Here is a 90,518-nt window from a genome sequence, read left to right on the forward strand (position 1 = left end):
AGGACGAAGTCATACCCGTCCACCTCGCAGAACCGCCCACCCTGCGGCGTACCGCACCGCGGCACCCGGCCGGCACCCGCCGAGTCACCTCCGGGTCCGGACTGGCCGGGGGACCACCGGCACCACCGGATCCTCCCGAACTCCCACCGCCGGCGAATCCCGCGCCACGCCGTGCATCGGCGCACCGCACGTGTCGCAGTAGTCGTGCGTCCCGGAGTCGTGGCCTTTCGGGCAGGTCGCCGTCGTCATGGCCGTCCTCGGCCCTCTCGCCGCACCCGGACCGTCTTCGTGGACCGGACGTTGATGATCTCGACGTTCTCGCCGGTTTCCCGCCGCTTCAGCCGTACCGTGCCGGTCCGCGCGTCCTCCACGTCGACCACCCGGGCCAGCAGCCTCGCGGTGTCCGTGTGCCCGGTCTCCGCGGCCAGCTGCACCGCGCGGCCCAGCTTCGCGGTCGCGGTCTCCTCGTCGCCCGCGTCTCGGGCCCGCAGCCCCTCCTGGATCGCCACGGCCAGCTCGGCCTGTCCGGTGTAGTGCGCCACCAGCTCCAGCCAGCGGCCGATCGCGGTGCCGCCGTTGGCCCACAGCAGGTTCTCCGCCGCCCGGGCCTCGGCGCGGGTGCGCGCGCCCGCGACGACCGTGCCCGGCTCCCGCGGGTACACCATGGTCGCGGCGCCGTTCCCGGCGATCACCGCGAACGGCGTACCGTCCGGAAGCGTGTCGACCGCGGTGACGGTCGCCTTCTTCGCCTCGGTCATCTTCGTGGCCGGCGCGGCCATCGACCCGGACACGTCCACGATGATGATCTGCGCGATCCGCCCACCGACCGGTGCCGCCCCACCGGTCGCGGTCACGGTGAGGATCGCGTCCACGGTCCGCCCGCCGGCCGGCAGGAACTCGTTCTGATCCACCTCCGCCTCGAACCGCACCCGCCCGCTCTCCTGCACCATCACGCATCTCACCTCTCGCCGTGGCTTGCCGCTGACGGGATTTCCGTCTCCGGCACGGCCGCGCCCGGCGTGCCGCCGACCGGCAGGACCGCCACCGCGACGTTGTCGTCGCCGCCCGCACGTACCGCCAGCGCGGTCAGCCCGCGGGCCAGCGTTGCCGGATCCGCGCCCGGGACCAGCGCCGCGGCCAGCGCCGACGGGGACGGCAGATAGCGGGACAGGCCGTCCGTGCACGCGACCACGTGCCCGGCCCGTACCGCCCGGGAGTGCCGGACCTGCGGCGCCGCCTCGCCCGCGTCCGCGCCGAGCCAGCGCACCAGTGCCCGCGAGCCCGGGTCCACGTCCGTCAGCCCGGCCGGGACCGCCCGCCCGGCCTCCCGGATCGCCGCGATCGAGTCGTCCACGGTCAGCTGCTGCACGTCGCCGTCCACGCCCACCCAGTAGGCGCGGCTGTCACCCACCCAGCCCACGGCCACCCCGTCCGCCGCCACCACCACGGACACGTAGGTACAGCCCGGCGGCGCGTCCCCGTCCTCGTCCCGCCCGGTGTCCGCGGCCGCGCGGGCCGCGGCCGACGCCGCGTGCCGGGTCGCCGTGGGCCCGTCGGCGCCGCGCACCAGCGCCTCCAGCAGTGCGGACACGCCCGCCTCGGCCGCGCCTACCGCGGCCACGTCCGCGCGCCGGGCGGTGGAGATCCCGTCACAGAACCACCGCCACCACCGCGTCACCGGCACGTCCGACCGCGACCGCGTCCTCGTTGTGCCGCCGCCGCGCCCGATCGGTCACCGCCGCGACGCCGTCCAGCATCAGCTCGGCCCGCCCGCGTGCGACGCTGACCCGCCGCCCGCACACACCGCACCAGCCGCCGGCCGCCTCCGCGGCGGCGCCGCACGCGGCACGGATCCCCCGAGTCTCGCGCGCCGACCGCCACGCCCACCCGTCACCTTTCCCCAGGTCCGGCAAAGCCCACGGGGGTACGGCGCCCACGTCCTTGCCGCTCCTGACGGGTTGCCGGGCGGCCCCGTCCACGCCGGGCGCGCTCGTCTCACCGCCACGCCCGGCAGGGTTCTCCGGGCGGGTCTCCCGGGGCCGGCCGCCGCCTGCCGCCGGCACCCGCTCGCCGGCGGACCACGGTCGCGGGACGGGCCCCGGGAACGCATCGGCCCGGTGCGTGCTCTCCTCGCCGGGTCGCGGGCGCGGTCCTGGCCGCGGCAACGTGCCGGTCCGGCGCCGGCCCTCGTCGCCGGGTCGCGGGCGCGGGCGGGACTTCGGGAGCCGCGGCCAGGCCGGCCAGCAGCGCGAGCATGATCAGCGCGGTCATCCACAGCGCGAGCCGGCCGGGCGTGTGCCGCAGTCCGGCCGTGAGCCGTTCCCGGGGTGGACTCTCCGTCATCACCATGGCCTCGGCCCCCTCGCTCGGTCGCATTCACGGCAGAAACCGTGTTCAACAGTGAGCGGAGCGTGATCGTGGCTGTGCGTCCGTACCTGATGGGGTGTGCAGCCCGGTTGGCGCGAGCGTGACCGCACCAGGCATGATCGGTGACACCATGACCACGCTGACCGACCGGCTGCCCGGCACCGCGGACCCCGACACGCTCTACGAGATCTTCAGTCTCTGGGCGCAGGAACGGGGTCTGAGCCTCTATCCGCACCAGGAGGAGGCGCTGATCGAGATCGTCTCCGGGGCGAACGTCATCCTCAACACGCCGACCGGGTCGGGGAAGAGCCTGGTCGCGACGGCCGCGCACTTCGCGGCGCTGGCGCGCAACGGGACCACGTTCTACACCGCGCCGATCAAGGCACTGGTCTCGGAGAAGTTCTTCGCGCTGATCGAGATCTTCGGTGCGGAGAACGTGGGCATGCTGACCGGCGACGCCTCGGTCAACGAGGACGCGCCGATCATCTGCTGTACGGCCGAGATCCTGGCGAACATCGCGCTGCGCGAGGGCGCGGACGCGGACGTCGGCCAGGTGGTGATGGACGAGTTCCACTTCTACGCGGAGCCGGACCGCGGCTGGGCGTGGCAGGTGCCGCTGCTGGAGCTGACCCAGGCGCAGTTCATCCTGATGTCCGCGACGCTCGGTGACGTCTCCCGGTTCGAGAAGGACCTGACCCGGCGGACCGGGCGGCCGACGTCCGTGGTGCGCTCGGTGGAACGGCCGGTGCCGCTGCTGTTCAGCTACGTCACCACGCCGATGCACGAGACCATCGAGGAGTTGCTGACCACCCATCAGGCCCCGGTGTACGTCGTGCACTTCACCCAGGCCGCGGCGCTGGAGCGCGCGCAGTCGCTGATGTCGGTGAACGTCTCCACCCGGGCGGAGAAGGACGCCATCGCCGAGATGATCGGCAACTTCCGGTTCGCGGCCGGGTTCGGGCGAACGCTGTCCCGGCTGGTCCGGCACGGCATCGGCGTGCACCACGCGGGAATGCTGCCGAAGTACCGCCGGCTGGTGGAGACGCTCGCCCAGGCCGGCCTGCTGAAGATCATCTGCGGGACCGACACGCTCGGCGTCGGCATCAACGTGCCGATCCGCACCGTGCTGTTCACCGGCCTGTCCAAGTACGACGGCGTGCGCACCCGGCTGCTGCGCGCCCGCGAGTTCCACCAGATCGCCGGCCGGGCCGGGCGTGCCGGGTTCGACACCATCGGCCGGGTCGTGGTGCAGGCGCCGGAGCACGTCATCGACAACGAGCGCGCGCTGGCGAAGGCCGGCGACGACCCGAAGAAGCGCCGCAAGGTGGTCAAGAAGAAGCCGCCGGAGGGCACGATCGGCTGGGGCAAGCCCACGTTCGACCGGCTGGTCGAGGCGGAGCCGGAACCGCTCACGTCGTCGTTCCAGGTGTCGCACGCGATGCTGCTGAACGTCCTGGCCCGGCGCGGCGACCTGTTCACGCACATGCGCCGGCTGCTCACCGAGAACGACGAGGACCGCGCGTCGCAGCGCCGGCTGGTGCACCGCGGGATTCTCATCTACCGCGCGCTGCTGGCCGGTGGCGTGATCGAGCGCCTGCCGTCGCCGGACGAGGAGGGGCGCACGGTCCGGCTCACCATGGACCTGCAGCTCGACTTCGCGCTCAACCAGCCGCTGTCGCCGTTCGCGGTCGCGTCGCTGGAACTGCTCGACCGGGAGGCGCCGTCCTACCCGCTGGACGTCGTGTCGGTGATCGAGTCCACGCTGGAGAACCCGCGGCAGATCCTGTCCGCGCAGCAGTTCAAGGCGCGCGGCGAGGCCGTCAACGCGATGAAGGCCGAGGGCATCGAGTACGACCAGCGGATGGAACTGCTCGAACAGGTCACCCACCCGCGCCCGCTGGCCGAGCTGCTGGAGGCCGCGTACGAGACGTACCGGCAGGGCCACCCGTACGTCGCCGACTACGAGCTCGCGCCGAAGTCCGTGGTCCGCGACCTGTACGAGCGCGCGATGACGTTCGGCGAGTTCGTCTCGTTCTACAGCCTGTCCCGCTCCGAGGGCCTGGTGCTGCGCTACCTCGCGGACGCCTACCGTGCGCTGCGCCAGACCGTCCCGGAGGACGCGAAGACCGACGAACTCGTCGACCTGATCGAATGGCTCGGCGAACTGGTCCGCCAGGTCGACTCGTCGCTGCTCGACGAGTGGGAGCGGCTGCGCAACCCGGGCGCCGAACCACTCACCGCGGTCCCGCTGGACGACAAGCCGCCGGCCGTCACCCGCAACCTGCGCGCGTTCAAGGTCCTGGTCCGCAACGCCATGTTCCGCCGCGTCGAGCTGGCCGCGCTGCACCAGTGGGCCGCGCTCGGCGAACTCGACGCCGAGTCCGGCTGGGACGCCGCCGCCTGGGCCGACGCGCTGGCACCGTACTACGAGGAACACGAGGACATCGGCATCGGCCCGGACGCGCGCGGTCCCGCGCTGCTCCAGATCACCCAGGACCGTACCGAATGGACGGTCCGCCAGGTCCTCGACGACCCGGCCGAGGACCACGACTGGGCCATCACCGCGGTCGTCGACCTGGCCGCCTCCGACGAGGCCGGCGTCGCCGTCCTGACCGTGACGGACGTCAGCCGGATGTAGATCCCGATGCGGTGCAACGGTGCGGACATCGACCGCACCTCCGTATGGGAGATCATCCGCCATGGCACGGTTCCTCTTCGCGGCGACGCCCGCGACCGGTCACGTCACGCCCGCGCTGCCGCTGGTCCGGGCGCTGCGGGACGCCGGGCACGAGGTGCGGTTCACCACCGGGCGTGAGTTCGAGCGGCAGGTGACCCGGGCCGGGGCCGCGTTCACGCCGGTGCCGTGGTGGCCGGACGTCACGGCCGGTGACCGGCCGGTGGTGGTGGTCTCCCAGGGCACGATCGCGACCGACCCGGCCGAGCTGCTGCGGCCCGCGCTGACCGGCCTGGCCCCGGCCGACGACCTGCTGGTGGTCGCGGTGACCGGCGGTGCGGACCCGGCCGTGCTCGGCCCGCTGCCGGCGAACGCGCGCGCGGCCGCGTTCGTCCCGTTCGCCGAGCTGTTCCCGTACGCGTCCGTGGTCGTCACGAACGGCGGCTACGGCACGATCCAGCTCGCGCTCGCGCACGGGCTGCCGATGGTGGTCGCCGGCCGCACCGAGGACAAGCCGGAGACGACCGCCCGGGTGGCCTGGTCCGGTGTGGGCGTCGACCTGCGCACACAGCGGCCGGCCGCGGACCGGGTTCACTCGGGCGTGCGCCGGGTGCTGACCGACCCGGCATTCGCGGCCCGGGCCCGCGCGCTGCGCGACGAGATGGACGACGGCTCCACGCCGGAGCGGCGCGCGGTCGCGCTGATCGAGGCGGTGGTCAGGCCTGCGGCCGGGTGAGGCTACCGCTCACCGGGTCGGCGACGGTCTGCGGGAGGTGCGGCACGTCGACGATCCGGTCCGCGTCGGACAGCCAGCGGTGCAGCCAGGCGGCCGCCTCCGGGTCGCGGGCCGAGAGCGCGGCCAGCACGTCGGCGAACGCGGCCACCCGGGCCGGGTCGCCGGGCGCGTCGTCGACCGCGTCCAACTCGGCGCCGCCGACGTCGTGCCGGGCGGCGAACTCGGCCAGCGCGGCCCACGCGGCCGTGCCGGGCTCACCGGCCGCACCGGTGGCGAGCGGGACGACGGTGGCGGCCAGGGCGGCCGCGGTGACGGGTTCCACGCGAGTACCGTACCGCGCCGGCGGCCGCTCAGAAGCCGGTGAGCGACCGGACGACGTCCGCGTCCAGCGGCCGGTCGGCGTAGAGCAGCCGGATCGCGCCCGGGTCGGGGTTGCCGGCGTCCGGGCCGCGCCACACCCGCTTCAGGCCGGTGCGTTCGACCGTACGCTGTGATCGGTCGTTGCCCTCGAGCAGATAGGCGGTCACCGGGAGTTCCGGCCGGTGTGCCGCCGCGGCCTCGCGCGCGGCCGCGCTGATCTCCTGCGCGTAGCCACGCCCCCAGAAGCGGGGGAGCAGCCGGAACCCCACGTTCCACGCTACGCCGTACCGGATGAACGCGCCACCGATGCCGGTGAACGTGCCGTCCGGCAGGCGTGCCACCCACATGCCGTGCCCGTCCCGCGCCCACCCGGCCCGCCAGTTGCCGATCGCACGCGCGGTCTGCTCCGGCGTGTCGTGCCGGCTCAGCGGGTCCGGCGCCCAGACCAGCGGATCACTGTAGAGCGCGAACACCTCCGCCAGATCCTCCGGCACCGGCTCGCTGAGCACCAGTCGCGACGTCACGGGCCGATTCTCCACCATGGGAGATGCGGCTCGCGCCCGGTTTTCCAGCCCTTGACGGGCGGCATGTGAGCGCTAACACTCATCGATGTCATTCGCTCCCGTTCGGAAGGACCCTCATGAGACGTATCGCCCTCGTGGCCGTCGCCGTCCTGGTGGCCGCGGGTCTCGCGGTGCTCGGGCCGACGTCGCCGGCCGGTGCCGCGCCCGCCGTGTCCTACACCAACCCGATCGCGGCCCAGCGCGCCGACCCGCACGTCTGGAAGCACACCGACGGCTACTACTACTTCACCGCGACCGTCCCCGCGTACGACCGGATCGTCCTGCGTCGCGCCACCACGCTGCAGGGCCTGTCCACCGCGGCGGAGACGACCATCTGGACCCGGCACGCCAGCGGCCCGATGAGCGCGCACATCTGGGCGCCGGAGATCCACTTCATCAACGGCAAGTGGTACGTCTACTTCGCGGCCGGCGGCGACGACGTCTGGGCGATCCGGCCGTACGTGCTGGAGGGCACCGGCGCGAACCCGCTCACCGCGACCTGGGTGGAGAAGGGGCAGATCCAGACCGGCTGGCAGAGCTTCTCGCTGGACGCCACCACGTTCGTCCACAACGGCACCCGCTACCTGCTCTGGGCGCAGCACGACAACAGCCTGCCGGCCAGCAACACCAGCCTCTACATCGCCACCATGTCGAACCCGTGGACGTTGTCCTCCGCCGCGGTCAGCATCTCCGCACCCACGCTCGCCTGGGAGAAGATCGGCTACCAGGTCAACGAGGGTCCGGCGGTCATCCAGCGCAACGGGAGGATCTTCCTGACCTACTCGGCCAGCGCCACGGACAGCAACTACTGCCTCGGCCTGCTCACCGCGTCCGCCTCGGCGAACCTGCTCAGCCCGGCCAGCTGGACCAAGACCCAGACGCCGGTCTTCACCAGCAACGCCAACACCAGCCAGTACGGCCCGGGGCACAACTCGTTCACGGTGTCCGAGGACGGGCAGAGCGACATCATGGTCTACCACGACCGCAGCTACAAGAACATCACCGGTGACCCGCTCAACGACCCGAACCGGCGGACCCGGGCCCAGAAGATCTACTGGAACGCCGACGGTACGCCGAACTTCGGCATCCCGATCCCGGACGGCAGGCACCCGGTGCGGTTGCGCGCGTACAACTACCCGAACCAGTACATCCGGCACTGGGAGTACCGGGCCCGCCTCGAGGCGAACGTGACGAACCTGGCCGACTCGCAGTTCCGCGTCGTCACCGGACTGGCCGGCAACGGCACGGTCAGCCTGGAGTCGACCAACTTCCCCGGCTATTACCTGCGGCACCGCAACTACGAGCTGTACGTGGAGAAGGCCGACGGCACCGCGCTCTTCAACGGCGACGCCAGCTTCCACCAGCGCGCCGGCCTCGCCGACCCGGCCGGTGTCTCGTTCGAGTCGTTCAACGTGCCCGGCCGCTACATCCGGCATGCGAACAACCTGCTCTACATGCAAGCCGTCGCCGGCACCACCGCGCTGGCCGACGCGACGTTCCTCACGGAATAGTTGGCAGTCCTAAGCAGGTCTGGCATGCTGGCCACGTCGGCATCAGCGAAGGAGTTTTCCGATGCGGGTAGGCGTGCTGCAACACGTGGCGTTCGAGGGGCCCGCGCTGATCGCACGGGCCCTGTCCGCGGCCGGGGCGGCGACCCGGACGGTGCGCCTCGACCTCGGTGAGCCACTGCCGGCCGCGGCCGACCTCGACGCGCTGGTCGTGCTGGGCGGCCCGATGGGCGCGCTCGACGATCAAGAGCATCCCCACCTGGTACGCGAACGCGCGCTGATCGCCGAATGCGCGCGCCGGGACGTACCGGTGCTCGGCGTCTGCCTCGGCGCCCAGCTGCTCGCCGCCGCGCTCGGCGCGGACGTCCACCGTGGTCCCGCGGTGGAGGCCGGCACCGGCACGGTCACGCTCACCCCCGCCGGCCGCGCCGACCCGGTCCTCGGCCCGTCCGGCCCGGTGCTGCCGGTCGTCCACTGGCACCGGGACACGTTCACGCTCCCACCCGGCGCGACGCTGCTCGCCGGCTCCGGCGCGTACCCCCATCAGGCGTTCCGGTCCGGTCGTTCGTACGGCTTCCAGTTCCACGTCGAGTTCGACCGCCCCGCCCTCGACGCCGCCGCGCCCCACCTGCCGCCCGGCACCGTCGTCGACCCGGCCGCGATGCGCGACGTCACCACGGCCGGCACCCGGATCCTCGCCCGCTGGACGCGCTCACTGTCGCCGCGCCCGCGCTGACCGTCCCGCTACGGCGTGGCGATCAGGTGCGGGATCTCCCGGTGCCAGCACGGTTCGCCGGTCTCGGCCCGCACCTCCGGGAAGCTCACCCAGGCGCCTCCCGGCGGCTTCAACTCCCAGGTCCACGCGCCGAGCACGCAGGTGTAGCGGACCTCCCAGCCGTCGTCACGGACGAACAGCCGGCTGCCGGTGGCTCCGCTCCGCGCGGACCGGGCGGTGACGAAACGCTGCTCGGTGAGCCAGGCGGCGGTGCGGGCGACGTCGTCGGTCTCGCTGAACTCGGCCAGGCCGGCCTCCGCCTCCGCGCCGGTCAGCGTGAACTCGCCGTCGTCGCCGGGGCGGCCGACGATGACCTCGACGGCGCTGCCGTCGCGGAACCGCAGCGTGAACAACGCATCGACGTCGTGCATGAAGCGCAGTTCCTCCAGGGCCGCGAGATCGCGCACGCGGCCCGCGGTGGCGTCCTCGTGGACCACCACCGGGACCGGGCCGACCATGAAGGAACTGGTGGCCCACCACTCCAGGTCCGCTTCCACGCGGTCAGTATCCACGCCTCAGGGCAGGCCGGCCTGGCTGGCCAGTTCGGCGGTGAGGAGGGGCCAGACGTGGGGCGGGAGGGTGTGGCCCATCCGGGGGTGAACGATGCTGCGGGCGCCGGGGATGCGGCGGGCCAGAGCGGCGCCGGCGGACGGGCGGATCAGTGGGTCGTCCGCGCCGTTGACGCACAGCGTGGGGACGGTGATCTCGTGGAAGCGGCGGGCGACCGGGCCGAGGCGCAGGCCGGCCGCGGTCTGGCGCTGGGTGCTGCCCGGGTCGCGCGGTGAGCGGTGGTGGCTGATCGTGGCGACCGAGCGGGCCCACTGCTCGTCGAACGGCGCATGCGGTGAGGAGATCAGCCGGAGCAGGTCGACGAGCGTGTCGATCGCACCGGCGTCGGTGGCCGGGTGCCGGATCCGGGCGGCGCGCGGGAAGAGGCCGAAGTTCACGTACCGCAGCAGATCCCGGCGGCGCCCGAGCGGCCCGCCCAGCACCGCGGTGACGCCGCGGACCCGGCCGGGGTGCAGGACCGCGGTGGCCAGCGCGAGACCGCTGCCCAGCGACGCGCCGCAGACGTGCGCGGACGGCCAGCCGAGCGCGTCCATCACGGCGAGGCCGTCCGCGACCATGTCCAGTCCGGTGTAGACCGGTGCGGCGCTGCCGCGGAACAGCGTCCGGAACGGGTTCTCCGGCGCCGGCGAGGTGAAGTGCGTGGACAGTCCGCTGTCGCGGTTGTCGAACCGGGCCACGTGGAAGCCGCGGCCGGCGAGCATGCGGCAGAACTCGTCCGGCCAGAGCACCATCTGGAAGTCCAGACCCATGATCAGCAGCAGCGGTACGCCGCCGGGGTCGCCGAACGTCTCGTAGGCGATCCGGACGTCGCCGTTGCGTGCGTACTCCACGATGCCTCCCCGTTTTTGCAATGCGATCGCATTGTAATACGGTCGGGTCATGCCACGGAAGGTCGACCATGACGCCCGCCGCCGCCACATCGTCGAGTCACTGCTGCGGATCACCGCGGACCACGGGCTGGAGGCGGTGTCGCTGCGCGAGGTCGCGGCCGCGGCCGGCGTGTCGATGGGCCAGGTGCAGCACTACTTCGCGACCAAGGACGAGATGCTGCTGTACGCGCTGCGGCACTGGCTGAGCCTCGGCACGCACGACGGCTTCGCGGCCCGGGTCGCGCGGCACCCGGACGGCGGCCCGCGCGCGATCGCGGCCGAGTACCTGCCCTATGACGCGACCAGCCGGCGGGAGGCCTGCATCGCGGTGGCGTTCGTGTCCCGCGCCGCGATCCGGCCGGAGATCGCGTCCGCGCTCGCGCCGGCGTTCGCCGGGTTCGCCGGTGCGCTGCGCACGGCGCTCGACCGGACCGGCGTGCCGGACGCGGCCGCGGAGTCCCGCCGGCTGGCGGCGCTGCTGGACGGGCTGCGGCCCGCGGTGCTGACCGGCGCGCTGTCGCACGCGGACGCACTGGCCGTCGTGGACCGGCACCTGGAACGCCTTTAGTGGTTTTCTTGCCGCCATTCGATACGTTGTGACGTGTCGATTCCGGACTATGCACAACGGCGGGTCGACAATTCGTGAACGGCAGGTTGACGAACGGGGTACGCCGTGCCGAGTCTCGCATTGGATTGGCTGCTCGACGGGCCGTACGGGCTGCTCGTGGCGCTTGTGGTGATCGGCGGTGGCACCGCGCTGAATTATCTGCGCACCCGCCGGGAGAAAATGCTGTCGTTTCGCGTCCGGTTCAATTCCCGGCTCGGCTTCGACCCGCCGGACGCCGGTAACGTGGTGCGGCTGATCGGCCCGGACCACACCGAGATCCCGGACCCGGGCATGGTCGTCGCCCGGATCAAGAACGTCGGCCGCAGCTCGATCACCGAACAGGACTACGTGCACCGGCTCGGCCTCACGTTCCCGGGCACCGACCGGCGGCTGGTCACCGTGGACGTCACCGAGGCGCGACCGCCGGATCTCCAGGACCTGCTCACCGGCGAGGGTTTCGAGGTGCACGACAACCGGATCGTGCTGCCGCCGGTGCACCTCAACCCGGGCAGCGAGTTCAAGCTGGTGGCGCTGCTGGAGCACACCAGCGGCACCGGCAAGCCCGCGGTGCAGACCAACGGCATCCTCCGCAACGGCCGGATCTTCCTCGACAGCGACGGCCGCCGGCTGCGCCGCAGCACGCTGATCGGCGGCGGGCTCACCACGCTGCTGGCCGGTGCGCTGGTCGCGGTGCTGCTGGTCGGCCTGCCGCCGGACCCGCGGGACGACTGCGCCGCGGGCGAGCTCACCGTCACCGGGTCGAGCGCGTTCGCGGACGCGGTGCAGAGCCTGGCCGAGCAGTACATGGCGAAGTGCCGCGCCTCGCGGATCACCGTCGACGCGTCCGGCAGCATCGAGGGCCTCAACGAGCTCAACGACGCGTCCGCCGAGGACGGCCCGCGCCGGCTCACGCTCGCGGACGGCCGGTTCGACGGCGGCGGCGGATTCCCGAACGTGGAGATCGCCGGCACGCTGGCCGTCGTGCCGTTCAGCTTCGTGGTGCACCCGGCGCTGCCGGTCACGGACCTGCCGCGGGCCGAGCTGGCGCGGGTCTTCCGCGGCGACGTCGCGAACTGGAACCAGGTCACCCTCGCGGACGGTACGCCCGGGCCCGACGTCGCCGTGCGCGTGGTCGGCCGGGACACCCGGTCCGGCAGCCGCTCCGTGATCCAGAAGCTGCTGCTCGGCGGCGGCAACCCGGCGCCGATCACCGTCAACAGCTGCGCGGCCGCGAACACCGAGACGGCCGTCGACGCCGCGATCGTCTGTGAGGTGGGCAGCACCGGCGCGGTCCTCGACGCGGTCGCCCGGTACGAGGGCGCCATCGGCTACGTCGACATGCCGAACGCGGCCGACGCCGGAGCCGCCGTCAAGCAGATCACCGTCGACGGTCTCGGCGCCACGCTCGACGACATCGACGAGGGCTATCCGGTCTGGACCGTGGAGTACCTCTACAGCTACGGCCCGCTCGCCAAGACCGCCGACCTGACCCGCTCGTTCGCCGGCTTCCTGGTCGACGCGGACCAGGCCGACGAGATCCAGGCCCTCGGTTACCCGCCGTGCATCCAGGGCGGCAGCGTGCCCCAGGGGCTGTGCAGCAAGGGCAACTGACGCGAGTTGTCGGATCGGGGCGGCGGCGTTCGTAGAACGGGTGAGAGGCTGCCAGGAGGGCGCCGGACGTACGGGAGATGAGCCGAGATGCAGTACCTGGTTTCCGTGATCGACGACCGGACCGGTTCCGGGACCGACGGCGAGATGGCGACGATCACCGCGTTCAACGAGCGGATGCGGGCCGACGGCAACTGGGTGTTCGCCGGTGGCCTCGCGGCGCCGGAGACCGCCACCGTGATCGACAACCGGGGCGCCGCCCCGGTGTTCACCGACGGGCCGTACGTGGAGACGAAGGAGTTCATCGCCGGCTTCTGGATCTTCCAGGCGCCGGATCTGGACGCCGCGCTCCGGATCGCCGCGGCCGGGTCGAGGGCCTGCCACCGCCGGGTCGAGGTGCGGCCGTTCCGGTGAGCGCCGCCGAGGCGGTGACCCGGGCGCACCGGCAGGAGTGGGCGATCGTGGTGGCCGCGCTGGCCCGGCGGTTCGGCGACCTCGACGTGGCGGAGGAGGCGGCGGCGGAGGCCTTCGCGGCCGCGGTCGAGCGGTGGCCGGTGGACGGCGTGCCGCCGAAGCCCGGCGCCTGGCTGACCACCACCGCCACCCGGAAGGCGATCGACCGGGTACGGCGGGAGAGCCGGCGGGACGCCAAGCAGCGGGAGGCGTGGATGCTGCACGACGACGAGCCGGCCGCGCCGGCCGGGGTGATCGACGACGACCGGCTCCGGCTGATCTTCACGTGCTGCCATCCGGCGCTCGGGCCGGAGGTCCGGGTCGCGCTGACGCTGCGCCTGGTCGGCGGGCTGACCGTGGCGGAGATCGCCCGCGCGTTCCTGGTGCGGGAGAGCGCGATGGGGCAGCGGATCACCCGGGCCAAAGCCAAGATCAAGGCGGCGCGCATCCCGTACCGGGTGCCGACGGCGGCCGACCTGCCGGCGCGCGTCTCCGGCGTCCTCGCGGTGCTGTTCCTGGTCTTCAACGAGGGCTACCTGGCGACCGGGCCGGAGTCGCCGCCGGTCCGGCAGGAGCTCACCGCGGAGGCGATCCGGCTCACCCGGCTGCTCCGCACGCTGCTGCCGGGCAACGGCGAGGTGACCGGCCTGCTCGCGCTGATGCTGCTCACCGAGGCACGCCGCACCGCCCGCGTCTCGGCGGGCGGCGAGCTGATCGCGCTCGGCGAGCAGGACCGCGGCGCCTGGGACCCGGAGCTGATCGAGGAGGGGCACCGGCTGGTGGTCGAGCGCCTGGCCACCGGTGAGCCGCCCGGCCGCTACCAGCTCCTGGCGGCGATCAACGCGGTGCACACGGCCGCGCCGGACGTCCGGGACACCGCCTGGCCGCAGATCGTCGCGCTCTACGACCAGCTGGCCCGCCTGGACCCGTCGCCGATCGTGGCGCTCAACCGCGCGGTCGCGGTCGCCGAGCTGGACGGCCCGCACGTGGCACTGACCGCGGTCGACCGTCTCGGGGACGCACTGGCCGGCTACCACGCGTTCCACGCCGCCCGCGCCGACCTGCTCCGCCGGCTCGGCCGCGGTGCCGACGCACGCGCGGCCTACGACCGGGCGATCGCGCTGGCCGGCAACACGGCCGAGACCGCCTACCTGACCCGCCGTCGCGACCAGCTCCGCTGAGCGGCGACTCCGGGGCCGTACCGGCTATTCCGGCGCGGCCGCAGCGGGGGTGGCGGCGTGCGCGCGGCGGGCGATGCCGGCCAGCAGGTCGGCGACCTGGACGCGTGGGTCGGCGCGGGAGTCGGCCATGGTCAGCCCGGCCAGGGCAGACCGTCCTGAGTCGTCGGTCAGCGCGGCCTGGAGGCGGCGCAGCCGGGTGGCGGTCAGCGCGCTCTGCTCGTCGTGCGTCACCACCACCTGCCGGCCGCCGGCGGCCCAGGTCAGCACGGTCTCGGCCAGCGCGGGCAGCAGCGGTTCCAGGGGCGGCGGGATCGCCGGGTCGTCGTCCTCCAGCCGGCGCAGCAGGTCGCGGGTCCGGCCGGGCTCGATCGCGGCGAGCACGGCGGCGGCCGGTTCCGGCACCGCGCGGATCAGCGTGTCGCGGGCGCGCAGGAACCGGTCGACGGCACCGGGCACGCGCCGCTTGACGCGCACCAGATCCGTGAACGCGGTCAGGAACGCATGCCAGCCGGCCCCCGCCGCACGACCGGCCCGGTGCAGCGTCTCCGCCTCGCGCCGGTGCGCCCGCGCCAGCCGGGTGCCGTCCGCGTAGGACGGCTCGCCCAGCAGCAGGTCCACCACGCGGGTGACCAGGAAGAACTCCTTGTCCACCAGGTGCACGTGCGCCCGTCCGCGCAACGCGGTCAGCAGCCACTCGCGGGCCTCGGCCGCATCCGGCCCGCGCAGCAGGCCGCCGGACTTCAGCTCGTGCGGCGAGCGGCGGAACCGGGACAGCAGCGTCACCGCCTCGTCCACGGCCAGGTCCACGCCGGCGTGCGCGATCACCGGCATGCCGGGGTGCAGCAGGTTCGTGCCGGAGAACCCGGACTCGTCACAGGCGATCTCCACCACCGCGCCGGTCAGCGCGCCCGGCGCCAGCAGCCCACCCTGCAGCGGCGTCCTCACCCCACCATGGTCGCCCGTGCGTCAACCGCTTTCGGGGTACCCTCGGCCGGTGTTCTCGCCACACGGACCGTCGCTGCGTGAGCTGGCCGGGCAGGCGCTGACCTCGGTCGAGCGCGGCTACGACCTGCTGGCGCCGAAGTTCGACCACACCCCGTTCCGTACGCCGGACCCGCTGCTCGACGCGACCGCGGCGGCGCTCCGCACGCACGGCCCGTTCCGCACCGGGCTGGACGTGTGCACCGGCACCGGCGCCGGTCTGGGCGTGCTCGGGCCGCTCTGCACCGAGCGGGTCACCGGCGTGGACTTCAGTGCCGGGATGCTCGACCGGGCCCGCGCGGCCCACCCGGGCGCCACGCTGGTCCGGGCGGACGCGCGCGAGCTGCCGTTCGACGCGGAGTTCGACCTCGCGGTCACGTTCGGCGCGCTCGGCCACTTCGAGCCGGCCGAGCGTCCCGCGCTGTTCGGCGGCGTGCACCGTGCGCTGCGGCCGGGCGGTCTGTTCGCGGTGCCGGTCGGCACGCCGCCACCGGTGACCTCACCGGCGTACTGGGTGACGACCGGCTTCGACGCGGCTATGCGGGTGCGCAACGCGCTGTGGCGGCCGCCGTTCGTCATGTACTACCGGATCATGACGCAGCCCGCGATCCAGGCCGCGCTGACCGCGGCCGGGTTCACCGTCGACGCCGTCGACCTCCCCGCGCTCGGCCACCGCCGCGACGGCACCCCGCGCTGCCGCCTCCTCCTCGCCCGCAGGCCCGTCTGAGCCCGCAGGCCCGTCTGAGCCCGTCCGGGTCAGGGCATGCCCGCGGCGGCGCAGGCGGTCTGGAGCGGGCTGATGTCGTCGAGGTCCATCGGGGGCAGCGGGATGGCATCGCTGAGGATCGAGCCGCCGTCGCGGTGCAGGCGGTCGTAGAGGCCGGCGGTCTGGAGCACCTCCTCGTCCGACCGTTCGAGGTCCTTGCCGATCTGCGCGCGCTCGGCCAGGTCCGGGACGGTACCGGCGACCGCGTGCGCCTCGAGGCGCGCGCAGGCGGCGATGCCCGGGTCCTCCGGTGCGGGAATGAGCCAGAAGACCGCGGCACCGACCGCGGCGATCACGGCGATACCGCGGGCGAACGCGATCGCGTTCGCCCGGTTGACGGTCACCGTCCACGGATCGTCGGGCGTTTCGGAATACGTCACGAGCGAAGATCATCCGATAGACGGAACCGCGCCGCATCCCCTTTCCGGCGCCCGGTGGCGGCTCGGCGGTCCGGCGTGACCGGACCGCCGCCGAGAGCCGAGATCCCGCCTCCGGGATCGGGGATCAGGCCTTCAGCGCCGCCGACACCAGGTCCCGCGCCTCCTCCTGGATCTGCGCCAGGTGGTCGTCGCCCTTGAAGGACTCCGCGTAGATCTTGTAGACGTCCTCGGTGCCGGACGGCCGGGCCGCGAACCAGCCGTTCTCCGTCGTCACTTTCAACCCGCCGAGCGCGGCCCCGTTGCCCGGCGCGGACGTGAGCGTGGCCGTGATCGGCTCACCGGCCAGCGACGTCGCCGTGACCTGGGACGGCGACAGCTTCGCCAGCACCGCCTTCTCCTCGCGGGTGGCGGGCGCGTCGATGCGCGCGTAGGACGGCGTGCCGAACCGCTCCACCAGCTCGCCGTAGTGCTGGGACGGCGACTTCCCGGTCACCGCCTGGATCTCGGAGGCGAGCAGGCAGAGCAGGATGCCGTCCTTGTCGGTGGTCCAGACCGAGCCGTCGCGGCGCAGGAACGACGCGCCGGCGCTCTCCTCGCCGCCGAACGCGACGGAGCCGTCGAGCAGGCCGGGCACGAACCACTTGAAGCCGACCGGCACCTCGATCAGGCGGCGGCCGAGCGACGCGGCCACCCGGTCGATCATCGAGGAGGAGACGAGCGTCTTGCCGACCGCGGCGTCGGCGGACCAGCCGGAGCGGGAGCCGTACAGGTACTGGATCGCGACCGCGAGGTAGTGGTTCGGGTTCATCAGGCCGCCGTCCGGCGTGACGATGCCGTGCCGGTCCGCGTCCGCGTCGTTGCCGGTGGCGATCTGGTACGCGTCACGCTTGCCGATCAGCGACGCCATCGCGTACGGCGAGGAACAGTCCATCCGGATCTTGCCGTCCCAGTCCAGCGTCATGAACGGCCAGGCCGGGTCGGTCTCCGGGTTCACCACGGTCAGGTCCAGGCCGTGCCGGGACGCGATCTCGCCCCAGTACGCCACGCTGGCGCCGCCGAGCGGGTCCGCGCCGATCCGCACGCCCGCGTCGCGCACCGCGTCCAGGTCGAGCACGGACGGCAGGTCGTCCACGTAGGACGCGAGATAGTCGTACCGGCCGGTGGTGTCCGCGTTGACCGCGCGCGCGTACGGCATCCGCCGCACGCCGGTCAGGCCGTCGGCGATCAGCGCGTTCGCCCGGTCCTGGATCCACTTGGTGGCGTCCGTGTCGGCCGGGCCGCCGTTCGGCGGGTTGTACTTGAAGCCGCCGTCGGCCGGTGGGTTGTGCGACGGCGTGACGACCACGCCGTCCGCGAGCCCGTTGCGCTTGCCCCGGTTCGCGGTCAGGATCGCGTGCGACAGCGCCGGCGTCGGCGTGAACCCGTCCCGGCTGTCCAGCAGCACGGTGACGCCGTTCGCCGCGAACACCTCGACCGCGCTTATCGTGGCCGGCTCGGACAGCGCGTGCGTGTCCCGCCCGATGAACAGCGGCCCGTCGACGCCCTGCTCCTCCCGGTACTCACAGATCGCCTGGCTGATCGCCACGATGTGGTCCTCGTTGAACGCGGACTTCAGCGACGACCCACGGTGCCCGGACGTACCGAACGCCACCTGCTGCGCGGGCACGCTCACATCCGGATGCCGATCACGATAGGCGGCGAGCAACTCCGCCACATCGATCAGATCGCCCGGCTCCGCGGGCTGGCCGGCACGGGGGTGAACAGACACAGCGGTCTCCTCGGGTTCGCGCATGAGGACGTCTCCCCCCGACCCTAATGTCCACCAGCGCCACCCGCCCGCCACACCCCCAAGATCAAGAACGTCCGGAGCTGATGTTCCCACTTCCGGCGTGGCCGCTGTGATGTCCGTACCGCCGGGTTCTGGATCCGGCCCCGGAGGCGCGCGAGCGGGACGGGTAGGGTGCGGGGTGGCACGAACTGTTGCGAGGTGCCCGGCCGGAGGCGGCCGGGAGAATCGGGAAGCCGGTGTGAATCCGGCACGGGCCCGCCGCGGTGACCGGGGAGCCGCCGCCCATGCGCGTACGCGCGGCCACTGGCCCTGACCGGCTGGGAAGGCGGGCGGTGAGGTGACGATCCGGGAGTCCGAAGACCGGCCTCGCGCCTGGTGACCCCGGCATGCCCGGGGCCGGACCGCAGCGGGAGCCTGCCGTGAACCATGACCTGTACGAGATCATCCACCGTCGCCGCGACGTGCGCGGCCAGTTCACCGGCGAGCCGGTGCCGGACGACGTGCTGGACCGGGTGCTCGACGCCGCGCACGCCGCACCGAGCGTGGGCCTGTCCCAGCCGTGGGATTTCGTGATCGTCCGCGGGCGCGCGGCGCGGGAGCAGTTCCACGCGCACGTACGCCGGGAGCGAGAGATCTTCGCGGCCACGCTGGACGGTGACGCGGCGGCCCGGTTCGCGCGCATCAAGATCGACGGAGTGCTGGAGTCGACGCTGTCCATCGTGGTCACCTACGACCCGGACCGCGGCGGTCCCGCCGTGCTCGGGCGGCACGCGATCGCGGACGCCGGCCTCTACTCCGCCTGTCTCGCGGTGCAGAACCTGTGGCTGGCCGCGACCGCGGAACGGCTCGGCGTGGGCTGGGTGTCGTTCTACCGCGAGGAGTTCGTCCGCGATCTGCTCGGCATCCCGGCGACGATCCGGCCGATCGCGTGGCTGTGCATGGGGCCGGTCACGCACCTCGAGGAGACCCCGGACCTGGAACGCCACGGCTGGCGCCGACGCCGCCCACTGCACCTCGCCCGGCACGACGACCGCTGGGGCGGCCGGGACCGGCGATAGGCCGGCGGGTCACGGAACGTGGTGGCGGGTGCCGCGGCGGCGGATCAGTGGCGTGTGGCGCGCTCCGGGGACGGCGCCGTGTGCAGCGCGGACGCGGTCAGCAGGGAGAGCGCGAACACGCCGATCAGGCGGGCGCCCGTGGTGTGCACCAGGAAGGCGCCCGGCAGCTGGGAGATCAGCACCGTGCCGGCCACGGCCACCAGCGCGGCGGCACCCCAGAACCGGCCCCGCCGCGTCGCCACGGCCGGTGGATCGCCGTGCCAGGCGCGCAGCAGCCGGCGTCGTCCGATGTGGACCGCCAGCAGCAGCGAGGCGATCGCGCCGCCGACCGTCGAGGCCAGATCGGCGACCGGCGCGTGCTCGGTGACCGCGTCCCAGACCTGGTGGGACGCGGCACCGAGCAGCGCCGACAGCACGGTCACCAGGAACGCCGGGCGGCTCGCGCCCAGCACGCCGTAGTCGCGCGGCGCCAGCCACACCGGCCGCGCGGGCAGGTGCGCGGCGACGACCGGCGCGGCCCGGCGCACCAGGATCGCGCACGCCAGCGTGACCGGCAGGCAGAACAGCGGAAGGCCGGCCGGCCCGTGCGCCAGCTGGTAGAGCGCGATACCGCGGACCGACTCCAGGACGGTGCCGTCCAGCGCGTACGCCAGGTCCGGCGACGCCGACCCGATCACCAGCGCCACCCCGTCGAACCAGCGTGGCCGCCACAATTTGAGCGGGAGCGGTAACGCGGCGTGCGAGGGGAACGTCAGCGGCATGCCCGCACCCTAGCGATGGATGAGGTCAGCGGGCGTGGCGGCGGTGCAGGCCGGCGAGCCGGCCGAGCGTGTCGGTCACGGTGCGGCGCTGCCGGTCGGTGAGCGCGGCCGCCGCGTCGGCGATGTCGTCCGCCAGTGGCCGCAGCTCGTCAACCAGCCGCTGCCGCGCGTACGGCGTGATCGCGACCGTCTGCCGGCGCCGGTCCGTGAGGTGCGGCCGCCGTTTCGCGAAGCCGCGCTGCTCCAGCCGGTCGACCAGCCCGGTCGCGGCACCGGACGTGACACCCAGCAGCCGGCCGAGTTCGACCGGACCCATCGGTTCGCCGGAGATCGAGAGGTGCTTGAGCGCGAGGTAGTCGCCCGCGGTCAGGCCCATGCGGCGGGCGACGGCCGCGTCGAGTTCGGCGGCGGCGACGGCGAGGTGGTGCACGGCCCACGCCAGATCGCCCGCGGCGGACGGATGCTCGGACATGCGGAAGAGCATACGATGGCTTAGAAACTAAGCTGTCCACAATGGGAGGTACCGGCGGGCGACCGCATCCGCTCACTGACGCTCGCCGCTGCGACCACCGCGTTCGTGGCCACGCCCACGCTCGGCGCGGTCTTCGGCAACGGCGAACGGACCCGCCGGTACGACACGGTGATCACCCCTCCGGCGTACGCCTTCTGGGGCTGGGCTCCGATCTTCGCCGGCATCGTCGCGTCGACCGGTGATCGCGGCGTTCGTGGCCGGTGCGGCGGGGTCCGGCGGTGGCCGGTGCGGTCGGGCCTGGTCGTTCGGGCGGTGGCCGATGCGGTCGGGCCTGGCGGTTCCGGCGGCCGGTGCGGCTGGGTCCGGCGGTTCCGGTGGCCGGTGGTGACGCCGCCAGAGGAGTCCGGCCGCAAACAGGCCAGCCTCCTAGGATGCGGTAGGCGGTGTGCCGGACCCGCCGGTGACCGCAGCCGCACCAGCGGATCGTTCCGGGCCCCTTCGCGGCGTTACCGGCGGATCGTTCCAGGCGTTTCGCGGCGGCCCACCGGCGGATCACTCCGGGCGCTCCGCGACGGCTGCCAGCGGATCGCTCCGGGCGCTGCGCGGCCGGAATTTCGATACTTGGCAGGCGGTAAGACGAGAAGGGACGCGGAGCGCCGAGATTTGGTATTTGCCGATCGCGAAGGCGGCGCTCGTCCCGGCGGTGCCCGGGCGTCCGGGGCTCAGTGCAGCGCGGCGGCGGGCTGGGAGTCGGCGACGGTACGGGCGGCGCGGACGAAGGCGGCGACCGCCGGGGAGCGGGACGAGGCCGGCCAGACGACGGAGAGCGACACCGGTTCCAGATCCGGTACCGGCCGGTATGCGATGCCCGGCCGGGGGAAGCGCCGCGCCACCCACTCGGGCAGGAACCAGACCGCGCTGCCCACCTCGACCAGGCTGAAGATCTGCGAGAGGTCGCGCAGCCGGGGTGCGGCCGGCGGCGCGACCCGGCCCTGCTCGGCCGGTGAGCCGTAGGGAAGCCGGCGGCCGGCCAGGTCGGGCAGCCGGATGACCGTGCGCGCCGCCAGCGGGTCGGCCGCGGCCAGCGCGACCACGGTCGGGCCGGTCAGCAGCGGTTCGGCGTCCAGGCCACGGGCCTCGAACGCACCGGGCAGCAACGCCACGTCGGCTCGCCCGTCACGCAGCGCCCGCTCCTGGTCTCCCGGCCCGCCGAGCAACAGCTCCACCGGTGGCAGCGGTGCCCCGGGTGACGGCCCGGCCACGATGCCGGGTGACCGCTCGAACGGCACCCCCGCGCCGCGATCCGCGGTAGCTGGGCCGCCCGCGGCGTAGGCGTCCAGGATCGCCGGCAGCAGACCGCCGTCGAAGTCCGCCTTGAGTGCGAGCCGCAGTACCGGCCGCACGGCTCGCCGGGCGCGGTGTTCCGCGGTCGAGATCGCGTCCAGGGCGACTCGCGCGTCCGCCAGCAGCGTCTCGCCGGCCGGGGTGAGCGTCACCTGACGGGTGGTGCGCACCAGCAGCGGGACGCCCAGCTGCCGTTCCAGGTCGCGGATCGCGCGGGACAGCGGCGGCTGGGCCATGCCGAGCCGGGTGGCGGCGCGGCCGAAGTGCCGTTCCTCGGCCACGGCGACGAAGTATCTCAGCTGCCGGGTCTCCAGCCCACTCATACCAGCACGGTATCAATCCGGACGCAGACGGTCTTTCCGTACCGCCGGGGTGTGGGGTTTGACTGTGACACGTCGATACCGCACGGAGGAAGAGAAACGATGATCGTAGTTACCGCTCCCACCGGTCAGATCGGTGCGCACGTGGTGCGCGGGCTGCTCGACGCGGACGTGCCGGTCCGGGTGGTCGCGCGTGATCCGGCGCGGCTGGCGCCGGGAGTCGCCGCGCAGGCCGAGGTGGTGACCGGCTCGCACGGTGACCCGGACGTGATGGCCGCGGCCGTGGACGGTGCGGACACCGTGTTCTGGCTGGTGCCGCCGGATCCGGCCGCGGCGGGGGTGGATCAGGCCTTCGCCGGGTTCGCGCGGCCGGTGCTGGACGCGCTCGCCGGCCGGCGGGTGGTCGCGGTGTCCGCGCTCGGGCGCGGGACGCCGGTCGCGGCGCGGGCCGGGCGGGTGACCGCCACGCACGCGATGGACGACCTGATCGCCGGGACCGCCGCGGCGTACCGTGCGCTGGTGACGTCGTCCTTCATGGACAATCTGCTGCGGCACGTCGGGCCGATCATCACGGACGGCGTGTTCTACGGCCCGCACCGGCCGGATCTGGCGATGCCGCACGTCGCCACGCGGGACGTCGCCGCGGCCGCGGTCCGGCTGCTGCGCGACCGCACGTGGACCGGGCGGGCCGAGGTGCCGGTGCTCGGCCCGGAGGATCTGACGTTCGACCGGATCGCGGAGATCGCGGGTGAGGTGCTGGGGCGGCCGGTCCGGTACCGGCAGGTGCCGGGGGACGCGTTCGTGGCGGCGATGATGCGGGCCGGGAACACCGAGCCGATGGCGCGGAGTCTGCTGGACATGGCACTGGCCAAGAACGACGGCCTGGACGCGGGCGTGGCGCGGACGCCGGGCACGACCGGGCCGACCACATTCCGGCAGTGGTGCCGGGAGGTGCTCCGGCCGGCGGCGGAGCGTAGTGCCGCGATCGCGGGTGGTGCCGGAGGAAGATAGCCGACAGCGGGGCTGGCCGAACGGCCGGTGACCTGGGGTTTTCCGGCGTGCGAGGGTACCGCTCGTGTCTGCACAGGAGGATCCCATGGACGAAGCCCTGACCGCGTACGCCGACGGCCACACCGACGGTCTGAACGGTGTGCGTGACGAGACCCGCGACGGCGACCCGGACTACCGTACCGGCCTGCACGACGGTCAGGTGGCCGCGTTCGAGCGTGATCTCCTGGCCGCGGTCCGCCGGGTGCTGGGCAAGTCCTAGAGCAGCGAGGCCGGGAGCGCGCGATCCGCTCCCGCTCCCGGGCCCCGCCGGCGCTCAGGCCGGTGTCCTCCACTCCGATGCCAGCACCGACCAGATCTCGATGTCGTACCGGGTGCCGCGCAGCGTGTACGCCTGGCGGAGCACGCCCTCGCGGGTCATGCCGAGGCGGCGGGCGACCGCGATGCTGGCGGTGTTGCCGGCCGACACCTGCCATTCGACGCGGTGCAGGCCGCGCTCGCGGATCGCCCAGTCGATGATCAGCGCGGTCGCCCGGGTGATCAGACCCCGGCCGGCCGCGGACGGCTCCAGCCAGGCACCGGCCTCGGCCGTACCGTTCGGCACGCTCATCGTCCGGAAGAGCACGCCGCCGACCAGCGTGCCGGCGGACCAGATGCCCCAGATGCGCCCGGTGTCGGCGGCGGCCTTCTCCGCGTACCCGGTCAGGAACGCCGTCGCGGTCTCCGGCGTGGTGATGGCGTCGGCCAGGCCGATGAACCGGCCGATGAACTCGCGGCCCCGGTCGATGTTGGCCAGCAGCTCGCCGGCCTGCCATGGCTCCAGCGGACGGAGGACCGCGTCGCCGGAGCCGATCGGTACCTCGAACATCAACGGTCGACCGCGTACTTCTCGATCTCGGCGAGCTCGTCGTCGGAGAACGCGAGGTTGCCGAGCGCGGCGATGTTCGTCTCCAGCTGGGTGGTGCTGGACGCGCCGATGATCAGGCTGGTCATCCGCGGGTCGCGCAGCGCCCAGGCGAGCGCGAGCTGGGCGAGGGACTGGCCGCGGCCGGACGCGATCTCGTTGAGCGCGCGGACCTTGCCCATGGTGTCCTCGGACAGGTCGCTCTCGTTCAGGAAGTGGCTGGTCGCGACGCGGGAGTCGGACGGCACGCCGGAGAGGTAACGGTCGGTGAGCAGGCCCTGCTGCAGCGGGCTGAACGCGATGCAGCCGGCGCCGGCGGTCTCCAGCGCGTCGAGCAGGCCGTCGCGCTCGATCCAGCGGTTGAGCATCGAGTACGACGGCTGGTGGATCAGCAGCGGGGTGCCGAGCGTGCGGAGGAGCTCGGCGGCGCGGGTGGTCTGCTCGGCCGTGTAGTTGGAGATGCCGACGTAGAGCGCCTTGCCGGAGCGGACGATCGCGTCCAGCGCGGCCATCGTCTCCTCGAGCGGCGTCTCCGGGTCGGGGCGGTGGTGGTAGAAGATGTCGACGTAGTCCACGCCGAGCCGGCGCAGCGACTGGTCCAGCGACGAGACGAGCTGCTTGCGCGAGCCCCACTCGCCGTACGGCCCGTCCCACATGTGGTAGCCGGCCTTGGAGGAGATGACGATCTCGTCCCGGTACGGCTTCAGGTCGGTGGCCAGCAGCCGGCCGAAGTTGGACTCGGCGGAGCCGGGCGGCGGGCCGTAGTTGTTGGCCAGGTCGAAGTGGGTGACGCCGAGGTCGAACGCCCGCCGGACGATCTCGCGCTGGGTCTCCAGCGGCCGGGTGTCACCGAAGTTGTGCCAGAGGCCGAGCGAGATCGCGGGCAGCTTCAGCCCACTGCGGCCGGATCGCCGGTAGGTCATGGTCTGGTAGCGGTCACGTGCGGGGTTGTACGTCGTCACGCCGGTGAGCCTAACCCCGCGGTACGACGGTCGGTCAGCAGCGCCGGATCGGGTACGTCCCGGTCGTACTGCAGGCAGGCGGCCATCGTGGTCCCGCCGTCTCCCACGGTGATCAGGTCCAGCGCGGGATCCGTGTCGTCACAGACCCTCATTCGGTACGCGCACCGCGCGCGGTAGGGGCACCCCGGCCCGCCGGAGGGCGCGGCCGCGGAGTCCCGGCCGCGGAACAGGTCGATCGTGTGCGGGTGGTGCGGTCCGGCCCACACGTCCTCGGCCCGGCCGTGTTCGACGATCCGCCCGCCGTAGAGCACCGCGACCTCGTCCGCCACGCCGCGCAGCGCGCCCGGGCCGGTGCAGGTGACCACGATCGCGAACCCGTACCGGTCACGCAGCCGGGCCAGCGCGGCCGCCGATCCGGCCGGGGCGTCGTCGATGACCAGTACGTCCGCGTGCCGCTGCCTGGGGGTGAGCACCGGGTCGGCCGTGTCCAGCACGCGGGGGGACGCGGCCGCCAGCCGTTCCGCCCGGCTGGGCCGGGGCGTGTCCGCCCGCAGCTCGATCTCGGGGCCGCCGTCCCGCGGCCGCAGCGTGAGCGTGCCGGTGTGCGCGACGTGGTCGCCGGTGAGCACGCGGGTGAGCGTGCTGCGGCCGCTGCCCGGCTCGCCGGCCACGCCGAGCACGGCACCGGCGGGCAGGTCGAACGAGACCTCGCACAGCGCGGGCCGGTCGCCGCCGAAGCCGGCCGTGACCTGCCGCACGCTGAGCACGAGCCCGGAACGTGCATCTCCGATGCTCAAACGCGCCCCCGAGCGTGTGGTTTTCCGCCTGTTTGCACCCGTTTCACCTGCGATAATGCTAAACGCGAGAAAATGGAAACATCCGGCCGGTTCCGCCGTCAACGGGTAGTCGTCGAGCAGTCGTCCGCAAGCGCCGAAGGGCCCGGACGGCCGCCGAGATCGGCCTGAAACATGATCACTGCTACCGTTGGCGGTGCCGGCATCATCCGTACGGGAGAGACTCGACTTCTCGGGCGCCGAAGGGGCAAATCCTCCCCGGAACCTCTCAGGCAAAAGGACCGTACGGGCAGGCGACTCTGAAGCACGGTTCCACCGTGCGACAGAGGGGGAGGTTGATTCTGTCGACCTCTTCGCCCGAGGAGCCGCATGACCGCCACTTTCGACCCCGATCTCTTCGCCTCGCGCCACATCGGCCCGAACGCGGCCGAGCAGCGCCGCATGGTCGAGACCATCGGGTACGGCTCCGTCGAGGAGCTGATGGACGTCGCGATCCCCGAGGTCATCCGCTGGCACGGCACGCTGGACCTGCCGGCCGCGGTCACCGAGGCGGAGGCGCTGGCCGAGCTGCGCGCGCTCGCCGCGCGCAACACGGTCGCCACCTCGATGATCGGCCTGGGGTACCACGGCACGCACACGCCCGGCGTGATCCTGCGCAACGTGCTGGAGAACCCGGCCTGGTACACCGCGTACACGCCGTACCAGCCGGAGATCTCCCAGGGCCGCCTCGAGGCGCTGCTCAACTTCCAGACCATGGTCGCCGACCTGACCGGCCTGACCACGGCGAACGCGTCGATGCTGGACGAGGCCACCGCGGTCGCCGAGGCGATGACGCTCGCCCGCCGCTCCTCCAGGAGCAAGTCCAGCGTGTACGTGGTGGACGCGGAGACGCTGCCGCAGTCGCTGAACGTGATCCTCACCCGGGCCGAGCCGCTCGGCATCGAGGTGCGCGTCGTGGACCTGACCGCGGAGGAGCTGCCGGCCGAGTTCTTCGGCCTGCACCTGCAGTACCCGGGCGCGTCCGGCGTGATCCGGGACGACGCCGCGCTGATCGAGACCGCGCACGCGCGCGGCGCGCTGGTCACGGTCGCGGCCGACCTGCTGGCGCTGACGCTGCTGCGCTCGCCCGGTGAGATCGGCGCGGACATCGCGGCCGGCACCACCCAGCGCTTCGGCGTGCCGATGGGCTTCGGTGGCCCGCACGCCGGTTACCTCGCGGTCCGGTCCGGCCTGGAGCGCTCGCTGCCCGGGCGGCTGGTCGGCGTGTCCAAGGACGCGGACGGCGCCCCGGCGTACCGGCTGGCGCTGCAGACGCGTGAGCAGCACATCCGCCGGGAGAAGGCGACCAGCAACATCTGCACCGCGCAGGTGCTGCTCGCGGTGATGGCCAGTATGTACGCGGTCTACCACGGCCCGGCCGGGCTGCAGTCGATCGCGCGCCGGGTGCACCTGCGCGCGTCGCAGCTGGCCACGGCGCTGCGCGAGATCGACGGCGTCGAGGTCGTGCACGAGGACTTCTTCGACACGCTGCTCGTCCGCGTACCCGCGAAGGCCGTGGACATCGCTCTTGCCGCCGAGAGGTCCGGCATCAACCTGCGCCGGGTGGACGCCGACCACCTCGGCATCGCGTGCGACGAGACCACGACCGTGGCGCACCTCGAGGCCGTCGTCGCGGCGTTCGGCGGGACCGGCATCCCGGACGGGGCCGCCGCCGCGTTCCCGGAGGCACTTGTCCGGACGTCGGAGTACCTCACGCACCCGGTGTTCTCCAGCCACCACTCCGAGACCGCGATGCTGCGCTACCTGCGCCGCCTGTCGGACATGGACTACGCGCTGGACCGCGGCATGATCCCGCTCGGCTCCTGCACCATGAAGCTGAACGCGACCGCGGAGATGGAGGCGATCACCTGGCCGGAGTTCTCCCAGCTGCACCCGTTCGCCCCGGCCGCGCAGGCCGCCGGCTACGAGCAGCTGATCGGCCAGCTGGAGGGCTGGCTGGCCGAGGTCACCGGCTACGACAAGGTCAGCGTGCAGCCGAACGCCGGCTCTCAGGGTGAGCTGGCCGGCCTGCTCGCGATCCGCGGCTATCACCTGGCCAACGGCGACGCGCGGCGTACGGTCTGCCTGATCCCGTCGTCCGCGCACGGCACCAACGCGGCCTCCGCGGTGATGGCCGGCATGAAGGTCGTCGTGGTCGCGTCCCAGGACGACGGCACGGTCGACCTGGCCGACCTGGACCGCAAGATCGAGCAGCACCGGGACTCGCTCGCCGCGATCATGGTGACCTACCCGTCCACCCACGGCGTCTACGAGACCGGCATCGCCGCGCTCTGCGCCAAGGTGCACGAGGCCGGCGGCCAGGTGTACGTGGACGGCGCGAACCTGAACGCGCTGGTCGGCTTCGCCAAGCCGGGCAAGTTCGGCGCGGACGTGTCGCACCTGAACCTGCACAAGACGTTCTGCATCCCGCACGGCGGCGGCGGTCCCGGCGTCGGCCCGGTCGCGGTCCGCGAGCACCTGGCGCCGTACCTGCCGGGTGACCCGCTGGTGCCGGCCGCGGAGGGCGCGGTCGGCGCGGTGTCCGCCGCGAACCACGGCTCCGCCGGGATCCTGCCGATCCCGTGGGCGTACCTGCGGATGATGGGCCCGGACGGGCTGGTCGCCGCGACCGGCGCCGCCGTGCTCGCCGCGAACTACGTGGCCGCCCGGCTGCGCAACCACTACCCGGTGCTGTACGCGGGCAACAAGGGCCTGGTCGCGCACGAGTGCATCCTGGACCTGCGCCCGCTCACCAAGGCGACCGGCGTGACCGTGGACGACGTGGCCAAGCGCTTGATCGACTACGGCTTCCACGCGCCCACCATGTCGTTCCCGGTGGCCGGCACGCTGATGGTGGAGCCGACCGAGTCCGAGGACCTGGCCGAGCTGGACCGGTTCTGCGACGCGATGATCGCCATCCGGGAGGAGATCGCCCGGGTCGAGGCGGGGGAGTGGCCGCTGGCGGACAGCCCGCTGTCGAACGCGCCGCACACCGCCGCGTCCGTCTCCGCGGACGAGTGGGCGCACGCCTACCCGCGCTCCGTGGCCGCGTTCCCGCCCGGCGTGGACCGGGCCGCGAAGTACTGGCCGCCGGTCCGCCGCATCGACGGCGCGTTCGGTGACCGGAACCTGGTCTGCTCCTGCCCGGCGCCGGAGGCGTTCGAGGACTGACGGCCGCCGGAGGCGTCCGAGGACTGACGGCCGCCGGAGGCGTTCGAGGACTGACGGCGGATGCGCGAAAGCCGGGCAGCGCGCTGCCCGGCTTTTCGCGGTGGTGGTCTCCGGGCGCCGGTCCGGGGGGCCTCCGGTGGGAGGCAGCACGCGCCGGACCGGCCGTCGCAGACGACCGATCGGTTACGGAGAGGAAGCTCGACGCTGAGCCGCACCTGCACGGTGCGTGACGAGAAGTGACCCGGTGAGGTCACCGCCGGAGTGGCGTCGTTGACGTCCGGCTGAGTGGGATCAAGCCGCCAGGGCGTGCCGCGCGGGGCCGCGGTGGGGCTCGATGCAGCTGCCGTCCGGCAGCAGTTCGCCCGTGTCCTCGAAGACGATGACACCGTTGCAGAGCAGGCTCCAACCCTGCTCCGGGAAGGACGCGATCACCTTCGCGGCCTCCCGATCGGTGGCATCAGAGGTCGGACAGGGGCTTTGGTGCTGGCACATCGGGGTCTCCGGTCCGGGGTTTCTGTGGCATGTTTCACATGCCCGGTGATGCACATTACCAAGGCGGTAGCGCACCGCCGAGCGCGCGGCGCGCGAATGAACGTGAATCCTCCGTTCGGCTGATCTAGGTCCGCCCGGATGGATGGGATCGCTCCCACCCGGGGTGATCCCAGCGTTACGGAGATCGTCATCGCTGTCACGCTCCGAGTGTGACTCGCCCACGCCACACCTGCCACACCGATTGTCCGCCACCCGTCCGGTCACGCGGTGTCGCGTCGCTGCCCGGGTAAGGAGTCCGTTAGCCTGTCGGTCATGACGATGCGGCCCATCCGAGTGCTCGGCGACGCGGTCCTGCGCAGCCCCGCCGAGACCGTGACCACGTTCGACGCCGGTCTCCGCGAGCTGGTGACCGACCTGATGGACACGCTGCTCGGCAAGCCCGGCCGGGCCGGTGTGGCGGCGCCGCAGATCGGCGTGAGCGCGGCCGTGTTCGTCTACGACGACAGCGCCGGGCACCGCGGCCATGTCGTCAACCCGACCATCGAGCTCGGCGCGGAGACCGAGGAGGACGACGAGGGCTGCCTGTCCGTCCCGGGGCTGTACTTCCCGACCGTGCGCGCGCTCACCGCCACGGTGCGTGGCGTCGATCAGCACGGTGAGCCGCTGGTCATCGAGGGCGAGGGATACCTCGCCCGGATCCTGCAGCACGAGACCGACCACCTGGCCGGCCGGCTCTACGTCGACACGCTGCGCGGCGACGCGCGCCGGGCGGCGCTCCGCGAGATCCGCGCGGCCTCCTGGTCCCGGGCGTAGCCAACCGCCCACCACCGAGCGGGGCGGAAGGCTTGGCGGCCGGGAGCATCACTGGCCGAGGCCCTGTGCGTGTGCCCAGGCGCGCAGCGCGGCCTCGGCCTCGGCGCGCGACAGTGGACCACGTGCGGCGCGCACCTGCCGCAGCCGCCGGGTCGCCGCACCGACCAGCGGGCCGGGCGGGATGCCGAGCAATGCCATGATCTCCCGGCCGTCCAGATCCGGCGTGATCTCCGCCAGCGCCCGCTCCTCCTCGCGGCGGCGTGCCGCGCGCGCCGGCGCCTCGACGTGCGCGGGTGTCCGGCCGGCGCGTGCGTAGGCCACCCAGTCCGCCACGTCCCGCTCCATCCCGAGGCCGACCTCGTCGAACAGGTCCAGGGCCCGCCCCGGGTCGTGCGCGTAGGTACGGCCGCTCGGCCGCACGCCGAGCCGGGCCAGCGCCGCGTTGATCGGCCACCCCTCCCGCGGGCCGTCGAACCGGTCGTCGACGACCGGCCCCCAGGCAAGCTTCCCGTCGCGCCACACCTCGGCGGACTGCTCTCCGTCCCCGCCGAAGAAGCCGGCCCGCACGAACGCCAGCGGCCCGTGCGCGGACCACCCGGCCAGCACCCGCTCCCACGCGGCGTCGCCGGTCCCGGCCGCACCGGTCAGCTCCTCGCGCAGCGCGTCGCCGGCCGGTACCAGCGCCATCCCGTGCCGCAGCTCCGCGACCACCCCGTGGCGCGATCCGGTCACCCGTTCCCGGAGCAGCGCCGCCTCGGCGACGACCGCAGCCAGCTGATACACCCGGACCCCCGATTCTCGGCAACCGGCCCATGATGGCACCGGCACGCCCGGATCCCGGCACGGGACGCCGCGGCGGCCGGCCCGGCGGTACTGTCGCGTCGACGGCCACCCGCCGACGGAGGCCGCGACATGACCGAGGCACAGCCCGACACGACCACGGTGAGCAGCGCCCGGGTGTGGAACCACCTGCTCGGCGGCACGGACGACTTCCCGGTCGACCGGACCGTCGGCGACCGGATCCGCCAGGCGTGCCGGACATCGTGGTTCTCGCCCGCGAGCAGCGCAGGTTCCTGGTCCGTGCGGTCACCTACCTGGCCGGGGACGCGGCGGGTGCGCCAGGTTCTGGACATCGGCGCCGGCCTGCCCACCGCGAACAACACGCACGAGATCGCCCGGCGGATCGCGCCCGCGACCACGGCGCCGCCCGCGCGGTCGTCGCCCGGCTGACGGCCGGCCCGCCGCCCGGCAGCTACCTCACGGTCTCCGACGTCGTCGACACCAGCCCGGGCATCATCGCCGCGGTCACGGCCGCGAACCAGGCCGCCACCCGAACCACCTGCGTACGCCAGAGCAGGTCGCCGGCTACTTCGACGGCCTCGACCTCGTCCCGCCGGGTGCGGTGCCGATCCCGCGGTGGCGCCCGGAACCGGGCGCGAACCCACCGCCGATGGACGGCCGCTGCGGCCTGGGCCGCAAGCCCTAGACGATCAGGCCACCGGTCGCGCGGATGTTCTGGCCGGTGATCCAGCCCGCGTCCGGGCCGGCCAGCCAGGCGACGACCGCGGCGACCTCGTCGGCGGTGCCGACCCGGCCGAGCGCGCCGAACGCCGCCGCGGTCGCCTCGATCCGTTCCCAGGGTGCGGTGGCGCGCAGCATGTCGGTGTCGGTCTGGCCGGGCGAGACCGTGTTGGCCGTGATGCCGCGCGGGCCGAGTTCGCGGGCGGCGACCGCGGTGATCTGCTCCAGCGCGGCCTTGCTGGCGCAGTAGAGCGCGAGCCCGGGGCCGGCCACCACGGTGTTCAGCGTGGACAGGTTGACGATTCGGCCGTGGTCGCGCATCAGCGTGGCCGCCTCCCGGATCGCCAGCAGCGGGAACCGCGTGTTGATCGCCATCACCCGGTCGAAGTCGTCACCGGTCAGCTCCGCCAGCGGGATGCTCGGCGCGATCGCGGCGTTGTTGACCAGGATGTCCAGCCCGCACGCGCGGACCGGCGCGAACATCGCGTCCAGCGCGCCCGGATCGGCCTGGTCGGCCCGGACCGCCAGCACGCCGTCCCGCCGGAGATCGACGGCGTCGCGGCGGTACGTGTAGACGACGCGCGCGCCGAGCGCGGACAGCCGGTGCACGATCGCCCGGCCGATGCCCCGCGAGCCGCCGGTCACCAGCGCGGTCTTTCCGTGGAGGGTCATGGTTCCGGACGCTATCGGCGTACCGGCGCGGCGTCTTGAAGAATCGCGCGCAGCGCGCCGGGCGTGAGGCCGGCCAACGCCCCCGACTCGCGGGTCAGGTGTGGCTGGTCGGCGTAGCCGGCCCGGGCCGCGACCGCGGCGGGCGGCAGACCGCGGGTGAGCATGCCGACCGCGCGCTGGAAGCGGGCTGTCCGGGCGATCCGGGCGGGCGACTGGCCGAGCCGGTGACGGCAGGCCAGCTCCAGGCGGCGGCGGCCGACGCCGAGCGTGGCGGCGACGTCCGCGGGCCGCGCGCCGTCGCGGTGCAGCAGCCGCCACGCCGCGTCCGCGAGCACGTCCGCCGGCGACCCGCGGTCCCGGCCGGTGCGCGCGATCAGCAGCGCGTCCAGCGTGGCGCGGCGCGCGTCCCAGGACGGCGACGCGGCCAGCCGGTCCACCAGTTCCGCGGCGCGGCTCCCGCACGCCACCACACCGTCCAGAAGATCGGCCGAGGGTACGCCGAGGAACTCCGACACGCCGCGCGGCGTGAGCGCGACCAGCACTCCGTGCCCCCACGGGTGCCCGGCGCAGACGCCACCGGCGGATCGCGGCCCGGTCAGCACGGCGGTGCCGGCCTCCACGTCCACGACGAGCGCGGTGACGGCCAGCGCCAGCAGCCGGTGCGCGACCGGCCGGGCGCCGGGCCGGCCGAAACCGGCGTACCCGGCGACCAGCCCGCGCAGCGCCGGGTGCGGCGCGGCGACGCGGGGCGCGCACGCGCGCGCGTCGCCGTGCACCGGCACCGAGTGAACCGCCACGGTGCCGAGTGTGCCGGGGTCAGATCCAGCCGTCCATCGCGGACAGGAACTCGCCGACGCGGCCGTACCAGACGGTGTGGCCGGCGCCCGGGACGGTGCGGACCGTGATCCCGGCGCCGGTGAGCCGCGCGACCGCGGCGTCGTCCGGTACGTACTCGCTCGGATCCGCCCTGATCAGCAGCGACGGCACGGACGCGGCCGGCGCCAGGTCCCGGCCCACCGCGGACGCCAGCAGCTTCGCGGTGGAGGTGGTGTCCCAGCGCATCGCGGCCTCGATCTCGTTGAGCATGTCCCGCTCCGGCCACCACGGCCGGTCGCGCTGCAGCGTCTCGCGGTTACGGGCCGCCTTGCGCTTGTCCAGGTACGCGATCGCGGCCGCCAGGCCGTGCCCGCCGTCGTCCAGCCGCTGCGGCGGATCGACGTAGACCGCACGTGCCGGGCGCAGCTCGTCCACGGCCGCGGCCAGCACCACGCCGCCGAGCGAGTGCCCGACCGCCAGCTCCGGCGCGGCCGGCACGGTACGCAGCAGCAGGTCCACGACGTCCCGCAGGGTCAGGTCGCCGTCCGGAGCGGGGGAGTGACCGTGCCCGGGAAGGTCCGGCGCGATCACCCGGTAGCCCTTCTCGGCCAGCGCCGGCCCGACCTCGTGCCAGCTGCGCGAATCGGTGATCATGCCGTGGATCAGCACCGCCACGCGGTTCCCGGATCCCCATTCCCTCGTCTCAAGGATCTTCTGCACCCCGGAATATTACCGGCGGGTACGCTGCCGTCGCGCGGACGTGGCTCACATCGGCGAAGATCAGCGCGTGCTGTGGACGCCGAACTTCGCCCGATACTTCGTGGCCCGCTCCGTCTCCGTCCTCGGCGACGCCATGCTGCTGGTCGCGTCCGCGCTGGCCATCGGCGGCATCCACGGCGCCACCGGGATCGGCGTGGTGCTGGCCGCCTGGATGGTGCCGTTCCTCGGCTTCATCCTGTTCGGCGGCGTGATCGCGGACCGGATCGGTGCACGCCCGCTGATGCTCGGCGCTGACCTGGTCCGGCTGGCCGCCCAGGGCACGGTCGCGGCCGTGTTCCTCACCGGCGTACCGTCGCTGGGGCTCCTGATCGTCTGTTCCGCCGTGAGCGGCGCCGCCACCGCGATGTACCAGCCCGGCGTGAACGGCATCATCCCGCTGGTCACCGACGACCCGCAGCGCGCCAACGCCACCATCCGGGTCGCGAACGCGATCGCGGAACTGCTCGGCCCCGCCGCCGCGGGCATCCTGTTCGGCTTCGCCGGTGCCGGCGTCGTCTACACGGTCGACGCCGCCACGTTCGCGATCAGCGCGCTCTGCCTGGCGTTCGTCCGGGTCGGCCCGGTCCCACGCACCGAACGCTCGTCGATGGCCGCGGACCTGGCCGCCGGCTGGCACGAGTTCCGCTCCCGGACCTGGCTGTGGGGCGTCATCCTGGTCTGGGTCGCGTTCGGCGTGTTCCTGTTCGGCCCGCTGCTGCCGCTCGGCGCGGTCCTGATCAGCGGCACGCTCGGCCCGGCCGCGTACGGCTGGACGCAGTCCGCGGTCGGCGCCGGCACCATCCTCGGCGGCCTGGCCGCGCTCCGCCTCCGCCCGTCCCGCCCGCTCGCGGCCGGCGCGGTCGCGATGACCGGCTACGTGCTGCTGCCCCTGGCGATCGCGCTGCACGCCACCCTGCCGATGCTGCTGGCCGCCGCTGCGGTCAACGGCGCCGCCTGGGCGTTCTGGTCGGTGATGTGGCAGACCAGCGTCCAGACCCAGGTCCCGCCGCGGATGCTGAACCGGCTGACCGCCTACGAGGTCCTCGGCTCCGACGGCAGCCTCCCCATCGGCCAGTCCTTGGCCGGGCCGGTGTCGTCCTTGATCGGCGAGGAACGCGTGCTGGCCGTCTCGGCCACGGCCGGCCTGTTGGGCTGCGCCGCCCTGCTGCTGACTCCCGCCGTCCGCAACCTGCGCCGCGCCCCCGACGCGGCCACCGTGCCGTCGTGAACGAGGAGACCGTGTCGCCGATACCGTCAAGATCCTTTCATGCGTCAGCGCCTTTCCGCGCGGGCGGAAAGGGCGCTGACGCATGAAAGGATCTCGCAGCCGCCCTCAGCGGAAGTCAGCGGTGTGGTCGTGGCCCACGTGATGTGCGGGCGGCCGGGGTGGCCGGTCACCCGCCGCAGCGACCGAGGGGATCGTCGTCGGCGCGGCTGACGTCGTCGTGGCCGAGGTGGACCAGGCGGCGTACGCCGGCCTCCTCGGCCAGTGTGATGACGTCCGCGGCGGCCGGGCCGAGGACGCCGCCCATCGCGACCAGGTGCAGGCGTGTCACGCCGCGCAGCGCCGGGACCAGCGAGGGTGGGTCGTCGAAGTCGCCGGCGACGACCTCGACGGACGGGGCAGCGCGCGGGCGGCGGCCGGGTCCGGGCCGCGGGTCAGCGCGCGGACCTCGTGGCCGTCGGTCACGAGGTGCCGGACGAGGGCGCGGCCGACCGTGCCGGTCGCGCCGGTGACGAGAATGGGCACGCCACCGGTGAAACCACATCCGGAACGCGGACAGCCCGTTCGCATAAGCGTCCTGAGCTGCTGAAAGGACTCAGGAGAATCGCCGGAGACGGAGGCTGTTGGCGACCACGAAGACGGACGAGAACGCCATCGCGCCGCCCGCGATCATCGGGTTGAGCATGCCGGCGGCGGCCAGCGGCAGGCCGGCCAGGTTGTAGGCGAACGCCCAGAACAGGTTGCCCTTGATGATCGCCAAGGTGCGCCGGGACAGCCGGATCGCGTCCGCGGCCGCGGTCAGGTCGCCGCGGACCAGCGTCAGGTCGGCGGCCTCGATCGCCACGTCGGTGCCGGTGCCCATGGCGAGCCCGAGGTCGGCCTGGGCGAGCGCGGCCGCGTCGTTGACGCCGTCACCGGCCATCGCCACCACCCTGCCGCGCGCCTGCAGCTCCTTGACCGCGTCGACCTTGCCGGCCGGGAGCACGCCCGCGAGCACGTCGTCGATGCCGACCTCGGCCGCGACCGCGCGTGCGACCGTCTCGTTGTCGCCGGTCAGCAGCACCGGGTGCAGGCCGAGCCGCTTCAGCCGGGCGATCGCGTCCGCGCTGGCCGGGCGGACCCGGTCGGCGACCGCGAGCACGCCGCGGGCCGCGCCGTCCCAGCCGGCCACGACCGCGGTGCGGCCCTGCGATTCCGCGGCCGCACAGGCTTCCACCACGTCCGGGGGTACGTCGTAGCCGCGCTCGCGGAGCAGGGCGGGCCGGCCGACGACGATCTCCCGGCCGTCGACCTCTCCCCGTACCCCCAGTCCCTCGAGGTTCTTGAAGTTGGCCACCGGGGGCAGATCGGTGTGGCCGGCCGCGACGGCGGCCGCGATCGGGTGCTCGGAGGCGGACTCGACCGCGGCCGCGAGCCGCCGCAGCTCGTCCGGATCCTGACCCCGCGCGGGTACGGTCGCCGTCAGCGTCATCCGTCCCTCGGTGACCGTGCCGGTCTTGTCCAGCACGATCGTGTCCACCCGGCGGGTCTGTTCCAGCACCTCCGCGCCCTTGATCAGGATGCCGAGCTGCGCGCCGCGGCCGGTGCCGACCAGCAGCGCGGTCGGCGTGGCCAGCCCGAGCGCGCACGGGCACGCGATGATGAGCACGGCGACCGCGGCGGTGAACGCGGCGTTCCAGCCGGCGCCGGTGCCGACCCACCAGCCCAGCGTGCCGGCCGCGAGTGCGATGACGAGCGGGACGAACACGCCGGAGATCCGGTCGGCGAGTCGCTGCACGTTCGCCTTGCCGGCCTGGGCCTCCTCGACCAGGCGGGCCATCTGCGCCAGGCGGGTGTCCGCGCCGACCCGGGTGGCGCGCACCAGCAGCCGGCCGCCGGCGTTGACGGTCGCGCCGGTCACCGCGTCGCCGGGCCGCACCTCGACCGGCACGGACTCGCCGGTCAGCATGCTCGCGTCCACGGCGGACGTGCCCTCCTCGACCACGCCGTCCGTGGCGATCTTCTCGCCCGGCCGTACCACGAAGAGGTCCCGGGGTTTCAGGGTGTCGACCGGGACGCGGGTCTCGGTGCCGTCCCGGAGCACGGCCACGTCCTTGGCGCCCATGTCGAGCAGCGCGCGCAGCGCCGATCCGGCACGCCGCTTCGACCGGTGCTCGAAGTACCGGCCGGTCAGCAGGAACGTGGTGACGCCGGCGGCGGCCTCGAGGTAGATGTTGCCGGCGCCGTCGGACGGGCCGATGTCCAGCCGGAACGGGTGCGTCATGCCCGGCTCGCCCGCGGTGCCGAGGAACAGCGCCCACAGCGACCAGCCGAACGCCGCGAGCGTGCCCAGCGAAACCAGCGTGTCCATGGTGGCGGCGCCGTGCCGCAGGTTGATCGCGGCGGCCCGGTGGAACGGCCAACCGCCGTAGACCACGACCGGCGCGGCCAGCGTCAGCGACGCCCACTGCCAGTAGGTGAACTGCCAGGCCGGAACCATCGCCAGCAGGATCACGGGTACGGACAGCACCGCGGACACGATCAGCCGGGTCCGGAGCGGGTCGGCGGGCGCGGCCTGCTCCGGCTCCTTCCGCTGTGTCGCGGTGTAGCCGGTCTTCTCCACGGTCGCGATCAGGTCGTCCGCGGTGATGCCCCGGCCCACCGTCGCGGTCGCCTTCTCCGTGGCGTAGTTGACGGTCGCGGTCACGCCGTCCATCCGGTTGAGCTTCTTCTCGATCCGGTTCGCGCAGGCGGCGCAGGTCATGCCGCCGATCGCGAGCTCGATCCGCTGCGTGTCAGCCATGGGTGTGCCCCGGCTCCCCGTGCTCGGTGGTCATCGTGAACTCCGCGGTCCGCACCGTGCCGCGATGCTGGAAATCCAGGAACAGCCGGTACGTGCCCGGCGACGGCACCTCGACGGTGAAGCCGAGCCCGTCCGCGTCCGGGTGCACGTGCAGGTAGGCGAGGTCGCCGTCGCGCAGCGCGACCAGGTGCCCGTACGCGCCGAGGTAGCGCTCCAGGTCGGTGACCGGTGTGCCGTCCCGGGTGATCGCCATGGTGAGGCGCGACGGCTCGCCCGCGGTGATCCCGCCGTCCGCGGTCACGGTGTAGCCGTCCACCGTGTCCGTGAAGCCGGGGCCGGGCAGCGGCTGCGGGCGGTAGTCACCGGCGGCCGGCACGTCCGCGCCGAGCGTCAGCGGCTCGTCGCGCCCGGCCGGGTGGAAGTCGGCGAAGACTCGGTAGTCGCCGGGCGTGGGCACGGACAGCGTGACCTCCCAGGTGCCGTCGGCCGCGCGCACCGGATGCAGGTGCCGGTAGCCGGTCAGGTCCCGGCGGACCACGATCAGGTGCAGGTCGCGCTCGTGCGTGGGGGTGAACGCGGTGACCGTCGCCTCGTCCGGCCCGATGATCCGGAACCGGAACGGCTGTGGCGCGGTGGTGCTGAGCGTGTCGGTGAGCGGCGCCAGCCGGTAGCCGTCCTGGGCGATCTGCAGGCCGCCCGGCGTTTCCGGGTGCGTGTCACCGCCGCCGTGGCTCTCGGTGTGGGTGGCCGGCGCGGGCGGGCTCGGGTCCGGGCCGATGGTGCGGCCGAGGCCGAGGGCCGCGCCGAACACCGCGACCAGGCCCAGCCCGAACGCGCCGAGCCGTGCGGGCGTGTTCACGTGCGTCTCCCTCCGACGTCCTTCGCCTCCGACCATACACATACCCCTGGGGGGTACCAAGGGCGGAGCGGCCGTACGTCCCGTAGCGTGCGCCACATACCCCCGGGGGGTTGTATCATCCGTGCCATGAGCAAAACCGCGCCGACCAGGGGCTACACGGCTAGCAAGGGCGATCTGCAGGCACGTCTGCGCCGGATCGAGGGGCAGGTGCGCGGCATCGAGCGGATGGTCGACGAGGACCGGTACTGCATCGACGTGCTCACCCAGATATCGGCGATCCAGGCGGCGCTGGACAAGGTGGCGCTGGGCCTGCTGGACGGGCACGCGCGGCACTGCATGCACGAGGGCGCGGCCGAGGGCCGCGCCGACGAGATGGCGACCGAGATGATGGCGGCGGTGGGCCGCCTGATGAAGCGCGGCTGAGGCTATCCGGCCGGCGTGCGCAGCGCGGCGAACCGTGGGCGGGTGTGCACGGTGAAGCCCATCGCCTCGTACAGCCGCACCGCACCGGTGTTGGTCGCGGCCGCATGCAGGAACGGTGTCTCACCGCGCGCCACGATGCCGGCCGCGACCGCGCGGACCAGACGAGACGCGAGGCCCTTGCCGCGGAAGTCCGGGTCGGTGCAGACCGCGCTGATCTCGGTGAAGCCCGGTGGGCGCATGCGCTCGCCGGCCATCGCGATCAGCCGGCCGTCGTGCCGGAGCCCCAGGTAGCTGCCCAGCTCGACGGTGCGCGGGCCGAACGGGCCGGGGCGGGTGCGCGCGGTCAGGTCCAGCATCTCCGGCACGTCGGCCGGGCCGAGGCGCACCGCGTCCGGGTCCGGCTCGGCGCGCAGCGCGGTCGCGACCATCTGCACGCCGTCCATCATCTCCACCACGGTCCAGCCGTCCGGTGGGGTGATCCGCGGGCCGGTGACCAGCAGCTGCTCGCCGGCACCGGCGAGGGTGGCCAGATCGGCCCAGGCGGCCGGGTCGCCCGGCTCGGCCAGACCGTGGAACGGGCCGACCTCGGGAAGAAAACGGACGGCGGCGCCGGCGCGGCGGCCGAGGTGTGCGTGCGGGCCGTGGACGATCGACGCCCACACCGGATTGTCGAGCATGGCCACCATTATCCGGATCATCCGTCGTACCCCCGACAGCCCTTGATCAACTTTGCCGTACGGTCGTTATGATCTGCCGGTGATCGAGCCGTTCGGACTTCTCCTCGCCTTCAGTGGCGCCGGCACCGGCGGCGTCCGGTTCGCCCTTTCCGAGGGCGCGGACGCGCTGCGCTGGCGTGTGCTGCGGGAGAGCGCCGGGGTGCTGCCCGGCGCGTCCGACCCGTTCCTGGTCCGCGACACCGGCGGCGCGATCCACTGCCTGACCGCGGGCGGTGACGGCGTGCGGGTCTGGACCACGGCCGACCTGGAGACCTGGTCCGGCCCGCGGGTGCTGCCGGTCGGCGTGACCGGCGTGCGCGCGCCGAAGGCCTACCCGGACGGCGCCGGGCACCGGGTGATCTTCACGGCGGGCGGCCGCGCGTACGGCGTGCACACCGCCGGCCTGGACACCGCCGGCCTGGACACCGCCACCGCGCCGGTGCCGCTGCTCGACCGGTCCGGCGACGACGTGGCGCTGCTGCACGCGAACGGCGTGGAGTACCGGTTCCACTCCGACGGCGGGACGCTGGTCCAGTGTCGCCGCGACGGCGACTCGTTCACCGAGGTCAAGCACGGCATCGGCGACGGCGAGGCCGCGGTGGTCTTCGCCGGGCTCGGCGGCCGCACCTGGTACCTGCTGGCCGGCACCGGCGACGGCCTGCGCCCGTACGTCACCCGCGGCATCGGCATCGGCGCATGGCAGCCCGCCAGCCCGGACGGCATGCCCGCCGGTGCCCGCCGCGGCGGTGTCATAACCGTGACAGAGGACGAGTTCAAGCGCCTGGAGGCGCACGCCTGACCGTTGACCTTGGGCCTTTCATTCGCCATGGTGAATCAATGGGCGCGAGCGAGGACTGGTACGAATGGCACCGGCCGTACGACGAGCCGGGGTCGCCGCTCGCGGCCCGGCTCGCCGTGGTGCAGCGGCACATCACCGACTGGCTGGACAGCCGCCCCGGCGAGCTGCTCACCTGCGTGAGCGCCTGCGCCGGCCAGGGCCGCGACCTGATCGGCGTGCTGGAACGCCGGGACGACGCCCGCCGGGTCCGCGCCCGGCTGCTGGAGACCGACCCGCGCAACGTCGCGGTCGCCGAGGCGCACATAGCCCGGGCCGGGCTGACCGGCGTCGAGGTACTCCGCGCCGACGCCGGCGACCTGGCCAGCTACGCCGGCGCGATCCCGGCCGACCTGCTGCTCTTCGCCGGCGTGCTCGGCAACGTCACCGACGCCGACGCCCGCACCAGCGTCACCGCGTTCCGCTCGCTGTGCGCCACCCGCGGCACCGTGATCTGGACCCGGACCCGGCAACCCCCTGACCTCACCCCGGCGGTACGTGGCTGGCTGGCCGACGAGGGTTTCGAGGAGCTCACGTTCGAGGCGCCGCCGAACGCGACGTTCTCGGTCGGCGTCCACCGCCTGACCGTGCCGCCCCGGCCGCTCACGGTTGGCCGGATGTTCACGTTCGTCCGGTGATCAGCGGCGGCACTCCGTCATCGCCTCGGCGACCGCGGGATCGTTCTCCAGGTCGTCGGAGGCGGTGAACTTCAGGCCGGTGAAGCCCCAGCCCGGCGTGGGGCTCAGGTCCGGGCCGATCCGCCACAGGTGACGGCCGTCCGTGCAGCGGATGTACTGCGGGGTGCGCGCCTTGCCGTCGATGTCGTGGCAGGCAACCGTGGCCTTCTTCGCGTCGATCGTCTTCCCGGGTACGAAGACCTCCGCGCACGAGATGAACAGGTCCTCGCCGCTGAGCTGGTCGGCGGGTGGGGCGACGGACGCGACCGGCTGACTGCACGCGGCGGTGAGCAGGACGGCAGCAGCCAAGATCATGAAACGGGCGGGGCGCACGGGCACCATCGTGGTGTCACCTCGGAGTTAGATCAAGGTTGAGCTTCGCCGGTCACCCGTCCGAGTGATCCGGATGCGCCGCGGGCAACCGTACCCCATCCGGCCCTTGCGCATTCCGGCCGTGCACGACCTTCGGGCGGCGGATGAGGGAGGGGTTCGGTTCCTGTGGTGACCGGCGACGGGACGTGCAGGGAGGCCGCCCGCGGCCGACCGGAGCCCGCGGGAGCACCGCCACGTGGCCACGCCGGAAGCGGGAACATCTGCTTCTATCCCGTTGGGTACAGGCCCCGCTGCCGCGCCGCCAAGCGGGTCAGGCCGAGCAGCGCGTCGATGTTCGGGGTCGGGACCGCGAGCCGGCTGCCGATCTCGCTGACCGCGGTGACCAGGGCGTCGAGTTCGATTGTGCGGCCGGCTTCGGCGTCCTGGAGCATGGAGGTCTTGAAGGCGCCGAGGCGGCGGGCGACGGCGATGCGGTCCTCGGCGCTCTGCGTGATCGGGGCGCCGGTCAGTGCGCCGATCGCGGCGGCCTCGGTCATCACACGCTGGATGAACGCGTTGACCAGCGGGTCGTCCAGGATCAGGTCGGCGGTGGCGGTGGTCAGCACGGAGATCGGGTTCATGGTCATGTTGCCCCAGAGCTTGAACCACACGTCGCGCTGGATCGCGTCGCTGACCGTGACCCGGAAGCCGCCGGAGCGCAGCAACTCCGCGGTCCGCACCACGCGTTCCGAGGAGTCCCCGGACGGCTCGCCGATGATCAGCTCGTCGCCGGCGGTGAGCAGCGCGTGGCCGGGCTCTGCCTGCCGTGCCGCCAGGTGGACCACGCAGCCCAGCACCTGGGACGGCGGGAGTGCGGCGGTGACGGTGCGGTCCGGGTCGGTGGCGTCCAGGACGGTGCCCTCGAGCGCGCCGCCGAAATCGTGGAAGAACCACCACGGTACGCCGTTGAGCGCCGGGACCACGACGGTCGACGGGCCGATCAGCGAGGTCAGTGTGGGAGCGAGCGCGGGCAGGTGGTGTGACTTGACCGCGATGATCACCACATCGTGCGGGCCGAGTTCGGCCGCGTCCGCGGAGGTCTGTGCGACCGGGGAGGACTCGGAGTTCACCAGCCAGCCGCGGGTGCGGAGCGCGTCGAGCGTGGCGCCGCGGGCGAGGGCGGAGACCGGCACACCGGCGCGGGCGAGCCGCCCGCCGAGCACGCCACCGACCGCGCCGGCACCGACCACGCAGACCCTCATAGGACCGGAAAGCTAGCACTCGATGACGTTGACGGCGAGGCCGCCGCGCGCGGTCTCCTTGTACTTGACCTTCATGTCCGCGCCGGTCTCCTTCATCGTCTTGATCACCTTGTCGAGCGAGACGTGGTGCCGGCCGTCGCCGCGCATCGCCATCCTGGCGGCGGTGACCGCCTTGACCGCGGCCATGCCGTTGCGCTCGATGCACGGGATCTGCACCAGCCCGCCGACCGGGTCGCAGGTCAGGCCCAGGTTGTGCTCCATGCCGATCTCGGCGGCGTTCTCCACCTGCTCCGGGGAACCGCCGAGCACCTCGGTCAGGCCGCCGGCGGCCATCGCACACGCGGAGCCGACCTCGCCCTGACAGCCGACCTCGGCGCCGGAGATCGACGCGTTCTCCTTGAACAGCAGCCCGATCGCGCCCGCGGCCAGCAGGAATCGGATCACGCCGTCGTCGTCCGCGCCGGGCACGAAGTTCATGTAGTAGTGCAGCACCGCGGGGATGATCCCGGCCGCGCCGTTCGTCGGCGCGGTGACCACCCGGCCGCCGGCGGCGTTCTCCTCGTTCACCGCCATCGCGTAGACGGTCAGCCACTCCATCGCGTGCTCGGCGGGGCTGCCGGCGGCGCGCAGCTGGCGTGCGGTGGTGGCGGCGCGGCGGCGCACCTTGAGCCCACCCGGGAGCAGGCCCTCGTTCGCGGTGCCGTTCGTCACGCACTCGCGCATCACGTGCCAGATGTCCAGCAGCCCGGCGCGGATCTCCGGCTCGGTGCGCCACGCGGTCTCGTTGCGCAGCATCAGCGCCGAGATCGACAGACCGGTCTCCCGGGTCAGCCGCAGGAGCTCGTCGCCGGTACGGAACGGGTGCCGCAGCACCGTGTCGTCCAGCTTCACCCGGTCCGCGCCGGCCGCCTCCTCGTCCACGACGAAACCGCCGCCGACCGAGTAGTACGTCTTCTCCAGCAGCGTGGCGCCGGTCTCGTCGCCCGCGTGCAGCGTCATGCCGTTCGCGTGGTACGGCAGCGACCGCCGCCGGTGCAGCACCAGGTCGGTGCCCGGGTCGAAGCGGATCTCGTGTGCGCCGAGCAGTGACAGCGTGCCGGTCGCGTGCACCCGCTGCACCCGCTCGTCCGCGGTGCGGATGTCGACCGTGTCCGGCGCGTCACCCTCCAGGCCGAGCAGCACCGCCTTGGGCGTGCCGTGCCCGTGCCCGGTCGCGCCCAGCGAGCCGAACAACTCCGCCCGCACGGTCACGGTGTGCGCCAGCAGTCCCTCGTCCTTGAGCCGGTGCACGAACATCCGGGCGGCCCGCATCGGGCCGACGGTGTGCGAGCTGGACGGGCCGATGCCGACCGAGAAGAGGTCAAAGACCGAGATGGCCACGATGCTGTCTCCGTCGGGTGTTGAGCGGGGCGATCCGTTCACACGGTATCCCGGTCACGTTGGTACGTTCGCGGGCGATGCGATGTCGTCGTAGGGCTTTCCCGGTTGTCACCGGATGAAATCCCGTCTGGAGGTGTGCGGTGACCCGGCCGGCCGTGCGCGTGCACTCACCCACCGAGCAGCGGAACCCGGCCACCGCCGAGATCGACCGCGCGGACACGCTGGGCGTCCTGCGGTTGATCAACGCACAGGATGCCACGGTCGCCGGCGCGGTCGCGGCCGCCCTCCCCGCGCTGGCCCGCGCGGTGGACCTGGGCGTGGCGGCACTGCGCGGCGGCGGGCGGGTGCACTACGCGGGCGCGGGTTCGTCCGGGCGGCTCGGTGTGATGGACGCGGCGGAGATCCCGCCGACGTACGGGTATCCGCCGGACCGCTTCGTGGCGCATCTGGCCGGCGGCGCGGTGGCGATGACCGCGGCGGTCGAGGACGTGGAGGACTCCGCGTCGTCCGGCCGGGACGATCTCGCCGGCGTGACCGAGCCGGACCTGGTCGTGGGCCTGGCCGCGTCCGGGCGCACGCCGTACGTGGCCGGTGCGTTCGAGGCGGCCCGCGCGGTGGGTGCGCCGACCGTGCTGATCACCGCGAACCCGGCCGCGACGCTCGCCCCGGACGTGCTGGTCTGCGCGGCGACCGGTCCGGAGGCGGTCGCCGGTTCCACCCGGATGAAGGCCGGTACCGCGCAGAAGATGCTGCTGCACACGTTCTCCACCGCCGTCATGATCCGGATGGGCCGGACGTTCTCGAACCTGATGGTCGACGTCCGCGCCACGAACGCGAAGCTGCGCGGCCGCATGCTGGTCACGCTGGCGGAGGCGACCGGCGCGGGCGACGCGGAGTGCCGGGCCGCGCTGTCCGCCGCGGACGGCGACCTGAAGGTGGCGATCACGTCGATGCTGGCCGGCGTCGACCCACCGGCGGCCCGGCGGGCGCTGCACGCGTGCGACGGCGTGGTCCGGGCCGCGCTGCGCCACCTCGGTCGGGCCTGAACGCGCGTGACCCTGGTCGTCGGCGTCGACGTGGGCGGTTCCGGCGTGCGCGCCCGCGCGGAGCTGGACGGCCACGTCCGGTCCGAGCGAACGATTTCCGGCCCGGTACGGATCAGCGGCCCCGGCCTGGCCCCGGTGGTCGCGGAGCTGGTGCGGTCGCTGACGTCCCCGGCCGTGCCGGACGCCGTGGCGATCGGGTGCGCGGGCGTGGCCACGTTCGGTGCCGCGCTGCGCGACCCGCTGGTCGCGGCCGTGCCCGGCGCGCGCGTCGCGGTGTGTTCGGACCTGCTGACCGCCTATCTGGGCGGCCTCGGCATCCCGGCCGCCACGCTGCTCGGCGGCGGCGGCTCCGGCGCGGTGCTCGCGGCCGGCACCGGTGCGGTCGCGTTCGGCGGCGGGCCCGGCACCGGCTGGCGGCGCGCGGACGGCTGGGGGCACCTGCTCGGCGACGACGGCGGCGGCGCCTGGATCGGCCGGGCCGGTCTCCGCGCCGCGCTGCGGGCTTGCGACGGCAGGCCGGGCGGCTCGGCGGCGCTGCGCGACCTGATGCGGTCCCGGCTCGGCGACCCCGGCACCGTGGTCGCCGGCCTGACCGGCCGGACGGCTCGCGCGGGTGCCCTGGCCGCGTTCGCGCCGTCCGTGATCGAGGCCGCGGCCGGCGATCCGGTGGCCGCCGCGATTCTCGCGGAGGCGGCCGGTCACCTCGCCGACACCGCCCGCGCCGTCGCGGCCTCGCCGGACGTCGCCGTGGTGGGGAATCTGGTCCGGCCCGGTGGGCCGCTGGCCGCGCTGCTGGAGCACGCGCTGCGGACGCGCGGCCTGCGCCCGGTACCGGCCGCCGGTACACCACTGGACGGCGCGGTCACGCTGGCCGGCGCGCTGCTGCGCCGCGGCACCCTGCCCGCGGCGCTGGCGACCGCGGGCGCGCTGACCACGCACGGCTGACCACGCACGGCTGGACCGTGCCCGGCTGACGTGCCGCAACCCGGGGATTCGACACGCCCACCCGCACCGGATGGGCGTCTGTCGGCAAGTGCACACCGCGCCATCCGCGCGGAACCGGGGATCGAACCTGCCCGTGGAAACCAGCCATTTCCATGCATGCCGCAGGGGGAGACCCATGACCACGATAGCGCGCAGAACGGCCGCCGCCACGGCGGCCGTGCTGATCGCCGGCGCCGGCGGTTATCTGCTGATACCGCCGTCCGCGACCGCGTCCAGCCACCGGGAGGCGCCGGCGATCGCGGCGGACCCGGCGGTCGACAACACCGACCTGTACGCGTTCAGCAGCCCGGACCGTCCCGGCTTCGTGACGTTCGTGCTGAACGTGATGCCGTTCGAGGCGCCGGACGGCGGGCCGAACTTCTTCCCGTTCGCCACGGACGCGACCTACCGGATCAACGTCGACAACGACGGCGACGCGAAGCCGGACGTGATCTTCAAGTGGACGTTCCGGACCGACGACCGGCGCGGCAACCGCACGTTCCTCTACAACGACGGGCCGGTCACCGCGCTCGACGACGAGAACCTGCTGATCCGGCAGTCCTACACGCTGGAGGCGTCGTTCGGCGGCGGCCCGTTCGAGCCGGCGGTGCCGAGCGCGCCGGTCGCGCCGTCCCGGGTCGGTAACGCGTCCATGCCGGACTACCGGAAGCTGCGCGACGCCGCGACGATCACGCTCGACGGCGGCTGGCGGATCTTCGCCGGGCAGGCCGAAGTCAAGTAAACATCCCAGCCACTTGAACGCTGCCATCACCCACGTTTATGCAGGTGATGGCTTTTTTGTTACCCGGCTGAGCGCTGCCCGGCCTCGCCCTCGGCGATGTCGGCGGAAAGAATCGCTGCGATGGTGTCGAGCGAGGCGCGGGCCATCGTTCGCAGAGAGTTACTGCGCCGGGGGTTGTCGGCGATGGACTGGAGTCGCCGGGCGACGATCGCCAGGTCGGGGTCTTCGATGTCGTCGGCGAGGTTTCCGTTAAGGATTCGATCAATTTCTCCCTCGGGCCATTCGAGTGCCTTTTCGAGGGCGGCGATGGTGCGGCGCTGGCCGATGCTGCCTGGTTCTCCGTTTTCGATGATGCGGAGTTTCGCGGGGGAGGGGCCGCCGCGTTCTTGGATTTGTCCTTGGGTGAGGTTGAGTTCTTCTTCGCGCCGTCGTCTGACTGCGGTGCCGAGTCGTCGCCAGTCGTCTGCGTGTGCCACACCCACCATCTTCCCTGAAAACTCCCGAAAACCTGAGCGCGCATCCCGTAGATCCATGAGGTTGAGTATCCTCGCCGGTCCGCCGTTGCGGTGAACCCGACCCCCGGCGGGTGACTCCCAAGAACAACAAGCGTTTTCGCTTGTTTTCAAGCGCCAAGTAGCGCAAGCTAGCGACATGACCGCGCTACCGCCCGTCATCCCCGTACGGGCCCTCCGCGAGGCACTCGGCCTCACCCTCGACGACGTCGTCGCCCGCATCAAGGACCAAGGCGAAATGGCATCCAAGTCCGGTCTCTCCAACTTCGAGGCCGGCGTCCGCCAGGCATCCCCGCGGCTCGCCCTCGCCTACTGCCGCGCACTCGGCGTCGACCGCCACCACATCAGCCAGGCCCGGGAACAGCGCGCGCTCGTCGCCGCCAGCACCCCGGCACTCGACGCTGCCGCCTGACACAAGGAAGCCCCCTGCCGCAGCCACGACAGAGGGCTTCACAGCTCCACCGACTCCACCTCGCGAAAGGGGCAGCAGAGATGCTTGCCGAGCACACTACAACACGCGCCATCGATACGTCTCCCGACGTTACCGGCCCCGACCCGATCTGGGTCGCGTTCCGCGACCACCGCCTCGCCGCCGGCGAATCCCTCGAGCGGCTCGGCGCCCGCACCAACACCCCGCCGATCGTGATCGGCTCGTACGAGCGCGGTGACCGGCAGGCGAACCTGACCCGCACCCGCCGCCTCCTCCACGCCTCCTACCGGCTCGGGCTGGCGATCGTCCCGCCGGGCCACGCCGTCACCCCCGCCGCCGTCCCGTCCGGCGTGCCGACCACCGCGTCGTGGCTGGTCCGCTGGCACGGCGACCGCGTCGCTACCGGCCTGTCCGAGCGTGACGCCCGCCAGCTCGCCCAGGTCGTGCCCGGCTCGGAACTCGTGCACCGGGTCGAGTACGTCGTGGACACGGTGGTGGCCCAGTGAGCGCCCCGATCGTCCGCCGACCGTCGTCGCTGCTCGAGGTGCGCGCGTTCGCGTGGCACCCGGACGAGGCGACGATGACCGTCCTGTCCGCCGCGCCGCCCCTGCCGCCGGCGCTGATCTACGCCGACTCGCGGTGTGCGTGCGGCCGGCAGCTGCTCGACGCGACGGACAGCCCGCAGTCCGGGCACGACGGCCGCCGGGTCGTCACCTGGCGGGGCGCGATCTACGGGTCGGCGAAGTGCGCCGAGGCCGACTACTACGCGGGCCAGGACGACCGGGAGGTTCCCGGCGTGCGTGTGTCGCCGGTCCCGCCGGCCGGGCTGGTCGACGCGACCCGGGTGCCGGTCATTGTGCCGTTCGACGCCACCGACCCGGCCGTGCACCTCGCGCAGCTGGCCGAGGTCACCCGCCGACTGTTGGCGCTCGACACCGGCGCCGGGTCGTTCTACGAGGCCGAGCAGATTCGGGTCGACGCGGAGCGGATCCTGGCCGCGATCGGTGGCGCGGCATGACGGCGGTCGCGTTCGACATCTCCGCGCTCACCGCGTACCAGCGGGGCACATACGACCGGCTCGCGCCGATCGCGGTCGTCTGCCCGCAGTGCGGGTCTCGGCCGGGCTCGTACTGCAAGTCCAAGTCCGGCTACAACGTGCCGTTCCACAAGGTCCGCAAGGACGCCGTGGCGAGCTGGTCGTACGACGAGCGGATCGCCGCGGTCGCCCAGGTCCGTGCCGAGCAGGCAGAAACCCGGCGCCGGGCCGTCGAGCAGATGGCCCAGCCGCTCACCGTCGCACAGCAGCGCACCCGGGCCACCGTGTCCGCGCTGGTCAAACAGGCTTACGCGGAGGCGGACGCCCGCCTGGACGCGGAGGGCGCTGCCGCCCAGGCTGCCGCGGACGCGTTCAACGAGACCGCACCGGTCGGCACGCTGGTCCGCTACTGGCGTGGCGTCCGGTCGGGTCCGGCGTCCGGTGTCGGCCGGATCTCCCACCCGGCGTCGGTCCTCGGCGGGCACTCCGCGGTCGCCTGGATTTCGGGCTGCTCGGGTGCGGTCGGCTTGACCCACGTCGAGGTGCTGGACCGGGCCGGGCTGGTCGAGGAGACCGCCGCCGCGCTGGTGGTGGCGCTGTGACCGACACCCTGCGCCCGCCGTTCCCGTACTACGGCGCTAAATCCCGGCTCGCCCCGTGGATCGCGTCGCTGCTGCCGGCCCACGAGATGTACGTCGAGCCGTTCTGCGGTTCCGCCGCGGTGCTGTTCGCCAAGGCGCCGGCGCGGTCGGAGGTCATCAACGACCTGGACCGGAACGTCGTCGCGTTCTTCCGGACCCTCCGCGAGCAGCGCGACGACCTCGTTACCGCGCTCCGGCTTACCCCGTACGCCCGTGACGAATACTTCGCCGACCGGCTTGATGTCGACGACATCAGCGACCTGGAGCGGGCCCGCCGGTTCTTCGTCCGTTCCACCCAGGCGTTCAACGGCATGGGCAACTCCGACAGCCGCTCCGGCTCTTGGTCCGCGGGTGTCCGGGTCGGCTCGACGCCCGACGCCGTCTCCGTGCGGGACCTCGTCGAGCGGCTGCATCAGCACGCCGACCGGCTCCGAGCCGTCTCTGTCGACGCTCGCCCCGCCGCGAAGGTGATCGCGGCGTTCGACGGGCCCGCGGTCGCCATGTACGTCGACCCGCCGTACCTCGGCGAGACCCGCACGAGCCTCGACGACGCCAAGCGGCGGTCGGCTGACTACCGGCACGACATGTCCGCCCCGGAGGAGCACGTCGCGCTCGCCGAGACCCTGCACGCGTGCAAGGCGGCGGTGCTGCTGTCCGGCTATCCGTCGCCGCTCTATGACGACCTCTACAGCGACTGGTACCGGGCGGAGATGAGCGTCCAGCGGCCGGCGACGAACCGCCGCGGCCGCGCGGGCACCGGTGCGGTCGAGGTCATCTGGTCGAACCGGCCGATCGGTCGGCAGCCGTCCTTGTTCGACGACCTGGCCGGGCCGGAGGTGGCGCTGTGACCGTCCTCGGCACCCTGCGCACCCGCCGACGGGCCGCCCGCGCACGGTCGCAGGCGATCACCTGCCCGTACTGCGAGCTGCCGGTCGCCGGGCTGCTGTCCGGGTGCACCGAGCCCGACTGCCGGTCCCGGGAGATCGCCGCCGACGCCGCGTTCCGGCGGGCGGTGGACCTGTGAAGATCCCCGACGGTATGTGGCTCGCCGGGAACGCCGACTACAGCGTGACCATCGTCTGCGACTACGAAGACTGCCGACCGACCAACGTCGGCGAGCCCGCAGGCTGGGAACTGGCCCGCTACGGCGGAGCCGAGCTGCCTGGCCGGACCTGGTTCGACATGGACCGGCTCGGCGAGTTCCTCGCGTTCGTCCAGGACCACGCCGACCTCCACCGCAACTACGACACCGACGAGCCGTGCTGGGTACCGCTCCGCACGCTCGTCCCGGCCGGAGAGCGCGGCGCCTGGATGTGGATGGGCCGCGGCGACCACAACGGCCAGCCGGTCGAGTTCTACAAGCACGCCTCGACGCGCGGCTCGATCGCGCTAACCCGCGATGGGCGGGCCTGGCGGTCGGTCGTTGTCCAGGAATGGTGCTGGACGCCGTGGGGCTGCGCCATCCCGGATCAGAGCCCTAGCCACGAGTGCAGCAACGACGGCGTGCGCGAGTACCGCGAGGTGCCGGCCGCCGAGGCTCTGGCGGAGGCGCTGCGATGACCGCCACCATGCCCGCGCTCGCTGTGCCGGTGACCGGCTGGGATGCCACCGACGACGAGTGGCGTGCCGACCGGACCCGCGGCCTCGGCGGCTCGGACATCTCCGCCGTGCTCGGCTTCTCCGCCTACCGCACCCCGTGGGACGTGTGGGCGGAGAAGACCGGAACCCGCTCCTGGGCCGATGATGACGCCACCGCCGCGTCGAACCTCGGCACCGCGCTGGAGCCGTGGCTGATCGGCCAGGCAACGCTCCTGGTTGGCCAGACCGTCGCGCAGACCCCGTACCGGATGTACGCGCACCCCGTCCACGGATGGCGGCTGTGCTCCCCGGACGGCGAGACCGCCGACGGCCGGCTCGTCGAAGCCAAAACCGCCGGGCTCGCGTCCGGGTGGGGGACGCCGAAGGGCTGGGACGACGGTGCGGTGCCGCTCGGCTACGAGTTCCAGTGCCGCTGGTCCATGCACGTCATGGACCGCCCCGCCGTCGAACTGATCGCGCTCGTCGCCGGCATGGGCCTGATCCGGCGGACGATCTGGCGGGACCTGGCCGTCGAGGACGACATGGTCGAGCAGGTCGCCGCGTGGCGGGCCATCCACATCGAGGACGGTGTGGAGCCGCCGCTCGGCGCCGTCGACAACAAGGCCCTCGCCGCGCTCTACCCGGTCCCGAACGGCAAGGAGACCGACCTCGACGGCACCGACGCCGAGGAACTCCACGCCGCCTACCTGGCAGCCCGCGACGCCGAGAAGGCCGCGAAGCAGGCCAAGGAGGCCGCAGGCGCCGCCCTGAAGAAAATCCTCGGCCCGGACGAGAAAGGCCAGCTCGGCGGGCGTACCGCCGTCACCTGGTCCAGCAAGACCGGCCACGTCGACTGGCCGCGCCTCGTCGCCGAGCTGGCCGCTGCCGCCGGCGTGCCGATGCCAAACCCCGAGCTCTACCGCAAGCCCGCCACCCGCAGCCTCTCCGTGAAGGAGCTCCCCCGATGACCAACAACGCCGCTGCTGCGCTCGCCACCCGCCGTGAGAACGGCGGGGTCGCCACCAACTCGATCGCCGACAAGATCCGGTCCATGGAGGGCCAGTTCCAGGCCGCCATGCCCAAGGGTGCCGAGGCCACCCAGCTCATCCGGGACGCGCTCACCGCCATGCGGATGACGAAGAACCTCAGCCGCGCCGAGGAGACCTCCGTCCTCGGCGCGCTCATGACCTGCGCGCAGCTCGGACTGCGCCCAGGCGTCCTCGGGCACGCGTGGCTGCTGCCGTTCTGGGACGGCAAGAACCGCGGCTACAAGGCCCAGCTCGTCATCGGCTACCAGGGGCTGATCGAGCTGGCCCACCGCTCCGGAAAGATTCAGTCGCTGATCGCCCGCACCGTCTACGCCAACGACGAGTTCGACGTCGAGTACGGGCTCGCCGACACCCTCAAGCACAAGCCGAACCTGTTCGAGGACCGCGGCGACCCGATCGCCTACTACGCCGTCGTGAAGTTCGTCGGCGGCGGGCACGCGTTCTACGTCATGTCGCACCGGGACATGCTCCGCTACCGGGACCTCAACGCGACCGCGAAGACCAAGGACGGCAAGGTCTTCGGCCCGTGGGTCGACCACTTCGAGGGCATGGCCCACAAGACGTGCGTCCGCCAGCTCGCGAAGTACATGCCGAAGTCGACCGAGCTCGCCATCGCCCTCGCCGCCGACGACGGCGTCCGCGTCGACATCACCCCGACCGTCGACGCCGCCGAGGCGACCGATCACCCGGTCATGGAGGGTGAGGTCGTCGACCCGGTGTCGGCGCCGCCCGCCGCCGACCGGACCGTGTCCGGGCCACCGGCCGCGCCGGGGCCGATCCAGCCGCCGCAGAAGGCCGCGCTCACCCGGCTGTGGACCCGGCTCGGCTACGCCGGCGACGACAACCACGGGGCCCGGATGCAGATCGTCGCCCACGAGCTCGGCGGCCTGGTGGTCGAGTCGACGGACGAGCTGACCACGGCCGACGCCGACATCCTGATCCGCGCGCTGACGGCGCGCGGCGAGCAGACCGGCGGTGCAGCGTGAGCGAGCGCCCGACTCCGGCCGCCGACGAGCGGCCGGGCTGCGACGACGAGCCGACGCCGGCCGTGTCCGACAAGCCTGAGCACGTCGTGCCGACCTGGGACGAGCGGGTCGCCGCCCGGATTGGCGCGGTTCCGTGCGGGTGGTGCGGCGTGACCGAGACGACGCTGACGGGGGCCGCGCACCACGGCGCGGCCCCGCACGCCGGGACCTGGTCGCTCACCATGCCGCCGCCGGCGAAGTGGCTCAACGCTAACGACCGGTACAAGCGGCGCCCCGACAAGGAGATCCGCGCCTGGCGCGAGGCCGCCCGCATCTACGCCCAAGGCGTGAAGCTGCCGCGGCTGGAGCGCGCGCACCTGCTCGTCGAGCTGCGGTTCCCGGACGCGCGCCGCCGGGACGTTCACAACCTCTACCCGACGATCAAGGCCTGTATCGACGGGTTTGTCGACCACGGGCTCCTGCCCGACGACTCCCACCAATACCTTGTCGGCCCGGATCTGCGCCTCGGCCCGAAGTGCGCCTCCCGGCCGGCTGGTATCCCGGGCGAGCTGACGTTCACGGTCACCGACCTCAGCGCGGACGGCGTGTGCCCGACGTGCGCCGGGACCGGGATCGCCGCGGCGCCGCTGGCGGTGGCCGCGTGACCTGGCACGTGGTGCAGATGTCCGGCGGCATGGGCAGCTGGGCGACCGCCCGCCGAGTCGCCGACGAGCACGGCACCCACAACCTGACCCTGCTGTTCGCCGACACCCTCGCCGAGGACCCCGACCTCCACCGGTTCCTCGACCAGGCCGCCGCCGACATCGGGGTGCCCGTTACCCGAGTTTGTGACGGACGCACCCCGGAGCAGGTCGACGTCGACCGCCGGTGGCTGTCGAACGCGCGGGTAGCGCAGTGCTCCCTCGAACTGAAGATCAAGCCGTGTCGGGAATGGCTCGAAGCGAACTGCGACCCGGCCGACACGATCCTCTACGTCGGTATCGACTGGACCGAGATGGAACGCATCCCGGGCATCACCCGCGGCTGGGCGCCGTGGACCGTGCGCATGCCGCTGTGCGAGCCGCCGTACATCGACAAGCGGCAGATCGAGGCGGAGTTGCGTCGGCGGGAGATCGAGCCGCCGCTGCTGAACCGGCTCGGATTCCCGCACAACAACTGCGGTGGTGCGTGCGTGCGCGGCGGCCAGGCCCAATGGGCGCACCTGCTGCGAACGTTCCCGGATCGGTTCGCAGCAAAGGAAGCCCACGAGGAGCGGATGCGCGCCCAACTTGGAGCCGACGTGTCGATCCTCAAGGACCGAACGGGAGGCGCCACCCGTCCGCTCCCGCTGAGGCTATTCCGGTCCCGCGTCGAGATCCAGAATGCGGCACAGGCGGCCCAGGGAAGCCTGTTCGACGACCTGGACTGGGGCGGCTGCGGCTGCCTGACCTCGTTCGAGGCGGTGGCCGCGTGACCGCGCCGATCACCGTTGCTGGCCTCTGCGAAGGCTATGGAGGGATCTTCCTCGCCCTCCAGCGGCTGCTGCCCGTCCAGCACACCTGGTACGCCGAGAACGACCCGGCGGCCTCGGCGGTCCTCGCCGCGCACTGGCCGGACGCACCCAACCACGACGACATCACCCGCATCGACTGGTCCAGCACGACCCAGCCCGAGATCCTGACCGCGGGCTGGCCTTGTCAGCCGTTCTCCGGCGCCGGTAAGCAGCTCGGCACGGCCGACGACCGGCACCTGTGGCCGTACGTCGCGGACGCGGTGACGACGCTGCGGCCGCAGCTGTTCATCGGCGAGAACGTGCAGGGTTTGCTCACGATCGAGCACGGCCAGGTGTTCGGGAAAGTGCTCGCCGACCTCGACGTGGCCGGCTACCGGGTGTCGTGGACGACCGTTGGCGCGTGCAAGGTCGGCGCCTGCCACCACCGGCACCGGGTGTTTATCGCCGCCGCGCGCGTTGACGTCCGCGCGCCGTACTCCGACCCGATCGCGCACCGCAACGGTGACGCATGGTTGCCCGCCCAAACGCCGCTGTTCGGCGATCACGAGGCGCTGAAGTGGCCGCAGGCCGGCTATACGGCGGGCGGGGCCGCGTGGGAACTGCCCGCCGACGTGTGCGGTGCGGCCGGGACCATGCTGCCCACGCCGACCGCAACCCCGTACGGCAACAACCAGTCGCCCAGCGCGGGCGCCGCCGTCCGGCCGTCGCTCGACGGCGTCGTCCGGATGCTACCCACCCCCCGCGCGACTGACACTGGCACTCCTGGCCGGCGGTGCAGCGAGGGCTTCCGGCCGCCGCTGTCACAGGTGCTGCTCGCCGCGGCGTCGGAGGCGCGCGGCGTCGGTGTGCTGCTCCCGACGCCGCGCGCCTCCGACACCACCAAGGCAGGCCCGAACCAGCGCGGCTCGTCCGGCGACTGGTCCCTCCCGGCCACGGCGCAGCACGAGCGTTTCGGCGGCTACGCGAGTGCGGTGGCCCGGCAGGAGAGCGCGTTTGGTCTCCCCGTGCCGGACCCGACCGGGCCCGGCCGTGACGGCAAGGCCCGCCTGTCGCCGGCGTTTACGGAATGGATGGTGGGCCTGCCGGCCGGATGGCTCACCGACCACATCAGCCGCAACCAGGCCATCGCTCGGGCCGGTAACGGTGTGGTGCCGCAGCAGGCTGCGTACGCCCTGTCGACGCTGCGCACGTTCCAGGCCGCAGCCCGCGAGCTGACCGCGGCCCGTGAGGCGGTGGCTGCCTGATGACTACTTCGACGCCGGTGAGCGTGCCCACGGCCGGCTCGCTCACCGAACGCCAACTCGACGTTATCGCGCTCGCTGCGGACGGCTGTGACAACCGCACGATCGGCCGGCTGCTGCACATCGGCGAGGACACGGTCAAAACGCACATGCGCGCCGCGTGCAAGAAGCTCGGCGCCCGGAACCGTGCTCACGCGGTCGCGTCTGCATCCGCCGTGGCTGGCTGAGGGTGACGCCGTGATTGTCGATCTGCTTCTCGGTGCGTACGCCGCCCCGTGCTGGGTGGGTCCCGCGCTGCTTGCCGCTGCCGGGGTTGCCGGCGTCGTCCTCATCGTCCTCAACCGGAGGGTCCCGTGAACATCGTCCCGCAGCGCGTCCAGCTCATCGCCTGGACCAGCTTCCTCCCGCCGGCCGGCGTCGCCTGGTCCACCGACGCGGACGGTGGGCAGGCGCTCGCCGAGTTCGCGGGCCGCGCCTGCTACCAGTCGTGGAAGAAGCCGAACCCGAAGACCGCCACGAACGCTGGCTACCTGGAGCACATCCTGGAGACCGGGCACTTCAGCGTGCTGGAGCACGGCTCGGTCAGCTTCTACTTCTCCGGCATCTCCCGGTCGCTCACCCACGAGCTGATCCGGCACCGGCACTTCTCCTACTCGCAGCTCTCCCAGCGGTACGTGCCGGAGCGCGATGCCGCGTTCGTCGAGCCGGACGTGATCGCCGGCGACCCGGAGCTGCACGCCATGTTCGCCAAGGCGGCCGACGCCAGCCTCGCGGCCTACACCGAGCTGCTGGAGGGCCTGGAGGCCAAGTTCGCCGACGTGGAGAGCCCGACGCTGCGCCGCAAGCAGGCCCGCCAGGCGGCCCGCGCAATCCTGCCGAACGCGGTCGAGACCCGCATCGTCGTCACGGGAAATTACAGAGCGTGGAGGCACTTCGTCGCACTGCGCGCGACCGAGGCGGCGGACGTGGAGATCCGCGAGCTGGCCGTGGAGTGCCTGCGCCAGCTGCAGGGCGTCGCGCCGAACGTGTTCGGGGACTTCACGATCAGCACGCTGCCGGACGGCACCGAGGTCGCACACAGCCCGCACGCGGAGCGCTCGTGAGCACGCTCCTCGAGGTGCGCCGGCGCATGCCGCGGACAAACCCGAACTGCACCGCAGACCGACACGGCACGGCCGCCGCATACACGCAGGCCGGATGCCGCTGCCCGGAAGGCCGCGAGGAGCGGCGCATCCGGGAGAAGCGGCGCCGGCACGGCTACGACGGCGGACACACCTCCGTGTCCGGTCTCGGCTCCGCCCGCCGCGTGCAGGCGCTTGCTGTGCTCGGGTGGACGTTCGAGCAGATCGGAGCCCGTTTTCCGAAGCCCGTCAGTTCACGGGCGATTCAAAAGCTCGCCTATCAGGGCGACAAACGGGTGCACGTTGCGACCGCGAACAGAATCGATGTCATCTATCGGGAGCTGTCCTCCCGGCAGGGGTCGTCGCCTATCACCCGGGCGCGGGCGAAGGCCCGGGGCTGGTTGCCCCCGCTGGCCTGGGACAACATCGACGACCCGGATGAGGAGCCGCGCCTAGGTGGTGAGGGCAGCGACCTCGTTGACAAGGTTGCCATCGAACGCGCGCTCGGCGGCGACCGGATCCGACTCACGCCGGCTGAGCGGCATCACGCGATCCATGTAGCTGTGGCCCGCGGTGTGCCGGCGACGAAGGCGGGCCGGGCGCTCGGCTTGTCGGGTTCGACGTCCCGGCACTACGCGTCCACGCCTCCGCCGGCTGCGGAGGTGGCGGCGTGAGGAAGTCGTACGCCCGCTGCCTGGACCTGGTGGAGGCCGGGCTGATCCGCCGTACCGCCGCTTTCACGTATGAGGACGCCGAGCTGGGCGAGGTCTGGGACGACGTCGTCTACCGGCTTGTCGACGACGGGCTGCTCGCGCTTGGCGAGGACGGCTCCGTGCATACGACCACGTCCCGGGCCCGGGACTTCACGACGACCAGGGCGGCCCGGCGCCGGAAGCGCCCGCCGGCCGTCACCGATCCGTTCACCACCCCGACCGAAAGGACCAGCTCATGACGACGACCACGATCCCGGCCGGGATCAGCCAGAACACCACCGCCTGCTGGGTGCTGCGCTACGCAGACGGGCACGAGCCCGACGCCACGCACCTGGACTTTGACCCGCACTACAGCAGCGAGGCTGAGGCCCTGACGTACGCCTCCGCATACCTGCCCGAGGACGCGATGCCGGGCACGCCGGTCCAGCTTGATGAGCGGTGCTGGACGGCGCACGCCGTCTGCGGGATGCCATTCGACTCGACCGGCGAGGGGCACATCGAGCACAACCCGAACCCGCACGACCTGATCAACTCGGCCGAGACCGGCGAGTGGACGGTCGCCGGCGGTGTGCTGTGCTGCGACACCCGCAACTGCGCCTGCCGGGCAACGGGAGCGGCGGCATGACCCGCTACATGATGGCGACCGCCGCCCGCCACGTCACCGGCGACCTGTCCCGCAGCATCCCCGACCTGGCCTGCATCGACGGCGAGGACGGCGACGCCTACATCGGCCAGTGGGTGGCCGGGTTCGGGTTCTTCAACGTCCGCTTCCCGAAGGCGTCCACCCGGGAGCTGACCGACGCCGAACGCGCCTACTACAGGGCGAAGGTCGTCGACCTGGCCGGGAGCGTCACCCCGATCGATCTCGGGCCGGAGGCGGCATGAGCGCGCTCCTCACACCGACCGCGGTTTCCACGGTGGCCGTCGAACCGCAGCACGACGGCGCCCACGTCGGCCTGTTCGACCCGGCCGGTTTCGACTGCCACCGGATCTTCACCCGGCTGTCCGACGGCACCTGGACCGACGACCACGGCGACGTCCACGTGTGGGCTGAGATCGAGCACGCGGCCCGGATCGGCGGCTACATCATCCGCGAGGTCCAGCGGGCGGTGACCGGGTGAGCGCCGCAGTGGCCGAGCCACACACGGTCGGCGCGATCGTCAGCCTGTCCGACCGGACCGGCATCACCGGCATCTTCCACCGGGCGGCCGACGGCATGTGGATCGACGAGGACGGGTTCGAGCACACCTGGGCCGACATCGCCGTCCTCGCCGTCGGCCAGCACCTCGACGTCGACCAGTCCTGACCAACCCGGCGCGTCCGTCACCACGGCGGGCGCGCACCCAACCCGCACCAAGGAGCACCACATGCGTTGCGTCAAGCACGGCAAGCTCATCTGCTTCTCGGCCGAGTGCCGGGGCGAGAAGCGCTGGCAGGCCCGGCCGGTCCCGCGGCTGACCGCGCCGTCTCAGTCCCGGCTGGCGGCGGCGCCCAAGGCCGCGACCTGGCCGGATGGGCTCCCGAAGCGGCCCACGACCACGCCCATCCGCCCCTCGACGCCCCGGGCCGCGCACGACGACCTGAATGACCCGGTCTCGCCGATCCACCAGGCCACGTACGGCGGGGCGTTCTGGGGTGCCAGCGACGCCCCTGACCGGTGCACGCCGCCGACCGAGAGCAGCACCAGCTCGTCGCCGGCCGGCTACGACGGCGGCTCGTCCGGCGGCGGCTACTCGTCCAGCTCGGACAACGGCTCGTCGTCCAGCCCGTCGTGCGGCGGGGGTGAGTGACCATGATCCGCACCTACCGGAAGCGCCCCGTCGAGGTCCAGGCGGTCGAGTGGACCGGCGACAACGAGGGCGAGATCTACGACTGGTCCGGCGGCAACTTCCGCGCCGTCGATGTCGAGGACCGCGGTGACGATCCGGACATCACCGGCGAGGTCTACGACCGACTCCACTCGACCTGGGTCGGCGTGAAGGCCGGCCACTCGATCGTGCGGGGCGTCCAGGGCGAGTTCTACCCGATTGCGGCCGATGTCCTCGCTGAGACGTACGAGCCCGTCCCTACCGCCTAATCACCGGGCGCGGCTGCCCTGCACGGTGGCCGCGCCCTCCACCACGGGAGTAATCGTGAGCACCACCGTCGAGCCGCGGCCGACCACCGTCGACACGTCCATGCCGGACTGGATGCACCTCGCGTGCTGCACGGAGCCGCCCGTGTCGCTGTGCGGGATCGACCTGACCACTGGGGACGAGGTCACAAGCGCGGATGAGGCGCCGGCGCCGGTGTGCCCGCTGTGCGAGGCGGTGGCCGCTTACCGGTGCCCGCGGTGCGGGGCCTGAACGTCGTGGTCCGGCCGGGGCCGAACGCGATCCTGCCGTGCGGGACGGACAGCGCGCGGCGTCGGCACCTCGCGCGTGGGAAGCGGTGCAAGACGTGCTGGCCGACGTACCTCGGGCTGCCGCCGATGCCGGACGTCGACTACTTCACGGCGCTCGGGCTGCGGGCCAGGAGGGCGCGGTGACGGCGGGGGAGTGGCGGCTACGCCTATCGGGCGATTTTCAGCGTGTCGGTCTTGCCGTCGCGCTTCTCGACGTAGGCGTTGCAGATCCGTCGAATGTGCTCGCGGGTGTACCCGGTCTGCTTGACCACGTCGACCTGCTTGACGCCTCGCTCGACGACGGCCTCGCCGATGGCCTCGAACAGCGCGGTCCGGCGCGCGTTGAGGGCGTCCTCGGCGCGCTTGTAGGCGCGGAGGGCAGCGGCGAGTTGCTCGTCGGTCACGGGCTCAGTGTCGCAGATGCGGATGTGGCCCACCAAGGGTGGCGCTTGCGTTCCGGTCGTCATGCCACATACTGTAGGCCTACACGCGGTGGCATTCAACCGGGTGTGACCTGCAATGGAGGACGGCCCTTGCTTTTCCCCACAGCATTCATCCCGCCGCACGTCGAACCTCGCTGGTGGGAGCGCGACGCGACGTCGCCCGAGCCCACCCGGAACGTCACGGCAGCCGAGCACGGGCAGTGCCCGACCCACGTCAAGTACGCGCTGACCTGCCGCCAGTTCGACCGCCTCATGGCCCGCGCCGACAACCACTGCGAGGCCTGCGGCTCCGCACCCGAGAACAGCCGCTTCGGGCGCCTCGCCATCGACCACGTCACCAAGCTCGGCTGGTGGGCGGTGCGCGGCCTGCTCTGCACCGCCTGCAACGCCGCGCTGCACGTCGGCGCTCTCGGCCTGCCCCGCTTCCGTGAGTACGTCAGCAACGCGTTCTACCTGACGCTCCTCGCCGAAGCGAAAGTCACCGACCACGTCGCCGAGCCGCCGCTTGGTGCTGTGGTGCTCGACGCCGGCGGCCGCCCTTGGCGGCGCGAACAGCCGGCTCGCTGGCCCTGGACCAGTGAGCACCGATGGATGCCGCGCCACCGTCGCTACCCGCAGGCTCCCGAGACGTGGGAGTGGCTGACCAGCAGAAACGGCCCGCACCACCTGCGCGTCGACCGCATCGAATCGCACCTCATCCCCGCCGCCTGACCCGAGGAGATCCGCATGACCGAGACCGCCTACTCCACCGACAACCCCGCGAACGCCGTCCACCTGCGCGGCCCGTGGCAGGTCGTCCTGTCCGTCGAGGGACAGGTCCTCGATACGTTCGACCACGTCGACGCCACCGACGAGATCGACATCTGCATCTGTCGCGGCACCGCGATCCCGAAGAACGGCGGCTGGCCCGACACCTACTCCGGCGACGACGAGATCGAACTTTGGACCGACCTGGAGTACGACGAGGCCCGCGTCCGCTGGATCCAGGCGCAGGCCATGGCCGCCGGGCTCAACGCGGCGTTGGCCCCGGCGACCACGTTCAACACCGAGCAGTTCACCGAGATCCGCAACGCGGTCAAGGAAGCCGCCTACGCGCGGCGGCTCGGCGAGAACGCCGTGCAGGCGCTCGCCTGGCGAACCCAGGCCGTTCTGGAGCGCCGCGCCCGTGCCGTATCGAACGCGGCGGCCGAGGCCGAGAAGGCGAGCGCCTGATGGCCGTCCTCCCGCCGCTGGCCCCGCACCCGTTCGAGCCCGCCAAGCGCGCCAACCCGAACGGACCCGGCCTGATCGACGAAGCCTACTGCGGCTTCCACCAGGCCACCGACGACCAGACCGGCCAGTTCTGCATGCACCTCGCGGGCAGCCCGGTTCACACCACGCTGCTCGAAGCCGCCGCCGAGGACGCCGCCTGGAGGGCCAAACCGTCCACGTGCCGAGCCTGCCCGGACGGGTGCCCGTCGTGCACCCGGAACCGGTCCGACTGCGAGTGCTACGAGCACGACGAGCCCGAAGAGGAGGCCCGGTGACCGGCTCCTACACCCCGCAGACGTGTGTCATCGCCAGCTGTGGCAGCGACCTGCACGTCACCTGGACGCTCGGCATGCCGCTCTACCGGATGGACGTCGAGCAGCTCGCCGGCCCGCCGACCCCGGACGGGGCGTACACGTCCGACTGGAAGGTCGAGTGCGAGGCCGGGCATGTCGTCCTCGTTCCCTCGCAGGACTCCCCCAGCGACCCGGACGGGACCGCCGACTACGACAGCGACGAGTGCTACCGGACATTTCGGCGCTCTGACCTGGAACGACTCGCGGCGCTCATCCCGGCGTCCGGCTGCCCGAACTGCCCGCCCGGCTACGACTGCGAGACCGGCCGCTACGCCACCGAGCCCGCGACCAGCGAGGAGAACGCCCGATGACCGTCACCGACCACACCTGGACCAGCTACATCGGCAAGCTGCCCGAGCCGTACGCCGACAGCACCCCGCAGAACGTCGCCGACATGCTCCGCGACCACGCCGACCCGAAAATCAACATCGCGCCGCTCGACCTCGCCGCGCTCGTCGCCGCCGACCTCATCGTCAAGCAGGCCGCCGAGATTGAGCAGCTCAAGGCGGCCATCGCCCCGCAGCCGACCACCGCGGACCCGATCACCGTCGCGTACGGGATCGCGACCACGACCGACATCGTCCGCCTCCGGGCCGCCGCCCAGCTCTGGCGCGACGCGATGTCCGGCCAGCACGAGATGTTCGCCCACTGGCTCGACGGCTGCCGGAAATGCCGCAAGGCCCGGCGTGAGGGCGACCCGCACTACGCCTGCGACCAGTACAAGACCTGGCAGAAGCAGTACGAGGACGCGGTAGGTGCCTGGTGAGCGACTACCGACTCAGCACCCTCACCGTTACCGGCCTACGCGACCGCGCCCGCAACCTCGACGATCCGCTCGGCGCCGACGACGCCACCCTCCTCGACGATGCCGCCGACCTCATCGAAGACCTCGCCACCGAGAACCAGCGGCTCCGCGCCCAGCTCAGCGAACGGGCCGCCAGCCCGAGTGCCGGGCAGGACGAGCCAGCCGCCAGCGTGCCGACGAACTGCGACGGGTGCGGCTTCCCGCACTGCGGTCCCTGCGACCCCGACGACCTGGCCGCCGAGCTGGAACGGCGGCACGCGTGATGGACGAGGTTTACGACGAGATTCCCGACTCGCACTGGGAGAGCCTCGGCGAGCAGCGCGACGAGGCCGAACGGAACGGCGAGATCACCGTCGACATCCGCGACCTACGCACCGCCCAGAAGCGCATCGCCCAGCTGGAGCGCGAGCTTGCAGCTCGGCCCGCCCCGCCGGTCGTCGTCCTGACGGGCGACACCGGCGGCGGCCGGCGCGAATTCGGCATCCACGTCGGCGGTAGAGATCTCGGCGGCTTCGGCTACCAGGACTGCGGCTGGGCCTTCCAGGACCACAAGCCGATCATCCGCGACCTCGCCGAAGCGCTCGGCGCCCAGGTCGACGACCGCACCACCTGACCCGCTCTGCCCGGCCGGACCTCACCCGGCCGGGCGCACCACCCGAACCAACACCAGCACCGCCACATAGATCAAGGAGCCCGAAGTGCCCGACTTCTGGACCGTCTCGACGGCCGCCTGCGGCTCCGACCTGCCCGCGCCGAGCCCGAAGGAGCGGGCGCGGTGGGCGTGAAGCTGATGGTCGAGATCCTCGACCACGCGCCAGCCGCGTGGACGCAGTCCGAGCGGCTGCTCGCCGTGTCGATCGCCGAGCAGGTACGGGACTCCGTGCGTCGCGGTGCGCCGACCATCGACCTCCTCGCGCTCCGGACCGGCATGAACGCCGAGTCCATCTCGAAAACGCTGCGCCGGCTCTCGGACAAGGGCTACGAGTTCCGGGTGCCACAGGGCAAGGACCGAACGGGCCGCGTGGTGTTCGCGTACCGGGGCATGCGGACCGAGTTCGTGGTTCCGAAGCTGTGCCCGCTGGCGGTCCACGCGACGAACATCTGCGTGCAGTTCGCCCGCGACGAGCCGGCCGACGTCGCTACGGAGAGTGTAGAAAGGCCGGACGGTGGTCCGGCCATTACCGGCGATCTCGACGCTCCCCGGCCGCTCGTCGTGGCAGAAAGGCCGGACCAGGGTCCGGTCAAAGGCCAGGAAAGCCCGGACGGTGGTCCGGCCATTCGCAAGGAAAGGGCGGACCACCGTCCGGCCATTAAGGCAGAAAGGCCGGACGGTGGTCCGGAATGGCCGGACGGTGGTCCGGCCCTTCCCCTCAATCCCCTCAAAGATCTCCCCTCAGGGGCAGCGCCCGTGGCTTCGCCGACGGCCGCCTCCGCACCAGCCGAGATCAAAACCGGAAGTGCGAAGAGTGACGGAACACAGGGCGGTCTCTTCGACCGTGCCACCGCCGGCCACCTGACCGAGGCGCAGAAGACCATCCACAACTCGCTCATCAACTCCGGCTACCCCGACGTCACCCTCGACGACGTACGCGGCACCCACCGCCAAGTCCTCGCATCCTGCCGCGACAAGAACCGCGCCAGCGCGTACATCACCCGGATCGCCAACGGCCCGAACGGCTTCCAGCGCTTCTACGACGCCCACCGTGCCGTCCAGGCCGAGCTAGCCGCCGCCGACGTCGAACGCGCCCTCGACACCGCCCCACCCTGCGAGCACGGTACCCCCGCCGGCCGGACCGTCAGCCCCGTCCACGGCGGCTACCGGTGCTTCGCCTGCCGCAAAGGCCAGCCCGCCGCCGAGCGCCGCCCCGACGCCACGAACGACGTGGTCGCCGCCGCTGTTGACGCTTACCGCCGCGCCTACCCCGGCGCATTGCGCCGCGACATCGGCCTGCGCATCACCGGCCTCGGCCGCGAAGTCCTCGCCCTGCTCCACGGCGGCGCCGCCCCCGACCAGGTCGTCGCGCTCGCCGCCGCAGCCGGAGCCGCCCAGACCCCGCTCCTCGAATACGCCGCCTCCGGAAGGAACAACGCCGCATGAGCACCGCCGTCGAGCCCACCGCCGCCGAGCGTCGCAAGCCGCCCTCCTACGACCTCGCCGCCGAACGCGCCGTCCTCGGAGCCCTCCTCAACGACCCGTCAAAGATCTCCCGCGCCACCGCGGCCCTGACGTTCGAGAGCTTCTACAAGCCGCAGCACGGCGAAATCTTCACCGCGATCGTCGAGGCAGCCGAAGCAGGCAAGCCCGGCGGGCCGGCCTGCATCGCCGGGATCCTCCTCGACCGCGGCGACCTCGAACGGATCGGCAACTCCATCCCGTTCGACCTGTACCGGGAAGCAGAGAAGATCCCCGGCGAGGTCGACTACTTCATCGAACGCGTCGCCGACCGGGCCGCCGCCCGCGGCTACGAAATCGCCGGCGTCCGCATCGCCCAGTTCGCATCCGGGCCCGGCGTCGCCCCCGACGACATCGCCGCCCTCGCCGAGAAGCTCATCGCTGAAGCCCGGCCCCGGCGGCGGCAGACCGAGTTCGTCAGCATCGGCGAGCTTCTCGAACCCGGCTTCGACGAGATCGAAGCCCGCGCCGAGAAGCCCAACGGCATCCCCACCGGCTACCCGAGCCTCGACAAGCTCCTCGTCGGCGGGTTCCGCTCCTCAGCCGTCTACACGATCGGCGCGGCCAGCGGCGTCGGGAAGACCTTCGCGCTCACCGACATGGCCCGCGCCATCTCCATCGAGGGCAAACTCAAGACGCTGACGATCAGCTACGAGATGAAGCCGCTGGAGATCTTCGACCGGGTCCTGTCCGCCGAAACATCAGTCCTCTACAGCCGCATCCGTGCCGGCGAGCTCGACGACCGCGACTGGCAGCGCATCAGCGCCCGGACCGGGCCGATCGCGTCCGCGCCCATGTACCTGAGCGCCCCGGTCGAGCGAACCGTCCGCAAAGCCCGGCAAATCATCGACCAGTACCAGGACGTGCACGGCAAACCCGACGTGGTCTTTTTCGACCACCTGCACCTCATGGACTCCGACCGGATCACCCGCGACGACGTCGCGAAGGTCCGCGCCATCACCAACGCGCTCAAGTCGTTCGCGATGGAGTACGACATCGCAGTCGTCATGGCAGCCCAGCTCAACAAGGCCAACCACGGCCGCGCCGAGAAGAAGCCCGACATCGGCGACCTCCTCGGCTCGTCCTCGGTCGAGCAGGACTCCGACGCCGTCGTGCTCATCTACCGGCCCGAGAAATACGAGAAGGACTCCCCGCGCCGCGGCGAGGCCGACTTCATCGTCGCCAAGAACCGAGCCGGGGAGGAGCGCTCATTCGTCGCAGCCGCCCAGCTCCACTTCGCCCGCTTCGCCGACACCGGGGAGATCCAGTGACCAAGCCGTACGAGTTCCTCGACTGCTGCGACAAGACCCGCGCCTGCGTGAACGCGCCCGCAGCCAAGCCGTTCCGCATGAGCGTCGCCCCCGACCTCCAGTGCGAAGGCCGCTGGTCGGTAGTCGCCGACTACCGCTGCCCCCAAGGTCACACCTGGTACACGAGCTGGGGCGCGGACACCGAAATGCTCACCGGCTCACCCGACGAGGAGTACACCGCCGATGAAACCTGGGACCCGCGCATGATGGCCTGCGCCGGCTGGCTCGAAGCCGACTTCTTCGTCCAGCACGGCTGGGAACTGCGCACCGCACCCGACGGGACCCGGCTCGCCCGGCACCCCGACCGCCCCGGACTGATCCTGCCCATCCCGCCCGCGTGCGGGCACGACGACTGCCCGACCAGGCATCGCGTCCCCGAGATCGAACGGGTGCTGGTCTCGCCGGGCGTCCTGCCCTGGTGACCGCGCTCATCGCAGCCGCCACGGTGTCACCGGTCCCGTGCCGTGGCGGCTGCGGCCAACAGCTCACGGACGCGGACTCGATCCGGGTCGGCTACGGCCCGGACTGCGCTGAGAAGCGCGGCATCTGGCATCCGCGCCACCAGACCACCACCCGCCCGGCCGCCCGGCAGGACGGGCCCACACTTCTCGACCTGATCGGAGACCGGATGACTGACGACGAGACCCGCCGTGCGCCCGCCGAGAGCAACGCTGGCGGTAGTACGACCCTGAGCGCATACCCGAGTAGCCCCGAACGGCGTAGCGGCGATCTCAGCGGGCCGGACGCCTCGCCACTCACCGCGGACCAGGCCGCGCAGATCGCAGCCGCGCTCAAGTCCGGCGCCGCCCGGATCTGCCGGACCCGCTGCTACCCGTGCCAGTTCGACGACTGCCCGGACGGCCCGCACACGTGGATGGACGCCGACGAGATCGCCCACGTGGGCCGCCGCGTCGACACGGCCGAGGAGCGTCTCGCGCTTGCCCGAACAAACCCGTGCGGGTGCGCCTGCATGGACCAGCACCGAATCCCGAAGGAGACCCCGTGACCGCCTGGCGGAAGTCGTCCCGCTGCGAGTCGCACACGTGCGTCGAAATCGCCACCCTCCCCGGGATCGTCCTCGTCCGCGACAGTAAAGACCCCGACGGCGAGGTGCTCGCGTTCGAGGCACCGGCCTGGCGAGCGTTCCTCGCCGCCGTCCACCGCGCCGGCGTCGACCCGATAGAACGCGCCGTCGCCGACTGGCAGGACCACCTCCCCGGAATCAGCCCGTGACCACCGCCGTCCTCACCCGCCCGGCAGCGCCCACCGCGCCGCCGGGCGGGACCGGCACGCTCGTCTGCACCGCCGGCTGCGGCTACCCGCTCGACCCGGCAGCCGCCGCGGGCGGGTTCACCACCCATCCCGCCTGCGACCTGCCCGACGACATCCCGCAAGCCACCCGCTGGCAGTGCGGCCGACTCGTATGCCCGGCCAACGGACCCGCCAAAGGCGACCACGACGCCATTGACCGCATCCGCATGCACGACCACGTCCACCACAAACCAACTCGACGAGGGAGACGACGATGACTGACCCACTCGACCAGCCCGAGAACGAGGGCTACACCCTGCTCTACCCGTTCACCGCCTGCACCAGCAACGGCGGCCCGTACGACGACGAGGCGTTTACCGCCGGCGTCCAGACCGGGCGGATCGAGCGGTCCCTTGCGGTCGCGGCCAGCCTCGATGTGTCCGAGGTTCAGATCACCGCGTACGCCGCGCTCCGGCACCAGCTGGAGCTGATCGCCATGCACCACGGCTACCCGAACATCACCACGCAGGCCGCAGACGAGACCCCCGAGTGGGCGCTGTTCACGTTCCGGAAGTCCGCGCCGTGACCGACCCGGACCTGTACCTGCGCATCGCCACTGCACTCCGGTGGGCACGCCAGCACGGATGGATCAAGCGGTACCCCCGCACCGGACGGGACGGACTCCACAGCTGGCAGTCCGCCCGCGGCGAGTGGCCGGCGCACCGGGTCCAGTTCAACGGCGACACCCTCAGCGTCCAGGAGAGCGCCGAGGAGTGGACCGGGTGGACATCCCGGCTGACCATGCGCATCCACAACCCGCGCGAGGCGCTCGGTGCGCTCGCCGTCATCGGACTAATCCCGGCAGCATTCGCCCAGCCCGCAGATGGTAGATGACACGACAACCTGATACATCATGGAGCCTGAGACAAGAACGGAGGCCCCTCCGGTATGGATAGAACAGACCCCGAATACAACGACGGGAAGCTATGCGGAGCGAAGCGCTTGAACAGCGACGAGACCTGCAAGCAACCCGCCGGATGGGGCACCCCGAACAAGGAAGGCCGCTGCAAACGACACGGCGGCTCCACCCCGACGCAACAGAAGCGCGTCGATAAGGTCGTCGCCGAACAGGCCGCCGAGCAGGTGCGCGCCGAAGCAGGCCTGCTGCGGTCGCTCGCCGACATCCCCGACAGTGAGATCTCCGGCATCGTTCCGGCGACGGAGGTGCTGCGGCTGATCGCCTGGTGGCTATCCAAGGTCAACCTGTACACGCGGCTGATCCGGGAGGCGTACGCCGCCGCCGAACGCCTCAAGGCCGCGGCAGCCGCCGAGCAGATCACCCTCATCGACGAGCAGATCGAGGTCGACGAGCAGGGCCGCCGCCAGCGTGAAGACGCCGAACTCCAGACCGCCCGCGCGGACCTGCAGCGCATCTTCGCCCTCGGCGGACAGACCGCCCTGGTCGGGGTCAAGTACGACGCGGACCGCGGCCAGGTGTACGGCGTCGACGAGGGTGTTCGGGCGCTCGTTCAGCTGGAGGAGCGGGCGGCGGACCGGCTGAGCAAGAACCTGCACCTCGCCCACCAGATGAAGATCGACGAGAAGCGGATCGACCTGGCGAAGTTCGCCGGCGCGGCCGTGCATCAGGTGATCGTCGGCGTGCTGACGGAGCTGGGTGTGAAGACGAACGACGAGCGCGTGTGGCAGCTCGTCATCAGGCACATGGACCTTGCCATGGGTGGCGTCCAGACAGGAGTGGCGGCATGACCGAAGAGGAGCTCAATGCGCGGTTCGCGGCGCTGGCCGATGATGCGTCCGGCCCGGATCCGGCGCTGGTCGGTGCGGTGACGTTGGAGGTCAACCGCTGTCAGCCGTGGTGGCGGCGCGTCGGCACCGAGCGGGTTGCGTCGCTGGTCGGCGCGGTCCAGTTCGTGCGCGCGACCGGCAGCCTCAACCCGGCTGACCCGGCCGCGATCGCCGCGGTCGTGAAGGCGTCCGGTCTCCGCGGTCGGCGCGTTCACCAGCTCGCGTGGAAGGTGACGACCACGATCCTCGCGATCGAGGAGTGGGAGTCGCGGGTCCGCTAGAAGTGGGCGACGGCCCGGGGATCCCCATCACCCGGACCGTCTCTGTGACCCTCTGAGCAGCAGCAGCGCTAGATCAGTTGCCCCCGCAGGATACGACCGGGAGCACTGATGACGCGCAACCTTGAGCACGACACGATCGACTCCACCCGCACGGTTGACACCCCCTGCCCGTGCTGCGGCCACGACCGGCCGCGCGTCGGGAACGCCTGCCCGCACTGCCGGGTCCGGCTGGCCGACTGGCTGAACGACCTACCCGGGCAGGTTGCCCGGCTCGCCGCGTGCCTCGTCCCCGGGGCGGCGCCCGCCGGCGACCGGGTTTCGACTTCCCGCACCGGCAGCCCGACGCCCGCCCGTCTGGACGTGCTGTCGCTCATCGGCCCCGGGAACGCCGAGGTTCGCGTTGACGGCCGCGCTCTCATCCCGCGCGTGCGCCGCTGGGCCACCACCGAGGTCGTCAAGTCCGCGCACGACGGCACGGAGCACGTGGTCACGGTCTGGCACCGGCAGGTTGACCGCGGACCCGACGGCCGGCCGCTGCTCTACCTCGCCGACGACCAGATCGGCTCGATCCCGCCCGCCGAATGGCTGGCCATGCAGGTCGCAGAGTGGCGGCGGGCGCTCGGCTACTCGAGGCCGGCCCGCGACCGAGACCAGGTCGGCGCCGACGCCCGCTGGCTCGGCCGGCACCTCGACGACGTCGCCGACCGCGAACTCGTCGACATGGCACGACTTCACGCCGAACTTCGCACGCTTCGCAACGAGCTTGAGCGCGTGCTGGGGGAGACCCCGGACACCGTGTACCTCGGCCGCTGCCCCACCCTCCTCACCGCCCGCGACACCGGCGTAGAGACTCCGTGCGGGATGGCGTTGTGGCACGACCCGCACGCGTCCGTCATTACCTGCGCCCGCTGCCGCTCCGCGTGGGCCACCCAAGGCCGCGGCTGGATCGACCTGGCCGTCGCCATCCGCCGCGTGTGGCCGATTGACCGGCGCCGCCGGTACTCGGTCGACGAGGCCGACGCCGCCGTGGTGTCGACCTGGGCGCCGGCGTGCCGCGAGGACGGATGCGGCAGGCCGCTCCCGATCACCTGGACCGACGTCACAGAACCACGCGACAAGGGGCCGATGTGGCGGCCCACGATCGAGCCGTGCCGGATCGGCCACGCCGAAGCCGAGGTGGCGGCATGAAGCGGATCAACAAGGTCGTGAAGTGGCTAACCGACTTTGCCGAGGCCGGTACCGCGCCGCTCAAGGACCTGATCGAGCACCTCGGTCCGAGCCGCGTGTTCAGTGTGCTGCTCGCTCTCACGCTCGCCTCCGGCGTCATGGCGCTAATCGAGGCACGCCCGTGACCGGCCGCGCGCCCTGGGCTCCGCCACCGACCCGCCGTGAGCTGCTGGCCCGGATCGGCCGGCACCTGCTCGCCGGTACCGCAGCGGTCGCTGAGCTTGTCACCCCGCCGCCGCCCGTCCACCGGATCTCCGGCCGTCACGCCGACCGCGGTGCCGTCTACGGGCGGCCAATGCGCGGCTACCGGCTCCGCGCCCGCGTCCGGCTCGCGCTGGGTGTCGGCCTGGCCCTGCTCGTCCTGTACGCGCTGTGCGGCGCGTGCACCGTCATCCTCTGAAGGAGAACCCGCATGACCTGGAGAGCGCTCGTAGAGTCCGACTTCGCGCGTGGCGGTATCGCCGTCCACCTCGGCCAGCGAGGCGTCGACGGATACACCACCGTTGTCGAACCGATGCAGATCGACCTCACCGTACGTACCGCCGCCGAGGGCGCCACACACCGTTCCGAGCCTGCGCTGCGGATCCCCGACGACCTCGGCCGAGCGCTCCTCGCCGCGCTCGCCGAGCACTACGGCGGAACCAGCCCCGCGCTCACCGACCGCGCAGACCTCATCCACGAGCGCGGCCGAGTCGACAAGCTCATCAACCATCTGATCAGTGGCGGCGCGGCATGACCATCCTCGACCGCATCGACTCCGTGATCGACGGGCTCTGCCCGTGCGGTGCCGAGCCGCGCGCCGACGACCCGTACTGCTCCGACGACTGCCGCCCGACCCACCGCGGACCGGACACCACCTGGTCGGCGATGAGATGGCGGCCCGCCCCCGTTGGCAGCATCGCCCGCGCCGGACCGCACGTCCGCATCGACGTTCGCGTGCCTGAGGACCTACTCGTGCCTGAGTACGTGTCCCGGCGCCTCGACGCTTTTGCGACCGCAATGGCGGCGGCGGTGAGAGGCGCGGGCGAAGCGATCGCCGCCTCGGTCGTCGAGGTGTTCGAGCATTCCGCGGGGATGCTTCGCCCGTCCGAGCCGCTGTGGGTGTGGTCGACCGAGCCGGGCCACGTCATGACGCTCAACAACCCGGACGGCTACCCGCACCCGGCGGACAGTCCAGACCAGGCGTCCGACCCGATGCTCGCCGTGATCGAGGCCCGCCGCCGGCGCGGCCCGCACGGACCCCAACCCCGACGGCGCGCGCCCCGCCGCCTCGACCCGTCCCGACGACGCTGAAGGAGTCCGCCATGCCCGACCTTGCCCACCTGCTCGACCGGATCCGCCGCCACGCCGACGGCGACGGCCGGGTCACCTCGAAGATCTGCATCACCGGCCCGGAAGCAACCGCGCTCCTTGTCGCCTACGACCGCGCCCAAGCCGTCGCGGTAGCCGCAGCCGACTTCGACGGCGACAAGCCGGACGAGGACGTCAACGAGCTGTACCAGGACTTCAGGTCCGCGCTCGACGCGTGGCGGGAGGCAATGGCGTGACCACGGACATGCTCGTGGGGATCACCTGCGACCCGCGCGACTACGGCACCCGCCTCGCCCGCTGGCCCGGCGCCCGCCATACCCGGATCTTCGGCTACCCGGGTAAGGGCATCCCGTCGTGGAAACCCACCCCCACAGACCGGCGGATCGCCGAGGCACGGCGCCTGTGCCCCGGGATCATCCCGCACGTTAGCTTCAAGGACTGGCCGGACGACATGGCAGCCGAAGCGATGGTCCGGGCGTGGCTCAACCAGCTCCCGCCTATCACCGCGCCGCTCACACCCGGCGGACCGCCGCTCGTCATGCTCTCCCACATGCACGAGCCCGGCCCGAAGGACTTCGACCCCGCCGAGTACCGGCGGCGCCAGTTCCTCATCGCCATCTGGCTCGCCGCTCACCCGCGCGGCGGCCAGGTCGACCTCGTCCACATCGACGCGAACATCTGGGTCGAAGGCAAGGGAGGCCGGGACCTGTCCATCTACCTGCCCGGCGTCGGGCTGCCGTCCGTCGACACGTACGCGCGGTCGTGGAAGCCGTACCCGACCGTCGATGACCTGCTCTGGGCGCCGCTGAGACTCGCCGACGCCACCCGCACCCCGCCCATGCTGCCCGAGTTCGGCATCGCCCGACGCCCCGACGACCCGACCGGAGAGCAGCGCGCCGAACTGATGCACGAAGCGCTCGTCGTCCTCTGGGCCGAGGGCTGCCGGCTCGTGTCGTGGTGGGAAGACCTCGGCACCGCACCTAGGGCAGGTGGTCCGGCGCCGGACTTTCGGCTGGACGACGAGCCGTCCCGGCGCGTGTGGGAGGACGCGATGGCCGGGCGGATCTGAGTCAGCTGCCAATCCGGTAGGAACTGGCAGCAGATCAGTAGCAACGCCCGCACGGGTGAGCTGGCAGCGTGCCCGGCCCCACGACCAGGACCGGGCACGCTGCCAGCAGATACCGTGACAACGTGTTCCTCGAAGACCTCATCACCGCCCTCGCGGCCGAAGACCGGAACAAGCCCGTCAAGCACGGCTTCGGCAGCCCGCACTCGTACCGCGGCTTCTACGAACAGCTCGCCTTCGAACCCATTGAGAACACGACCGTCGGCGCCATGCTGGACGCCGCCTGCGAAGCACTCGACGCGACCTACGAGGGGTACAAGGGCGGCACCTATCGCATGGACAGTCTGACCGAGTGCTGGCTGGCCGAGTACGGATCAACCGGCGAACAGCTCGGCCCCACGCTGCTGCGCGGCATGCTGGCAGACGGGGCATGACCGGCGAGCTGGTGGCGTGGCTGCGCGCGCAGCTCGACGCCGACCTCACCGCGCTCAACGCCTGGAACGCCGCCTGCATCCACCTCGAAGCCTGCGGCGACACCAGCCAGTTCACCGAGCGGTTCGACCTCGACGGCGAACGCTGGCGGGCCGACCTCAACGCCAAGCTGCGCATCCTCGACGCCGTCGAACGCCACGCCGACCCGCACCCCGGTCAGCCCTGCACCAACGACGACAACCCGTACGTCGAGTGTGAGCTGCACGTGGCCGCAACCGGCCGTGTCGACCCGTACGCCGCGCAGCTGCTCGCACTCCCGTACGCAGATCGTGACGGATACCGGGACGAGTGGCGGCCCGCGTGACCGCACAGTGGCTCGTTACCCTCGACCTGGCCGCGACGTACCTGGCCCAGTCGTTCGGGCAGGACGTCACCGAGGAGCGCATCCGCCAGTGGATCAGCCGCAGCAAGACGCCCGCGAACCCGGAGGGCGTCCCACGGCGAGGCTCCGAAGGCCGGCGCGCGCTCTACGACCTCCGAGACCTCATCACGCTCGCGGAGACACGACTTACCGGTACGGGATAACACAGCTTGACACCAGCCAGGACCAGGTGTCACAGTTCATTTCGATGTTGGCGGTTCATGCCCAAAGCGGCGTGGCCGCCATTTCTCGTATCTGACCCAGCACGGCGAGGTGAGCCGTGACCGCCGGGCTCCTCGACATGCGCGCCGCCTGGGCCGAAGCCCGCCAGCGCATGGTGCCCCGGCAGCGGCGGTGGGCGTCACCGCTCGACATGGCCGTCAGTCTCGACCCGGCCCGCATCAGCGACACCGGCGAACGCGTCGGCACGGTCCGGACGCCGGCACTGAACGTCGTCAACGACGCCCTGGTCCGGCTCGCAAACAAGCCCGGCCAAGGGCGGCTCGCAGTATTCCTCTCGCCGCAGGAGGGTAAGTCCACGACCTGCTCGTACTGGAACCCGCTGTGGTTGCTCGTCAACAACCCTGACCTGCGCATCATCGCCGTCTCGTACAACGCGGAAAAGTCCCGCGAGTGGGGCGCCGAGGTCAAGAACGCCATCGAGAACTTCAGCGGCGATGACGGCATGGAAGACCTCGGGCTGCGGCTGCGCACCGACACGCGCGCCGCCGGCCGGTGGAAGGTCGAGGGGCACCGCGGCGGGCTCTACTGTGCGGGGATCGAGTCCGGCATTACGGGCCGGCCGGGCGACTACATCATTGTCGACGACCCCACGAAAAATCTTCAGGAAGCGCAGTCGGCAACGAAACGCGGCAAGGTCACCTCGACCTACCGAGGCGCGATCATCCCCCGCATGGGCCCCACCACCAAACTGGTGTGGATCCAAACCCTCTGGCATGAGTCCGAGACCATCCAGGAGATCCTCGCCAACGAAGGCGACTCGTGGGAGATCGTCCGCATCCCCGCGCTCTGCGACTCCGAGGACGACCCGCTCGGCCGGGCCATCGGCGAACCCATGGAGTCCGCCCGCGGCAAGCGCGACTGGGCCAAGGTTCGTCGCGACGTAGGCGAGTACGTCTTCTCCGCGCTCTACCAGCAGCGGCCGTCGCCAGCCGAGGGCGGTCTGTTCAAGCGCATCCACTGGCGCTGGTTCACTCTCTACGGCGACCGCGTGCACCTTGGCGGCCGCGAATTCGATCTTCGGGATTCGTGGATTTTCATCACCGCCGATCTTGCCGCGTCGACCAAGACCAGCGCCGACTACACCGTCTTCGCCGCCTGGGCCCGCACCATCTCCGGCGACCTCATCCTCCTCGACCTCCTCCGGGCGAAGATCGGCGAACACGACCACTTCGCCCACGTCCACGCCATGTGCCAGCGGTGGAACGTCGACACCGTCTTCGTCGAGGCCAGCCAGTTCGGCACCACGCTCGTCCGCGAAGCCACCCAGCAGCAGATCCCGATCACCCCGCTCAAAGCAGAGCAGGACAAGTTCTCGCGGGCACTGCCAGCGAGCGCCTGGTCCAGTGGCGGACGCATCTGGCTCCGATCGGGAGCGGCATGGGCCGACGCCTTTGTAACTGAGACCGCGGCGTTCCCCAACGGGAAGAACGACGACCAGGTGGACTGCCTCGCCTACGCCGTCCGCGTCGCCGTCACCCAGGCCGCACCGATGCCGTCGAGCCGAACCATGCACCGCACGCCCGAACGCGTCGAGTTCCCCGAGCTCGGCGGTGGCGCACCGCTCGACCTGGCGACCGTACCGCTGTAGGAGGCCCCGTGCGCGCCTGGCTCCGCGACCTGCTCGGCACCGCCGAGATCCTCTCCGCTATCCAGCAGCACCGCCAACGACAGGAGATCACCATGGCATCGGTCATCGACGCACTCAGGGCGCTCGCCGAGCAGACCAACGACGTGTCCGCCGCGCAGGCCACCTCGTTCACCAACCTGCAGAACGCGGTCGCCCGCCTGGAGCAGGCCGTCCGCGACGGCGAGGTCAGCCCGGAGATCCAGGCCGCCGTCGACGAGCTGTCCGCGAGCCTGACCCGTCTCGGCGACGACGCCCGCCGCGCCGACGACGGCTTCGAGCCGCAGCCCGAGACGCCGGCCGACCCGGAGCAGCCGGCCGAGCCGCTCCCGGCCGACGGCGAGACCCCGGCCGACGTGACCGAGCCGACCGTTCCGCAGCGCACCCAGCGCTGACCCGCGAGCCGGGCGCGACTCGACGCAGCCACGGGCTCGGGCCGCGCCCGCAACACCTGACCGATGAGGGGGACGGATGAGCGCCCCCACCCGGCTCCGCGGGCACGTCTCCGACGCGCTCAGCGGGTACGCCGACATCCTCGACGACATCACGACCGAGTACATCCCTGACCTGACCTGGCCGCTCAGCGTCCAGACGTACGCGCAGATGCGCCACGAGAGCCGTCTGTCGTCCGTCCTCGACGGCTGGACGCTTCAGCTCCGGCGCGCGCAGTGGCAGGTCGACGGCCGCGGCTGCCGACCCGAAGTCGTCAAGCTCGTCGCGGACGGTCTGGGCCTACTCGTCGCCGGACAAGACCCCGCCGGCGCCGCTCGGCTGCAGGGTGTGTCGTGGAACGACTATCTGCGGACCTCGCTGCGAACCTCGGCGGCGTTCGGTCACGTCGGGCACGAGCTTCAGGCGGAGGTAGTCGACGGGACCGCCCACCTGGTCGCTCTCGCAGATCGGATGCCTTGGACCATCTCCCGGATCCACGTCGATCCGAAGCGCGGGACGCTGCTCGGCGTCACCCAGGACGGCGTTCACCGCGATGACCGGCCGCAGATCCCCGCCTCCCAGCTCGCCTGGCATGCGCGCGAGCGGGAGGGCATCGCCTGGCAAGGCCGTTCGCTGCTGCGGGCGAGCTACCCGGCGTGGCTGCTCAAGCGCGAGATGCTGCGCACGAACTCGATCGCTCACCGCCGCTGGGCCGCTGGCATCCCGGTCGCGCAGGCCCGGCCCGGCTCGAACCCGAGCCCCGGTCAGATGGCCGAGGCGCAGCGTATGGCGTCCGCCGCGCGTGCCGGTGACGTGGCCGGCGTGGCGATGCCGCAGGACTTTGAGCTGGTCATTCAGGGGATCGCTGGTCAACTGCCTGACACGCTCGGCTTCATCCGGTTTCTGAACCAGGAGATTGCCGGCGCGGCCCTGATGCCGCATCTCGACCTAGGCACCAGCCAGTCCGGGTCGCGCGCGCTCGGAGAGTCGTTTATCGATAGCTGGACGCTCGCGCTGGAGGCTTGGGCGACGGAAACCGCGGACGTGGCGACTCGCCAGATCGCGGCTCGGATCGTCGAGTGGAATTTCGGGTCAGACGAGCCGGTGCCTTCCGTCGTGGTGTCCGGGATCGGCTCCCGCCGCGAGGTCACCTCCGAGTCCCTTAACTCGCTGCTGTCGTCCGGCGCACTCTCGGCCGACCCGGCGCTCGAGGCGTGGATCCGCCGCGAATGGCGGCTCCCTGAGCGGGACCCGGACGCGCCGAAGCCGCTGAACGCGACCGGCGTGGACCTGGCCAAGCCAGACTCGACGGCAGACGGCGAGCAGGGTGACGACTGGGGGCTGCTCGACGACGAGGCCGCCGTGCCGGTTAAGGCTGCACAGCGGTCCCGCCGCCGCAGCAACCCCGACCAGATGAGCCTGTTCGGTGACGGCCACCCGGTGCAGGCCGCGGCCCGTCCGGAGACGCCTGAGCAGATCCAGGCCCAGTGGGAGGCGGCACGCGCTGAGCTGCTGGCCGCCTGGCCGAAGACCGCGGCACCGCTCGTGACGGAACTTGCCGCGCAGGCCGAGACGGCGGTCGCCGACGGTGACCTGCCCCGACTCGGGCAGCTCGCCGCGTCCGCCGGTGTCATCGCAGCTCAGGCCGCGATGCTCGGCAAGGGCGGCACGAAGCTCGCCCGGCAGGCCGCGGCCGGTGTGGTGGCTGAGGCCGCCGCGCATGACGTGATCGTGAGAGCTGGCGACGCGGGTGCGGCGAAGGTAAACGCGACAGCTGAGGCGGTCGCGCACATCATCGCCGCCGGGTATGCGTCCGGTGCTGGCCGGATCGCGCTGCAGCACGCGGGCGCCGACCCGGAGTCGGTCCGGGATGCCGTCGAGCGGCACCTGGATGCGCTGTCGACGGCGCAGCGCGGCATGGTCGCCGACCAGCTCGGTGCCCTGCTGTCCGCAGCCCAGCATGCTGGCCGCCTGTCGGTGCTCGAGCGAGCCCCGAAGGGGACGACGTTCCGGGCGTCGGAGTGGGCGGACGAGAAGCGCTGCGACGCCTGCGACGCCGTCCACGGCAAGACGTATCGGACGCTACGGGCCGCACTCATCGACTACCCGGCGAGCGGCTACCGCAACTGCGAGGGCGGGCCCGGACGCTGCCGCGGGCACATCGCCGCGGACTGGACCGCCAAGGCGCGTTGAGCACTCACACGCCTGATCTGCGCACCATCTGACCTGACGATCGGGGTGATCCATGACCGCCCCGACTGTCGACCTCGCGCGCCGTGAGGGCGTCGAACTCGTCCGGACCGGCCGGTGGGAAACCATGACCGGCTCGTGGACGCCGACCGCCGAGGACATCGCCGCGGCCGTTGACGCCCAGTCGTGCCCGGCGATCCGCAAGCCGGTCGTGAAACTGGGCCACACCGATGCCCGGTTCGCGGTCGGGGACGGCGAACCGGCGCTCGGCTGGTTCGAGAACCTCCGTGCGACCGACGGCGGCAGCACGCTCGTCGGCGACCAGGTGACGCTGCCGTGGCTGCACTCCGTCCAGGCCGCCGCGTACCCGTCGAGGTCGATCGAGGGCAACTACAACCACCGTTGCGGAGCCGGCCACGTCCACAAGTTCGTGCTGACCGCGGTCGCACTGCTCGGGGTGACGCCGCCGGCAGTGAAGACGATCCGGAACCTGAATGACCTGCCCGGGATGCTCGGCGTGGCCGCGTCCGATCCGGACGTGCCGGAGGGCGCCGAGCGCGTGCAGGTGACCATCATGGCCCGCCGGCGTGCCGAGGACTTCGACGAGGGCAGCACCAAGCGCGACGCTGGCGGCCGGTTCTCCCGCGTCGACACGAACGACGGACCGGAAGGTCGCGGGGCCTCATCCGGGGGCAGTCGGACTGCTGGCGGGTCCGGCAGCAGCGGCTCGTCCAGCGGCAGCGCGGGCGGAAGCTCGCCGAAGCCCGCCGCACCGCTGAAGGACTCACTGAAGATCGGCGACCGGATCCAGCTCCGCGACGGCGAGACCCTCGCCGGTGGTGCGCAGGTTGACGGCACTGAAGGTGTCGTGAAGGTCGCCGTGGTCGACAGTCCGACCGGCCGGCGCCTCCACATCGGCCTCAACCCGCCCGAGGTCGACGACGGCGACGATGACCTCGACAGCGATGCGGCTGAGAGTGACGACGACAGCGACGACGACGAGGTCTCCGAGCCCTGGTCCGGGAATCAGGACGAGTGGACCACCGTGCTCGACGAGACGGGAATCGGCGCGCTCCACGCGGCGCTGCCGCAGATGCTCGACATGGGCCGTCAGGGCGCCGAGCACCAGAAGTCGTTGGAGAAGCGCGGCTCTGACCTGGAGAAACGCGAACGGGCCTTGATCAACTCCCAGTATCCGGGTCTGAACGCGGCAGGTAAGAAAGAGCTCCAGAAGATCGACGTTCGGTCTGCTGACGTGTCGTCGCGCCTGAACCAGGAGCAGGAGCGTGCCCAGCGCCGCATCGAAGAGCTGCGGCCCGAGGACCGTCAGCGGGTCGCGCGGGCAGAACCCGGCGAGGCACGAGGGGCATACCGCGAGGCGTACCTGGCCGCACATCCGGGTGAGGAGAAGACCGCCACCACCTACTCGTTCCTGTACGCGCAAGGCCTGGAAAAGCAGGGGGCGCTGTCGGCGGAACGGCAGGCGCTCGAAGCCCGCCGCAGCGAACTGACGGGTGACCCGCAGCCGCTCACCCCCGAGGCGCAGGCCGAGCTCGCCGAAGTCCGGGATGCGATCCGCCGCAACGACGGCGAGATCGGCGACTTCCTCGACGAGAGCTACCTGACCGACGGGGTCGTGTCCGGTGAGTGGGGTGACCTGGTCTACCAGGCGGTCATGACGGACAGCGGGCCGCGGTATTCGCTGTCACTGCGTCCGCCCGGTGCGCCTGCCGACTGGGAGCCGGACGACGGAAGCGCCGCCGTCGACTTCAACAACACCGCCTTGAAGAAGCTCGGGGCACTGCTGGACAAGGTGGTCGGCTCGTCGAGTGTGCAGGCCGCCGCCGAGGTCCACACCGGCGCGATGGTCGCGCTCATCCCGACGCCTGAGGACGCGGCGCGGCTCGCGGTCGGCGGCGGCGAACCGGCCGAGCAACTGCATGTCACGCTGGCGTATCTCGGTGAGGCCGCGGACCTGGGGGTGGCCGGCCAGCAGGACGTCATCGACGCGGTGTCAGCGGCGGCGAACGGCCTGCCGGTCATCGAGGCCGAGGCGTTCGCTCCCGCCCTGTTCAACCCGGGCGACGCCAGCGACCGTGATCCGTGCGCGGTGTTGCTGCTGTCGGGGGAGTGGCTGGACATCGTCCACTCGCTCGTCGCCGGCGCGCTCTACGACGCGCCGATGCCGGACCAGCACCGGCCGTGGATCCCGCACCTGACCGCCCGGTACGCCGACGGCGTGGACGCGCTCGCCGCGCTGGCCGAGCGCGTCGGCCCGGTCCGGTTCGACCGGCTCCGGATCGCGTTCGCCGGCCAGACGCTCGACATTCCGCTCATCGGTAGCGCCGGCCCGGACGAGCCGCTCGACGAGGCCGAGGCGGTCGCCGCCGCGGCCGGGAGTGGGAAATCGCTGAAGTCGTGGTGGCTGCACGGGCCCGGGCTGAAGAAGTGGAAGTCCTGGACGGATCTCTACAAGCACCTACGGACCAAGGTCGATCCGGCGTTCGCGAAGCGGATCGCGTCGGAGTGGTTCCACGAGCGCTACGGCTACTGGCCTGGCGACAAACGCAACCGCAAGGTCGCCGCAGCGGCCGAGCCCACGATTCTGCCGGCCGCCGAGCCGGACCCATCCACACCCGAGGAGGACATGGTGTCCACCCTGCACGCAGACCTGCGCGCGCGGCTCGGCCTGGCCGACGACGCCGACGAGCAGGCGATGCTCACGGCGCTCGACGCGCTCAAGTCGAAGGCCGACTCGCCGCAGCCGACGCCTGAGATGGTCGCCGCGTCGGCCGCCGCAACCGACAAGGCGGAGAAGGCTGAGGCCGCGAACCAGGTCATGAAGGAGGAGCTCGCGAAGGTCCGCGACGAGCTCAACACCATCAAGGCCTCCGCGGCGCAGACCGTCAAGGCCAGCTTCTTCGACGGGCTGCTCGCAACCGGCCGGCTCAAGCCCGCCGACCGGGCCACATGGGAGGACCGCTACGACCGCGACTCGGAGATGGTCACCGACATCCTCGGCGGTCGTGGTGAGGGCTCCGAGGTGCCGGTCATGGCATCCGGCCACACCGGTCCGGCCGAGCCGGACGCAGACACCCTCGACAGCGAGTACGAGCAGCTCGTGTCCGCTGTCGACGCACCGACCCGGAAGGCGGCCTGAGCATGGGCGCGTACGAGCCGAAGTTCCTCTACCGCGACGTCATCACCGCAACCGCGTCGTCGACGATCACCGTCACGAACGGCGTCGGTGTGGTCCTCGCCGTGTCCGGCAGTGGCACCGTCGCGCCGGCCGGCGCGGACTCGAACGCCGTCGTCGGCACCGCCGCTCACGACGTCGTGAGCGGCGAGCGATTCGCCTACCACCCGCGCGGCAAGGTCCACATCTCGACCGCGGCCGGCGCCATCACCGCGGGCGACCGCATCAACGCCGCCGCTGCCGGCGCGGTGAAGACCGCCACGGCCGGCGTCGGGAACTTCGGCATCGCTCTCACCACGGCCGCCGACACGGCGCTCGTGGAGTGGATGGAGATCTGACCTCCCGCCCGCACTGACCTCTCGTCTTCCAAGCCCGGCACGTCATTCGTGCCGGGCTTTCGTGTGCCCGGCCTCCGGGCGATCCGAAAGGAGCCCCGATGCCGGGCGCTTACCCTCCGGCAGCGGCAACGCTGTCCGGCACCCTCCTGACCATCGACCGCCTGCTGCGGAACCCGACGTTCCTGGCCCGGCGCCTGCGCGGCATCCCGGATCTGCGGTTCGTCGCCGACCAGATCCTCACCCGGAAGATCAAGGCCAACGGCGGTGCCGCGATGGCCGAGACGGGCGAGCCGATCGTGAACTCCCGGCCGATCGAGTCGATCGCGCCCGGCGGCGAGTACCCGCGGGACAGCCCGGCGGACGGCACCGCGATGCTGGTCAAGGTCAGTAAGTGGGGTGAGGCGACCCCGCTGACCGACGAGAAGATCAAGCGGTCCGTGTACGGCGGTGACGAGGTCGACCGGTCGCTGCGCAAGGCCGCGAACACGATCATCACGAAGGTAGACCGGCTCGCCACGTCCGCGATGGGTTCGCTGGTCACCGCGACGAGTGCCGCCGCCGCGACGTGGGACAACGCGTCGGCGCTGCTGTTCCGGGACGTGGAGAAGGCCGCGGCGAAGGTCGTCGACCTCAACCAGGGTTTCCGGCCGAACACGCTGCTGATGTCGACGACGAAGTACGCGATGCTCGTCACCGACCCGGCGATCGCCGCGCTGCGCCGCCGCGAGGCGACCGACAACCCCATCTACGGCGGGGACATCGAGTACATCGGCAAGTACCGGATCATCTCGACGTCGGTCGGGAACCTGCCCCGGGACTCGGTGTGGGTGTTCGACGACAACGAGCTCGGCGGCATGGCCGACGAGACCGAGGTCGACCCGGGCTACGCGACGATGGACAACGGCCTCCAGTTCAAGGTCATCCGCGTGGACTCGCGGGACGCCTGGGACATCCAGGCCCGCCGGATCACCGCCCCGATGGTCACCGAGCCGGGCGCGGCCATCGAGATCACCGGCACGGGGAGCCTGGGCTGATGAGCGACGCCCGATTCCAGGTCATCGCCGAGTGCGCGTACGCGAAGATCGCCGACGCGGCCGGTGTCTCGTGGCGGCTGTTCGAGAAGGGTGCGCTGATCCCGGCGAACACCCCGAACCTCGACCACCTGCTCCGCAACCACTACGTCGCGAAGGTCGGCGAGAAAGCGACCGGCGGCCTCAACGCCGACGGTTTCCCGTCCGGGGCGGAGGACGTCGAGGTGCCCGAGGGGATCACGACGACACCCTCCGGCGGTCAGTCGGTCGGCGCGAACCCGAACGGCCCGGCCAGCGACGCCGAGAAGGCGGCGGCGGAGGTCGCCGAGCGCCGCGCTGCCGCGCGGGCGAAGCTCCCGGCCGACGGCGCCGCTCCGGACGGCCGCGCCGGCAAGGACGTCCACGTCGAGTACCTCGTCGGCAAGGGCTACGACTACGACGAGCTGGTCAAGCAGGACAAGGCCGACCTCGTCGAGATGGGCAAGCAGCAGTCCTGACCGGGGGAAGAAGTGCTGGGCCGTAGCGGGGCGGCCCAGCACCTACCTCACCGGGGTGAGCCATGCCCCGATACGTTGTCGTTGCCGCCTGCGTTGGTTTGCATCGCTGGACTGGTGGCGGACCACAGCTGTTTTTCGCCTACGCGGGCGATCCGGTGCCGGCCGAGGCGGTGTCAGCGGATGTGGCCAGGCTGGCTGGCCTGGGAATGATCGCCGAGGTCGGCGACGTTCCCGCCGACCCGACACCGCCAGCCGGCGGCATGTCGGCTGAGCTGGCGGCGGTCAAGGCCACCGCCGACTCGGCGTCGTCGTTGGCGACGGCCGCGCAGTCCGAGGTCGCCGGTTTGCAGGTGACGGCGACGTCGTACCAGCAGGCGCTGGCCGCGTCGCTCGCCGACCGGCAGGCGCTGTGGCGGAACGCTGGCCTGCTCGCGGAGGGCCTCGATGCGCTCCGGGCCGAGGTCGCCGCGATCCAGCTCCAGCCGGGGCTGCCGCCGACACCGGAGCAGGTCGACAGCGCGGTTGCCTCGTGGCTGGCCGCGCATCCGCCCGCCGCCGGCCGGAATGCCGAACTGCGCCGGGGAGTATCGGGTATTGAGGGGCGGACCGCGGGGGACGCCTGGACGGTGCTCGCGTCGTGGTCGGAGCTGACCGGCCCGACCCCGACGCCGGATGCGATCGCCACGGCGGTCGCGAATTGGATGTCCGCGCACCAGGCCGTCGAACTCCGGTCGAACGGCACCGCGATTCAGTGGCGGCCCTACGGCGGCACCTGGACCGACCTCGTGCAACTCGCGGCCATCACTGGCCCGGCCGCTACGGCGAGGCTGGCCGCCCCCGAGGAGCCGGCCATGCTGCCGGCGCTCCAGGTCGGCGCGAACGAGGTCTCTCTGAGCTGGAAGACCGCGATGCCGACCGCCAGCTACCAGGTGTTCCCGTCGCTGTCCGGCAGCACCGCGATCCTCGGGAAGCTCGACGTTGTCGTGAAGCCCGGCTCGCAGACGACGACCGGCTGCAAGGTCACCGTCGTGAACACGAGCGTCCTCCCGATCGCCGTCGGCGCAGGCACCGTCAGCGCGCTCGCGTTCTCCCCGAACTAGGCGGCAACGTTCGCCGGACTCACCCTTCGGGCCTTCTTTGCCTTGCAAGCTATGCAGTATCGACGTCCGCCTACCCATAAGGCGTTTTCCTCGGTGTATTCGTGTCCGCTGCGGCAGTGAGTTTGCCGACGCGATCTACCGGCTGCCGTATGCGGGCTCCTTAATTGATTCTCGTGAGGCGTCACTGCCTCAATGTGGTCCGGGTTTACACATGCGCGATGTTTGCACTCTCGGCCTGGGCACGTTGGATCCGTGTTGTGGCAGACGTGATCCAGATGCATCCCTTCCGGAATTGAACCCTTCGCCTGCTCGTAGTAGAAGCGGTGGGCGTTGTTCCCGAAAAGCTGCCCGTATCCATGCGTGTTTAGTGGGCCGGGCCAAGTCCAGCACGCACTGGGGTCGGAGGTGTCCAGCAGGGACATCCAGACCTCGGCGGGCTGGTGGTCTAACTGGTGTCTGCCGAGTCGTCTCGCCCGATGGAGCCGGTTGTAGCAATTCCGGCATATGCCGCGCGCATGGATCGGCTTTTCGTCCCCGCATTCGCCGCAGGTAATCAGTCTTGCAGGCATTTGGAAATTGTATCAATGGAGGCTGGCTGAAGATGGCTACTAACCCTGTGCGGACCTGCCCCATTTGCATGACAAGCGATGATCACCCAAGGCATGTAATTGACCTTGGTGGCGACACGCAAGCCGCTTTTCATATGGATTGTTGCGCCATCGCCCGCAACTGCGAGGTGTGCCTCGCGCAGCTCGACGGGGTCGGTGGCGTCGAGGGCAACCCGCGCGGCGACGCGCTCCGCGAGCACCTGCTGACCACCGGGACTGGCCCGGACCAGGCGGGCTGGACCGCGCCGGCCGACATTGCATCCGTGGAGGGCTGACCTGTGCCGAATAATCTCGTTCTAACCGAAGCGAACCGGTACATCGACGCCGGGTTCGCCACCGCCGCGTATGTGGCGCCGACCTCCCCGATCCGTGTCGCCCTGCTGACCGCGAACGGCACGAACACCGCCGCGGGCACCGAGGTGACGGGTGGCTCGTACGCCCGGCAGACGATCACGATGGGGGCGGCGGCGTCCGGGTCGGCGTCGAACTCGAACACGATCAACTTCACGGGTCTTCCGGCGGCGACGGTCACGGGCATCGACATCTACGACAGCAACGGCACCCCGCGCCGGATCTGGACCGGCCCGCTCACCGCCTCGAAGACCGTGGGGGCAGGGGACACGCTGAGCTTCTCGGCGTCCTCGATCGTCGCGTCGCTCGCGTAGCTGATCTTCCGGTAGGGGGTCGGCGATGGCCACCAGGTTGTATCTGGGAAATGCTGCCGCCAGCTACACCCCGACGACGAAGCGTGGCGCCTGGGACAACTCCGCGGCGACGCTTGCCCGCCGCCTCAGCCCTGTCCCCGAGGGCGCGGCGGCGACCGCGGCGATCGCGGAGACGTCGGCGACGAACGCGTTCGACGTGCTGTGGGGCCGGTGGATCTCGGATCCGGCGATTACGGCCGGGACGCTGTCCGGGACCGTGCAGTGGATCGCGGGCGTCCTCGAGAGCAACACTGCGGCGAACGACTTCTTCCATGTCCACATCTTCGTCACGGCCGGTGATACGGACACGGTCCGCGGCACGCTGCTGACGAACAACATCGGCGCGACCGAGTTCACCACCACGGCGACCGGCCGCGGCGAGGGCGCGAAGACGGTCACGAACGTCGCCGTTCAGGTCGGGGACCGGATCGTCGTCGAGATCGGCTACGTCGCCAACAACACCGTCACGACCAGCTACACCGGCACCCTGCACTACGGCAACACCGGCACCGCCGACCTCGCTCAGGGCGGCACAACGGTTACCACGTCGCCCGGCTGGGTCGAGTTCTCCGGCGCTGACGGGCTGTTCTACCCCCGCACGCAGTCGCTCACCGACGCGTTCTCCGGGCTGATCTATGCGAACCCGCCGTGGGACGGGCCGTACGGCGGCGCCGACCTACTCGCCGGCCAGGCCCGCGTCCCGGTCGCCCACACCGCGGGCACCCCGGCGTACGCGGGTGTCTACTCCACGCCGGCCAACCAGGCGCAGCGCTGGCATTTCGCGGATTCCAGCATCTACTGCGAAGTCCCGGTCGTCCCGGCCGCAGGCGGCAGCACCGGCACCGTCTACGCCCAGCTCGCCGTCACCGCCACCATGTACACGCTCGGCAGCTACGCGGGCGTGTTCTACGACGCGGTCAGTAACGTCATCGTCTTCCAGAACTGTGTCGACTACTCCGACCCGACTGCCGCGTTCATCCCCTACGACCCGGTCGCGCACCGCTGGTGGCGGCTGCGGCACGCCGCGAACGTCCTGTACTGGGACACGTCACCGGACGGCACAACCTGGACCAACCAGCGCAGCCTAAGCCCGGCGCCGTCGTGGACGAACTACAACGGCCTCGGCATCCTCCTCGAAGGCGCCCGCGACTCCGGCACCAACGACTACGTCCACTTCGACAACGTCAACACCCCGGCGGCGGCCTCGCACGCCGGGTCCGCAACCCTGTCGGCCGCCTCCGGCCTGACCGCGGGCGGTGCCACCACCGCGGCCGGCACCGTTGCGCTGAGCGCGACGTCCGGGCTGACGGCGGCGGCAGACCGGGCCGTGCCCGCCACGGCCGGCCTGTCTGCGGCGTCCGGCCTCACGGTGTCGGCAACCCGCGGCACCACCGGCGCTGTATCGCTGTCCGCCGCGAGCGGGCTGACCGCGGGCGCCGTACGGCAGGTGCCGGCCGGCACAGCACTGTCGGCATCGTCCGGGCTCACCGCGGGCGGCGCGGCAACGGCGGCCGGTGCGGCCGCGCTGTCGGCGGCATCGTCACTGGCGGTGGCAGCAGTCCGGGTCACGCCAGGTGTCGCAGCACTGTCCGCAGCGTCAGGTCTTACCGCCGGGGCGACCGCAGCATCCGGCGGCACGGTCATGCTCGGCGCCGCATCGTCCCTCACCTCGGCCGCAGTACGCGCCCAAGCCGGTGCGGCGACTCTGTCCGCCGCCAGCGGCCTGTCCGCGGTGGCGGCAGCCGGTGCGGGCGCGGCGACCACCCTTTCGGCCACCTCGAACCTCACCGCCGCCGCTCTGCGCACCGCAGCCGGGGCCTCGACGCTCTCTGCCGCGTCCAGTCTCGCCGCAGGCGGGCAGCGGACGGCGGTCGCCGCCGTACTGCTCTCCAGCGGATCGTCGCTGACAGCGGCAGGCGACACGACAGCGATCGTCGGCGCCCTACTCTCCGCCGCCTCACACCTGACCGCAGCAGGAACCCGGGTAGCGTCCGGTGCCGTCACGCTGTCCGCGATGTCGGCTCTCACGGCCGGCGGCATGAGTACGGCATCGGCGGCAGCAGCACTGTCCGCGGCATCGACACTCGCCGCGTCTGCTACTCGCGTCACCGCCGCCGGTGCCATGCTCTCCGCCTCGTCAACGCTCACGGTGTCGGGCAGCAGCGGCGCGGACGTTGGCGCCATCCTGTCGGCTGCGAGCAGCCTCACCACCGCAGGTGTCGGTACTACGGTCGGCGCGGCCACGCTCTCCGCCACCTCGGCGCTGTCCGCTGCGGGCGTGCGCGGCACATCGGCCGCTGCGGCACTGGCCGCAGCCAGCAGCCTCGCCGCCGCCGGTATCCCGGCGCGCGCCGCAGCCGCACTCCTATCCGCGGCCAGCACGTTCTCCGCCAGCGGAATCAGCATCCGGCCCGGCGCGGCCCAGCTCTCGGCGGCATCAGCCCTGACCGCGGACACCGCCGGGTCCAGTTCGGCCACCGCGATCCTGTCTGCCACCTCCGTGCTGTCCGCGGCGGCCGGCCGAGCTGCGATCGCCGCAGCGACGCTCTCCGCCAGCAGCGGCCTGGTAGTCGCCGCCGTGGCCACCGGGCAGGGTGCAGTCGTGCTTGCGGCAGCCGCCGGGCTCACCGCCGAAACCGTTCCCGCCCGGTTCGCGAACGTCATGCTCGGCGCGGCCAGCAGCCTCGCCGCGGACGGGACGCGCGGGGCGAACGGCCTGGCCGTCATGTCCGCAGCGACCACGCTCTCTGCAGACGGGCACACCTCCGCCGGCAGCACGGTGCTCCTCACCGCGGCCAGCGCACTCGAAGCGACCGCCGGCCGGGGCCTCGTAGGCGCGATCACCCTCACCGCCGGCTCTCACCTCGGCGCGGGCGGCACCCTCGTCGGCGGGGCGGCAGCCCAGCTCTCCGCCGCGACCCTGCTTTTGGTGACCGCCGTTCCGGACGTGTTTCCAACCGCCCGCCGGCTCGTCGCCGTCCTCATCCGGCCCGGCCTGACCGCAACTCTACCGCCCGCGCCCGGCTCGTGGCGGACACCGGCCGGCGGCGCCTGCACGCCTACACCTCCGAGGGGCCCCGTGACCGACATCGTGGTCGGCGACACCGACGTACCGCGCCTGACCGTGTCGCCGTTCGACGGCGGTACGCGCGCGGCGCTTGACCGTTGACCCTGGCCGGTCGGCACTCACACGCTCGCCGTGTCCGGTCGCGGTGGAGCTGGCCGGCAACCGATGGCCAGTTGTGGCAGGCAGAGCCGGTCACGTAACGACCGCCTGGTGGCTGGGTGCTGACGTGGACCGGTGACCGGCAACACGGGCAGGGTGTCGACGCCCAGCAGGTGGTACCGTGCTCGCCCTCGGCCGACCGCGGGTGGGGGCGGTCTGGCCTGCCGGGCCGGTCCCGGGTCGCGAACCTACATCCCGGGCCGGACGCTCAAACGTCGACCCGGCCTGTGCACCTCGGCGGCGGGGGAGACGTAACGGACCCTGGCGGGGGCCCGGAACCACGCGCCCGACGGGTCAGCAAGGTGGATTCGGCTGATCCTCCACGACCATGCGTCGCCTGGTGTCGGTGCGGGTGGCCGAGGGCTGACCGAGACGCAAATCACGAGGCGGCGTCCACGGTCCGTGGCGATGCTGGGTCGCCCGCCGCGATCGAGCGCGGGCAGCCGGACACCGACCCGACCTTCTGATCCTGTGCAGCGCGCCTTGGACCTGGAACGCAGCAAGGCGCTGGGCCCGTCTGGACGAGAGCTGGTCCGCGGCGTGGACGAGGAGGACCGGGAGACCTTAGCGGCCCATGGGCCGGTCATGCCGGGGGGTGGTCCATGCGCCGCACCGTCCCGTGGGGCGACCTCCTACATTCTGAAAAATCTTGGAGGTGGTGATGGCCCCGCGCCGCGCTTC

Annotated in this window: 117 protein-coding genes and 2 riboswitches (1 of these 119 only partly in view); of the genes, 84 read left to right on the top strand and 33 right to left on the bottom strand. The window is 72.2% G+C overall.

Features of this window, described 5'->3' with window-relative positions; all coding sequences use genetic code 11:
• From J2S42_RS40785 to J2S42_RS40800, 4 genes are all read right to left on the bottom strand, one after another.
• On the bottom strand, positions 1 to 23 hold the start of the coding sequence (locus J2S42_RS40785) for an FHA domain-containing protein (protein WP_307248304.1). The gene continues 580 nt to the left of window position 1, outside the view; 23 of the gene's 603 nt are visible here — the first part of the coding sequence; its start codon is at positions 21 to 23; its stop codon lies off the left edge, out of view.
• Positions 24 to 245: 222 nt separating this feature from the next.
• Positions 246 to 950, bottom strand: coding sequence for a hypothetical protein (locus tag J2S42_RS40790; protein ID WP_307249307.1), 705 nt, complete (start codon positions 948 to 950; stop codon positions 246 to 248).
• 8 nt (positions 951 to 958) lie between these two features.
• Positions 959 to 1,678, bottom strand: a complete 720-nt coding sequence (locus J2S42_RS40795; RefSeq protein WP_307248306.1) for a PP2C family protein-serine/threonine phosphatase — start codon at positions 1,676 to 1,678, stop codon at positions 959 to 961.
• On the bottom strand, positions 1,650 to 1,937 hold the full coding sequence (locus tag J2S42_RS40800) for a hypothetical protein (RefSeq protein ID WP_307248308.1): 288 nt from the start codon (positions 1,935 to 1,937) through the stop codon (positions 1,650 to 1,652). Before J2S42_RS40800 ends, J2S42_RS40795 begins: the two co-directional genes overlap by 29 nt.
• 545 nt (positions 1,938 to 2,482) lie before the next feature.
• On the opposite strand from J2S42_RS40800, the gene J2S42_RS40805 reads away from it, so the two are divergent.
• The gene (locus J2S42_RS40805) at positions 2,483 to 5,005 is read left to right on the top strand and encodes a DEAD/DEAH box helicase (RefSeq protein WP_307248310.1); all 2,523 of its coding nucleotides are present in this window, start codon (positions 2,483 to 2,485) and stop codon (positions 5,003 to 5,005) included.
• Between the two features lie 61 nt (positions 5,006 to 5,066).
• On the top strand, positions 5,067 to 5,777 hold the full coding sequence (locus J2S42_RS40810) for a glycosyltransferase (protein WP_307248312.1): 711 nt from the start codon (positions 5,067 to 5,069) through the stop codon (positions 5,775 to 5,777).
• Here J2S42_RS40810 and J2S42_RS40815 read toward each other — a convergent pair.
• Both J2S42_RS40815 and J2S42_RS40820 read right to left on the bottom strand, forming a co-directional pair.
• Positions 5,758 to 6,099: a hypothetical protein gene (locus tag J2S42_RS40815; RefSeq protein ID WP_307248314.1), complete on the bottom strand. Its 342-nt coding sequence runs from the start codon at positions 6,097 to 6,099 to the stop codon at positions 5,758 to 5,760. The two genes, J2S42_RS40810 and J2S42_RS40815, sit on opposite strands and share 20 nt — an antisense overlap.
• A gap of 28 nt (positions 6,100 to 6,127) precedes the next feature.
• Complete coding sequence (locus J2S42_RS40820) at positions 6,128 to 6,661, bottom strand: GNAT family N-acetyltransferase (RefSeq protein WP_307248316.1); 534 nt, start codon at positions 6,659 to 6,661, stop codon at positions 6,128 to 6,130.
• Between the two features lie 116 nt (positions 6,662 to 6,777).
• Between J2S42_RS40820 and J2S42_RS40825 the strand changes: the two genes are divergently transcribed.
• A complete protein-coding gene (locus tag J2S42_RS40825; RefSeq protein WP_307248318.1) occupies positions 6,778 to 8,211 on the top strand; it encodes a family 43 glycosylhydrolase in 1,434 nt (477 codons plus the stop codon).
• 61 nt (positions 8,212 to 8,272) lie between these two features.
• Positions 8,273 to 8,944 (top strand): type 1 glutamine amidotransferase, encoded by a 672-nt coding sequence (locus J2S42_RS40830; RefSeq protein ID WP_307248320.1) that lies wholly within the window; start codon positions 8,273 to 8,275, stop codon positions 8,942 to 8,944.
• Between the two features lie 8 nt (positions 8,945 to 8,952).
• Here the strand turns inward: J2S42_RS40830 and J2S42_RS40835 are convergent, their stop codons facing one another.
• Both J2S42_RS40835 and J2S42_RS40840 read right to left on the bottom strand, forming a co-directional pair.
• Positions 8,953 to 9,480, bottom strand: a complete 528-nt coding sequence (locus J2S42_RS40835) for a hypothetical protein (RefSeq protein WP_307248322.1) — start codon at positions 9,478 to 9,480, stop codon at positions 8,953 to 8,955.
• 18 nt (positions 9,481 to 9,498) lie between these two features.
• Complete coding sequence (locus J2S42_RS40840) at positions 9,499 to 10,383, bottom strand: alpha/beta fold hydrolase (protein ID WP_307248324.1); 885 nt, start codon at positions 10,381 to 10,383, stop codon at positions 9,499 to 9,501.
• A 49-nt stretch (positions 10,384 to 10,432) separates the two neighbouring features.
• Here J2S42_RS40840 and J2S42_RS40845 point away from each other — a divergent pair, with 49 nt between their 5' ends.
• The 4 genes from J2S42_RS40845 to J2S42_RS40860 all read left to right on the top strand — a co-directional run bounded on the left by J2S42_RS40845 (position 10,433) and on the right by J2S42_RS40860 (position 14,271).
• Positions 10,433 to 10,990: a TetR/AcrR family transcriptional regulator gene (locus tag J2S42_RS40845; RefSeq protein WP_307248326.1), complete on the top strand. Its 558-nt coding sequence runs from the start codon at positions 10,433 to 10,435 to the stop codon at positions 10,988 to 10,990.
• A 105-nt stretch (positions 10,991 to 11,095) separates the two neighbouring features.
• A complete protein-coding gene (locus tag J2S42_RS40850; protein ID WP_307248328.1) occupies positions 11,096 to 12,640 on the top strand; it encodes a PstS family phosphate ABC transporter substrate-binding protein in 1,545 nt (514 codons plus the stop codon).
• Between the two features lie 87 nt (positions 12,641 to 12,727).
• Positions 12,728 to 13,051: a YciI family protein gene (locus J2S42_RS40855; protein ID WP_307248329.1), complete on the top strand. Its 324-nt coding sequence runs from the start codon at positions 12,728 to 12,730 to the stop codon at positions 13,049 to 13,051.
• Positions 13,048 to 14,271 carry an RNA polymerase sigma factor gene (locus J2S42_RS40860; RefSeq protein WP_307248331.1) on the top strand — a complete coding sequence of 408 codons (1,224 nt, stop codon included), beginning with the start codon at positions 13,048 to 13,050 and terminating at the stop codon, positions 14,269 to 14,271. Before J2S42_RS40855 ends, J2S42_RS40860 begins: the two co-directional genes overlap by 4 nt.
• A gap of 24 nt (positions 14,272 to 14,295) precedes the next feature.
• Here the strand turns inward: J2S42_RS40860 and J2S42_RS40865 are convergent, their stop codons facing one another.
• Positions 14,296 to 15,216, bottom strand: coding sequence for a hypothetical protein (locus J2S42_RS40865; RefSeq protein ID WP_307248333.1), 921 nt, complete (start codon positions 15,214 to 15,216; stop codon positions 14,296 to 14,298).
• A gap of 49 nt (positions 15,217 to 15,265) precedes the next feature.
• Here J2S42_RS40865 and J2S42_RS40870 point away from each other — a divergent pair, with 49 nt between their 5' ends.
• Entirely contained in the window at positions 15,266 to 15,979 is a 714-nt protein-coding gene (locus J2S42_RS40870) for a class I SAM-dependent methyltransferase (protein ID WP_307248335.1), read from the top strand.
• 29 nt (positions 15,980 to 16,008) lie between these two features.
• Here the strand turns inward: J2S42_RS40870 and J2S42_RS40875 are convergent, their stop codons facing one another.
• Both J2S42_RS40875 and pgm read right to left on the bottom strand, forming a co-directional pair.
• Positions 16,009 to 16,398 carry a hypothetical protein gene (locus J2S42_RS40875; protein ID WP_307248337.1) on the bottom strand — a complete coding sequence of 130 codons (390 nt, stop codon included), beginning with the start codon at positions 16,396 to 16,398 and terminating at the stop codon, positions 16,009 to 16,011.
• Positions 16,399 to 16,522: 124 nt separating this feature from the next.
• On the bottom strand, positions 16,523 to 18,190 hold the full coding sequence (pgm, locus tag J2S42_RS40880) for a phosphoglucomutase (alpha-D-glucose-1,6-bisphosphate-dependent) (protein WP_307248339.1): 1,668 nt from the start codon (positions 18,188 to 18,190) through the stop codon (positions 16,523 to 16,525).
• Between the two features lie 176 nt (positions 18,191 to 18,366).
• Positions 18,367 to 18,570, top strand: a riboswitch (cobalamin riboswitch).
• A 36-nt stretch (positions 18,571 to 18,606) separates the two neighbouring features.
• Between pgm and bluB the strand changes: the two genes are divergently transcribed.
• Entirely contained in the window at positions 18,607 to 19,245 is a 639-nt protein-coding gene (gene bluB / locus J2S42_RS40885; protein ID WP_307248341.1) for a 5,6-dimethylbenzimidazole synthase, read from the top strand.
• A gap of 44 nt (positions 19,246 to 19,289) precedes the next feature.
• On the opposite strand, the gene J2S42_RS40890 is transcribed toward bluB, so the two are convergent.
• The 3 genes from J2S42_RS40890 to J2S42_RS40900 form a co-directional block, all read right to left on the bottom strand.
• The gene (locus J2S42_RS40890; protein WP_307248343.1) at positions 19,290 to 20,006 is read right to left on the bottom strand and encodes a DUF4184 family protein; all 717 of its coding nucleotides are present in this window, start codon (positions 20,004 to 20,006) and stop codon (positions 19,290 to 19,292) included.
• Between the two features lie 25 nt (positions 20,007 to 20,031).
• Positions 20,032 to 20,478 carry a MarR family winged helix-turn-helix transcriptional regulator gene (locus tag J2S42_RS40895; RefSeq protein WP_307248345.1) on the bottom strand — a complete coding sequence of 149 codons (447 nt, stop codon included), beginning with the start codon at positions 20,476 to 20,478 and terminating at the stop codon, positions 20,032 to 20,034.
• A 722-nt stretch (positions 20,479 to 21,200) separates the two neighbouring features.
• Entirely contained in the window at positions 21,201 to 22,145 is a 945-nt protein-coding gene (locus J2S42_RS40900; RefSeq protein WP_307248347.1) for a LysR family transcriptional regulator, read from the bottom strand.
• Positions 22,146 to 22,244: 99 nt separating this feature from the next.
• Between J2S42_RS40900 and J2S42_RS40905 the strand changes: the two genes are divergently transcribed.
• Both J2S42_RS40905 and J2S42_RS40910 read left to right on the top strand, forming a co-directional pair.
• Positions 22,245 to 23,153, top strand: a complete 909-nt coding sequence (locus J2S42_RS40905; protein WP_307248349.1) for an NmrA family NAD(P)-binding protein — start codon at positions 22,245 to 22,247, stop codon at positions 23,151 to 23,153.
• An 85-nt stretch (positions 23,154 to 23,238) separates the two neighbouring features.
• Entirely contained in the window at positions 23,239 to 23,412 is a 174-nt protein-coding gene (locus tag J2S42_RS40910; RefSeq protein ID WP_307248351.1) for a hypothetical protein, read from the top strand.
• 54 nt (positions 23,413 to 23,466) lie between these two features.
• Here the strand turns inward: J2S42_RS40910 and J2S42_RS40915 are convergent, their stop codons facing one another.
• From J2S42_RS40915 to J2S42_RS40925, 3 genes are read right to left on the bottom strand one after another with little or no spacing between them, the layout of a single operon-like run.
• Positions 23,467 to 24,018, bottom strand: coding sequence for a GNAT family N-acetyltransferase (locus J2S42_RS40915; protein ID WP_307248353.1), 552 nt, complete (start codon positions 24,016 to 24,018; stop codon positions 23,467 to 23,469).
• On the bottom strand, positions 24,018 to 25,016 hold the full coding sequence (gene mgrA / locus J2S42_RS40920) for an L-glyceraldehyde 3-phosphate reductase (RefSeq protein ID WP_307248355.1): 999 nt from the start codon (positions 25,014 to 25,016) through the stop codon (positions 24,018 to 24,020). Before mgrA ends, J2S42_RS40915 begins: the two co-directional genes overlap by 1 nt.
• On the bottom strand, positions 25,013 to 25,783 hold the full coding sequence (locus tag J2S42_RS40925; protein ID WP_307248357.1) for an ATP-binding cassette domain-containing protein: 771 nt from the start codon (positions 25,781 to 25,783) through the stop codon (positions 25,013 to 25,015). The genes mgrA and J2S42_RS40925 overlap by 4 nt, the downstream gene beginning before the upstream one ends.
• 231 nt (positions 25,784 to 26,014) lie before the next feature.
• Positions 26,015 to 26,104, top strand: a riboswitch (glycine riboswitch).
• 75 nt (positions 26,105 to 26,179) lie between these two features.
• Here J2S42_RS40925 and gcvP point away from each other — a divergent pair.
• Complete coding sequence (gcvP, locus tag J2S42_RS40930; RefSeq protein ID WP_307248360.1) at positions 26,180 to 29,020, top strand: aminomethyl-transferring glycine dehydrogenase; 2,841 nt, start codon at positions 26,180 to 26,182, stop codon at positions 29,018 to 29,020.
• Positions 29,021 to 29,311: 291 nt separating this feature from the next.
• Here the strand turns inward: gcvP and J2S42_RS40935 are convergent, their stop codons facing one another.
• Positions 29,312 to 29,512 carry a DUF5999 family protein gene (locus tag J2S42_RS40935; RefSeq protein ID WP_033338317.1) on the bottom strand — a complete coding sequence of 67 codons (201 nt, stop codon included), beginning with the start codon at positions 29,510 to 29,512 and terminating at the stop codon, positions 29,312 to 29,314.
• 312 nt (positions 29,513 to 29,824) lie between these two features.
• On the opposite strand from J2S42_RS40935, the gene J2S42_RS40940 reads away from it, so the two are divergent.
• Entirely contained in the window at positions 29,825 to 30,325 is a 501-nt protein-coding gene (locus tag J2S42_RS40940; protein WP_307248364.1) for a peptide deformylase, read from the top strand.
• A gap of 48 nt (positions 30,326 to 30,373) precedes the next feature.
• Here the strand turns inward: J2S42_RS40940 and J2S42_RS40945 are convergent, their stop codons facing one another.
• Positions 30,374 to 31,108: a hypothetical protein gene (locus J2S42_RS40945; RefSeq protein WP_307248365.1), complete on the bottom strand. Its 735-nt coding sequence runs from the start codon at positions 31,106 to 31,108 to the stop codon at positions 30,374 to 30,376.
• Between the two features lie 129 nt (positions 31,109 to 31,237).
• Here J2S42_RS40945 and J2S42_RS40950 point away from each other — a divergent pair, with 129 nt between their 5' ends.
• Positions 31,238 to 31,555 carry an SAM-dependent methyltransferase gene (locus J2S42_RS40950; protein ID WP_307248368.1) on the top strand — a complete coding sequence of 106 codons (318 nt, stop codon included), beginning with the start codon at positions 31,238 to 31,240 and terminating at the stop codon, positions 31,553 to 31,555.
• A gap of 109 nt (positions 31,556 to 31,664) precedes the next feature.
• Complete coding sequence (locus J2S42_RS40955) at positions 31,665 to 31,811, top strand: SAM-dependent methyltransferase (RefSeq protein WP_307249309.1); 147 nt, start codon at positions 31,665 to 31,667, stop codon at positions 31,809 to 31,811.
• On the opposite strand, the gene J2S42_RS40960 is transcribed toward J2S42_RS40955, so the two are convergent.
• Genes J2S42_RS40960 through J2S42_RS40970 form a run of 3 tightly spaced genes read right to left on the bottom strand, consistent with a single transcriptional unit; the run spans position 31,808 to position 34,054 of the window.
• On the bottom strand, positions 31,808 to 32,518 hold the full coding sequence (locus J2S42_RS40960; RefSeq protein ID WP_307248370.1) for an SDR family NAD(P)-dependent oxidoreductase: 711 nt from the start codon (positions 32,516 to 32,518) through the stop codon (positions 31,808 to 31,810). The two genes, J2S42_RS40955 and J2S42_RS40960, sit on opposite strands and share 4 nt — an antisense overlap.
• Before the next feature lie 11 nt (positions 32,519 to 32,529).
• Entirely contained in the window at positions 32,530 to 33,315 is a 786-nt protein-coding gene (locus J2S42_RS40965) for a helix-turn-helix domain-containing protein (RefSeq protein WP_307248373.1), read from the bottom strand.
• A 19-nt stretch (positions 33,316 to 33,334) separates the two neighbouring features.
• Positions 33,335 to 34,054, bottom strand: coding sequence for an alpha/beta fold hydrolase (locus tag J2S42_RS40970; protein WP_307248375.1), 720 nt, complete (start codon positions 34,052 to 34,054; stop codon positions 33,335 to 33,337).
• Positions 34,055 to 34,094: 40 nt separating this feature from the next.
• On the opposite strand from J2S42_RS40970, the gene J2S42_RS40975 reads away from it, so the two are divergent.
• Positions 34,095 to 35,321 (top strand): MFS transporter, encoded by a 1,227-nt coding sequence (locus tag J2S42_RS40975; RefSeq protein WP_307248379.1) that lies wholly within the window; start codon positions 34,095 to 34,097, stop codon positions 35,319 to 35,321.
• 166 nt (positions 35,322 to 35,487) lie between these two features.
• On the opposite strand, the gene J2S42_RS40980 is transcribed toward J2S42_RS40975, so the two are convergent.
• From J2S42_RS40980 to J2S42_RS40995, 4 genes are all read right to left on the bottom strand, one after another.
• Positions 35,488 to 35,649 (bottom strand): hypothetical protein, encoded by a 162-nt coding sequence (locus tag J2S42_RS40980; protein ID WP_307248382.1) that lies wholly within the window; start codon positions 35,647 to 35,649, stop codon positions 35,488 to 35,490.
• The gene (locus J2S42_RS40985; RefSeq protein ID WP_307248384.1) at positions 35,646 to 35,843 is read right to left on the bottom strand and encodes an NmrA family NAD(P)-binding protein; all 198 of its coding nucleotides are present in this window, start codon (positions 35,841 to 35,843) and stop codon (positions 35,646 to 35,648) included. The genes J2S42_RS40980 and J2S42_RS40985 overlap by 4 nt, the downstream gene beginning before the upstream one ends.
• 70 nt (positions 35,844 to 35,913) lie before the next feature.
• Positions 35,914 to 38,100: a heavy metal translocating P-type ATPase gene (locus J2S42_RS40990; RefSeq protein WP_307248387.1), complete on the bottom strand. Its 2,187-nt coding sequence runs from the start codon at positions 38,098 to 38,100 to the stop codon at positions 35,914 to 35,916.
• Positions 38,093 to 38,959: a DUF8832 domain-containing protein gene (locus tag J2S42_RS40995; RefSeq protein ID WP_307248390.1), complete on the bottom strand. Its 867-nt coding sequence runs from the start codon at positions 38,957 to 38,959 to the stop codon at positions 38,093 to 38,095. The genes J2S42_RS40990 and J2S42_RS40995 overlap by 8 nt, the downstream gene beginning before the upstream one ends.
• 126 nt (positions 38,960 to 39,085) lie before the next feature.
• Here J2S42_RS40995 and J2S42_RS41000 point away from each other — a divergent pair, with 126 nt between their 5' ends.
• Complete coding sequence (locus J2S42_RS41000; protein ID WP_307248392.1) at positions 39,086 to 39,382, top strand: metal-sensitive transcriptional regulator; 297 nt, start codon at positions 39,086 to 39,088, stop codon at positions 39,380 to 39,382.
• Between the two features lie 2 nt (positions 39,383 to 39,384).
• On the opposite strand, the gene J2S42_RS41005 is transcribed toward J2S42_RS41000, so the two are convergent.
• Positions 39,385 to 40,059, bottom strand: a complete 675-nt coding sequence (locus J2S42_RS41005) for a GNAT family N-acetyltransferase (protein WP_307248395.1) — start codon at positions 40,057 to 40,059, stop codon at positions 39,385 to 39,387.
• Positions 40,060 to 40,138: 79 nt separating this feature from the next.
• Here J2S42_RS41005 and J2S42_RS41010 point away from each other — a divergent pair, with 79 nt between their 5' ends.
• Entirely contained in the window at positions 40,139 to 40,897 is a 759-nt protein-coding gene (locus tag J2S42_RS41010; RefSeq protein WP_307248398.1) for a glycoside hydrolase family protein, read from the top strand.
• A gap of 38 nt (positions 40,898 to 40,935) precedes the next feature.
• Complete coding sequence (locus tag J2S42_RS41015; RefSeq protein ID WP_307248401.1) at positions 40,936 to 41,571, top strand: SAM-dependent methyltransferase; 636 nt, start codon at positions 40,936 to 40,938, stop codon at positions 41,569 to 41,571.
• On the opposite strand, the gene J2S42_RS41020 is transcribed toward J2S42_RS41015, so the two are convergent.
• The 3 genes from J2S42_RS41020 to J2S42_RS41030 all read right to left on the bottom strand — a co-directional run bounded on the left by J2S42_RS41020 (position 41,572) and on the right by J2S42_RS41030 (position 44,564).
• Positions 41,572 to 41,943 carry a hypothetical protein gene (locus J2S42_RS41020; RefSeq protein WP_307248404.1) on the bottom strand — a complete coding sequence of 124 codons (372 nt, stop codon included), beginning with the start codon at positions 41,941 to 41,943 and terminating at the stop codon, positions 41,572 to 41,574.
• 266 nt (positions 41,944 to 42,209) lie between these two features.
• Complete coding sequence (locus tag J2S42_RS41025; protein ID WP_307248407.1) at positions 42,210 to 43,184, bottom strand: 2-dehydropantoate 2-reductase; 975 nt, start codon at positions 43,182 to 43,184, stop codon at positions 42,210 to 42,212.
• 12 nt (positions 43,185 to 43,196) lie between these two features.
• Positions 43,197 to 44,564, bottom strand: coding sequence for an L-serine ammonia-lyase (locus tag J2S42_RS41030; protein WP_307248411.1), 1,368 nt, complete (start codon positions 44,562 to 44,564; stop codon positions 43,197 to 43,199).
• Positions 44,565 to 44,704: 140 nt separating this feature from the next.
• Between J2S42_RS41030 and murQ the strand changes: the two genes are divergently transcribed.
• From murQ to J2S42_RS41045, 3 genes are all read left to right on the top strand, one after another.
• Positions 44,705 to 45,610: an N-acetylmuramic acid 6-phosphate etherase gene (gene murQ / locus J2S42_RS41035; protein ID WP_307248413.1), complete on the top strand. Its 906-nt coding sequence runs from the start codon at positions 44,705 to 44,707 to the stop codon at positions 45,608 to 45,610.
• Positions 45,611 to 45,616: 6 nt separating this feature from the next.
• Positions 45,617 to 46,555 carry a BadF/BadG/BcrA/BcrD ATPase family protein gene (locus J2S42_RS41040; RefSeq protein WP_307248416.1) on the top strand — a complete coding sequence of 313 codons (939 nt, stop codon included), beginning with the start codon at positions 45,617 to 45,619 and terminating at the stop codon, positions 46,553 to 46,555.
• 175 nt (positions 46,556 to 46,730) lie between these two features.
• A complete protein-coding gene (locus J2S42_RS41045; protein WP_307248419.1) occupies positions 46,731 to 47,336 on the top strand; it encodes a DUF4331 domain-containing protein in 606 nt (201 codons plus the stop codon).
• 59 nt (positions 47,337 to 47,395) lie between these two features.
• Here J2S42_RS41045 and J2S42_RS41050 read toward each other — a convergent pair whose 3' ends face one another.
• Positions 47,396 to 47,869, bottom strand: a complete 474-nt coding sequence (locus J2S42_RS41050) for a hypothetical protein (RefSeq protein ID WP_307248421.1) — start codon at positions 47,867 to 47,869, stop codon at positions 47,396 to 47,398.
• A 118-nt stretch (positions 47,870 to 47,987) separates the two neighbouring features.
• Here J2S42_RS41050 and J2S42_RS41055 point away from each other — a divergent pair, with 118 nt between their 5' ends.
• The 23 genes from J2S42_RS41055 to J2S42_RS41165 all read left to right on the top strand — a co-directional run bounded on the left by J2S42_RS41055 (position 47,988) and on the right by J2S42_RS41165 (position 60,662).
• Positions 47,988 to 48,260 carry a helix-turn-helix domain-containing protein gene (locus tag J2S42_RS41055; protein WP_307248422.1) on the top strand — a complete coding sequence of 91 codons (273 nt, stop codon included), beginning with the start codon at positions 47,988 to 47,990 and terminating at the stop codon, positions 48,258 to 48,260.
• Positions 48,261 to 48,340: 80 nt separating this feature from the next.
• The gene (locus J2S42_RS41060) at positions 48,341 to 48,784 is read left to right on the top strand and encodes a hypothetical protein (protein WP_307248425.1); all 444 of its coding nucleotides are present in this window, start codon (positions 48,341 to 48,343) and stop codon (positions 48,782 to 48,784) included.
• Positions 48,781 to 49,296: a hypothetical protein gene (locus J2S42_RS41065; RefSeq protein ID WP_307248428.1), complete on the top strand. Its 516-nt coding sequence runs from the start codon at positions 48,781 to 48,783 to the stop codon at positions 49,294 to 49,296. The genes J2S42_RS41060 and J2S42_RS41065 overlap by 4 nt, the downstream gene beginning before the upstream one ends.
• Positions 49,293 to 49,916 carry a hypothetical protein gene (locus tag J2S42_RS41070; protein ID WP_307248431.1) on the top strand — a complete coding sequence of 208 codons (624 nt, stop codon included), beginning with the start codon at positions 49,293 to 49,295 and terminating at the stop codon, positions 49,914 to 49,916. The genes J2S42_RS41065 and J2S42_RS41070 overlap by 4 nt, the downstream gene beginning before the upstream one ends.
• Positions 49,913 to 50,803: a DNA adenine methylase gene (locus tag J2S42_RS41075; protein ID WP_307248433.1), complete on the top strand. Its 891-nt coding sequence runs from the start codon at positions 49,913 to 49,915 to the stop codon at positions 50,801 to 50,803. The genes J2S42_RS41070 and J2S42_RS41075 overlap by 4 nt, the downstream gene beginning before the upstream one ends.
• Entirely contained in the window at positions 50,800 to 50,979 is a 180-nt protein-coding gene (locus tag J2S42_RS41080) for a hypothetical protein (RefSeq protein WP_307248435.1), read from the top strand. The genes J2S42_RS41075 and J2S42_RS41080 overlap by 4 nt, the downstream gene beginning before the upstream one ends.
• On the top strand, positions 50,976 to 51,515 hold the full coding sequence (locus J2S42_RS41085; RefSeq protein WP_307248438.1) for a hypothetical protein: 540 nt from the start codon (positions 50,976 to 50,978) through the stop codon (positions 51,513 to 51,515). The genes J2S42_RS41080 and J2S42_RS41085 overlap by 4 nt, the downstream gene beginning before the upstream one ends.
• Positions 51,512 to 52,501: a YqaJ viral recombinase family protein gene (locus J2S42_RS41090; protein ID WP_307248441.1), complete on the top strand. Its 990-nt coding sequence runs from the start codon at positions 51,512 to 51,514 to the stop codon at positions 52,499 to 52,501. The genes J2S42_RS41085 and J2S42_RS41090 overlap by 4 nt, the downstream gene beginning before the upstream one ends.
• Complete coding sequence (recT, locus tag J2S42_RS41095; RefSeq protein WP_307248444.1) at positions 52,498 to 53,568, top strand: recombination protein RecT; 1,071 nt, start codon at positions 52,498 to 52,500, stop codon at positions 53,566 to 53,568. The genes J2S42_RS41090 and recT overlap by 4 nt, the downstream gene beginning before the upstream one ends.
• Positions 53,565 to 54,212 carry a hypothetical protein gene (locus J2S42_RS41100; RefSeq protein ID WP_307248447.1) on the top strand — a complete coding sequence of 216 codons (648 nt, stop codon included), beginning with the start codon at positions 53,565 to 53,567 and terminating at the stop codon, positions 54,210 to 54,212. Before recT ends, J2S42_RS41100 begins: the two co-directional genes overlap by 4 nt.
• A complete protein-coding gene (locus tag J2S42_RS41105; protein WP_307248449.1) occupies positions 54,209 to 55,021 on the top strand; it encodes an adenine nucleotide alpha hydrolase family protein in 813 nt (270 codons plus the stop codon). The genes J2S42_RS41100 and J2S42_RS41105 overlap by 4 nt, the downstream gene beginning before the upstream one ends.
• Complete coding sequence (locus tag J2S42_RS41110) at positions 55,018 to 56,304, top strand: DNA cytosine methyltransferase (RefSeq protein ID WP_307248451.1); 1,287 nt, start codon at positions 55,018 to 55,020, stop codon at positions 56,302 to 56,304. The genes J2S42_RS41105 and J2S42_RS41110 overlap by 4 nt, the downstream gene beginning before the upstream one ends.
• Positions 56,305 to 56,321: 17 nt before the next feature.
• On the top strand, positions 56,322 to 56,528 hold the full coding sequence (locus J2S42_RS41115; RefSeq protein WP_307248453.1) for a helix-turn-helix domain-containing protein: 207 nt from the start codon (positions 56,322 to 56,324) through the stop codon (positions 56,526 to 56,528).
• A 132-nt stretch (positions 56,529 to 56,660) separates the two neighbouring features.
• Positions 56,661 to 57,404: an FAD-dependent thymidylate synthase gene (gene thyX / locus J2S42_RS41120; protein ID WP_307249311.1), complete on the top strand. Its 744-nt coding sequence runs from the start codon at positions 56,661 to 56,663 to the stop codon at positions 57,402 to 57,404.
• The gene (locus J2S42_RS41125; RefSeq protein WP_307248457.1) at positions 57,401 to 58,096 is read left to right on the top strand and encodes a hypothetical protein; all 696 of its coding nucleotides are present in this window, start codon (positions 57,401 to 57,403) and stop codon (positions 58,094 to 58,096) included. The genes thyX and J2S42_RS41125 overlap by 4 nt, the downstream gene beginning before the upstream one ends.
• Complete coding sequence (locus J2S42_RS41130; RefSeq protein ID WP_307248458.1) at positions 58,093 to 58,374, top strand: hypothetical protein; 282 nt, start codon at positions 58,093 to 58,095, stop codon at positions 58,372 to 58,374. Before J2S42_RS41125 ends, J2S42_RS41130 begins: the two co-directional genes overlap by 4 nt.
• Positions 58,371 to 58,760, top strand: a complete 390-nt coding sequence (locus J2S42_RS41135) for a hypothetical protein (RefSeq protein WP_307248459.1) — start codon at positions 58,371 to 58,373, stop codon at positions 58,758 to 58,760. The genes J2S42_RS41130 and J2S42_RS41135 overlap by 4 nt, the downstream gene beginning before the upstream one ends.
• Complete coding sequence (locus J2S42_RS41140) at positions 58,757 to 59,020, top strand: hypothetical protein (protein ID WP_307248461.1); 264 nt, start codon at positions 58,757 to 58,759, stop codon at positions 59,018 to 59,020. Before J2S42_RS41135 ends, J2S42_RS41140 begins: the two co-directional genes overlap by 4 nt.
• Positions 59,017 to 59,256 carry a hypothetical protein gene (locus J2S42_RS41145; protein ID WP_307248463.1) on the top strand — a complete coding sequence of 80 codons (240 nt, stop codon included), beginning with the start codon at positions 59,017 to 59,019 and terminating at the stop codon, positions 59,254 to 59,256. Before J2S42_RS41140 ends, J2S42_RS41145 begins: the two co-directional genes overlap by 4 nt.
• Positions 59,253 to 59,441 (top strand): hypothetical protein, encoded by a 189-nt coding sequence (locus tag J2S42_RS41150; RefSeq protein WP_307248465.1) that lies wholly within the window; start codon positions 59,253 to 59,255, stop codon positions 59,439 to 59,441. Before J2S42_RS41145 ends, J2S42_RS41150 begins: the two co-directional genes overlap by 4 nt.
• 61 nt (positions 59,442 to 59,502) lie before the next feature.
• Positions 59,503 to 59,925 carry a hypothetical protein gene (locus tag J2S42_RS41155; protein WP_307248467.1) on the top strand — a complete coding sequence of 141 codons (423 nt, stop codon included), beginning with the start codon at positions 59,503 to 59,505 and terminating at the stop codon, positions 59,923 to 59,925.
• A 2-nt stretch (positions 59,926 to 59,927) separates the two neighbouring features.
• Entirely contained in the window at positions 59,928 to 60,212 is a 285-nt protein-coding gene (locus J2S42_RS41160; RefSeq protein ID WP_307248470.1) for a hypothetical protein, read from the top strand.
• A gap of 246 nt (positions 60,213 to 60,458) precedes the next feature.
• Positions 60,459 to 60,662, top strand: coding sequence for a hypothetical protein (locus J2S42_RS41165; RefSeq protein ID WP_307248473.1), 204 nt, complete (start codon positions 60,459 to 60,461; stop codon positions 60,660 to 60,662).
• 23 nt (positions 60,663 to 60,685) lie between these two features.
• On the opposite strand, the gene J2S42_RS41170 is transcribed toward J2S42_RS41165, so the two are convergent.
• Positions 60,686 to 60,985, bottom strand: a complete 300-nt coding sequence (locus tag J2S42_RS41170; RefSeq protein WP_307248476.1) for a hypothetical protein — start codon at positions 60,983 to 60,985, stop codon at positions 60,686 to 60,688.
• A gap of 66 nt (positions 60,986 to 61,051) precedes the next feature.
• Between J2S42_RS41170 and J2S42_RS41175 the strand changes: the two genes are divergently transcribed.
• From J2S42_RS41175 to J2S42_RS41345, 35 genes are all read left to right on the top strand, one after another.
• Complete coding sequence (locus tag J2S42_RS41175) at positions 61,052 to 61,672, top strand: endonuclease domain-containing protein (RefSeq protein WP_307248478.1); 621 nt, start codon at positions 61,052 to 61,054, stop codon at positions 61,670 to 61,672.
• Positions 61,673 to 61,687: 15 nt separating this feature from the next.
• Positions 61,688 to 62,173, top strand: a complete 486-nt coding sequence (locus J2S42_RS41180; protein ID WP_307248480.1) for a hypothetical protein — start codon at positions 61,688 to 61,690, stop codon at positions 62,171 to 62,173.
• Positions 62,173 to 62,487, top strand: a complete 315-nt coding sequence (locus J2S42_RS41185) for a hypothetical protein (RefSeq protein ID WP_307248481.1) — start codon at positions 62,173 to 62,175, stop codon at positions 62,485 to 62,487. The genes J2S42_RS41180 and J2S42_RS41185 overlap by 1 nt, the downstream gene beginning before the upstream one ends.
• Positions 62,484 to 62,876: a hypothetical protein gene (locus J2S42_RS41190; protein ID WP_307248484.1), complete on the top strand. Its 393-nt coding sequence runs from the start codon at positions 62,484 to 62,486 to the stop codon at positions 62,874 to 62,876. The genes J2S42_RS41185 and J2S42_RS41190 overlap by 4 nt, the downstream gene beginning before the upstream one ends.
• A complete protein-coding gene (locus J2S42_RS41195) occupies positions 62,873 to 63,331 on the top strand; it encodes a hypothetical protein (RefSeq protein WP_307248486.1) in 459 nt (152 codons plus the stop codon). The genes J2S42_RS41190 and J2S42_RS41195 overlap by 4 nt, the downstream gene beginning before the upstream one ends.
• Positions 63,328 to 63,633, top strand: coding sequence for a hypothetical protein (locus tag J2S42_RS41200; RefSeq protein ID WP_307248488.1), 306 nt, complete (start codon positions 63,328 to 63,330; stop codon positions 63,631 to 63,633). The genes J2S42_RS41195 and J2S42_RS41200 overlap by 4 nt, the downstream gene beginning before the upstream one ends.
• On the top strand, positions 63,630 to 63,983 hold the full coding sequence (locus J2S42_RS41205; RefSeq protein WP_307248490.1) for a hypothetical protein: 354 nt from the start codon (positions 63,630 to 63,632) through the stop codon (positions 63,981 to 63,983). The genes J2S42_RS41200 and J2S42_RS41205 overlap by 4 nt, the downstream gene beginning before the upstream one ends.
• Before the next feature lie 162 nt (positions 63,984 to 64,145).
• The gene (locus tag J2S42_RS41210) at positions 64,146 to 65,468 is read left to right on the top strand and encodes a hypothetical protein (protein ID WP_307248493.1); all 1,323 of its coding nucleotides are present in this window, start codon (positions 64,146 to 64,148) and stop codon (positions 65,466 to 65,468) included.
• Positions 65,465 to 66,814 (top strand): replicative DNA helicase, encoded by a 1,350-nt coding sequence (locus tag J2S42_RS41215; RefSeq protein ID WP_307248495.1) that lies wholly within the window; start codon positions 65,465 to 65,467, stop codon positions 66,812 to 66,814. The genes J2S42_RS41210 and J2S42_RS41215 overlap by 4 nt, the downstream gene beginning before the upstream one ends.
• Positions 66,811 to 67,275: a hypothetical protein gene (locus J2S42_RS41220; RefSeq protein WP_307248497.1), complete on the top strand. Its 465-nt coding sequence runs from the start codon at positions 66,811 to 66,813 to the stop codon at positions 67,273 to 67,275. The genes J2S42_RS41215 and J2S42_RS41220 overlap by 4 nt, the downstream gene beginning before the upstream one ends.
• Positions 67,272 to 67,859, top strand: coding sequence for a DUF6011 domain-containing protein (locus tag J2S42_RS41225; RefSeq protein WP_307248500.1), 588 nt, complete (start codon positions 67,272 to 67,274; stop codon positions 67,857 to 67,859). Before J2S42_RS41220 ends, J2S42_RS41225 begins: the two co-directional genes overlap by 4 nt.
• Positions 67,856 to 68,086: a DUF397 domain-containing protein gene (locus J2S42_RS41230; RefSeq protein WP_370879362.1), complete on the top strand. Its 231-nt coding sequence runs from the start codon at positions 67,856 to 67,858 to the stop codon at positions 68,084 to 68,086. The genes J2S42_RS41225 and J2S42_RS41230 overlap by 4 nt, the downstream gene beginning before the upstream one ends.
• Positions 68,083 to 68,382: a hypothetical protein gene (locus J2S42_RS41235; protein WP_307248505.1), complete on the top strand. Its 300-nt coding sequence runs from the start codon at positions 68,083 to 68,085 to the stop codon at positions 68,380 to 68,382. Before J2S42_RS41230 ends, J2S42_RS41235 begins: the two co-directional genes overlap by 4 nt.
• On the top strand, positions 68,379 to 68,690 hold the full coding sequence (locus J2S42_RS41240; protein WP_307248507.1) for a hypothetical protein: 312 nt from the start codon (positions 68,379 to 68,381) through the stop codon (positions 68,688 to 68,690). The genes J2S42_RS41235 and J2S42_RS41240 overlap by 4 nt, the downstream gene beginning before the upstream one ends.
• Positions 68,687 to 68,998, top strand: a complete 312-nt coding sequence (locus J2S42_RS41245) for a hypothetical protein (protein WP_307248509.1) — start codon at positions 68,687 to 68,689, stop codon at positions 68,996 to 68,998. Before J2S42_RS41240 ends, J2S42_RS41245 begins: the two co-directional genes overlap by 4 nt.
• A gap of 108 nt (positions 68,999 to 69,106) precedes the next feature.
• A complete protein-coding gene (locus tag J2S42_RS41250) occupies positions 69,107 to 69,871 on the top strand; it encodes a hypothetical protein (RefSeq protein ID WP_307248513.1) in 765 nt (254 codons plus the stop codon).
• On the top strand, positions 69,868 to 70,191 hold the full coding sequence (locus tag J2S42_RS41255) for a hypothetical protein (RefSeq protein WP_307248515.1): 324 nt from the start codon (positions 69,868 to 69,870) through the stop codon (positions 70,189 to 70,191). Before J2S42_RS41250 ends, J2S42_RS41255 begins: the two co-directional genes overlap by 4 nt.
• Positions 70,192 to 70,299: 108 nt before the next feature.
• A complete protein-coding gene (locus tag J2S42_RS41260) occupies positions 70,300 to 71,379 on the top strand; it encodes a hypothetical protein (protein WP_307248518.1) in 1,080 nt (359 codons plus the stop codon).
• Positions 71,376 to 71,543 (top strand): hypothetical protein, encoded by a 168-nt coding sequence (locus J2S42_RS41265; RefSeq protein ID WP_307248521.1) that lies wholly within the window; start codon positions 71,376 to 71,378, stop codon positions 71,541 to 71,543. The genes J2S42_RS41260 and J2S42_RS41265 overlap by 4 nt, the downstream gene beginning before the upstream one ends.
• Positions 71,540 to 71,818, top strand: coding sequence for a hypothetical protein (locus tag J2S42_RS41270; RefSeq protein ID WP_307248523.1), 279 nt, complete (start codon positions 71,540 to 71,542; stop codon positions 71,816 to 71,818). The genes J2S42_RS41265 and J2S42_RS41270 overlap by 4 nt, the downstream gene beginning before the upstream one ends.
• Before the next feature lie 12 nt (positions 71,819 to 71,830).
• Complete coding sequence (locus tag J2S42_RS41275) at positions 71,831 to 72,154, top strand: hypothetical protein (RefSeq protein ID WP_307248526.1); 324 nt, start codon at positions 71,831 to 71,833, stop codon at positions 72,152 to 72,154.
• Entirely contained in the window at positions 72,151 to 72,711 is a 561-nt protein-coding gene (locus tag J2S42_RS41280; protein WP_307248528.1) for a hypothetical protein, read from the top strand. The genes J2S42_RS41275 and J2S42_RS41280 overlap by 4 nt, the downstream gene beginning before the upstream one ends.
• An 11-nt stretch (positions 72,712 to 72,722) precedes the next feature.
• Positions 72,723 to 72,965 (top strand): hypothetical protein, encoded by a 243-nt coding sequence (locus J2S42_RS41285; protein ID WP_307248532.1) that lies wholly within the window; start codon positions 72,723 to 72,725, stop codon positions 72,963 to 72,965.
• Complete coding sequence (locus J2S42_RS41290; RefSeq protein WP_307248534.1) at positions 72,962 to 73,798, top strand: hypothetical protein; 837 nt, start codon at positions 72,962 to 72,964, stop codon at positions 73,796 to 73,798. Before J2S42_RS41285 ends, J2S42_RS41290 begins: the two co-directional genes overlap by 4 nt.
• Positions 73,799 to 73,920: 122 nt before the next feature.
• Positions 73,921 to 74,229: a hypothetical protein gene (locus tag J2S42_RS41295; protein ID WP_307248535.1), complete on the top strand. Its 309-nt coding sequence runs from the start codon at positions 73,921 to 73,923 to the stop codon at positions 74,227 to 74,229.
• Positions 74,226 to 74,591 carry a DUF6221 family protein gene (locus tag J2S42_RS41300; RefSeq protein WP_307248539.1) on the top strand — a complete coding sequence of 122 codons (366 nt, stop codon included), beginning with the start codon at positions 74,226 to 74,228 and terminating at the stop codon, positions 74,589 to 74,591. The genes J2S42_RS41295 and J2S42_RS41300 overlap by 4 nt, the downstream gene beginning before the upstream one ends.
• Entirely contained in the window at positions 74,588 to 74,812 is a 225-nt protein-coding gene (locus J2S42_RS41305; protein WP_307248541.1) for a hypothetical protein, read from the top strand. Before J2S42_RS41300 ends, J2S42_RS41305 begins: the two co-directional genes overlap by 4 nt.
• Before the next feature lie 116 nt (positions 74,813 to 74,928).
• Positions 74,929 to 76,479, top strand: coding sequence for a phage terminase large subunit (terL, locus tag J2S42_RS41310; RefSeq protein WP_307248544.1), 1,551 nt, complete (start codon positions 74,929 to 74,931; stop codon positions 76,477 to 76,479).
• An 8-nt stretch (positions 76,480 to 76,487) separates the two neighbouring features.
• A complete protein-coding gene (locus tag J2S42_RS41315; protein WP_307248546.1) occupies positions 76,488 to 76,910 on the top strand; it encodes a hypothetical protein in 423 nt (140 codons plus the stop codon).
• Between the two features lie 76 nt (positions 76,911 to 76,986).
• Positions 76,987 to 79,140 carry a phage portal protein family protein gene (locus tag J2S42_RS41320; protein ID WP_442320100.1) on the top strand — a complete coding sequence of 718 codons (2,154 nt, stop codon included), beginning with the start codon at positions 76,987 to 76,989 and terminating at the stop codon, positions 79,138 to 79,140.
• 52 nt (positions 79,141 to 79,192) lie between these two features.
• Complete coding sequence (locus tag J2S42_RS41325; protein WP_307248552.1) at positions 79,193 to 82,297, top strand: phage protease; 3,105 nt, start codon at positions 79,193 to 79,195, stop codon at positions 82,295 to 82,297.
• Between the two features lie 2 nt (positions 82,298 to 82,299).
• On the top strand, positions 82,300 to 82,671 hold the full coding sequence (locus tag J2S42_RS41330; RefSeq protein WP_307248554.1) for a capsid cement protein: 372 nt from the start codon (positions 82,300 to 82,302) through the stop codon (positions 82,669 to 82,671).
• Between the two features lie 98 nt (positions 82,672 to 82,769).
• Complete coding sequence (locus tag J2S42_RS41335) at positions 82,770 to 83,705, top strand: phage major capsid protein (RefSeq protein WP_307248556.1); 936 nt, start codon at positions 82,770 to 82,772, stop codon at positions 83,703 to 83,705.
• The gene (locus tag J2S42_RS41340) at positions 83,705 to 84,199 is read left to right on the top strand and encodes a hypothetical protein (protein WP_307248558.1); all 495 of its coding nucleotides are present in this window, start codon (positions 83,705 to 83,707) and stop codon (positions 84,197 to 84,199) included. Before J2S42_RS41335 ends, J2S42_RS41340 begins: the two co-directional genes overlap by 1 nt.
• A gap of 62 nt (positions 84,200 to 84,261) precedes the next feature.
• A complete protein-coding gene (locus J2S42_RS41345; protein ID WP_307248559.1) occupies positions 84,262 to 85,299 on the top strand; it encodes a hypothetical protein in 1,038 nt (345 codons plus the stop codon).
• Here the strand turns inward: J2S42_RS41345 and J2S42_RS42210 are convergent.
• Positions 85,296 to 85,868, bottom strand: coding sequence for an HNH endonuclease (locus J2S42_RS42210; protein ID WP_488193139.1), 573 nt, complete (start codon positions 85,866 to 85,868; stop codon positions 85,296 to 85,298). The two genes, J2S42_RS41345 and J2S42_RS42210, sit on opposite strands and share 4 nt — an antisense overlap.
• Before the next feature lie 134 nt (positions 85,869 to 86,002).
• Here J2S42_RS42210 and J2S42_RS41350 point away from each other — a divergent pair, with 134 nt between their 5' ends.
• From J2S42_RS41350 to J2S42_RS41360, 3 genes are read left to right on the top strand one after another with little or no spacing between them, the layout of a single operon-like run.
• The gene (locus tag J2S42_RS41350) at positions 86,003 to 86,182 is read left to right on the top strand and encodes a hypothetical protein (protein WP_307248561.1); all 180 of its coding nucleotides are present in this window, start codon (positions 86,003 to 86,005) and stop codon (positions 86,180 to 86,182) included.
• Positions 86,183 to 86,185: 3 nt separating this feature from the next.
• Positions 86,186 to 86,572 (top strand): phage tail fiber protein, encoded by a 387-nt coding sequence (locus tag J2S42_RS41355; RefSeq protein WP_307248563.1) that lies wholly within the window; start codon positions 86,186 to 86,188, stop codon positions 86,570 to 86,572.
• Positions 86,573 to 86,597: 25 nt separating this feature from the next.
• The gene (locus J2S42_RS41360) at positions 86,598 to 89,780 is read left to right on the top strand and encodes a hypothetical protein (protein ID WP_307248564.1); all 3,183 of its coding nucleotides are present in this window, start codon (positions 86,598 to 86,600) and stop codon (positions 89,778 to 89,780) included.
• Positions 89,781 to 90,518 lie beyond the last annotated feature (738 nt).

This window comes from Catenuloplanes indicus, assembly GCF_030813715.1.
In the GTDB taxonomy this organism is placed as follows: domain Bacteria; phylum Actinomycetota; class Actinomycetes; order Mycobacteriales; family Micromonosporaceae; genus Catenuloplanes; species Catenuloplanes indicus.

What these genes read in the sequence shown, in the direction of transcription:
- J2S42_RS40790 (WP_307249307.1), bottom strand. Translation starts at nt 950, where the DNA reads ATGGTGCAGGAGAGCGGGCGGGTGCGGTTCGAGGCGGAGGTGGATCAG.
- J2S42_RS40805 (WP_307248310.1), top strand. Translation starts at nt 2,483, where the DNA reads ATGATCGGTGACACCATGACCACGCTGACCGACCGGCTGCCCGGCACC.
- J2S42_RS40810 (WP_307248312.1), top strand. Translation starts at nt 5,067, where the DNA reads ATGGCACGGTTCCTCTTCGCGGCGACGCCCGCGACCGGTCACGTCACG.
- J2S42_RS40825 (WP_307248318.1), top strand. Translation starts at nt 6,778, where the DNA reads ATGAGACGTATCGCCCTCGTGGCCGTCGCCGTCCTGGTGGCCGCGGGT.
- J2S42_RS40830 (WP_307248320.1), top strand. Translation starts at nt 8,273, where the DNA reads ATGCGGGTAGGCGTGCTGCAACACGTGGCGTTCGAGGGGCCCGCGCTG.
- J2S42_RS40845 (WP_307248326.1), top strand. Translation starts at nt 10,433, where the DNA reads ATGCCACGGAAGGTCGACCATGACGCCCGCCGCCGCCACATCGTCGAG.
- J2S42_RS40855 (WP_307248329.1), top strand. Translation starts at nt 12,728, where the DNA reads ATGCAGTACCTGGTTTCCGTGATCGACGACCGGACCGGTTCCGGGACC.
- pgm (WP_307248339.1), bottom strand. Translation starts at nt 18,190, where the DNA reads ATGCGCGAACCCGAGGAGACCGCTGTGTCTGTTCACCCCCGTGCCGGC.
- J2S42_RS40890 (WP_307248343.1), bottom strand. Translation starts at nt 20,006, where the DNA reads ATGCCGCTGACGTTCCCCTCGCACGCCGCGTTACCGCTCCCGCTCAAA.
- J2S42_RS40895 (WP_307248345.1), bottom strand. Translation starts at nt 20,478, where the DNA reads ATGTCCGAGCATCCGTCCGCCGCGGGCGATCTGGCGTGGGCCGTGCAC.
- J2S42_RS40900 (WP_307248347.1), bottom strand. Translation starts at nt 22,145, where the DNA reads ATGAGTGGGCTGGAGACCCGGCAGCTGAGATACTTCGTCGCCGTGGCC.
- J2S42_RS40905 (WP_307248349.1), top strand. Translation starts at nt 22,245, where the DNA reads ATGATCGTAGTTACCGCTCCCACCGGTCAGATCGGTGCGCACGTGGTG.
- J2S42_RS40910 (WP_307248351.1), top strand. Translation starts at nt 23,239, where the DNA reads ATGGACGAAGCCCTGACCGCGTACGCCGACGGCCACACCGACGGTCTG.
- J2S42_RS40915 (WP_307248353.1), bottom strand. Translation starts at nt 24,018, where the DNA reads ATGTTCGAGGTACCGATCGGCTCCGGCGACGCGGTCCTCCGTCCGCTG.
- gcvP (WP_307248360.1), top strand. Translation starts at nt 26,180, where the DNA reads ATGACCGCCACTTTCGACCCCGATCTCTTCGCCTCGCGCCACATCGGC.
- J2S42_RS40935 (WP_033338317.1), bottom strand. Translation starts at nt 29,512, where the DNA reads ATGTGCCAGCACCAAAGCCCCTGTCCGACCTCTGATGCCACCGATCGG.
- J2S42_RS40940 (WP_307248364.1), top strand. Translation starts at nt 29,825, where the DNA reads ATGACGATGCGGCCCATCCGAGTGCTCGGCGACGCGGTCCTGCGCAGC.
- J2S42_RS40950 (WP_307248368.1), top strand. Translation starts at nt 31,238, where the DNA reads ATGACCGAGGCACAGCCCGACACGACCACGGTGAGCAGCGCCCGGGTG.
- J2S42_RS40960 (WP_307248370.1), bottom strand. Translation starts at nt 32,518, where the DNA reads ATGACCCTCCACGGAAAGACCGCGCTGGTGACCGGCGGCTCGCGGGGC.
- J2S42_RS40990 (WP_307248387.1), bottom strand. Translation starts at nt 38,100, where the DNA reads ATGGCTGACACGCAGCGGATCGAGCTCGCGATCGGCGGCATGACCTGC.
- J2S42_RS41000 (WP_307248392.1), top strand. Translation starts at nt 39,086, where the DNA reads ATGAGCAAAACCGCGCCGACCAGGGGCTACACGGCTAGCAAGGGCGAT.
- J2S42_RS41005 (WP_307248395.1), bottom strand. Translation starts at nt 40,059, where the DNA reads ATGCTCGACAATCCGGTGTGGGCGTCGATCGTCCACGGCCCGCACGCA.
- J2S42_RS41015 (WP_307248401.1), top strand. Translation starts at nt 40,936, where the DNA reads ATGGGCGCGAGCGAGGACTGGTACGAATGGCACCGGCCGTACGACGAG.
- J2S42_RS41025 (WP_307248407.1), bottom strand. Translation starts at nt 43,184, where the DNA reads ATGAGGGTCTGCGTGGTCGGTGCCGGCGCGGTCGGTGGCGTGCTCGGC.
- J2S42_RS41045 (WP_307248419.1), top strand. Translation starts at nt 46,731, where the DNA reads ATGACCACGATAGCGCGCAGAACGGCCGCCGCCACGGCGGCCGTGCTG.
- J2S42_RS41050 (WP_307248421.1), bottom strand. Translation starts at nt 47,869, where the DNA reads ATGGATCTACGGGATGCGCGCTCAGGTTTTCGGGAGTTTTCAGGGAAG.
- J2S42_RS41055 (WP_307248422.1), top strand. Translation starts at nt 47,988, where the DNA reads ATGACCGCGCTACCGCCCGTCATCCCCGTACGGGCCCTCCGCGAGGCA.
- J2S42_RS41060 (WP_307248425.1), top strand. Translation starts at nt 48,341, where the DNA reads ATGCTTGCCGAGCACACTACAACACGCGCCATCGATACGTCTCCCGAC.
- J2S42_RS41070 (WP_307248431.1), top strand. Translation starts at nt 49,293, where the DNA reads ATGACGGCGGTCGCGTTCGACATCTCCGCGCTCACCGCGTACCAGCGG.
- J2S42_RS41090 (WP_307248441.1), top strand. Translation starts at nt 51,512, where the DNA reads ATGACCGCCACCATGCCCGCGCTCGCTGTGCCGGTGACCGGCTGGGAT.
- recT (WP_307248444.1), top strand. Translation starts at nt 52,498, where the DNA reads ATGACCAACAACGCCGCTGCTGCGCTCGCCACCCGCCGTGAGAACGGC.
- J2S42_RS41135 (WP_307248459.1), top strand. Translation starts at nt 58,371, where the DNA reads ATGACGACGACCACGATCCCGGCCGGGATCAGCCAGAACACCACCGCC.
- J2S42_RS41140 (WP_307248461.1), top strand. Translation starts at nt 58,757, where the DNA reads ATGACCCGCTACATGATGGCGACCGCCGCCCGCCACGTCACCGGCGAC.
- J2S42_RS41145 (WP_307248463.1), top strand. Translation starts at nt 59,017, where the DNA reads ATGAGCGCGCTCCTCACACCGACCGCGGTTTCCACGGTGGCCGTCGAA.
- J2S42_RS41155 (WP_307248467.1), top strand. Translation starts at nt 59,503, where the DNA reads ATGCGTTGCGTCAAGCACGGCAAGCTCATCTGCTTCTCGGCCGAGTGC.
- J2S42_RS41160 (WP_307248470.1), top strand. Translation starts at nt 59,928, where the DNA reads ATGATCCGCACCTACCGGAAGCGCCCCGTCGAGGTCCAGGCGGTCGAG.
- J2S42_RS41170 (WP_307248476.1), bottom strand. Translation starts at nt 60,985, where the DNA reads ATGACGACCGGAACGCAAGCGCCACCCTTGGTGGGCCACATCCGCATC.
- J2S42_RS41180 (WP_307248480.1), top strand. Translation starts at nt 61,688, where the DNA reads ATGACCGAGACCGCCTACTCCACCGACAACCCCGCGAACGCCGTCCAC.
- J2S42_RS41185 (WP_307248481.1), top strand. Translation starts at nt 62,173, where the DNA reads ATGGCCGTCCTCCCGCCGCTGGCCCCGCACCCGTTCGAGCCCGCCAAG.
- J2S42_RS41195 (WP_307248486.1), top strand. Translation starts at nt 62,873, where the DNA reads ATGACCGTCACCGACCACACCTGGACCAGCTACATCGGCAAGCTGCCC.
- J2S42_RS41215 (WP_307248495.1), top strand. Translation starts at nt 65,465, where the DNA reads ATGAGCACCGCCGTCGAGCCCACCGCCGCCGAGCGTCGCAAGCCGCCC.
- J2S42_RS41240 (WP_307248507.1), top strand. Translation starts at nt 68,379, where the DNA reads ATGACTGACCCACTCGACCAGCCCGAGAACGAGGGCTACACCCTGCTC.
- J2S42_RS41255 (WP_307248515.1), top strand. Translation starts at nt 69,868, where the DNA reads ATGACCGAAGAGGAGCTCAATGCGCGGTTCGCGGCGCTGGCCGATGAT.
- J2S42_RS41260 (WP_307248518.1), top strand. Translation starts at nt 70,300, where the DNA reads ATGACGCGCAACCTTGAGCACGACACGATCGACTCCACCCGCACGGTT.
- J2S42_RS41265 (WP_307248521.1), top strand. Translation starts at nt 71,376, where the DNA reads ATGAAGCGGATCAACAAGGTCGTGAAGTGGCTAACCGACTTTGCCGAG.
- J2S42_RS41275 (WP_307248526.1), top strand. Translation starts at nt 71,831, where the DNA reads ATGACCTGGAGAGCGCTCGTAGAGTCCGACTTCGCGCGTGGCGGTATC.
- J2S42_RS41280 (WP_307248528.1), top strand. Translation starts at nt 72,151, where the DNA reads ATGACCATCCTCGACCGCATCGACTCCGTGATCGACGGGCTCTGCCCG.
- J2S42_RS41285 (WP_307248532.1), top strand. Translation starts at nt 72,723, where the DNA reads ATGCCCGACCTTGCCCACCTGCTCGACCGGATCCGCCGCCACGCCGAC.
- J2S42_RS41300 (WP_307248539.1), top strand. Translation starts at nt 74,226, where the DNA reads ATGACCGGCGAGCTGGTGGCGTGGCTGCGCGCGCAGCTCGACGCCGAC.
- J2S42_RS41320 (WP_442320100.1), top strand. Translation starts at nt 76,987, where the DNA reads ATGAGCGCCCCCACCCGGCTCCGCGGGCACGTCTCCGACGCGCTCAGC.
- J2S42_RS41325 (WP_307248552.1), top strand. Translation starts at nt 79,193, where the DNA reads ATGACCGCCCCGACTGTCGACCTCGCGCGCCGTGAGGGCGTCGAACTC.
- J2S42_RS41330 (WP_307248554.1), top strand. Translation starts at nt 82,300, where the DNA reads ATGGGCGCGTACGAGCCGAAGTTCCTCTACCGCGACGTCATCACCGCA.
- J2S42_RS41335 (WP_307248556.1), top strand. Translation starts at nt 82,770, where the DNA reads ATGCCGGGCGCTTACCCTCCGGCAGCGGCAACGCTGTCCGGCACCCTC.
- J2S42_RS41340 (WP_307248558.1), top strand. Translation starts at nt 83,705, where the DNA reads ATGAGCGACGCCCGATTCCAGGTCATCGCCGAGTGCGCGTACGCGAAG.
- J2S42_RS41345 (WP_307248559.1), top strand. Translation starts at nt 84,262, where the DNA reads ATGCCCCGATACGTTGTCGTTGCCGCCTGCGTTGGTTTGCATCGCTGG.
- J2S42_RS42210 (WP_488193139.1), bottom strand. Translation starts at nt 85,868, where the DNA reads ATGCCTGCAAGACTGATTACCTGCGGCGAATGCGGGGACGAAAAGCCG.
- J2S42_RS41350 (WP_307248561.1), top strand. Translation starts at nt 86,003, where the DNA reads ATGGATTGTTGCGCCATCGCCCGCAACTGCGAGGTGTGCCTCGCGCAG.
- J2S42_RS41360 (WP_307248564.1), top strand. Translation starts at nt 86,598, where the DNA reads ATGGCCACCAGGTTGTATCTGGGAAATGCTGCCGCCAGCTACACCCCG.